Genomic DNA, 115343 nt, shown 5'->3' on the forward strand with positions numbered 1-115343 from the left:
TAGCGCCTTTACCGGCGGCCGCCCAGCGATGATCTCAGCGGCTACCGGGGCCATGGCACTGGTTATGGTCGATCTGGTCAAAGACCACGGGCTTGAGTATCTTTTGGCAGCCACCTTGCTCACTGGGGTGTTTCAAATTATTGCAGGTCTTCTCAAACTGGGCAGCCTGATGCGTTTTGTGTCACGTTCGGTGGTCACGGGCTTTGTTAACGCCTTGGCCATATTAATCTTTTTGGCCCAGTTACCGGAAATTACCGGAGGCAACTTCACTTTGCCTGTGTATCTGCTGCTCGCAGCTGGTTTAGGCATCATTTATCTGTTCCCTTACATTAGCAAGGCCATTCCCTCGCCGTTAATTTGCATTGTTAGCCTGACGTTCGTGACCGTGTACTTCGGCATCGACGTGCGCAAAGTGGGAGACATGGGCGCGTTGCCGGATAGCTTACCTGTATTTTTACTGCCGGAAGTACCCTTCAACCTGGAAACATTAAAAATCATCTTCCCGTTTTCCTTAACGCTGGCGGTGGTCGGCCTACTCGAATCGATGATGACAGCGACAATTGTCGACGACCTCACCGACACTGACAGTAACAAAAACCGCGAGTGTGTCAGTCAGGGGGTTTCTAATATCGGATCTGGCTTTCTCGGCGGCATGGCGGGTTGCGCTATGATTGGCCAGTCGGTAATCAATGTGAAATCCGGTGGTCGCACTAGACTGTCCACACTGGTTGCCGGTGTCTTTCTACTGATATTAGTGGTATTTCTTGGAGATTGGGTTGCCAGGATGCCGATGGCGTCCTTAGTGGCGGTGATGATCATGGTCTCCATTGGTACCTTTAGCTGGTCATCTCTAGCCGCTCTTAAAACCAACCCCAAAAGCTCGTCAATCGTGATGGTGGCGACCGTAGCCGTAGTAGTGGCGACTCACAATTTAGCCTTAGGTGTGCTCTTGGGCGTGCTTCTAAGTACTCTGTTTTTCGCCTACAAGGTAGGGCAAATCCTATACGTCGGTTCACAGTTTGACGCAGAGCGCAGCTGTCGAACCTACACCGTAGTGGGGCAGGTGTTTTTCTCATCCGCCGATCAGTTTATTGACGGATTCGACTTCAAAGAGGCGGTTGAACATGTCAATATTGACTTGTCGCGAGCGCACTTTTGGGACATTACGGCTATTAGTTCACTGGATAAGGTCGTACTGAAATTTCGTCGCGAAGGCACCGAAGTGAAGCTTATTGGCCTGAATGAAGCCAGTGCCACTTTAGTGGACCGTTTTGCTGTGCACGATAAACCTGAAGAAGTTGAAAAATTGATGGGTCATTAGAGCCAACAAACACAATTTTTTGTCGCTCTGGTACTGCTGGCCACTTAGCCAGCCCAGGCGATCAGCTGGACACTAAATTAGCGGGCGGTTGATACCTACACAACGGGTGTCGACAAGCTCTAAACCACCGATAATAAGGAAACCGCTATGGCCGCTAACGTTATTGCATGTATCGACGACTCTCAATACGCAGAGTCAGTATGTGACGGTGCGGCTTGGGCAGCGCAGCAGCTGGCCGCTCCCCTGCACCTATTGCATGTGCTGGACTATGTACACGGTACAGGTGAACGCAACCTCTCGGGCACATTGGGCTTCGGCGCCCAGGAAGCGCTGCTTGAAGAGCTCGCCTCACTCGACGAAAAGCGAGCCAAGGTTGCTATGGAGCAAGGCAAGCTATTGCTGGCAGCAGCCCAAGACCGAGTAGCGCCTGCGGGACTAGAGGATGTGCAAACGCGGCAACGCCATGGTGAATTTACCGATGCGCTAGTTGAGCTCGAAAACGAAACTCGCTTGCTGGTAGTTGGCAAGCGAGGCGCTGAAAGTGCCAGTGCCCATGGCCATATTGGCAGCCATATCGAGAAAATCATACGCGCTATCCACAAGCCTATCTTAATTGTTCAGCCGGAATTTACCTCCCCAAAAGCATTAATGATTGCTTATGATGGCAGTGCGACTATTCGTAAAGGTATTGAGATGATAGCCGCCAGCCCACTGCTGCAAGGCTGTCATTGCCATCTGGTTATGGTGGGTGCCGATCTGGAAGCCAACCGCGAGTCCATGCTGTGGGCTGAAAAACTACTGCAAGGCGCACAGCTATCGGTCGAATCACATATTATTTCTGGCGATCCGGAAAACGCTTTGGTTGAATATCAGAGTAAAAACAATATTGAACTGCTGGTGCTTGGGGCTTACGGTCATTCACGTATCAGGCATTTTATTGTCGGCAGCACCACTACCGCCATGATATGTCGCTGCAGAACCTCAATGCTGGTTCTGCGTTAGTCGAGCCTATGTGGACACTGTGTAAACAAGGCCAGTTCTGGGCATTGCTGGCCATTTATCTGCTGCTGGGCACGGCGCAACAACCTCAGCAGGTTGTTGGCGATTATAACGATTTGCTGATGCACTTTCTGGGTTATTTGGTCGCCGGAATATCCATTAGCATTGCCTATCCGAAACAATCCGTTTATGCGCGACTGATGTGGCTCTGGCTGTTCTCAACAGGCGTTGAAATAATTCAGTATTTTTTACCCTGGCGCAGCTTCGATCTATGGGACATGCTCGCCAATACGAGCGGCATTGTGCTAGGGCTTGTAATATTTAGCTGCGCCTGCCTGATTGTGCGCCGAAATAAATCGACGCATATCGTGTGATTGTCCTTCACGCTCAGGGCGTAATTATTTCATTACCCTGACACGAAATCGGCGACCTTTTAACTTGCCTGTTTCAATTTTTTTCAACGCGCGGCGGTAGACCTGTCGCTCAACCGCAACAAACGCACTAAAATCAAACACATTGATTTTGCCGATTTGCGCGTTATCTATTCCCCCCTCGCCGGTTAGACACCCGACAATATCGCCAGGGCGAACTTTTTGTTTTTTGCCGCCATCAATTTGCAAAGTAATCATACTTGGTTCGGGTAGTGAGCGCGTCGGGGCCTCGGGCACCTTTTCCGGAAAGAAGGATTCGCCCATTTCTTCTTCAATTCGGATTAACTTGCCAATTTCCCTGTCGCTGTAAATTGAACACGCCAATCCTTGTGCCCCGGCACGACCGGTGCGACCAATTCGGTGGACGTGCACCTCGGGGTCACGCGATAAATGATAATTAACAACCAGATCCAACGCGGAAATATCGAGACCGCGAGCGGCCACATCGGTTGCGACCAACACATTCGCGCTTTTGTTGGCAAAGCGAACCAACGTGTAGTCACGCTCTCTTTGCTCTAAGTCGCCGTGCAACGCTAAGGCGGCAAATCCCTGCGCAGACAAGGTATCGGCCACCTCCTGGGTCTCGCGTTTGGTGGTGCAGAACACAATCATTGATTCTGCGAAGTAGGCGCTTAAAATTTGCCGTAAAGCCTGACTCCGATCACTGTCTTCAATTTTAAAGAAGCGCTGCTCAATCGTAGAGTCCTGACGTTCGGCCTGTACTTTCACAAATACAGGCTCTGTCATGTAACCTTTTGCCATACGCTCAATCTGCTCGGGGAAGGTCGCGCTGAACAGCAGCGTCTGACGACGCCCCGGCAGTGCACTCACAATGGTCGTCAAGGTATCCTGAAATCCCATATCCAACATTCTGTCGGCCTCATCGAGCACCAACATCGACATGCTGCGTGTATTTAAGTGGCCCTTGCGCACATGCTCCTCAATTCGGCCCGGTGTACCCACGACAATATGAGCGCCATGCTTGAGCGAGGCGACTTGCGCCCCAAAAGGGCCACCACCGCATAAAGTGAGTATTTTAATATTGTGAATGGAGCGGGCCAGGCGTCGCAGCTCACCTGCCACTTGATCAGCCAATTCACGCGTTGGGCATAGCACCAACCCTTGCGGGGCAAATTTTTGCACATCGAGGGCGTGTAGCAAGCCCAGACCAAAGGCCACGGTCTTGCCTGATCCGGTGCTCGCCTGACCGATCACATCGCGACCCTCGAGCACTTGCGGCAAACTCGCCGCCTGGATCGGCGTCATTTTGTTAAAACCAAGCGAATCGAGGTTTTGCAGTAATGCCTGAGCCAGGGGTAGTGAGGAGAAAGACGAAGCAGAAGTTGTATCAGTCAATGCTGTGTACCTTTTAATCAGCGTTAGGCGTTAGCCGTTGACCCGGCACTCACTGCCAATGCATCAAATTACGACCTTGAAACGACCATTATACTGTTCAACGGCAAATCCTTCTGCTACATTTTGCCCGCCTATCGAAAACAAAGCGGAGATCCCATGAGTAGCCTGCAGGACCAACTTCTAAAAGCCGGACTGGTCGATACCAAAAAAGCCAAACAGACCAAAAAAGAGAAAGCCAAGCAGGCCAAGGTTCAGAAACGATCAAAACAGCCCAGCGTCGACGAAACCAAGCTAGCCGCGCAACAGGCTCGCCAGGAAAAGATCGAGCGCGACCGCAAGCTCAACGCCGAGCGCAATGCCGCAGCGCAGGAAAAAGCCATTCAGGCTCAGATTAAGCAACTGATCACCCTGAACAGACAAGCCAAACAGGGCGATACCGCGTACAATTTTACTGACGGCAGCACCGTAAAGTCGCTTTATGCCTCCGCCCAGCAGGTAGAGCAGCTAAGTCGGGGGCTCTTAGCGGTTGTCCGCCTAGATGAACAGTATGAATTGGTGCCGGCGATCATTGCCGAAAAAATAGCCGATCGCGATGCGACGGTAGTGGTGTCGCAGGCCAGCAAGTCGGCCGACACCCTAGACGAAGACGATCCCTATGCGGACTACGTCATTCCAGATGATTTGATGTGGTAACCCGCGAAAGGCGCCCATACAACCGATTGCAAAGCGCGACTAGATTGCCAAAGCCACAAAGTTACCCAATTTGGCAAGCCTGCCTGCGAGCCAGCGCTCTTTCCCAAGCGCCTGAGCAGCCCTCAGTGGCGCAATTGAATGTTGGGTTCAAGGTTGACTTGGCCATCGCTTTCTAGCACACCCACCTTGGTACCCTGATCGTCTACGACCACGGCAATCGGGTCTTGAAACAGTGGCCGGCGGATAAACATCAATTGCCAGCCAAAGCATTCCATATGACTAAGTGCCAACACCTGTAAATCATTCAAAAATACGGCCGCGTTGGCAGGGACGGCGGCCTGCCCACAGCGTTTATCCCGATCCATAACGTCACCTTCAATTATTCAATACCTAATAGAAGATTAGCAGCCTGAACCGAGGCGCGTAGATCATTGCGTTATTTGGAACCAGGCGCCATATGCCTTACCACTACATACCCCGGCATCATTGCTGTTGCTGTAGCATTTGGGCGATTCCGGTGCCGATACTCGCCGCCCCACCAAGACTCCAGCCACCGTCCACTGGCAGTACCGCACCGCTGATATAGCTAGCCAAACTTGAACTTAGAAACACGCTGGCATCGGCGATATCACGACTGCGCCCCAGCCGCCTCAACGGCACCGTGGTAGCGATTTTGCTGCGCATAGCCTCCCCCGGCGCCAGACGTTCCATACCCTCGGTCCCCTCAATGGGCCCCGGTATAATTGAATTAACCCGAATACCTTCCCCCCCCCACTCAATGCACAGGGTTCGGGTTATCATATCGACACCCGCCTTAGCGGCACACACGTGCACCTGACCGGCCATAGCCAATTGAGCTTGGGGCGCTGATATATTGATGACCGAAGCGCCGGGCTTGCGCAAATACGGGTATACCGCACTCATAACATGAAAGGTGCCCTTGAGGTCGATATCCACTACCGCGCCAAAACCATTGTCCGACAGGCCGCTGGCCAAGGCAGGGAAATTCCCGGCGGCTCCCGACACGACAATGTCCAGTGCGCCCCAGCGGGCGTGCAGCTGCCGTACGGACTCTCTAAGCATATCGCCCTCACGGACATCCACGCTGAAGCCACACGCATCCTGTGCCCCCAGATCCTCCAAGGCGGCAACGGTGCTATCGATCTTCTCTTGCGATCGCCCCATAACACATACACTGCAGCCAAGCCCCGCAAACCGCTCGGCAATACCGCGACATATACCGCTGGTACCGCCCACCACAAGCACCGTTTTACCGGCGAAGTCTCCGTTAAAATTCATGCTTTCCCCTCAGCGATGTTCTTAATAATTCCTTGCGCCTCTGCTCCGGCAAGGCAACGGGCAAATACCTCGAGCTCTCGTTCGATGACTTTATCCACCGGCCAGCCAACAACCTCGTCGATAAGAGCCTTACTTTGACGCAGTGCCGCCGGTGGTAATGCATTCAACCTCTTGCATACAACGCCGACCTCAGTGTCCAGCCGCTCGCGCGGAAATACACCGTTTAACAAGCCGTAATCCTGCGCCGCCGCTGCATCAAATCGCTCTCCGAGCAGAAGTAATTCGCGCGCTCTTGCCTCACCAACCCTTCGCACCAGCAAAGTGCTGGATGCAAACTCGGGGCACAGCCCCAACTGAATAAACGGCAGCTGAAAATAGGCATCATCGGCGGCGTAAACCATATCGCAGTGCAACAGAAGTGTGGTGCCAATACCAATCGCCAGACCATTAACCTCTGCTACGATAGGCTGAGGCAGGTGGCGCAGCGCCATCATAAACTGCACTACGGGCAACTCTTTGCTCAACCCTTGATCTGCATCCTCGGTCGAACGCAGGAAGTCGGCAAGATCGTTGCCTGCGCTAAAACTGTCACCACAACCGGTCAGCCGCACCACACGCACACACTCTTGTTGGGCGGCCCATTGCAGGGAATCCGCCAAAGACTGGTACATCGCCTGAGACAAGGCATTTTTTTGTGCGGGCCGATTTAACTGTAAAGACAAAATGCCATCAATCAGGTCTACTCTGACCTGAGCGCATGGCGTAAAAGGCAAGTTCATTCGTACTCTCCCTACATATTGGTTTCACTGCAAAACCCAAAATACTCAGTTTGTGGTGCACTACGCTTTTGAGTGTAGCTTAGGTCTTTTACACAACCATAACTCAAACCGGGTAAGCCTATAACTATTCAGCCCCATTCGCGGCATTGAGAAAAGCCGCAAGCGGCGCGGGCGTGATACAATCCACGGTTTTCCAATCTAACTGTTAGAGTCGTATGAACATCCGAGAATTACTGAGCGAAAAGGTCAAATCTGCCATGCTGGCCGCCGGCATCCCCGACGAGTGCCAGCCCATGGTCGCACCCTCCAAAAAAGCCGGCTTTGGTGATTATCAAGCCAATGGCGCCATGGGGGCAGCGAAAAAGATGGGCAGCAACCCACGAGAATTGGCTGCGAAAATTGTCGCTCAGCTGGCGCTCGATGGCATAGCGGAACAGGTTGAAATTGCCGGCCCCGGATTTATTAACATTCATCTCGATAGCCAGTGGCTCAGTACACAACTGGGCAACGCGGAGCGCGACGATGCACTGGCCATTAAGCCTGCGACCACACCGCAAACCATTGTAGTGGATTACTCATCGCCTAATCTTGCCAAAGAGATGCATGTAGGACATCTGCGCTCTAGTATTATTGGTGATGCGCTGGTGCGCATTCTCAGTCGTCTTGGCCACAATGTCATACGGCAAAATCACGTCGGCGACTGGGGCACACAATTCGGTATGCTAATTGCCGAGCTCGAAGAGCAGCTCAGCGAAAGCGACAGTGCCGGTATGGCATTGTCCGATCTGGAGGTATTCTATCAACAAGCCAAGGCGCATTTCGACCGCGACAGCGCGTTTGCTGATAAGGCGCGTAACTACGTGGTAAAACTGCAATCGGGCGATGCCAAAGTGCTGGCGCTGTGGCAGGAGTTCAAACGCGTATCTCTGGAGCACAGCTCAGAAATCTATCGCAAGCTAAACGTGACCTTAACCGATGATGACGTTTGCGGCGAAAGTTTTTATAACGACGACTTAGCGCCATTAGTCGGCGAGCTGCAGGCTCAGGGACTGTGTCAGGAAGATCAGGGCGCGCAGGTGGTCTTTTTGCCAGAGCTGGCCGACAAGGAAGGCAATCCGTCACCGGTGATTATACAAAAACAGGGGGGCGGGTTTCTTTACGCCACGACAGATCTTGCCGCCATCCGTTACCGCGCTAACAATTTAAAGGCCGAGCGTATATTATATTTTATTGATGCTCGGCAATCACTGCACATGCAGCAGGTATTCACTCTCGCCAGGAAAGCGGGCTTCGTTGCGGACTCGATCAGTCTAGAGCATCACGCCTTCGGCACCATGATGGGTTCTGACGGCAAACCCTTCAAAACCCGCTCCGGTGGCACGGTCAAACTTGCCGCCTTGCTGGATGAAGCGATTGAACGGGCCAATGCAGTGATCACGGCCAAGAACCCTGAACTCGCCGACACCACTGATATTGCACGCAAGGTAGGTATTGGGGCGGTCAAGTACGCCGACCTGTGTAAAACCCGTACCAACGATTACGTGTTTAACTGGGACACCATGCTGAGCTTTGAGGGTAACACTGCGCCTTACTTGCAATACGCTTATACCCGGGTACAGAGCATTTTCCGCAAGGCCGATATTGACCCGAACACACTCAGTGGGCCGGTTGAGATTGCCTCCGAGCAAGAAAAATCTCTTGCTATTAAGCTGCTGCAGTTTGGCGAAATTTTGGCGCAAGTTGCCGATGACGCAATGCCGCATATCTTGTGTACTTACCTGTATGACGTCGCGAGTTTGTATATGCGATTCTATGAAGCTTGCCCAATTCTTAAGTCGGACGTGGAGCCCGGCACCCGAGATAGCCGCCTGCGTATATGTCACGCCGTTGCACGTACGCTGGAAACGGGATTGGACATGCTGGGTATCGAAGTCTCCGAGCGAATGTAAGCTAAACTGGGTGGGCGCATGTGTGTTCGCCCGGCACTCTCAACTTGGTAAGCTGAACCAGTACCTTTAAACATCGAATCACTGGCTGGACGTTCATGCCCTACCGCCAACTGCCCCACTACTTTTTACTCTACCTCGGTGCCCTGGTGGCATTGGGGCCTGTGGCTATGGACGCCTATTTGCCGGCGCTACCGACGATGTCAGAAAAACTCGGGGTGTCTATTGCAACGCTGAGTACATCGGTCAGTACCTTTTTGGTCGGGTTTGCCCTGGGTCAGCTCTTGGGTGGTCCTATTTCTGATCAGGTAGGCCGCAAGCCAGTATGCCTATTCGGTACCGTTTTATTTATCGCCACCAGTGCGGCCATATCGGCTTCAGAATCGGCCTCCGCGATAAACTTGCTGCGCTTTACGCAAGCCTTTGGTGGAGGCTTCGCCTCAATAACCGCGATGGCGCAAGTGCGTGACGCCTACCCTGCCGAAGAGATTGGCAGCCGTTTCGCGACGGTTATGATGGTCATGATGATCGCTCCGGTCATTGCCCCGATCATAGGTACCGGTTTGCTCTACTTAGGCTGGCAAGCCATTTTTATTTTCCAAGTAGTTTACGCCGTTAGCTTGCTGGCCGTTATGCATCAGGCAATACCTGAAACATTACAGCATCAAAAAACGCCATTATCGCTGCCCAGAATTTTCTACCAATACACAGCTATTGTCATGCACCGCACCCACGGACATTACCTGGCTGCGCTGTTTGCGCTCAGCATGGGTAGCACCGCAGGTATTTTGCTGATTTTTGTCACCCATGCATCTTTTACCTACATGACGTACTTCGGGGTGGGTGAGGGTGTTTTCTCAATTTTATTTGGTTTAAATGCGATAGGTTTAATCATTGCCAACGGCTTGAGTTCACGCCTACTTAAGTTTTGTAACCCGCTGCGAGTATTTCAAAACGTGGTTATTCTTCAGACATTGGCGACTGTTTTAATGGCCGTATTGATTTACACAAATACACTGTCGCTCGCAATGGCTGTGCCACTAATTGTATTTATTGTCAGTTGCGTGGGCGTATCTAACCCCGCTGGCGCCGCTCGTTTTATGGCCATGTTTGCACCTCAGCAAGGCGGTAGCGCTGCCGCAATACAACTTGTGGCCATGTTCGTTTTGGGTTCTGTGATGGGCGCTTTGGCCAGCGTATGGCACGATGGCAGCCTCAAGCCCATGGTTAACACCATGCTCATTTGCGCTTTCATCAGTACTGCGCTGTTATTGCCGCTGCGTAAACTGCGCGACACCTATAGTGGCAACTCATAAAAATAGTAGCAACGCATAAAAAAGGCCGCGACAAATGCGGCCTTATACTTGCGCAGCGAAGTTCTGTTTAATTTCGCGTTTTATCTAAACCCTTACGTAAAGCTTTAGTCCAACTTCTGATAAAGCGTTTAGCATCCGCCATATTGCTGGCGCGATTGGTCCACTCCAGATACATGTCATCGCGATCTTCCTTGTGGTCGACAACGCGGGCAATGATTTCTCCACTGGCTGCATCGTAAGCTTCCAGGAATAATGTCATTTCACCCGAGCTTGTGGTGTAGGTTCGCACCATACCGGTCTCGTTTAAATCCGGTGCCGTTATATCAAGGTCAATGATTGACGGACGCAGTTCCAACACCGGAGCATCGCCTTGTGCCCCATCTACAAGCGTATAGGGTGGCTCTTCCAGCAGGGACTGCTGGAAATACTCATCGCAAACTGCAGCGAGACGGTCTTGCAACATTTGCATGTCTTCCTCTGTTACACGCGAACGTCCAAAGTCACGCCCCGTGTTCTGGTCGCGCATCCAATTCGCCCGAAAGGCCACACTGCACGGCTGCAAAGCAAAAACTTGGTAATCGGATATATTCACGCCGGGCTTAACGTAAACCTGATCCAAATCCCGGTCTTCCACCAGCTGTAAGCCATCATGAGACACCGGTGGTGGTGGCGTTGCACAGCCGGCAATACAAAGCGAAAGTGTTATAGCGGTAGTAATCGAAAGCAATTTCATAGCTAGCTCCTAGCAGCTGAAGATATCCCCCGACAACATTAGTGCGAACTGGACAAAAGCTCAACCCGCAAAGTGTAAATTACCGTGACAGAAGTTGATCCATGCGCCGCAATTGCATAATCAATGAGTCCGCCGGGATACTCAGAGCACGAAAATACTCTTCCGCCATGGGGGCAATGGCGCTATTTACAGGTAAATTGTCACCCTGCCCGAGCAACTGATGCAATTTAGGTATAAATATAAATTGCAACCACTGGGTAAAGGTCAGTGTATCTATAGCGAAGGGTTGTACACTGGCCAAAGCCCTCGCCGGAGGTGGCTGACTTTGCCAAAGCTGTAAGTCCCTCATGCTCGCTTCTATATCCATTAAAACTTCAGCGACCGCGATATGTGTGTCGGAACTATTCATTTTACCCTAAGTTGCAATGGTTCTTTTAAACGGTGGCAGTGAGTCCAATATGGCTTTGCCATAACGCTTGGTCACGACCCGCCGATCCAGCAAGGTAATACGTCCGGTATCTCCCTCGGTACGCAGCAAACGTCCGCATGCCTGAATGAGCTTTAGGGACGCATCGGGTATGGTAATTTGCATAAATGCGTTGCCACCGCGCGATTCAATCCACTCAGATACCGCCGCCTCAATAGGATCGTCTGGTACGGCGAAAGGTAACTTCGCTATGACAACGTGGGCGCAGTAATCACCGGGCAGGTCTACACCTTCGGCGAAGCTGGCCAACCCAAACAATACACTGCCCTCGCCGCGATCTATGCGCTTTTTGTGCTCGACCAACATCTCCTGCTTCGACGCCTCTCCCTGCACTTGTATTTTGTGGCGCCAAGGCTCAGGCATTTCATCAAATACATCGAGCATCTGTCGACGCGAAGAGAACAGGACAAGAGAGCCTTCTTCCGCCTGTAATATTTGAGGTAACTGGTCAATCACCGCCGCGGTGTGGGCCTTGCTGTCGCCAGCATCTACCGCAGCGGCAGGCACTATCAGCTCCCCCTGAGCAAAGTCAAAAGGACTTGGCACCACAGCATAGCGGCTATTATCCGGCGTCCCGGCGCGCATTTTAAAGCGCTCAAAATTACCCAGGGCGGTTAAGGTTGCGGAGGTCACTACGGCGCCGTAAGCCTGATTCCACAAGCTAAACTCGAGCGTGCGCGCCGCCAAAATTGGACTGGAACACACCTCAATATCGTAATTCCCGCTAAAGTCGACAAGCGTTAACCAGCGCGCGCGCGGCACGCTGCTCTCGGCATCGGTGCGCGAGTAACTGAGCCACAGCTCGGCACTGGCCTCCGCCCGCGACTGCCATGCTCCGACCACGGGGTAATTATTCTCAAGGTCCACTTTGGGTACAGGGCAATGGGCGTCCTCCATGGCCTCGTTAATTTCACTGGTAATTTTACTCAGCAAATCGCTCAACCGATCGAAGCTGGCGTGCAGTTGTTCAGCCTGCGCGCGTATACCATCGGGAACTTTGCCGTTCTCAAAACGATAGTGGCTAGAGCGACGCTCGCGGCTGTCATCGGTCACGCTCTGAATCAGCTCATCGAGAGCCGGATATAGCATGTCGAGCTCGCGTTTGCACTCGATAAACTGACCGGGCAATTGCTCGCCAAAATGGTCCACACGGCCGGCACCGCCGATCTGTCCAAGCACGGTGGATAAACTCTTGTTGCACTGCTCTAACCAGCGGCTGGTGGACAACATGCGCGCATGGTGCGCAAAGTGATTCAAGGCTTTATCGGGTAGGTGATGGCCCTCATCAAACACATAAATTGTGTCTTCGGGGTCCGGTAGGATAGCACCGCCGCCGAGAGCTAAGTCTGCCAGCACCAAATCGTGATTGGTAACGATGCAGTCGGCGGTATGCAGCGCATCCCGCGCCTTGAAAAAGCTGCAGGCTGACACATTAGAGCAACGCCTGCCAGTACATTGGCGATGATCGGTTGTCACGCGTTGCCAGTCGGCGCTGTCCAGTGAACCGGGCCAGGTGTCGCGTTCACCGTCCCATTTATTGGCCGCCAGAGCGTCCATCATGGATTCATACAAACGAATACCTTGCTCATCAACACTGGGCAATTCATCTTCATACAGTGCTCGCGTAGGATCGGCGGTGCTGGCAAATTCGCTCATCAAATTGTCGAGCTTGGACAAACACAAATAGCGCCCGCGCCCTTTCGCCAACGCGAAACTGAAAGACAAATCCGAATGATTGCGTAGTTCGGGTAGGTCCTTGTGAACGATCTGTTCCTGAAGTGCGACCGTAGCGGTCGACACCACCAGCTTTTTCCCTAAAGCCTTAGCAATAATAATACTCGGCAATAGGTAGGCGATTGTTTTACCTGTTCCCGTACCGGCTTCAACCACACATATATGGCCGTCGCCATTGCGTATACCTTCGGCATCTGAACTAATAGCGCCGAGTGTCCGCGCTATTTCCGCTATCATTAGTTTTTGCCCATGGCGAGGCCCCAGCTCACGGGAAGCTAAAAACGCCGAATAGCTTTGCTGAATATCGCGCTTGATATCATCGGTTAGCATTGATTAAGGCCGAGCCTTGAGTTTGTTGCGCACCGGATTTGCATACATTTCCAGCACAATATCCCGGTACTCAGAAGGCACGGAACCCACGCGCAAATCAAACGCTGCGCGCTCTTCACGCACATTGCCAGGCTCAAAAGGTACATTTTTGTCGGAATACGGCAGCGAGCGCGCCTCCTCACCTTCTGCATCGAAGGCAAAACAGTTGCTTGCGTGCAATACATATTGAGCCCATATTTGACGATCTATTTCCGCAGCCACGGCATCGGTATCCGCATATTCACCGCTAAGCGCAGAGCCGAACGCTACGTGAACATGGCCCTTTTGCCCGGCAATTCCTTTGGCAATGCTTTGCACATCTTCCTGATCCCCTTTTTCGTAGCGGCCGGTGGTGCGCTGCGCAAACAATTCATGTGCCTTAGCCGCGTCGCAGGGATCTTGCTCATAGGATATGGATACCGGAACGATTTTTAAGGAGCGCACATACTCGGAGAAATCTTGAGCCTTGGGACGATTTAACATCAACATACCAATCACCGCTGTATTGGTCAGGTCATTGCCATCTTTAGCACGCCCCTCGCGTTGCGCAATCCATATATTGGCTTTGTCCTCGGTCAGAGAATGGTGGATATAAGCCGATAATTTTTTCGCTGCTTTGAGCTTTTCTCGGGGCGCTTTGGCAGAGCGGTTAACGATAAAACTTTTATTGAGTCGCATCAGGTCAGAGACATAAGGCTTGGTCAGCAAATTGTCGCCAATGGCAATTCTCAACGTCTGAAAGCCCGCATGATAAATGCTCCAGTTTACAAAAGCCGGGTCCATCGCAATATCGCGGTGGTTGCTGATAAACAGGTAGCCCCCGTTGGGGTCGAGCTGATCGAGACCGGAGCTGGTAAGTCGAGTGGTCGTGGTTTCGATCATGTGGCGCATGTATTTCTCAACAACCTGCTGAAACTTATCTACACTGTCTACCGCAGCCAACTGCCTTTTCATGACATTTTTCACGATAGGCCGCAAAATGAACCCTAAAGGTCCAGCCAAATGTGGAAATTTTAATTTGGCCACCGCATCGGCAAGCTCCGGGTCATTAAGAATACGGTCCAGGGCGGGACGAACTTCGTCGTCGTGGTAAGGTCGAATATCGTCAAAATCAGTCATGAGTAGGTTCACAGAATCAAATGCATGGACGTCGCAGCGCCGGTCCATGTCAGTATTCAGGACATGCTTGAGCCAGTATGGCTGTCAGCGTAAACAGGCGCACAACATACCCAAAAGAGGTGGAAAATGCCACTCGCAGCCCCCAATTACTGTCCATGCGGTTCAACGGTAGCAGCCTCTCAATGCTGTTCCCGCTTTATTTACCAAGGTCAGGCCGCCTCTACCGCACTCGAGCTTATGCGATCGCGCTACAGTGGCCACGTCTGTGGAGCCATAGAATACCTGTGGGAAACGTGGAGCGAGTCCACGCGCCATCGCACATCAATCGCCGCTATTCGCGAATGGGCCACCAGTTGTGAATGGCTGGGGCTGGAAATTTTAGATTGGCAGGGTGGCGGGCATAGTGACAGTCAGGGCACAGTAACCTTTAGCGCTACCTACCGTATCGGCCAGCAAACCCACCGCCACCTGGAAAAGTCAGCGTTCTGCCGCGAAAACGGTTTTTGGCGTTATTTCGATCATTGCGCTTAAAACATCTCCATTGTGTGAAGCATATGATGTTTTTCACGCCAAATAGCAGTACACTTTAACCTGCTACCGTGGGACTCAAGCTCAAGTATGAAAATTCTGCTAGTTGAAGACAGCGCGACTTTGCGCCATGCCATGAGCCAGTATATTGTCGATGCTGGTCATACCCCGCTGGTCGCAGAAAGTGGCGAGCAGGCGCTGCAGTTACTTGAAGATAATCCCGTGGACATGATTATCATGGATGTGGAGATGCCCGGACTCAACGGCTTTGAAACAACCGCACTCATTCGCGAGTGGCTGGGCGACCACTGGATTCCCATTGTCTTTGTCACGGGCATGAGCGAGGACGAAGACTACCGTCAGGGCATTGAGGCCGGCGGTGACGATTATCTTATCAAGCCAGTCAGTAAAATGATCATCACGGCTAAAATTCGCGCCATGGAGCGGATTGCCGATATGCGCGATCAGCTCAACCGGCTCAATAGCGAGCTAGAAGCCATCAGCCAGCTCGACAGTCTCACGCAAATTTACAACCGCCGCACATTCAATGAGCAAGCCCTTAAGCAGTGGTTGCTGGCGAGTCGTCAGAATACCTGTATTAGCGCACTCATGATCGATGTAGATCATTTCAAACTCTACAATGACCATTACGGTCATCCGGCTGGTGACGCGTGCCTGAAAGAGGTTACCGCCGCCATTGAACAGTGCCTAAATCGACCCTACGACCTACTTGGACGGTATGGCGGTGAAGAATTTGTTGTACTCTTGCCGGAAACCAACAAAGAGGGAATCGCCAACATTAGTCAACGTATTCGTCGCTCTCTGGCCGATCGCCAGGTAGCCCACGATGTCTCCCCCACCTCCGACACGGTGACGGTTTCCATTGGCGGAGCCTGTTGCCTGCAGACGACCGGGCACACCCTGGAGGGGCTAATCAAAGCGGCCGATCGTGCTCTTTACCGCGCCAAACATTCAGGCCGCGATCAATTCAGTATTGACGAAATGGCTTCACACCGCACGGTGGTGGTGGCCCATTCAGATTTGAAAATTCAGCAACAGGCTTGCACTCAACTGCAACAACACTACAACCTGATAACAGCGGACTCCGCCGATGAGGCATTGGAACTGTCACTGACAATAAGGCCCGACTTAATAGTGTTAGGGCCTGAGCTGGCCGACCACCAGGGACGCTATCTAAGCGATCGACTCGCCACGGCCAAGCGCACCCGTTCAACACCGCAACTATTTTTGGGACAACCGCAGGGCGAAGGGCTCGACGCCAAACCCTGCGTCGCACTGCCGCTACAACAGGATGACCTGATAAAAGTCGCGGGGCAGCTTCTCAGCGCCTAAGCCGGTGGTTGAACCCACCCACCCACCCTGATTCAGCTTAAAGTGTGCGCAACGAGTTGTACCAATTGACATCGCGCGCGTATTTATCCACCTGATCCACCACATCCAGCACCAGTGCAAACAGTGCCATACGCACCAATACACCGTTATCGGCCTGACGAAAAATCGCTAAATTCGGATTGTGATTGAGGTCGTTATCTAACTCGTTGGCCTCTGCCCTCGAGTCCCTGGGCAGGGGGTGCATGATGACTGTATTGGGCTCGCAATACTGAGTGTAAATTGATTGGTTCAAGCGAAACCGTCCGCGGTACACATCCGCCTCTGCTTTGGAGGCAAATCGCTCCTCCTGAATGCGGGTTGAGTAGGCAATATCGACGTTCGTGATACTCTGAGTCAGATCTTCGGTGACCACCACAGTGTGCCCTGCGGTACGCATCTCTTCAACGATATGCTCTGGCATTGCCAGCTCTGTCGGTGATACCAAAGTGATGTGAACATCACTGAACAGTCGCAGCAACTTGCATAGCGAGTGCACCGTTCGGCCAAATTTCAGATCCCCAATCAGAGCGATACGCAAACCGTCAATGCCACGGTTTTTCGATCCAAGCTCCTTGCGAATGGTGTAAAGATCCAACAGAGCCTGACTGGGATGCTCATTGGCACCATCACCGCCGTTCAGTACCGGTACGCGGCTGGCCTCGGCAAACTCAGCTACTGAACCCTCCGCCGGGTGGCGCATGCAGATAACATCCGAGAAACCCGATAACACACGAGCGGTGTCGTAAAGGGACTCACCCTTGGCGATGGCAGAGCTTTCAAAGCCGGTCGTCTCGCGCACCTCACCGCCAAGTAGATTAAACGCACAGCCAAAACTGATCCGTGTGCGGGTACTCGGCTCAAAAAACATATTGCCCAGAATTGCCCCCTCTAAAACCCGGGTGACTTTGCGACGCAACGCATAGGGAGCCATGGCGTCGGCCACTTGAAAAATACGTTCAATATCGGCGCGCTCGAACTGTTCGACGGAGAGAATATGTGAACCTGTCAATATCACGATAATTCCTTGCTGTCTGCGGTGGGGAAAGTGGCGCTATTTTAGGCTCTGAAGCGCTATTTGAATAGATGTGACAATCCCGATTTACCCTCAAATCAGGTAATCTTTCCAGTCACAACACGATCGATTAGATTGCGGGCCGGCCTGGGCTTTGGCGCAAAAAAAGTCATAGGATTGTTGCATCTGGACGCCAGACCCGCTATTAGTACTTATAAAGGAGAGAGGTTCAGGGTGTAAGTCAACTTGCCGAATCGAAAAAAAAGCTATATAAACCCGAACCTTAGCCGATAACACTGAGGCGTTACCGTCACTCAAGGAAAACCAGTGCCCGATCATCCAGACACATTGGCCAAATTTGCCGAGGCTGACACGGCCTTTAAAATTCTCGAAAGTCAGTGCTTGCGCTGGAGCGCGCCGGTGCTGTTCAGTGACCCGTTCGAGCTCAACCACCGCACGGCTCTCGCCTTTGACCCACAGACGCTCCTACAGAGCGTCATCCGTGCCGCCTGTGGCATGATATTCGCGCGCGAGGAACCTCGCGGTGCATCACCCCTTGCCACCGTTATTAGGCGCTGGCGCGATGAAGAGCGTTTTGGCTCGCCGGAAGAAGCCGAGGAAGTGTTAAGCGAGTTAATGGCGCGGATGGTTGATCAGCGCCAGGATGAAATCGATGAGCTGATGGGTGATTGGCGCCTCTATACCCGCAGCTTACGGATATGCAGTTTCAGCGCCAAGGTGGACAATCTCACAGCCTGGCAATATTTTGCCAATGAGCACCGAGGCGCCGCATTTAAATTTCAGTGCGGCGACGACACACCGCTGCGTCACCCTCAGGCTGTGCGTTACAATCTGGCGCGGCCAGAGATAACCTCTCTGAAAGAGCAGCTTAATGTCGTTCTGTACAATGAAAAGCTGCGCTCGCAGGAGTTTTTCGAAGATAAATTTTTAGTCAAGCAGCCCAGCGCCAAAAATGAATCCGAATGGCGTTGCCTTATGAATGTGAACGCTGAGGAGTCGGCTAAAAGTACCGATGAATCACTCTGGTACTCAGACGTAAAATTTGCGCCCGAGCACTTGCGCTCTGTTTATCTGGGAGCGTTTATGCCGGTGGCAACAAAGAAAAAGCTGGTCGAGTTGGTTACAGAAAAATACCCAGAAACCAAAATCTTTCAGGCCGAAGCAACCCCCGGCAAGTATGAGATTGGCTTTTCTAGGGTGACGTTAAAAAATTAACCTCGCTCAGTAATGAAACCGACGCCGCGCCGCCAACAACCCCAACAATAGACCTAAGCTTAGCGCTATCACCGGCCAGCTTCCCCAACGCATAAAAGGTGTCGCGCCGTACGCTGGATATACCGTGCCCGTCAAGGTAGTTTGGACAAACTGCTCACTTCGCTCTATCACAACGCCTTTTTCATCTACCACAGCGCTAACACCATTATTGGTGCTACGCAGTAAGTAACGGCCCGTTTCTAACGCGCGCATCTGCGCCATTTGGAGGTGCTGCAAAGGACCGATGGAATCGGCAAACCAAGCATCATTACTTACTGTCAGTAGTACGTTGCGGTGTCTGGCGCCGTCGGCAACCAGCGATGGGTAAACGACTTCGTAACAAATGCTCGGGGCAATGCTGACCTCCCCCACCTGCAAGCCACTTTGCATATCGGTGCCGCGATGAATATAGGACGTAGGCAAATCAAAAAATTGTATCGCGCCCCGCAACCACTCGGCTAAGGGCACATATTCCCCAAAAGGCACGAGACGACGCTTGTGATAAATCCCCAGCGCGTTGCCCAACCCAACCAAGGAGTTGTAATAACGTCGCTCCCGGCGTTCATCAAAGATAATGCCAGTAATAACGCCCGTGTCGGTTGCAACGGCTTGGCGGGTTACCTCGTTGAGAAAATCCAGAGCCGTATGATAGGTGAGAGGTACGGCGGCTTCTGGCCATATCAACCAGTCACTGTCCCAGTGGGGCTCACTCATATTCATGAGTAAATCCAAGGTGGGCTGAGCTTGGGCCGGCTGCCACTTCACCTCCTGCGCGATATTCGGTTGCACCATGGCAACTTTTACAGGCTGGTCATTATTGACCTTGGTCCAGGCGACAGGCTGTAAAAACCAGCCGGCGCCCCATAAGGCAAGGGCCAGGGCCGTTGCCATCCACAGATTAGCGGAAGGGCGCATAAAAAATGCCCAGCTCGCCAGGCAGGCGGCACTAAAAGAGGTAATCAGCCCCACCCCCAACACACCCAAAACAGGTGCCCATCCGGCCAGAGGCGTAGACAGGTGTCCATAGCCTATATACAGCCAGGGGAACCCTGTCAGTAACCAGGAGCGCAGCCATTCACCCAGTAAGTAGCAGGCGGGAAACCCCAATAGAATACCCAACCGACCGTGGCCAATCAGGCGAATACACAACACGAAAGGAGCGGCAAAAATTAACGCCAGAAACAGCACAAACAAGGCCGTGAGCACTGCCGCCAGATACCAGGAGGCATTGCCAAACTGATTGATCGCTACAAACACCCACGACACACCAATACCGTAAAGGCCTACGCCGAACGCCGTAGCTAAAGCCCATGCTCGCTTCGGTCTGGCCTTGAACAACAACAGAGCAAATCCAGCCAGCCCGACAATGGCCAAAGGCCAAAGATTAAAAGGTGCCAGCGCAAGCGGTTGCACGCCGCCACAACACAAGGCTAACGCAATCGCGGCGAGCCAGTGCAGTCTACCCAGGCCAGACTTCACCTGACCGGTAATAATGGTTTCAGTCGTTATCAAGCGTCAGCCGCACCAAATGAATTTGTCGATTGTCGGCGTAGAGCACCCGGAACTTGAAACCGTCGATTTCGGCCGTTTCATTGCGCTTGGGCAAATGCCCGAACGCCTGCATCAGAATGCCTCCGATTGTGTCGAAGTCATCATCGGATAATCCAGCCTCGAAATAATCGTTGAAGTCTTCAATCGGCGTCAGTGCTTTAATCACATAATCGGTATCGCTGACGCGCTTTATATGCTCGTCACTCACCTCTTCGTCGGTTTCGTCTTCAATATTGCCGACAATCTCTTCGAGGATATCCTCAATGGTAATCAGCCCGGATATACCGCCATATTCATCAATAACCAACGCCATGTGATAACGCTGCTCGCGGAATTCGCGCAGCAATACGTTGACCCGCTTGCTTTCCGGTACAATGTTGGCGGTGCGCAATATTTCTTCCAGACTAAAGTCGGTAGTGCCTTCAAGCATCATCCGCAGTAGATCTTTGGCCAGCAATATCCCCTTAACATCATCGATCGAGTCGCCAATAACCGGGAACCGGGAGTGACCAGACTCAATAATTTTGGGTAAAAAATCTTGCGGCTTGTCATCAATTTTTACGGCTACAATTTGCGTGCGGGGTATCATGATCTCACGCGCTTGCAGGCTGGAAACGTCCAGCGCCCCTTCAATGATGTTTAACGCTTCTTGATCGAGAAGCTTGTTCTCTGCGGCATCCTTGATGATGTCCATCAAGTCGTCGCGGGATTTAGGTTCCGCGGAGAATGCGTGCAACAGCTTGTCGAGCCAGGATTTCTCTTGGTTCCTTGGTAAGCTGCTACTCGAGGGGTCGTCCGTCATGGCGTTGATCATTCCTGGTTGGGTGGTAACTCGGCCGAGACGGCGTCATTAGCCACCTCGTCGTAGGGGGGCGCAAAGCCTAACCCAGTGATTATTTTTGTCTCCAGCGCTTCCATATGCTCGGCCTCATCGTCATCGATGTGGTCGTAACCTAGCAAATGCAAAGTGCCATGCACAAGCATGTGCGCCCAATGCGCGCTGCTGGGTTTGCCCTGTTCCAGCGCCTCGCGCTCGACCACATGGGCACAGATGACCAGGTCGCCAAGCAGTGGTAAGCCCAGTTCTGCGGGTAAATCGGCAGGGAAAGACAATACATTGGTAGGGTAATCACGACCGCGATACTGGCCGTTGAGGCGCTGGCTGGTTGCGGCGTCGACAATACTAACACTGACCTCGCTTTGCTCAAGCGAATCGGGAATTGCCGCCGCCACCCATCGGTGTACTTCGTCGTCGCTGGGCAGTGCCTCATCCGGCACCTGAACGTCGATATCTACCTGACAGGTCATGTCCTAACGCTCGTTGGAGGGCTGTTGAGCTTCGAACGCGTCGTAGGCTTCAACAATCCGTTGCACCAATGGGTGGCGCACCACATCTTTTGAGCCAAAATGCGTGAAACTAATACCCTCGACCCCGTCAAGCACTTCAATGACGTGTTTAAGGCCAGACTTCTGACCACGCGGTAAATCAATTTGCGATGGGTCGCCTGTGATAACCGCCGTAGAGCCGAAGCCGATTCGGGTCAAAAACATCTTCATCTGTTCGCAGGTCGTATTTTGGCTCTCGTCCAGAATAACAAATGAATTGTTCAGGGTTCGACCACGCATGTAAGCCAGCGGCGCGACTTCGATCACTGTACGCTCTAGAAGCTTGCCCACGGTTTCAAAACCTAGCATTTCAAATAAGGCGTCGTACAACGGCCGCAAATAGGGGTCGACCTTCTGCGCCAAGTCGCCGGGCAGGAAGCCCAGTTTCTCACCTGCTTCAACGGCGGGGCGAACCAACAATATGCGCTCTACATCATCGCGCAGCAAGGCCTCGACGGCACAGGCGACAGCCAGATAGGTTTTCCCTGTACCGGCCGGACCCACACCGAAATTAATGTCGTGAGTTTGCACTGCGCGCACATAGCGCTGCTGATTCAAACCGCGCGGTTTAATCGTGCACTTTTTGGTTCGAATGAGAACTGTGCCCGCAGGTACAGGGGCATCGTCCGGTGTCTGCACTGACTCTTGTTGCTGCTGCATAAGTTGTTCAACCCCCGCACTTTGCAAGGCCAGGTGAATTTCATCGGGGGTCAACTCAATGTGCTGAGTTTCGCGATAGAGTTCCCGCAGAATTTGGGCCACGGCATCAACCACGGAGGATTTACCAATCAGTGAGAACTGATTGCCCCGGTTGCGAATTTCAATGTTAAGGCGCTCTTCAATCTGGCGCAGGTGCTGGTCGAATTGACCGCAAAGGCTGGCGAGACGGCGGTTATCACTGGGCTCCAAAACCACCTCACAGGTGTTCTCAGACAGATCGGGCACGACGTGTTTATTCAAGGACGATTCGGTACTCTTTGTTGCGTTCACTGATTTAAGACTAAACCATTCAAACGGGCGTGAAAAGGGGCTTTACCGGCCAATTCATTATTAGCAAGGCGCCCCATTTAACCTCTGGTTATAGGCTGCGATTATTACAACTCATCTATTTCAGAGCTGATCAAAGTCCCCAGCAGGGAATTAGGCAATGCCTGATCAATACGAACGTCAGCAAACTTACCAATTAACGCCGGCTCATCGGCGCGAAAATTCACCACACGGTTATTTTCGGTACGGCCAGACAACTGGCCCGGGTCTTTTTTACTGTAACCACTTACCAGTACGCGCTCGACATTACCTACCATTTGGCGACTGATTTGCTGAGCCTGCTGGGTAATACGGTCCTGCAGGATCTTCAGACGCTGTTTTTTAACTTCCATCGGCGTGTCATCTGGCAAATCTGAAGCCGGAGTGCCTGGACGCGGACTGTATATAAAGCTAAACGACACGTCAAAACCAATGTCACTGATCAAATCCATGGTTTTTTCAAAGTCAGCTTCGGTTTCACCGGGAAAACCGACGATAAAATCAGATGAAAAACTGATATTCGGGCGCAACTTGCGAATTCGGCGCATTTTGGACTTGTATTCTAGCGCCGTGTGACCACGTTTCATTGCCATCAGGATTCGGTCCGAGCCACTTTGTACAGGCAAATGCAAATGGCTTACCAGCTCTGGTACTTCAGCGTACACATCAATCAACGAATCAGAGAATTCAACCGGGTGTGACGTGGTAAACCGAATTCTATCAATTCCGTCTACCGCAGCGACTAAAGTAATTAACTCCGCTAAGTCGACAATGCCGTTCGCCGACTCGCCCCGATAAGCGTTAACGTTCTGGCCCAGTAGATTAATCTCACGCACATCCTGCGCCGCCAGGTGCACCACTTCGGCAAGCACGTCCTCCAGAGGTCGACTTACCTCTTCTCCTCGGGTGTACGGCACCACGCAGAACGTGCAGTATTTAGAACAACCCTCCATAATGGAGACAAAGGCACTGACACCGTCGGCATCAGGCTGCGGCAAATTGTCGAACTTTTCTATCTCCGGAAAGCTGATGTCAACCACTACCGCACCATTGTCGCGAGGTTGCTCGATCATCTCGGGTAAGCGATGTAAGGTTTGCGGGCCGAAAATCAAATCGACATAGGGCGCGCGCTCCGCTATCGCCGCGCCCTCCTGGCTGGCAACACAGCCACCAACGCCGATAATCATATCGGGGTTCTTTTCTTTCAACTGCTTCCATCGACCCAGCTGATGAAACAGCTTATCTTGTGCCTTTTCGCGAATTGAACAGGTGTTAATCAGCACCACGTCGGCGTCTTCGGGGTTTTCGGTCGCCACCATTTGGTGGGAGTCACCCAAGAGATCACGCATGCGAGAGGAATCATATTCATTCATCTGACAACCGTGGGTCTTGATGTAGAGCTTTTTCACCGGTGTTTCAGTCGCTGACATAGAGATTTAGCCTGCTGTGGTACTTATTTACGGGCGCGCATTATAGCGGTCTCACCGGTCAAATCCCATAGCCACAACCATCATTTTGACTAATTTTTATCCAAAAGCGCTTTCTTCAGAACGCGAATATGCTATTCTTCGCGCCCTTTTTCAACAACCGAACACTTGCCCAATCACTAAAGGCCACAAAACGGAACGCTATGAGTCTCAAACCCACGTACAAAGTTATTTTTCTTAATCAAGGTCAGGTCTTTGAGGTATTTGCCCGGGCAATTTACCAAAGCGAAATGTACGGTTTTATTGAGGTTGAAGAGTTTGTATTTGGCGAACGTAGTCAGGTTTTGGTCGATCCGGGGGAAGAAAAGCTCAAAAACGAATTCGCCGGCGTTAAACGCTCCTACATTCCGATACACTCCATTGTCCGTATTGACGAAGTGGAGAAGGAAGGGGCAGCCCGGGTGTTAGAGGCCAAGGGCAACAATAGTACCGTTACACCATTCCCTTACGGCGGCATGGGACCTGGCGACGACAGCTAACCTTCCCTAATTGATGGGCCCCATAAATCTAACGGCGGCTATCGTGCACGTCTGCTCAGCCCCTCCAAAATAAGCAATTCAGTTCTGTTGCTGTGTAGGCGCATAAAGTGGCGCATTCACGCAGCACAAGCGATACCATATACCAACGTCGATCTATCGGCAGGTTTCAGCGTCTACACTTGACACATGTTATTGCTACCACATAACGCGCAGCCGTCTTGGCTTGCCAGCAGATTAAGGAGCACCCCGTGAGCTACGATCTAGCCATCATCGGCGCGGGCATCACCGGCGCAGGCGTAGCCCAAGCGGCCGCAGCCGCCGGCTACAAGGTAGTCTTGCTGGAGTCCTCGAGCGTTGGTGGGGCAACGTCCAGCGCATCCAGCAAGCTTATTCACGGCGGCCTTCGCTACCTTGAATCGGGCCAATTGGGGCTGGTTCGCGAGTCGCTGCTTGAGCGCGAGCTTTTGCTAAAGCTCGCGCCTGACCTGGTCACATTAGCCCCCTTGCACATACCGGTTTACCGCAACAGTTCGCGCTCCCCTATTACCATAAGGGCCGGATTATCACTCTACCACCTGCTGTCGGGTTTTAGCGAACACACTCGCTTTAGCAGTCTGGCCAGACACCAATGGTCAGAGCTGGATGGAATTACCACGCAGGGGCTAAGGTCTGTATTCCGCTATTTTGAAGCGCAGACAAATGACCAGGCGCTGACTCACGCTGTGGTGCAATCGGCGCAAAAATTGGGGGCGGAGCTGCTACTGCCTGCGACCTTTCAAGACGCGGAGATTCATAAAAACGGCTGTGAAATACGCTATACCGACAACAACGATCAACATACCTTGCAGGCCCGCGTACTGGTTAATTGTGCCGGCCCCTGGGCCTGGAAGCTTAACCAGCGCATATCGCCTATCCCTAAGCTCCCCAACGTCGATTTGATTGGCGGTAGCCACCTACTGCTGCCACCACTGTTAGAGCGGCATTATTATCTGGAATCACCGACCGACGGCCGCGCCATATTCGCTTTGCCGTGGCAAGGAAAATTACTTGTAGGCACCACCGAAATAGAACACCAGGGTTCGCCGGAAACTGTACAATGCCACCCCCATGAGATGCACTATTTACTGAATGTGCTCAAACACTATTTCCCGCATCTACATCCACTGCCATCGAGTGCCGACAGCTTTGCTGGGCTGCGTGTGCTGCCGCGCAGCACCTCAGGAGCCTTTGGCTGCAGCCGCGAGGTTATGATGGTTGCGGACAATCCCGGCAAACCCAAAACATTGACGTTAATGGGCGGAAAACTGACCACTTACCGTGCAACCGCTGAACAGGCTTTAAAGCGCTTATACCCCAGCCTGCCCGCGGCACGGCCTATTGCGAACACCCGCTCCTTGCACCTAACACCGGCTGAATAGTGCCTCCACATTGATTGCTGCAGCGCAAAGGAATCTCTTATGGTTGTTAGAAAATACCTGACTGCTGTTTGTATGTTGACACTCGTTGCCTGCCAATCCAGTGATGATCACCTTAATAACCCGAGCAGTGAAACGACCGTAAATGGCAACGACAGAGATTATATTCAAACACTCTTTTATGCCGAGCAAAACTGGAGTGAAGCCGATCGATTGTGGTTTTACAATACCTCTCAAGGGTCTAATTTAATCCCCCTAGAGTTTTTTCTGCATTTGGAAACTGCACACAACACTGAGCTGTTTCGCGCCGCCCGAAACATGGGACGCTACCGCTACCTGCCGCAGAATGTCAGCCAGCAAAACCCCTATGGTTTACCGCTGGGATGGGTTGCCAACACCCATGAGGGGGAAACGTATGTAGGCCTGACTTGTGCCGCGTGCCACACCGCTCAAGTTAATTGGCAAGGGCGCTCCATCAGAATTGACGGCGGCCCCGCAATGGCTGACATGGATAAAATGCTTGGTGAGTTAGAGCAAGCCATTGCAGCTACTCTAACTCAAACCGATAAATGGCAGCGATTCAGTACGGCCCTAGCTGCCATACCGCAAGCAAAATTGCGTGCACAGGTCGAGTTGGTTTATCGAGAACTCGCGGCCTACAACGCACGTAACCGTTCGATAAACAAGGGAACGGAGGTCGCGTACGGTTATGCCAGGCTCGATGCGTTCGGACGCATTTATAACCGTATACTTTCTCACCTAACGCCCAACGCGAATAACGCTAACTCGCCCAACGCCCCCGTTAGCTACCCTTTTTTATGGGATACCCCACAGCATGATTTTGTCCAGTGGAATGGCGTGGGGGATAATTCTGGCCATGGAGCCCTTGGCCGCAATACGGGTGAAGTTCTTGGTGTGTTCGCCAGCTTCAACCTGCGAACACACAACCAGGCAGCGGGCTACCCCTCCTCAATCGACGTAGCAAATCTAATAGCACTTGAAAAACACCTGGAGAAGCTGTGGTCTCCCAGCTGGGAATCTCTGGCTCAACGCGAATTGTTACCGCCTATTAATAGGGAACTGGCCGCAGCGGGACAGACGCTATTTCACCAGTATCAGTGCCACACGTGCCATCAGCCGATTCAACGGCAGAATCCGCAGCGGCGTATCCTGGCGCAAATGAGCTCAATGCAACGTATTGGGACAGACCCGCAAATGGCAGAAAATGCTTTTAACTATTCGGGGTTAAGTGGCTATTTTGAAGGTCAGTACATTGATGACGCCGCGCCAGAAAATGGGCAATTTAAAGCAGTAGCGCAAGGTCTGCTAGCATTACGTAAAGCCAGCTCAGGAGCCATTCGCTATGCTCTGGCCGGACAAAGCTCACGCGAAAACAGTGCGGCCGACGCAGGCAAAGTACAAAACAGCACTAAGTATTTAGACCTGACGACCACCAACAAAGCCTCACCCAGAGCGCTTTTAGCCTATAAAGCACGCCCTTTGAACGGTATATGGGCAACAGCCCCCTATCTACACAATGGCTCTGTACCAACGCTTTACGACTTGTTGCTGCCGGCCTGCGATAGACCATCCCCGCACCTGCAGTGCCGCCCCAACCGCTTTTCAGTTGGATCTTTCGAGCTCGACACAACGTTAGTGGGCTTCATTAAACATGAAGCCACAACCAGTCAGGAACTTTTTATATTTAATACCCAACTACCCGGCAACAGCAACCGCGGCCACGAATATGCCGCCGGGGTTACTCCAGTGATAGTGACGACTAACAGTGGCGAAATCAAATATACTGACGAAGGAGAAATGTTAACCAGAACGCTACCCGCACTCGATCATGAACAACGTCTGGCGCTGGTAGAGTATTTAAAAACCCTGTAATTTACACAGTGCCTGTATTATTTTACGCAAACACTCAAGCGATCATTAACAAAACCAATCAAATTATGCCTGAAATACTAATAAGACATTTGCACAAGATATATATTGGCGTATTGCTCTTGTGCTCGCTCAGCGTTTACACCATTGGAATCGGCCATCCCAATGCGCTTTTTTGGGATGAAAACTACCATATAGCATCGGCGCAAAAGTATATTGACGGCGTGATGTATATGGAACCCCACCCACCTTTGGGAAAACTCTTGATAGCCGGCAGCGAAGCAGCGCTGAAGCTAAATAGCGACAAAGATAAATCTCAATTTAACCGAACCGATTACATCACCGATACACATATGCCCGAGGGCGGCATTCAATACACAGGTTTTCGGCTTCCCTCCGCTTTGTTGATGGGGCTTTCTGTATTATTTTTTTACGGCACCGTAAGGCGCATTACGGCTAACAAGCATTTAGCTTTTGCGTTTAGCTTTTTCCTAATATTTGACAATGCATTGGTTATTCATGCGCGCGCGGCCATGCTTGAAGGCATTCAGCTGTTTTTTGTATTGGCTGCCATCTATCAAATGACAAGGGCGATTACCGACAAGTATCAATATCAAGCCGAAATTCGTTTAAAACACTACGTCTATTTAGGCCTCTGGATAGGCTTAGCCGTGTCTGTCAAAATTAATGGTGCCGTGCTGCTGCTTCTGTTTGTTATGTTGTATGGCGCTGACCAGTGGGAAAGCTTACGAAACAGGCAGTGGTGGCCACTGCTTCGTCGCCTGACCACCTCCGCACCATGCGGCGTTATGCCATTGGTAGCAATAGTGTTATCGATTTTTTACTTACACGTTGGGCTCGGCGGCGAAATTGCCGCTCATAAGACCTATAAAGCTGGCTCTCAATACCAACAGTCGCTAGCAGAGAATGGCAGCTGGAGTCTTTCTACGTTTCTCGCTGCCATGCCCGATAACGGACGCTATATGTCTGAATACGCCGATGGCGTTCCGCGACTTGATATATGTAAAGAGGGGGAAAATGGCAGTTATGCGCTAGGCTGGCCTCTGGGGACTAAAACCATTAACTATCGTTGGTCTAAACAAACCACCGACGGCACAACTTATGTACGCTACCACAACATCTTAGCCAACCCTGTCATTTGGTTTTCTGTCGTCGCCGGATTAATTCTTTCAGCGGGCTTGATCATTAGCCGCTATATCTACCAGAATCCGGTCAAAGATACCGCTTTATTTTACTGGATCGTCGCTTTCAATACGCTTTACTTGGGCTACATGGTCGCAATTTTACAGATCGACAGGGTAATGTATCTGTATCACTATCTAGTGCCACTCACCTTTGGCATTATTAATTTGGCGCTTGTATTCCAGTATGTATTTCTCGAGCAGCTGGCCCGAGGCAGTCGTCATACTTACACTAATTTAGCCTGTTATGTTCTCTTGGCTTTCGGGGTGTTTGCTCTCTTCTCCCCCTTTACGTATAGCTGGGAGCTCACTGAAACACAGTTTGCTGCTCGCAACTGGTTTGGTTTTTGGAAGCTGGAGTTGGTGCGCTAATGAATTGCAATACCTTATTTTCCGTTCTTCTGGTCGGCGTAGTTGCACTGATAGGGTATCGCCTGATGCCGCCTATGGTTGAGGCCAATTTTACCCTCACCCTCAGTAAAAGCCGTGGCAACATAGAAAAAATCAATCAACCCAGAGAGATCTCAGCGACAGAAACGGTTGCCATCGACCGCGTGAAATTGAATGAGAAAAGTCGTTTTCAACATAAAAAATTAGGGCCTTTGGGATGGAGTGAGCACTTCTTTGCCGATATCGTGTCACGCTTTGTAGTGGAAGAAGAGGGGCGCTATCGGTTTCTCGTCGGCAGCGATGACGGTTTTCGGTTGGCCATTGATGGTCGCGTACTTTGTCAATACGCCACCGACCGCCCTTTTCGCAAACAATCATGCTATCAAAGCCTTGGGGCTGGCGAGCACACTCTCGAACTTAACTACTTTCAGGGCTATGGCAACGCTGGTTTGACGCTAGAAGCAGCCAAAGATGGAGAACAAGCGCCTGCGTACTGGGGCGACGATATTGCGGGGATTCAGTATATAACCCCTTAAAACACTCAGATTAATAGGTTTTTCAATTCAAACATTTTTCAGGTAAATATTTTTAACAATTTACCGCGTTCACTGTCGGGCCAAGTCTGTTAGATTTTAAACCTAAGATATTTCTAAAGCGGAGCAGATCTAATGGCCACTCATACAAAATTCAGCGTAGCGATCAAAAGTTGGGCATTCGCTTGCTCAGCGGCCGTAGTCTTAACGGCTTGTGGCGGCAGCAGTGGCGACTCATCAGGTGACGAAGCTACCCCGGCGCAACCTCCCGAGGCTGTCTCCCCGAGCGCGGCCGTTTCCCCTCAATCTATGGATATTTCCTGGAACAGCGTCAGCGATGCGACCTCTTATCAAGTATCTCAAGATTTGGATGGCAGCTCTGGCTTCACTATCATCGCGGAGAACCTGACCGACACGTCTATACAGGTTCCATTGCCCACGCATCTTACTGACTGGGAAAACGCCCGTTATATGGTCGAAGCTTGCAATAGCGCCGGGTGTACACCCAGTACGGATTTGTACATTGCAGGCCAAACGCTCGACGCAATCGGGTATTTGAAGCCGGACGTGATTCGTGAGGAGTCGCGCTTCGGCTTTAGCATGGCCATAACTCCAGACGGTCAAACCCTTGCCGTTGGCGCGCCACAGTATGATCTGATTACCTCTGAACGCAATGAAAAACACTCGGGTGCAGTATTTATTTATAGCAATACAGCAACGGGTTGGAATCTTGTGCAGAAAATCGAAAACCCGGTTCAGCAAGACACTGATTGGGACTTTTTTGGCTACTCACTGGCCATCTCAGACGATGGATCTTCACTGCTTATTGGCGCGCCCTCCGAAGACGGCGGCGGCAACGCCGTTAATGCCGACATGAATCAGCAAAGCGGCTTTAACTCTGGCGCTGGATTTTTATACCAGCGAAGCGGCGAACAGTGGCAATTGTCCGCCTACCTTAAAGCCGCTAACGCCGATCGCGATGATTACTTCGGATTGCGCGTTGCGATGTCAGGTGACGGATCAACTCTCGCCGTTAGCGCCCCCTACGAAGCCAGTGATGCTGCGGGGGTAAATCCTGACGACAGCGACAACAGTATTGAGCTTGCCGGAGCCGTTTACACTTTCGAGCAAGTCGAAGGGCAATGGCAACAAACCAATTACATAAAACCTTCGACGGGATCATACTTTGAAAACTTTTGCTTCGATCCTCGCCCGCCAAACAGCCCAACATGTTACGCCAAATCACCCTCTAAGTTTGGCTACGGATTAGCACTTTCAGATGCAGGTGATGTATTAGTCGTTGGTGCACCCGGTGACAGCTCGGCATCTGCCGGTATCAATGGGGCGGAAAATGATTACCGAGCCAAAAGCTCCGGAGCCGTGCATGTGTTACGTAAAGGCGATACTGGTTGGACGCACACCGACTATATCAAATCGATTAACCCTGACATCGATGATGAGTTCGGCCTCAACCTTGCGCTGTCCGGCGATGGCAACACACTGGCCATTGCCGCACCTTACGAGGACAGCTACTACTCTGGTATCACCCACTCTGACTCGTTAGCATTCGAATCTGCTGATGAAACAGAACAAGATTCAGGTGCCATCTACATTGTGAGTTACAGCGCCGATGAATGGGCGCATAGAGCCTTTATCAAAGCGCCCCGCCCCGATGAAAATGATTTGTTTGGCTGGGGCTTGGGACTAAGCGAAAATGGTGACCTATTAGCCGTAGGTGCACCTCGCGACGACTCCGAAGCTACCGGCATCAACGGTAATTGGGACAACAGCAGCGCACCTGCAGCCGGTGCCGTTAGTGTGTACGGAGCAGACGACAGCGACACTTGGTCAATGATTAATTACGTCAAAGCAAGTAATACCGACGCCAATGATACATTTGGCCGTACTCTCGCGCTCTCCGCTGACGGGCAGGTTCTGGCTGTGGCGGCCACAGGAGAAGATAGTCAGGCCACTGAAAATCAAGGTGATCAAAGCGATGACACGGGTAATAATTCCGGCGCCATCTACATTTACTGATGCTCGTATTCCCCCGCAGAGCTAATCTGCGGGGGAATTCTCCCCCCTTCTCGCTGTCTTAGCCGAGGTTCGGCGTTGACACACAGGTCCAACGCAGACAGAATCCCCCGCTTAACCACAAAATCAGGATAACGCTGCATGAGAGACGAGTTTTTCACCCCGAGGAAGCATCTGAGAGCTGTTGCAGGCGCTTTACTATGCCTGACGCTTACCGCTTGTGGTAGTGATAGTGATTCGGACTCATCAGACAGCTCCAGCAGCGCAACCAGCTCCAGCAGCTCCTCATCCTCAGAGTCTTCCAGTGCTTCTAGCGTTGCAGGAAGCTGGCCAGATATAAATATCGAAGCGGCTGCAGCGAAAAGCTTGCGTATCTACTGGGACGCGGTGGATGGCGCGACATTCTATCGTGTATATAAAGACCCAGACGGCAACAGTGGCTTTAGCCAAATTGGCGGCGATGTTACCGCACCAGAGATTTATGACACTGTCAGTGTCCACCTGAAAAACTGGGCCGAAGCTCGGTATATGGTGGAAGCCTGTGTCAGTGATAATGATTGCGAAAACTCTGAACAAGCCATTGCCATCCACGCTATGGCCGACAGTATTGGCTACGCCAAAGCCTCTAATACTGATGCGGAAGACTGGTTTGGGTGGGATATTGCTCTTTCTGGCGATGGTAAAACACTCGCCGTTGGCGCAATACAAGAAGACTCTACCTCTCGCGGTATCGATGGCGACCAGGACAACAATGACAATCTGTCCACCGGTGCAGTGTACGTTTTTAGTCTGAGCAGCACGGGCTGGTCTCAACAAGCCTACATCAAAGCATCCAACACTGAACAGCTGCGCAGTATCGAAGACAGCGAAGGTAATGAGCTTGAGTTTTACATATCCCAAGACCGGTTTGGCTATTCAGTCGATCTCTCCGATGATGGCAGTACGTTGGCGGTTGGCGCTATCCGTGAGGACAGTAACGCGCGGGGTATTAATGGAGACGAAGATAACAATCAGGCCTCAGAAGCGGGCGCCGTTTACATGTTCGAACGCAATGCAGGAACTTGGGCACAGACGGCCTACGTGAAGGCTTCCAATACGCCGGAAGAAGAAAGCAGTTCTTCGTCCAGTGATAGCTCTTCAAGCTCCTCGACCTCAAGTGATAGCAGCTCCAGTGACAGTAGCAGTAGCAGTGAAGAAAGTGACACCACGGGTGATCGATTTGGCCACTCAGTAGCTCTATCCGGAGATGGCACAACGCTCGCCGTTGGCGCGATATACGAAGCCAGCGCCGACGGTGGAATTAATGGTGATGAAAGCGACAATACCGCCCCCAACGCCGGAGCGGTATACATCTTCACCCAAATTGATTCAGGCTGGACCCAACAAGCCTACCTCAAAACAGCCGCTCCTCGGGGCGGTGACCGCTTTGGCTCTAGTTTGGCTCTTTCTCATAATGGGGATGTTTTAGCTGTCGGTGCCATAGGCGAGGACGGCGCGGGTACCGGTGTCAACGAAGACATTCCTGATGACTCACTTGTTACCTCATCAGGCGCGGCCTATATATTCCGCCGTAGCGATGCCGCCTGGGAGCAGGAGGCCTATTTAAAAACAACCTTCACCTTCCTGGATCAAAGACTTGGTACGGCTATTGCCCTGTCCGCCGACGGTCATACACTGGCCGTATCTGCGACAGGCGAAGGCAGTCGAGCTACCGGCATTAACGGAGACCCGGAAGATTACGCTGAGTTGCTTGAATTGGCCGATGGTGAAGACAGGCCCGAAACCGCTTACAAATCTGGCGCCGTGTACATCTATCAATATGATGAGAATACCTGGTCAATGACCACTTATATCAAGGCAAGCAATGCCGACGCCTACGATGAGTTTGGACGCGACTTAGCTATCTCAGCTGACGGTAATTATCTCGCCGTAGGCGCTTTTCTAGAAGACAGCCAAGCGAGCGCTATTGACGGTGATCAGGAAGATAATAGCCTCGAAGATTCCGGCGCCGTATATTTATTCGAACGCACAGGAACAAACTGGCACCAGCTGCGCTATATCAAGGCCAAACGGACCGAAGCCAATGATCGCTTAGGCAATGCCGTTGCTCTCGACGGGACCTCCGCCACATTGGCAATTGCGAGCTACCACGAAGACAGTACAGCGAAGGGACTTTCGGCGGATGATAGCGACAACAGCGCGAATAATTCAGGCGCGGTGTTGCTTTACTAAACCTGAACACAGCAGACGGCAGCGCTGGTTTTTCGGCCCTGCCTGTCTGCCCTAGACAGCCAGATTTACCTGTTGCACAACCCCTGAGGTACCGTCTTCACGCAAATAGATACTCGTGCTGGCGATCTCACCCAGTGTTTCATTGTCAGCGTTTTTTAAACTAAACGGCGAGGTTACATGCCCCAAGTAAATGGCACCAACGCCTGCCTCACCTAAAGCCATTAACTGTTGACTACCATCCGCGAATCGCCGCCAGATACGCAATTTATCGTAAACCGCGTCTGCCTCATCTATAAAACCGTTACCATCGCTATCGAACTCAGCCAGCTCTGCAAAGCCACGCCCAGTACTAGGACCAAATAACTCCCGCCCATTGTTAACAATACCGTCGCCATTGCGATCCAAAGCCAAATACCCACTACCCGCTGCCAAGCTTGCCAGATGATCAACTGTGCCATCGCTGTCGAGGTCAAACTCAAATTCTCGATCGCTTAGGCGTGCCCCAAAGCCGTCAAAATTAATCACAAGTGGATCGATCAAAGCGGCATCGCCGATCCGTACCGATAGCGTTTCACGTCGCTCAAAATCACGGCTCATATTTAACGCCGTACGAATATCGAACACCTGTCCATCACCGGTGGTGACCTGACCGGCAGCGCGAACTTGTAAGCGTGCAGACTCGCGGTGGATTTGGGTTCTTTCGTAGATCATTCCTACACCCGATGCAATATCACCCGCTGACGTACTACTGCTGCCAAAGATCGGAATATCGAGTGTAAAGGCCACCCCTGGCTCAGTAAAACGCGGGGCTCCAATCTGCATGCGCCGGCCGGTGATTTGACGATAAAGCTCTTGGATAATACTGATCTGGAGGCGATCATTAGCGCTCAGTGGCTGCGCATCAAACGACACGGTCTGTCGCTCCAAGCGCAGTAACGAGCCGGCCTGAGACAAGTCTGGCCGGCCCTGCCGCTCCGGCATTGGTGCAAGCGAGCGTCGCTCGGGTATTGCACCGGGAGTGCTAAAGCGCAAATCAAAGCGCTCATGAGTCTCTATGCTCGTGCGAGCACTGTAACTCGCCTCCAGGTGCAAGCTTGCAGCGTGTATATACATAGTAGGCCTCTGATACGAGTGATTCCTCAGGTACTCGACCAAAGTCACTGATATATTAAGACCAATATCTTCTAAGAAATGGAGGGATCAATGTCGCCTAAACACACATCAGCTTTCCAGCCAGACATCGCGTACCCAGTGCCAAACACTTTGCCATCGCTCATCACTTAAATCACCGTCACGCCAAAACACCACTTCGCCGTCCGGTTCTACACAATAGTAGTGGCCATGAGACTCGCACAGGGGAACAAGGTGCCGGGGTACGCCGCGGGCCCACGCACTCGCAGCCACTTCTGGCAAATAGGTATGAGAGTAGGGGTCTGCCGCGGTCACAGGCTCCAAAGCGCCATAGATTACATCACTCGCGGTTAGTAAATACTCTCGCATATCACGTGGAATGGGGAGCAGTATCTCCTCCTCAACCAGCACTAATGTATCGTCATCCGGCAGCTCCAAGGGCACAGGCACAGACTCGGCGCTGCTTTTTAGATCATCAATGACGTCTTCCATCGGGCACACTTCTCAAAAAATTAGGGGCGACTAGACTAACCCCGTGGCAAGGAGGTGACAAGACCCGAAAGTTACTTATAGCTAAGAGTAATTAAGCGCCAAACCTTCCAATAACTCAGCGCACAACTCACAATATCGGCACATTTTCCGCTTCAGTTTTACAGGGCTTCCATCTAGGCCTTAAGTATTAAAAGCGTGAGAAAGCAACCAGGAAAGCCTTAGTGGTGATGAGCATATTGCCACTTGCCGCCTGCGGAGGAGGCTCCCGCGGAGAAGATTCAGGCAACACACAACCCCTTCCCACTTCGACTGGATCCTCCAGCAGCACCGAGACATCGAGTCAAAGCTCCTCGCCAAGTAGCGAAACATCTTCTTGCTCGAGCGAGCCCCCCCCTCGAACTCAAGCAGCTCGTCTTCAGTCATAATCCGCAGCTCATCAAGCAGTTAAGCGTCCGTAAGCTCTGACAGCTCGAGCAGTGCAAACACCAGTTCGAGCGAGTCGTCCACCTCCAGCGAACCAGTTTCAAGTGGCAGTGATTCATCTAGCTCGAGCAGTTCATCCAGTAGCAGCGAATCGTCCTCTAGCTCTAGTAGCTCGGCAGTAAACCTTGCGATTGTGCAGGGGCTAGCAACGGATGCCAATTCTGGCTCGATCACCGTTGCCTGGGACTCGGTATCAGATGCAACGGGGTACAACGTCTATTGGGCTCGCGAACCATACATCAGCAGTGCCAATATTGGCTCCCACACTGGAGGAGATTGGAACGAAGGGGTCACCTCACCGCACACGATCTCAGGTTAGCGCGTTGGTACATTTTATTTTTCAAGCTATGATTGCTGGTTCTTATCATCAATGGTGACACAGAAGTTTGCGCGTTCGGGCAGCAACTATTTTGTGACTGGGGTTATCTATAATGACAGCAACGGCAATAATTTCTATGACGTCGGCGAGGGATTAAATGGCGTGACCGTAGACGTAGACGGCACCAATACCAGCACCCTCAACACCGGCGCCTACAGCATCGCCAGGGGCAACGGTACCTATACGGTTACCGTCAGCGGTGCCAGCATCCCCGGCGGTAGCGTCTCGGATACGGTCACCATCAATAGCGCCAACCGAAAATTTGATGTCATTGTTAATGGTGCTGCAGCGACTGTTAACACGTGGTGACACCTAACACAGACACACTTTAGCCAAACAGCGACATCTGCTGATCGGTAATGGCGCTCATTGAATCGTCGAAGAAATAAAGTATGGCATCCGCAACGGGTGCCAGTTGACGCTCCCGGTAATGATCGTAGTCGATAGGGCTTCGCCGGGCTTTAACAGGCTCAGCGCCCTGCGTGGTAATCACATAGTGAATCCAATCCCCACGCCTAATGGTTTCCCCGGTCCAGTCCCTCAGTTTACGTGCGGCCTGTACGTGGGGTGGAACATTTTTTTCATAATCATCGAGTCTACGGCGCAAACGCTTGCGATAGGTCAACAGCTTATCTACCTCACCGGTCATCAGCTTTTGGCACGTAGTCAGCACAAGCTCTCTATAAGGCCGATTAAGAAAAACATTTTCATACAGTTGAGTTTGAAACTCACGCGCCAGTGCCGTCCAGTCGCTGCGTACTGACTCCAGGCCTTTAAAGACTATTGTATTACCAGATGGCTGAGAGATCATTCCGGCGTAACGTTTTTTGCTTCCCTCATCCGATCCCCGAATAGTCGGCATAAGAAACTTTCGGTAGTGAGTTTCAAATTCAATTTCCAGTGCACTATCGAGATTTAATTCCCTTTGCAGAGTTTCTTGCCACCACTGGTTTAGGCCAGCAGCCAATGTCTGACCGATCGCTTTGGCCTGTTTGTCCGTTAACGGAACGTCATCAACGGCCAGCCAGACAAACACTGAGTCGGTATCACCATATATGACTTTATAATTCTGAGCTTCGATCCACTGTTTACTGCGCTGGATAATCTCGTGCCCACGCAACGTGATCGAACTGGCGACACGGGGATCGAAAAAGCGACAGCCGTTCGAGCCCAGAACACCGTAGAACGAGTTCATAATAATTTTTATCGCGTAAGATAACGGCTGGTCATCCTCTTGCTTTGCCTTATCACGCGCCTGCCACAAGGTTTCGATCATACCTGGCAATATGGCGCGATTGCGATCGAACTCGGCACCGTTAAAACCGGGCACCGAAGCTTTGCGTTTGAACTCTTTGTGCTGAGTACTCCAGTATGCGCAAGGGTCAATAAAAAAAGTGCGGATAATACTGGGATACAGACTTTTAAAATCGAGAACTAAAACATGGTCATAAAGGCCGGGAGCCGAGTCCATTACATAGCCACCAGGGCTAATCACATCCGTACGCAACTCTCCTAGATTGGGCGCGACATAACCTTCTCTGTGTAGCCTTGGCAGATAGCTGTACTCAAACGCGGCCACCGACCCACCAACGCGATCGAGAAGCAAGCCTGTCAACTGGCTGCGCGCAATTGCAAACGCCAACAAATCTTTCTGCTTAAATATATCCCAAACCAATTCACAGTCTTTAATGTTGTATCGCGCGAGCTCGAGCTTATCTTGCTGAAATAAGCGGGTAATATCCTCACCGCGCCCGGCCCCATGCAGCAACTTACCCTCACCTAGCAGCTGCCCGGCAACAAAGTCCAAGCCAAAGGTCTCGAACTGATAATTTGCCGCCTTTAGCAAATCAATACCATCGAGCATTACCCGTCCCGGCACCGAAACAAACTTGCGTCCGCCCTCCCCCTTTTCCTCGCGCCAATGCATGCGTGCAGAGCCTCGAGCCAAATTTAAATTAAAGTTAAGGCGTTGAGCTATAGTGTGCAGCACCCACAAATCAAATTGAATGAGATTCCAACCTATTAAGCCGTCTGGATCTTCAGCTTGTAGCCAGCCAAGAAAAGCCCGAAGGCATTCTGTCTCACTGGCACAGAGAATAACTCGAACACCAGCTCGCAAAACATGTTCCGTATTGTAAGACGCCACAATAAATACACATTGGGTGTGCTCGGACCAGACGCCGATCGAGTACAGTTGCGCTGCGTCCATTGAGGTTTCAATATCAACCGAAGCCAAGCGCAGTGAGGGGCGGTATTGTGCAGGGGCCAACGGCGGGTTGATCAATACCGACGCATGTGGCGTATCGGTATAAACCTGGGCTGCGGCGGTAATGAAGCGCTCCATTAAAAACCGCTCGGGGGGGCGTATATCGGCTTCCCAACAGGGGATCGCATGGGATGTCAGGCGTTTCTCAGCCTCTCGGGCCAGCGCCATTTTACGAAAATATAACGCAACGACCTTTTTACATTCGCGGGTTTGCAAGGCCACTGTATTGAGCCGCCAGCCGTTTATACCGGCTAAATGCTGGCGCGCTTGGGCTGCCCTACTCTCAGGTATAAAAAAAACGGCCTCTTGCGCGGTATGGCGTGTTTGCAGCGGGCCATGATCTGTGGACCACCACAGCTCCAACTCCAAACCCTGGTGCGTATCTCGCCAACCGCGAGTCAACAAAAACGCGTTACGCACTCATACCTCAAACTAGCCCTGCGCGAGCAATTCGCGCAAATCAATAATGGCCGCGTTGGCACGCGAGATATAAGAAGCCATAACCAGCGAATGATTTGCCAACACTCCAAAACCACTGCCATTTAAAATCATTGGGCTATAAATCCGATGCTGAGTAGCTTCCAGTTCACGAATAATTTGGCGCAAGCTAATCAGGGCATTTTTCTTTTGCAACACATCAGCAAAATCATGCTCAACCGCCCGCAAAAAGTGAATCAATGCCCAGGCCGAGCCTCTGGCCTCAAAGTATATATCGTCTATTTCCAGCCATGGAGTTTTTACAAACCCTTCTCCGGGGGTTGGCGTCGCTTGGCTGGCACCGGCCTCTCCGGCTAAATCCGTATTGATGCGTTGTTGGCCAACACTGGCACTCAAACGCTGGGATAAATTACCCAGACGCGTTTCTACGGTCGCCAACCAGTAGCGCAAATTATCCGCTCGGGCGTAGAATTGCGCGTCTTTTTCGGCGGGGTCTGCCAACCGTTGCAAGTAGTTATTGAGGTGTTTTACGCCTTCACTGTACTGGCGCTCGGTGGGGGGGAATAACCAGCTGTCATTATTAAAATTAAAGCGCGACTCGGCCGTAGCTAAGTCTTTATCTTCCAGCGACTGCGATTGCGATCGACTAAACGCTTCACGCATAGCCTTGCTCATATCCCGGACTTGAATAATCACTCCATATTCCCAGTTGGGCATATTATCCAGCCACAAACTCGGCGGCGTAACATCATTACTTAAATAGCCACCGGGTTTTTGCAACAGGGTATCGGCAACGGTTATCAGGCTAACGGTGGTCGCAGCACCGACCACCGTTGTGCGATCCTGGCTCGCCAGTATCGCCTCTGTGCGCGCTGCAACATTAAACAAAGATGGCGTAAAGCTCCAGTAACAGCCAAGAACAATCAACAACACGAGCAGCAGTACAATCGGCAATGGCAACCAGCGCCAGAGCGACGCCTCACCGCTCGCTTCGCCCGACTCAGCGGCCGACTTACGAACAGTGAGTTTCTGCCATTGCCGCCTAATACTTTCCATCGCCATAAGACCCCCTTAGGTCTGTAAACTCTGATTAATGATGATGCTGATGATCGTCACCATCAAAAATACTTTGCACTGGTAGTTTAATGATTTGCACAGAGTCATCACTGTAGGTAAGTTGCAACTCGACGTGCTGGCCGCTGCGCACGGCCGGATTAAGATCAAACAGCATCATATGCCACCCCCCTGGCGCCAACGTCACCGTCTGTCGGCTCGGCAAGGGTAATGCATCTTCACGACGCATTTTCATCACCCCATCACTATGGGTGTGCGAATGAATCTCTACTTTAGACGCGCAGGAGCACGATACCGATGCAAGTGTCAGCGACTCCCCTTCATTCTGCAGTACCATAAAGGCCGCAGCCCTAGTTTGCCCCGGCACCGGTAATTGCACGTATCCGTCGCTCACGGAAACCGATTCGCTCCCAACTGCCGTCATCGACCAGCAGCAAACCACCCATAAAAGTAAACGAACATATTTCAAAAAGTACTCTCCTTCGGCAATCACAACGGCGGCAACAGCTCAATTCGGGCAGGTGAGCCCACTTGTATGTCCCCACGCAATAAATAACCCGGTACCGCCTTGCGCATAGTTTGGTACAGCCAGCGCCCTTGTGCATCCGTAGCAGCTACAATCAAAACCATATGATTGTTCGCGCGCGCAGACTGCGCTAACTCTGCGAGCTGCTGTTTCACCTCATCACTGCGGCTGTTGAGCAATGCCCGATCTAATATATATGCATTCTCCGCCTCCGGGCGAGGCTCAGGTTTCGCCAGTGACTCTCTTTGCTGCGCCACCAATGTCTGTACTGCAGTGTCATCGGGCATAATTTGCGACGCTCGATTGAGGTACATTTGAGCGTCATCAAAGTAGCTGCGTTGAGCGGCGTTTCGCGCCATGTCCAAATATCGCAACACGATTGCCTGAAGCCCCAAAACCGCCTCGGCGTTGTCAGGGTCCATTATAAGAACCGACGCATAACGATCATAGGCATTGTCATAACCGGGTTTTAATAACCTATCCCGAGCAAGCGCACGCTCTGCGGCGAACAGCAATTGTTGAATATGTCGGTTGCGTTTTTCCTGTGCGCTTAGTTCGGGCTCGACCACAACCGCTTCGGCCGTGGTCGGTTTGGGCTCTGTCGTTGTGCACCCAACCAAACACCCAGCCAACAACACCCCAAGAAGCCAGTACTTACTCACCACAATGTCCCACCACCTATAATCAAAATCAACGACAAGTTTATCGTGTTCGCGAAAGCTAGGGCAATCGAACCCACAGCGGGAACCATAGTACCGTTAATAGTGTCCCAACGGTGGCTAAAGCATTTGTAAAGCCAGGCATATGCCGCCAAAATACGTTATCCACTCATCAATGTTGAAACCCCATGCGCAAAATACCCGGCCTTGGCCTGATACTGCTACTTGCCCTCTGCTTTCAGCCGTTATCAGCTGCGGCCACTGAAACACTCCTTATGGCGCCGAGTAGCAACGGTGAATCATCTCCTGCACTGGGTGTAGGGCTCGACAAGACAGATGAGAATGAAGAGTTTTTACCTGTCGCCGAAGCGTACCTGTTATCTGCTTGGGTCAGAGACAATGAGCTTGTCATTCACTGGGACATCGAGCCTGGCTATTACCTATACCAGGAGCAATTTAAACTATCTCTGGGCGATGGCAGCGCACTGGAGCCAACCTTCTCCAGCAGTGTCGATAAATTCGATGAATATTTCGAAAAAAATATGGCGGTCCACTACACCACTGCCACCCTAACTCTGCCGCTGAAAGCAACAGCGCAACCGTTCGCACTGAAGGTGCGGTCACAGGGGTGCGCCGAAGCAGGTCTTTGCTATCCGCCACACGACGAGTACTTGGCAATCAACCCCGCCCAGGGTGTGGCCGAGATAATAGAAAAGCAAGACTTTACATCGGCATCATTGTCCACAACGGCAAACGCAGATGAGCGTTTGTTCGTTACCGTCTTGTTGTTCGCCTTGCTGGGCGGTGCGATATTGAACCTAATGCCCTGTGTGTTTCCAGTTCTATCGATAAAGGTGCTGAGCTTAGCCGGTGCCGACCGCTCTCGCCTGGCGTTGCACGGCTGGGCTTATACGCTTGGCATCGTGTTAAGCTTCACCGGTTTTGCGGTAGCCTTGTTAGCGGCTAAAGCGGGCGGAGAAGCCATTGGCTGGGGCTTTCAATTGCAGTCACCCCTGCTGGTAGCCAGCCTGGCATACCTCTTTCTAGTTATGGGACTGCTGTTGTCGGGCGTACTCAATATTGGCGGCAACTGGATGGGTCTCGGGCAACGCTTTACTGAATCGGGAGGGCTGACCAGTTCATTTTTCACGGGAGTACTGGCCGCCGTTGTTGCCAGCCCCTGCACCGCTCCTTTTATGGGTGTGGCCCTGGGGTATGCGCTGACTCAGCCAGCCGCCGTGGCGTTAACTGTGTTTGTGGCTCTGGGGTTTGGCATGGCATTGCCGCTGTTACTGCTGTGTTATTTCCCCTACCTGATTCGCCATCTACCCCGCCCAGGGCATTGGATGGACGTACTAAAGCAAGCTCTCGCATTCCCACTATACCTCACTGCGATTTGGCTGGTATGGGTACTGGGCCGCCAGCTAGGCAGCGACGCGGTCGCCATATTGTTACTGGGTCTAATCTCTTTTGCATTCGGCCTGTGGTTGCGCCAGCACCGCCCCGCCCACAGAGTCGCACGCGGCGCCCTGCAATTATCGTCTCTCGCAGCGCTAATTGCGGCAATAGCTATTCCGTTTGTAGGCCTGACAAGCTCCTCAGAGCCTTCGCGCTGGCAACCCTACAGCGATGAACTGCTGCAACAATTGCGCGACGACAACCAGCCCGTGTTTGTCAATTTTACCGCCGACTGGTGTATAACCTGCCTTGCCAACGAGCGCGTCACCCTTAGCACCCGAGAAGTAGAAGAGGCATTTGACCGACTCGACATTGCCACGCTAAAGGGCGACTGGACCAACCGTGATTCGAAAATCACCCAAGTACTCGAATCCTATGGCCGCAGCGGTGTTCCATTATACTTGTGGTTTGCACCGAACCAATCTGGCCCGGGCAAAATTCTTCCGCAAATACTGCGCAAGGAGCATCTAAAAGAAATATTCTCTCAACTTGAAGACAATTAGTCACACTTTCTTCGAATTTATCACCTTAATTAACCAATTTCTCCAACTTTGATACTAAGATGTAGAGAATAAGACGGATTCTGGCTCGAACGTGCAGGAATGAAGCGCCTCAAATCTCAATCTTGCGGCACACTTAAGACAAAAAGTATTCAAACGGTCGCTAACGTGTTGACATTGTCGGCGAATTAGAGAAAAAGGCCGCTTTTGCATGGACAGAGCCTTTATTTTACGGCACACTCGCGGCCTGAGCCTCAAATAAAGTGGGCGGCGAGCCTCCAAAGGCATCAAATTCACTCGGTGAACACTCAAGGGAGTCAAGCATGGCGAGCATTCTGGTGCTGCACGGCCCAAACCTAAACTTGCTGGGTACCCGTGAACCCGGCCATTATGGTGCCAATACTCTTGAAGATATAAATGCCACCCTGACCGAGCAATGTCACCGCTTTGGGCACCACTGTATGAGCCTGCAAAGCAACGCAGAGTACGAGCTTATAGAGCGTATTCACGAAGCTCGCTCCGAAGGCGTTGACTTTATAATTTTCAATCCCGCAGCTTTCACCCACACCAGTGTCGCGCTGCGCGATGCACTGCTAGCCGTTGCCATACCGTTTATTGAGGTGCATCTATCCAATGTCTATAAACGCGAAGCGTTTCGGCATACGTCTTACTTTTCTGATATTGCCGAGGGCGTCATTTGCGGCCTCGGCGCTGAGGGCTATCAACTGGCATTAACCGCTGCCATGTCGCGCCTAGAAAACTAAACCAACTACATTAAAGTGACACCCGAAAAAAGAGAGGGTCCAATGGACATTCGTAAAATTAAAAAACTGATCGAACTTCTTGAAGAATCCGATATCGGCGAACTGGAAATTAAAGAAGGCGAAGAGAGTGTGCGCATCAGTCGCAACTCTGGCAACGTCGCAATAAGCGCGCCGCCTGTCTACGCACCAGCTCCGGCTCCCGCACCAGCTCCGGCTCCTGCTGCCGAGCCTGCCGCCGAGCCCAGCAGCGAAGCCGCCGCACCGTCGGGCCACTTGGTGAAATCACCCATGGTCGGCACCTTTTACCGCTCACCAAGCCCGGGCTCACCAACCTTTGTTGAAGTTGGCAAGCACGTCAAAGCGGGTGATGTTATCTGCATCGTTGAAGCCATGAAAATGATGAACCAAATCGAGGCGGACAAATCCGGCGTTATCGAAGCCATTTTGGTAGAAGACGGCGAGCCTGTGGAATTCGACCAACCTCTGGTAACCATCGTCTAAGCACTTAACCGCTCCTAACAACTATATAAGTGCCGAGAGATTTCGAGGAATTGGTTTATGTTTGAAAAAATTCTGATCGCAAACCGGGGCGAAATAGCGCTTCGTATTTTGCGCGCCTGTAAAGAGATGGGCATCAAAACAGTGGCGGTGCACTCTCAGGTCGACCGCGACCTGAAACACGTGCGTCTGGCAGACGAATCTGTGTGCATAGGGCCAAACCCTTCACCGCAGAGCTACCTTAACATCCCCGCCATTATCAGCGCGATGGAAGTAACCGACTCGGTTGCCGTCCACCCAGGTTACGGCTTCTTAGCCGAAAATGCCGACTTTGCCGAGCAAGTGCAAAAAAGTGGATTTGTTTTTATCGGCCCAGACCCACACGTAATTCGCACCATGGGCGACAAGGTCGCCGCGATTGCCGCTATGAAACTAGCTGGCGTGCCTACGGTACCGGGCTCGGACGGGCCGCTGCCTACCGACGACCGCGAAAAATGTCAGGACATTGCGCGGCGCGTCGGATACCCGATTATTATTAAAGCGGCCGCCGGCGGTGGTGGTCGGGGTATGCGAGTTGTCCACACCGAAGCGTCACTCATGAGCTCAATCCATATCACGCAAAGCGAAGCCAAGGGCGCGTTCGGTGACGATACAGTGTACATGGAGAAATTCCTGCAAAATCCACGTCACGTGGAAATTCAGGTACTGTCCGACGGTCAGGGCAACGCCATCCATTTAGGTGACCGAGACTGCTCATTGCAGCGTCGCCACCAAAAAGTTTTGGAAGAGGCTCCGGCGCCGGGCATTCCCGAAGATGTACGCCAATCTACAGCACAGGCCTGCGTACAGGCTTGCATTGATATCGGCTATAAAGGGGCGGGCACATTTGAATTTTTGTACGAAAACGGCGGCTTTTACTTTATTGAGATGAACACCCGGGTTCAGGTTGAGCATCCGGTTTCCGAAATGGTGACTGGCGTTGATATCATTAAAGAGCAAATTCGCGTTTGCGCCGGCGAGAAACTGTCTCTCACCCAAGACGACATTGTGATTCGCGGCCACTCTTTTGAGTGTCGTATCAACGCTGAAGACCCAAAGACGTTTATGCCCTGCCCTGGCACCATCAAAAACTTCCACCCTCCCGGCGGGTTCGGTGTTCGCGTCGACTCACACCTGTACAGCGGCTACACCGTACCGCCAAACTATGATTCTATGATCGCCAAGATCATCACCCATGGTGAAGACAGGGAAATTGCCTTAAACCGAATGCGTAACGCCCTGGATGAAACCATCATCGACGGCATTCGTACCAATATACCTTTACAGCAGCGGCTGGTCCGAGACACCGCCTTCCGTGAAGGTGGTGTAAACATTCACTACCTTGAAAAGAAGCTGGAAAGCTAACCCTGAGCCCGGCTTATCGCCGGGCTATCAGTAAGCAATATTCTATGCCTTGGCTGCAACTTAAATTAACAGCGAACCGCAGTGGCACCGCCTCCATCGAATACGCTTTGATGAAAATCGGTGCCGTTTCGGTGACACTCGAAGACAATGCCGATCAGCCCATTTTAGAGCCCGCGCTGGGGGAGACCCCCCTGTGGGATCAAGTCAAAATAACGGGGCTTTTCGACGCTAATATAGACACGGCAGCTATCGCCACGTCTCTACAGCAACGCCTAAGCCAGCCACTTACGCACCTGCAGTGGGAACAATTAGAGGATAAGGACTGGGAGCGGGAGTGGATGAGCAACTTCCACCCCATCTGTTGCGGCGAAAGGTTGTGGATTTGCCCGAGCTGGTGTGCACCGCCACAACCCACCAAAGTCAATATTTTGCTGGACCCCGGTCTCGCCTTTGGCACCGGCACTCACCCAACAACATTCCTATGTATGCAATGGCTAGACAAGCAGCTTCTAGATGATCTGGAATTGATTGACTACGGTTGTGGCTCAGGCATATTAGGGATAGCGGCACTTAAGCTTGGGGCACGCCGCGTCATAGGTGTCGATATCGACCCACAAGCACTGATCGCCACCGCCGATAACGCCCAGCGCAACCAGCTTGCCGATAATGCCATGCCTGTTTTCTTACCGGACAATGCACCGGAAGCTAGTGCCGATATTGTGCTAGCAAATATTTTGGCCGGACCACTGGCCGAATTGGCACCCATCCTGACCAATCTAACGCGGCCCGGTGGCAAGCTGTGCCTTTCCGGTATACTGGACGTCCAAGCACAAGCTGTTATGGACGCCTATGCCAAGGACTTTGATTTTGAACCTATTGCACAAAAGGAAGAATGGGTTCGCTTGGTTGGCCGTAAAATTCGCTAGTATAACGACATTGACGACCTTTTAAGGTCCCACTTCGACTCAAACAAGGACAGAACCAGCCCCATGGCCGAGATGGTGACCCGCTGCCCCGAGTGCAGCACATCTTTTCGCATCACCCATGCGCAGATTCAAAAAGCGCGTGGAGCGGTTCGCTGCGGCTCTTGCCTGCACATATTCAACGCTCAAAAACACCTAATCGAAGGCAAACCCGTCACCAAAAAAGCGCGCGCGCCTCAAGCCGCAGCGGCTCAATCTAAAACGGCAACGAGCGCTCCTCAACAAGAGAATCTGGATATCGGCTCTCCTACACCCAGCGAGCATCAAACAGCAAAGCTGGACACGCAAACTTCCGATCAGGCCAGCCCGGGCGGCGGACTTAAGTTCGATCAAAGCCAAATTGATCGCGAAAGTGAAATATCTGACGATCAACTGATCAGCGACAATATGCACAAAGGCGCTGAAGAAGACAGTGAACTATTTTTTATCGAAGAGCAGCGTGCCGGCCACTCCCTGTTCGAGCGCAAGCTTGACAAACACAACGAAGAATTTATCGATGAAACCGATGAATCCTGGGCGGAGAATCTGCTGGATGATGACCCACAAGCCGATGCCAGCCCGAATGATGAGCCGCTAAAATCAACCTTTGAAAACCCCTTAAGCATCGTCGGCAATGACGAAATAGACGCACCTACTAATGAAGAACACAACTCGCCTTATTCCCAAGAAGTAATAACGACGCCCGTCAAACATGAACAGAGAAAGCATAGCCTAAAGCGGAAATCAGCAGCTGCAGATTCAAATGATGCTGACACAGATTACGCCACGAAGCGTTCAGCACCGGCAAACTCCGAGCAACCTCAGGCAACGCGCGCCGCAAAGAATCCGCCACAGCCAAAATTTCACCTCACCAATGAAGATGAAAACGAAGAATACAGCGAAAAGCTGACCGCATTTGACCCAAATCGCAGTGCCATGCTGTTTAATATCGACCCCGAACCTGTCGAGATGGCTGGCGTAAGCACCCGACAATGGAAAAAGCGTCTCGCTTGGGGAGGAGCGAGTGTTTTGGCGGTGCTTGTACTAATAATCCAGATAGCCTGGCTGCAGTTTGACCGGTTTAGTCGAGCTGAACCATACCGTCAATATTACAGCCAGGCTTGCAACCTACTGGGCTGCACAGTGCCAGCACTGAGCGATAATAAACGCATTCGCACATTCAACCTGGTGGTTCGCAACCACCCGGAACAGGCCGAGGCTTTAGCCGTGGACGCCATTGTGCTTAACGGAGCCCCTTTTGAGCAAACCTACCCCGATTTAGAGCTCACTTTTACCGACATCAACAACAAGCCCGTGGCGTCAAGAGTCTTCACGCCGCAAGAATATTTGAAGGGTGAGCTCGCAGGCAGCAAGATTATGCCCACGAACCAGCCTATACACCTGTCGCTGGAGCTGGCCGACCCAGGCGAAAGCGCCGTGAATTACCGGCTAGACATACGTTAGTCTGCTCATAAGTCAAGGGTTATTTCGGCTAAAAAAAAGCCAATCTGTGCGATTTCTGCGTTCCCAACCGGGTTACAAAAAGGTATCATAGCTCCCCCTTTTTGACCGGCCATGCCGGAATTAAAACCACCAAACCAGAGTTAAACCCAAGCGGTCGGCAAGGTAATTGACAGTGTTTCATATTGGCCCTTATCAATTCGACTCTAAGGTGATTCTGGCGCCAATGGCCGGAGTTACCGATCGACCGTTTCGTCAGCTTTGCCGTCGTATGGGAGCAGGTTTAGTGGTATCGGAAATGGTCACCTCAGACACCACTTTATGGCACAGCCGTAAAAGTAAAATGAGGCTCGACCACCGGGGGGAAGCTGGTCCAATCTGTGTGCAGATAGCCGGAGGTGACCCGCAAATGATGGCTGAGGCTGCTCGCTTGAACGTCCTTAATGGCGCGCAGATAATCGACATCAACATGGGCTGCCCGGCTAAGAAAGTCTGTAAAAAAGCTGCGGGCTCAGCACTATTGAAAGACGAAAAGTTAGTGGCGGATATTCTCGACGCTGTGGTTAGTGCGGTAGAGGTGCCCGTTACGCTAAAAATACGCACAGGATGGAGCCCTGAGCAACGCAACGCTTTACGCATTGCCCAAATTGCTCAGGATGCGGGCATTGCCGCTCTTGCTGTTCACGGTCGTACCCGCGCTTGCCGCTTCGAAGGCAACGCCGAGTACGACACTATAGCCGAGGTCGTTGCTCACAGTACCATTCCCGTGTTTTGCAATGGCGATATCGACAATGTCGATAAAGCAGCGCAGGTATTGCGCCTTACCGGTGCCCACGCGGTCATGATAGGACGTGCGGCTCAGGGTCGACCATGGATTTTTCGGCAAATAGACCATTACCTGCGTACTGGTGAACGTTTGCCGGCCCCCGCCCTGCTGGAAGTCAGGGATATTTTATTAAGCCATCTCACCGAGCTGGCAGAGTTTTATGGCCCTGTTATGGGGCCAAGAATCGCACGTAAGCACCTGGGCTGGTACCTCAAAACACTGCCGGATACAGGTGATTTTCGCGCCAGATTTAATCGATTGGCAACGACACTAGATCAACATGCCAGCGTTCGTAGTTTTTTCGAACCGCTGATAGAACGAGAGGAAAAAGCGGCATGAATTCAGCTGAAACTTTTATTACAGATGCACCTATCACCCCCCAGGAGCAAGTGGCACAACCTGCACAGGGTCAGTCCCTTCGAGGTAGCGTTGAGCAGGCCATGGAAAATTATTTCCAGCACCTGGACGGTCAATCGGTTAGCAATGTCTATGACATGGTGCTGGCCGAAGTTGAAGCGCCGCTTTTAGAAGTTGTACTCAAATACACTCGCCACAATCAAACTCGCGCAGCACAAGTGCTGGGACTGAACCGTGGCACATTGCGTAAGAAACTCAAACAGTACGGCTTGCTGTAAGCTACTGCCTGCCGAGTATGGGAATGGGGTGGTCTTGACCACCCTTTTTATTTTAACCGGACTGATTACACAGCGTTGACCGGACACTCAGCTCGCTCAAGTACAACAGAGCAACCTACCTTTGTGGCCCCGGCCAGTGATACGTAAGCAGACCACAGTAACGGGAATGCGTACCCCCATGACCAACCCTACCGACCTCGCGCCGGTTAAGCGCGCGCTTATCAGCGTTTCAGACAAAACCGGAATTGTTGATTTTGCCACAGCCTTGCATCAGCAAGGTGTCGAAATTCTATCCACAGGCGGCACCTTTCGCCTACTCAAAGACAGTGGTATTCCTGCCGTGGAAGTTTCCGACTACACCGGTTTCCCGGAAATGATGGACGGTCGTGTTAAGACCTTACACCCCAAAGTTCACGGCGGCATTTTAGCGCGCCGCGGCCAGGATGATGCGGTAATGCAAGAGCACGGTATCGGCGGTATCGATATGGTTGTGGTTAACCTATACCCGTTTGAAAATACCGTTGCCAATCCCGAATGCTCGCTGACCGACGCCATTGAAAACATCGATATTGGCGGCCCGACTATGGTTCGTGCCGCAGCGAAAAATCATGCGTTTGTGAACATTGTTGTCAATGCCTCTGACTACGCAACCATTCTTGCGGAGCTGGCAACCAATAACGGCTCAACAACTTATAAAACTCGTTTTGATTTGGCCATTAAAGCTTACGAACATACTGCAGCTTACGACGGCGCTATTGCCAACTACTTTGGCCGAATGGTTGAAGGTGGTAACGAAGATTTTCCTCGTACTTTCAACAGCCAATTCCAACAGGTACAAACGTTGCGCTATGGTGAGAATTCTCATCAGAAAAGTGCGTTCTATATCGAAAAGAGTCCGGCCGCAGGTACTATCGCCACCTCAAGACAACTACAGGGCAAGGAGCTATCGTACAACAATATTGCCGATACCGATGCCGCACTCGAAACCGTAAAGCTGTTTGACACGCCGGCCTGCGTTATTGTTAAACACGCAAACCCCTGCGGTGTCGCAACTGCGGATAACTTACTGACCGCTTACCAGCGAGCTTTTGCGACCGATCCAGAGTCCGCCTTTGGTGGCATCATCGCGTTTAATCGACCATTAGACGCCGCTACTGCAAAGGCTATTGTCGATCAGCAGTTTGTCGAGGTTATCATCGCACCAAGCATTGCAGCTGATGCGGTGGGGGTAGTTAGCGCCAAGAAAAATGTGCGACTGCTCGAATGTGGTGAATGGGGCACTGCACTCAGTGACTTTGACTACAAACGCGTTGCCGGTGGCCTCTTGGTGCAGGATCGCGACAATGGCACCGTTACCGAGTCGGACCTGAAAGTGGTAACCAAACAAGTACCGAGTGAAGCGCAAATGCGCGACCTACTGTTTACCTGGAAGGTCGCCAAAATGGTGAAATCCAACGCTATTGTGTACGGCAAAGATGGCGCGACCATTGGCGTAGGAGCCGGCCAAATGAGCCGGGTAAACTCCGCGCGAATTGCCGGCATTAAAGCCGAACACGCAGGCCTCGAAGTGCCGGGGTCGGTAATGGCATCCGACGCTTTCTTTCCGTTTCGCGACGGAATTGATAATGCCGCGGCCGCAGGCATAGCCGCGGTTATACAGCCGGGCGGCTCGATGCGTGACGACGAGGTAATCGCCGCCGCGGATGAGCACGGCATCGCCATGGTCTTTACCGGCATGCGTCATTTCCGACACTAGAACGGGTAACGGGCGACGGTACACGCGCAACGCAATCGTCCCCGATTAACGTAAACCAAAATTCTGGAGGATCGGCAGAACGCCGGAACGCACCCCGTTCCCCGTTCCCCGTGTACCAAAAAATGAATATTCTGATTATTGGCGGCGGTGGCCGCGAACATGCATTGGCCTGGAAAGCGGCGCAAAGTAAGCAAGTGGATACTGTCTATTTAGCGCCCGGCAATGCTGGCACGGCCTTAGACGACAAGTTAAAAAATGTCGAAATTAACGTCGGTGAATTTGAAAAACTCGCTGCGTTTGCTAAAGCTGAACAGTGTGAGCTGACCATTGTTGGCCCAGAGGTGCCTCTGGTTGACGGTATCGTCGACTATTTCGCGGAGCAAGGGTTATCTTGCTTTGGGCCCAGTAAAGGTGCAGCGCAACTAGAAGGCTCTAAGGCATTCACCAAAGATTTCTTGGATCGTCAAAAAATCCCCACTGCGGATTACGAAAAATTCACCGAAGTGGAGCCCGCTCTCGCCTACCTACGAGAAAAAGGTGCGCCAATTGTGGTTAAAGCCGATGGTCTTGCTGCGGGTAAAGGCGTTATTGTGGCCGAAACGCTGCAGCAAGCAGAAGACGCGGTCCGTGATATGCTTTCAGGCAACGCCTTTGGCGACGCTGGCTGCCGGGTTGTCATAGAGGAGTTCCTCACCGGGGAAGAAGCCAGTTTTATCGTGATGGTCGACGGTACCAACATTCTGCCGATGGCCACCAGTCAAGACCACAAACGCGCGGGCGAAGGCGACACTGGCCCCAACACCGGAGGTATGGGTGCATACTCCCCGGCACCGGTTGTTACCGAAACCGTCAACCAGCGTATTATGGACGAAGTGATTCGCCCAACCGTTGAAGGTATGGCCGCCGAAGGCAACCGTTACACGGGTTTTCTCTACGCGGGCTTGATGATTTCAGAGGACGGTGCGCCGAAAGTTATCGAGTACAACTGTCGCTTTGGTGACCCCGAAACTCAGCCCATCATGCTGCGGCTTAAATCCGACTTGGTCGAGCTTTGTCTGGCCGCGACGCGCGGGGAACTGGACAAGGTAACCGCTGAGTGGGATGAGCGAGCCAGTGTTGGTGTAGTTCTTGCCGCTGGCGGCTATCCCGGCGCCTACAACAAGGGCGATGAAATCAGTGGGTTGCCCGAGCTGGAAATTGATGGGGAGAAGGTATTCCACGCTGGTACTGCCGACCAAGACGGCAAAGTCGTCACCAATGGAGGCCGAGTACTTTGTGCTACCGCGCTGGGCAACAGTGTAAGCGAGGCGCAGGCACGCGCTTACCAATTAGCTGATAAAATTCAGTGGCGAGATGTTTATCTGCGTCGCGATATAGCCTACCGTGCTATTGCTCGCGAACAGGCTCAATAAGTTCTTGTCTTAAACTTGCAGCTACGCTAGTGGCTGCAGGTTGGACTTGTTTGGGTCACCCGTGCAAGGGGAAAAATCCCCCTTCAAGCTTACTTAGCTTCAGGCATAAACCACTGTACCAATTCAGCACCTGCGTTCTCTATTGCTTCCAATAACTGCAAATTAATTTTCTCGGACAACTGTAAAAACTCTGCAAAATCTGCTGTGTCAAAATATGCGTTTACCTGCACCTCAAAGCCGCGCTGGGAAATCTCCTCGAAGTGTACTCTGCGTGACAGCTCTAGAATATTTTCATTGGCTTGTAAAATTTCGCGAAAGCTCTCCAACAAACCATTAACCGTTTGCGTACTCGTCGTGTGACTTAAACAGAATCGTTGACGATATAGCCGTTTATCTATTTCAGATAAATTTTCCAATTCTTTGGAAGAAAAAACCGAGTTAGGTACATTAACAACGGCGCGATTGAGTTGGCGCAATCGGGTTGAACGCAAACCGATCTCCTCTACCACTCCCACGACGTCACCAAACCGACAAAAATCACCGGGCTTAATGGGGCGGGCAATGTAAAGCGTAAATGCGCCAAAGACATTCTCCAGCGTTTTTTGCGCAGCTAATGCTACCGCCAACGAGCCAATTCCCAAGCCAGTTAGTACGGTCGCCATATTGTAGCCAGCGTTATCAAGCCAAAAGAGAACGGCCAGTATAACAATGAATATTTTGACTACACTGACCATAGGACGCAGAAAGCCCGGTGTGTATTGACTATCGCGAGACAGGGAACGAGATATGTACCAAGCAGCGGCAAACTCTACGATCCCGAGGATCAAAAACATTCCTGCCAAATAAAGAAAAATGCCGGTGTCAAAAAAAACTCTGACACGCAATGGCAAACCTAACTGATAGACACCCCAGTGCATTGCACTGAACATTAAAAACAGTCGTAGTGGCCTGCGAATAAGTCGCTGCATGGTATCGCGGTATATATCCGTGAAACTAATCAACCACAATAGGATTTTTTTAACAATACCACTTACTAACCAAGCCAGTACAAATACCAAAATCAGCAGTAAAAACTGCCAATTTTGCATATGATAGAACTGGAACTTAGGCAGCCACTGGCCAAGGCGCTCTAACCTAGGGTCATAACCAAAGATTTGCCACATTTGTGGTATCTGAGCGATAGTAGCATTGGATATCTTCCAGATTTGACCACCATTCCCATCTGGTACTCTTTGCAGATAAACAACAAACTGCTCATTGCCATAGGTTAAACTGCCTAATGCTTCACGGTATTCGGGTAAGCCGTCATCGAGTCTACCTGCGGGGTCATCACTCACGCTGGTTAGGTCGATGATCTGATGCTGCTCCCACATTAAAGCGAGCTTGCGTATGAGCTCAGGCTTACCCTGCTCTAAGACGTTATCCGATAAAAAGCGAAAATCTGCATACTTTGCGGCCAATTCCCAGTCTCGGCGTTCACCTGCAGCTCGCAAAGCCATAGCAGTCGCCAGGGGCGAGGCAACTTGCTTGCGTTGCGCTTTTGCAACCGCCTGACCATCCACCTGAACCACATCCTTAAAAGTGACCTCTTCGGCCGATGCAACAGATGTAAACGCCAAGGCCAGAGCAATTAAACTGATACCGAATAATCGATCAATCTCCGAGATCCATCGAATCAGTCTTTCCATTTAATATTACACCCCAAACTCGGCTTTTGGTTACTGCTCACCATCTCACCTGCGGCTAGAGCTCTGGCCGCCGTTAACAAGTCCCGACCATTGACCGGAGCATCAGCACCGGGGCGGGCATCGTCCATCTGGCCTCGATACGCCAATTCCAGGCCGTTATCAAATAAATAGAAATCTGGCGTGCAGGCCGCATCAAACGCCTTAGCCACTTGCTGTGACTCATCGTAAAGATAGGGAAAATTGAAGTTGTGGTGGGCAGCAAATGCCACCATTTTGTTGGGAGCATCGTCCGGGTAATGCACGGCGTCATTGGAACTAATAGCCACCGTTCCTATACCCAATCCAGATAATTCCCGTGCCAGAGGGCCTAAAAAATCGGCAATATGCAGCACAAACGGGCAGTGATTGCAGATAAACATGACCAACAGGCCATTACTTTTGACGCTATCGTGAATATTGTACAGATCACCTGCCCCATCTGGCAGGCTTACCTCCGGCAGCACTGTCCCCAGCGGTAGCATGTTTGACGGTGTACGAGCCATATTCCCTCCATCGGTTACTGTTCAAGGTTCATTTAACCGTGTAGGCGGCACAATGTAAATGCGCAAGGCTTCGCAGGTGGTTGTAAAACCCCTTGCAAGCTCAGCGTGGCCTGAGGCGTGCATATACTGGGCTTTGTTTCGACGCACAGGGTGCGTTCCCTTTGCCAGAGACAGGGCGCGGCAGATGTGCGCTTCAGGCTACGCCCGTCGGGGCTTCCAGACTCGCCCCTACTCGTCGTTGCCGCTTTTCGATGGGGCACACACCTGCAAAATGGCGCCTAGCAGGCTGAAAGCCTGAATACGTAAGGGATTTTTCAACAACCGGCTAGATACAAAAAAGGCCAGCTAAGCTGGCCAAAGTAAAAGTTCAAGATATCGTGAGGGATAACACTAGGCAGAACTTAGTCTTTGTCAGTTTCCTGATGCACTTGCTCTTCGATCTCTTCGTAGCTACCGTGACGAACGTCTTCGCCCATCACCAAATAGACCACATATTGCGCGATATTGCGCGCATGATCGCCGATACGCTCAAGTGAACGCAATGACCACATAATATTGAGAACACGGGTGATACTGCGCGGATCTTCAATCATATAGGTGATCATCTCACGCATCGCGGTACTGTACTCAAGGTCAACCGTCTTGTCCGTTTGCACCACTTTGAGTGCCACCTCAAGGTCCAACCTGGCAAAGGCGTCGAGTGAGTCGTGCAACATGCGCGAAACATGTTGACCAATATGGCGCATTTCTACGTATCCGCGTGGCGCGGCGCCATCGCGTCCCAGCGCCATAGCTTGCCGGGCAATTTTAGCGGCCTCATCACCAATTCTCTCTAAATCTGTAATGGCTTTGGTTACCGCTATCACTAAGCGCAAATCACCGGCAGCAGGCTGACGCTTGGCAAGTATGCGCACACATTCCTCGTCAATAGAGACCTCCATGGCATTAACTTTATTGTCGCCACGCACAACCTGTTGAGCCTTGTCCATATCCACTTCCATCATGGCGGCAATGGCATCGTTGACCTGACGCTCGGCCATGCCGCCCATCTCAGACAAGTGGGTTTTTATATCGTCCAATTCAATATTGTATTGCTGGGAGATATGATGCGTGTGACTGGTAATATCCATAGCGACCTTCGCTCTTTACGTGTAACTGTGCATGCACAGTCAATTAATTTGCCGACTCATATGGGAGCAAAGATAGCAGCTGCTTTTGCCCCTTCGATCATTAACCGTAACGACCGGTAATGTAGTCTTCAGTTTTCTTTTTCGCCGGGTTGGTGAACAGAGTATCGGTATCACCAAATTCGATTAAATCACCCATATACATAAACGCTGTGTAATCGGACACCCGCGCCGCTTGCTGCATATTGTGCGTCACAATCACAATGGTGTACTTATCCTTGAGTTCGTAAATCAACTCTTCAATTTTCAATGTTGAAATAGGATCCAGGGCCGATGCAGGCTCATCCAACAGTATAACCTCTGGCTCGATAGCGATGGCACGGGCAATAACCAAACGTTGCTGCTGGCCACCTGAGAGTCCGAACGCATTGTCGTGTAGGCGATCTTTGACTTCATCCCACAGCGCCGCGCCGCGCAGTGAATTCTCAACTACCGTGTCCAATACTCGTTTAGATTTTACACCCTGCAAGCGCAAACCGTACGCCACGTTCTCGTAAATCGACTTAGGGAAAGGGTTGGGTTTTTGGAACACCATACCAACCTGTCGGCGCAGCTCGGCGGCATCAACACCTGGCGCATAAATATCGTCACCATCTAGCAAGATTTCACCGTCGATACGACAACTATCGACCAGGTCGTTCATTCGGTTAAAGCAACGTAACAACGTCGATTTACCACAGCCAGACGGCCCAATAAAAGCCGTTACTTTTTTCTCTGGAATCTGCAAACTGATATTTTTCAGTGCGCGATCCTGACCGTAGTACAAGTTGAGGTCTTTGACCTCCAGTTTTACTGTTTCATTTTCCATAGCTAAGGATTCTGAAGTATCAAATGGCTGCTGTTGATCTGGCTCATAACCGGCATGGGCCTGCTCAGGCGCTTGAACGGCATCGGTTTCAGTGTCGCGGTTTGCGACGGCGTCTGTCGTTTCTAACATGGTTTAGCCCCCGTTATCAATCAGATGCGCTGCGATACTTTTCACGCAAACTATTACGAATGCGAATCGCGGTTAGGTTTAACACAATAATCAACAGCACAAGTGTCAGTGCCGTGGCGTACACTAGCGGACGCGCCGCCTCGACATTCGGGCTCTGGAAGCCCACGTCGTAGATATGAAAGCCCAGATGCATAATCTTTTGGTCGAGGTGCAAATAGGGGTAGTTGCCATCAATCGGCAGTGAGGGCGCTAACTTAACGACACCCACTAACATAAGCGGGGCAACTTCGCCGGCGGCGCGGGCGATGGCGAGAATCAAGCCCGTCATCATGGCTGGGGTTGCCAATGGTACAACAACCTTCCACAGGGTTTCTGCTTTCGTTGCTCCCAACGCCAGAGAACCCTGGCGAATAGTAGTGGGAATACGCGATAAGCCTTCTTCTGTGGATACAATCACCACCGGTAAAGTGAGTAGTGCCAAGGTCAATGAGGCCCAAAACAAACCAGGCGTACCGAAGGTAGGTGCCGGCAGTGACTCGGGGTAAAACAGCTCATCAAGGCTGCCACCGAGGATGTAAACAAAAAATCCCAGGCCGAACACACCGTAAACAATGGAGGGTACACCTGCCAGGTTATACACAGAGATTCTAATCAGGCGAAGAACGGGCCCCTGCTTAGCGTATTCACGCAGGTAAATGGCGGCGAGAACGCCAAACGGCGTGACGATAATTGACATGACCAACACCATTGTCACCGTACCGAAAATTGCCGGGAATATCCCCCCTTCGGTATTGGCTTCACGCGGCTCATCGCTCAAAAACTCCCAAAAGCGTTCTACATATTGTCCCATTTTGCCAAATACGCCCATGGCATTGGGGCGTGTAACGCGCACTATATTCTGCAAAGGAATTTTAACTTCGCGGCCGCTGGCGACGGTTGCAATTAACGTATCGCGTTCCAGCAATTTGTACAGCGCATCACGCTCAGCTTTGACCTCAACGTACTGCGCATCTAACTCTGCTCGGCGCGCGGCAAATTCGGCCTCGGCTGCAGCCATAGTGGCGGCATCAGCTCCTTGTAGCTCAAGACGGCGCTTATCCAACCGAATACGCTCCAGCTTGTGATTGATGCGGCCAATTGCGCCTTTTTCGATGTGACTAATGTCCGAGTGTATATCTAAACTGCGCTCTACCCGCTCAGAGAGTTCTTGCCAGAACGTTTCTTCACCCAGTGAGGCGATAACGGCGCCATTTTCCAACAGCTGTTGTGGAAACCCGTAGAAATTCCCCCACTCACGTCGCTCAATCGACACTGCGTTTTCCGGGTATTCCCATTCCCCCATACCAATACCCAGGTACCAGTTAAAATCACGAGCACTGACATCGCGATTACCCTCTTTAACCAGGTAGCGGGTCACCAGCTCGACATCATCACCAATTTCGTAGCCGCCGTCGCGCGCGACTGCTGCCGGAATGGTTTCTGATCGCACCTTTTCACCCAGTATGGCTTTTCCCACCCCGGCCTTATCAACAATGGTGGTTTGCATAATGTCGGCCGGCCAGAAGTGGCCAAACCCACGAATAGCAATGAGCCCCAGAAGGCCGACTACCATCACAATACACAGAGCCACGGCACCGCCATTTAACCAAATCCAGGGGGCGCCACTTTTAAACCAATTTTTCATCGTTTGATCGCCTCTATTTACAGGTTGCTGTAGCGCTTACGCAAACGCTGGCGAATAATTTCAGCGCAAGTGTTGACGATAAACGTCAGCGCTAGCAGGACCAGAGAGGCCAGGAACAGGACTCTAAAGTGAGTGCTGTCAACGGCAGTTTCTGGTAGTTCTACCGCCACATTGGCCGATAGTGTGCGCATCCCTTCGAAAATATTAAAATTCACTACTGGGCTGTTACCAGTCGCCATCAAGACAATCATGGTTTCCCCTACGGCTCGACCGAAGCCCATCATCACTGCCGAAAAAATGCCCGGGCTAGCTGTGGGGAGAACGACTCCAATCACGGTTTGCCAGCGAGTAGCCCCCAATGCCAGCGAGCCCTGTGTTAAATGGCGCGGCACATTAAACACGGCGTCTTCAGCGATAGAGAAAATGGTTGGAATCACAGCGAAGCCCATGGCAATGCCCACGACCAACGCGTTGCGCTGATCGTAGTTAATACCATTGTTGGTGAACCATTGACGCATGCTGCCATCGAAAAACCAGATTTCCAGATGCGGGGACACAGCCACACACAGCCACCCCGTAAGCAGCACGGGGATGATAAGAATTGCGGCTTCCCAACCATCGGAAACACGATGGCGAATGGCACCCGGTAGGTGCGACCATCCAAAGCCCACCAAAACCATCATCACTGGCATCAACAGCAAAATACTGAATATTGCAGGTAAGTGATTTTCTAAAAAAGGTGCTAACCACAGGCCTGCCAAAAAGCCAAGAATTACGGTTGGCAGGGCTTCCATAATTTCAATCGTAGGTTTAACCAGACCGCGCATTTTTGGGGTCATGAAGTAGGCGGTATACACCGCGCCCATAATGCCCAGTGGAATGGCGAACAACATGGCAAAAAATGCCGCCTTGAGGGTTCCCAGAGACAAGGGCACCAAACTCATTTTCGATTCAGACTCATCGCCACCGGATGACGCTTGCCAGACGTACTCGGGTTCAGAGCGCCCTTCGTACCAAACTTTTTGCCAGAGCGAACTAAAGGAAATCTCCGGGTGCTCGTTCCAAACTTCCGTGACCTGCACGGTGCCGGCTTGATCGAGAATCAACAACTTACCGTTGATGGGTGAAATTGCCAATTGTGCAATACCGGCCTCGGCCACTTGCTCTACCAGCAAAGTGCGCGCAGCGGTGCCGTGATAAATACCCAGATACCCTTCGCTGTCCCCCACCAAAAATCCCCGGCGGGTATATTCAGGCGAAACTGTGGTAATGGCATTCGGTAAACCTTCAAAATCTCGTACCGGTTTAACATGGTAGACATTCTTGGGGTCACGTACCAAGAGCCATTGGCTCACGCTACCGCTGTCGGTACCGATCACCAAAGAACCGGTGCCGACTAAAAATTCCATAGCCGTTACCTGGCCGCGCCCGGTAGGAACCGATTCGGTTAAACTGGCATTGGAGGGCGTATCTACTGCAAAGGTGTGTAGTTGCGCCTGATCATCGGCGACAACCAAGTGGCGTGCGGTTTGATCGACTTGAACAAATTGCGCCTTGGCGTCGCCAGGCAGGCCAGGCATGGTAAAGACTCGACCATTTGAGGTGATCTTACCCGTTATCATATTCTTTCTACTGGTATAGACCCCCAACTGAATACGATTGTCTTCAGTAATAGCGGCCAGAACATGGCCACGGCCCGTTGCCTGAACAGCCACGGCACGCAGAGCCTTGCCTTCCGGGTCCATAACTATCGGGGTTTCGCCTAATGGATAATCGAGCTCTGGCGTAATTTTACGCTTATCATCAGGATAGGTAAGACCATAGCTAATTTGGGAAAGCAGTAATTCTCCGTTGCTAAGACCCAGCGCTATTAGCCCGTTATTTGGTGTACTTTTGCCCAGTGCCGTCATTTCCACACCGGCAGGCAAGTCGACCGCATAGTTAACGAGAGGCTTTCCGTAGTCGGCCTCAAAAAATTCAACCGTTCCCGCACTGGTTAGCGACGCACCAATCTGCTCGTAGCGCTCGAGCAACATATACTGGTTTTCCGCGCTGCTCACTTGAGCGACCGGGTATGAATCAACTACTTCGACCTCAGCATCTTTGAGCAGTGGAAATACTTCAGAAAATAGGTAGAAAAAGATAAGCCCCAGCGCAGCAACAACCGCTAATCCAGCTGTGGTAATACCCCATTTGGAAATACTGTCCTTGAGGCGCCTTGTATTGCGCAGCTTGGCCCTTTCTTGGGCGCTAGGCATCAGACTCTTTGTCCCGGAAGCGGCGGGAGATGTCTCACTCATGGTCTGGTTCCTGAATTATTGGCCGGATTTGGATGCAAAAGCTCCCGCCCAGTGCCGGGAGATTCAATGGCGGCGATGCTAACAATGATTTATGACATTTTTGTTACAAAAAGGCTCAGGCGCCGACACAGCACCTGAGCCTATAATCTGGCCTTAACTTATAAGCCCAATTCTTTGTGAACACGCTCGGCAACACTTGCCGGCAAAGGAATATAACCATCGCGCACCACAACTTCCTGACCCTGCTTAGAAGTCACCATTTTCAGGAACTCGGCCTGCATTGGGTCAAGATCACGGTTTGGATGCTTGTTAATGTAAACGTATAAGAAGCGCGCCATCGGGTAGCTGCCATCGGCGGCATGTTCCGCGTCGGCCGGAGCATAAGGCATGCCCTGTTCAGCAGCCAACGGCAGAGCTCTCACGCTGGAAGTCACATAACCGATACCTGAGTAACCGATCCCATTGATAGACTCACTAACACCCTGTACCACGGAAGCTGAACCTGGTTGCTCATTGATACTGGCTTTATAATCACCGCCACACAAGGCAACATCCTTAAAGAATCCGTAGGTACCGGATACCGCGTTGCGGCTGTAAATGGTGAAATCACGGTTATCCCAATTGCCTTGCAAACCTACTTGCCCCCAGCGGGTGATATCTTCTCCATAGCCACAGCGGCGAGTTGCCGAAAAAATGGCGTCGACTTGCGCCATGGTCAAGCCTTCAATTGGGTTATCTTTGTTTACATATACGGCTACAACATCAATGGCTACAGGCACAGCGGTGGGCTTGTACCCGAAATGAGCCTCAAACGACTGAATTTCCGAGCCTTTCATTTCGCGGCTCATAGGACCAAAGTTGGCGGTGCCCTCAGTCAATGCCGGTGGCGCGGTAGATGAGCCAGCGCCCTGAATCTGGATGTTTACGTTGGGGTAGTACTTGGCAAACTCTTCAGCCCAAAGCGTCATCAAGTTGTTTAAGGTATCGGAGCCAATACTGTTAATGTTGCCCGAAACACCGGAAGTGGTTTCATAGTCCGCCAGTTTGGGATCTACGTCAGCAAAGGCTGGCGCACACAAAATTGAAGCCGCGACGGCCAGGCTCTTTACAAGTTTCTTTGCGTTCATGGATGATTCCTCGGTTGAGTCCACATATGGTCACTGGGCGCACTCTATCGAGGGTTTATGACAGTTATGTGACAAGCCGTAAGGAAACTGTCATATTACTTTTTGGTATACCGCATCAAAATTGAAGTGAATGCCATAACGACAAAAAGCGGCCATCGGCCGCTTTTCGAATATCACTCATGTATTGTGTTGTAGCGCTATCTAACTCACATAAACCGGGCCCATTCCCGAGCTCCACACAATAACCGTGGCTACCATGACAACCACAGCCAATACGAGCCCTACCGTAATCACTGAACTGGCATAAATAAAGCCACGCTCTTTGGGGATATTCATCAAAATGGGAATACCCTCATAGATTAAATAGGTTGAGTAGCATGCAGCGGCAATAAATACGCCAGCTACCAGCCAAAGTTCTGGCCACAGCAGAACCACGCCCGCCAACATCATCGGTGCGGCGGAATAAACGGCAAGCGCGGTGCCTTCGTAGTGACGCTTACTGGCATCGTCAGCCACTCCAAAGCTCTGGCTCATCCAGTTAATGTATTCACCCAAAATATAGACGGCCGCCAATTGGGCCACGTAGGCAAAAGCACAAAGCACCAATGCACTTTCCGCCGTTAATTTGACCACGCCACCACTGCCGATGCTCCAGCCCTGCTGGGTAACACCGAAGTAGGCACAAATCACCGGAATAAGTGCAAGCAGAGGCACATGCGTCCAATAGACACGGAAAAAGCTTTGGTCCTCACTGCGAATTCGCTGCCACTCGCGGTCGGGATTGGTAAAAATACCTAGGGTATGCTGGAACATTGCCATTGTTACTACTCCTACTTCTTTCGTTCTTATTATTCGATAAACTGATCGTAGGTTTAAGATAACAAGCGCTGGGCAAGTGCAACAAATAAGAAATCGCTATACTTGGCGGATTTTTAAATAGAGATGAGTATATGGAAGCAATAAAAAAGGCGCCTAAGCGCCTTTTGTTACTTCACTACCCGCAAACTGGGTCGTTTCGCATCACTGCCACCATCTGGCGCGGGTGGCTCTGGCGGAGTTGGCGGTTCCGGTTCAGCATCAAATACCATACCCTGACCATTTTCACGTGCATAGATACCGAGCACTGCGTAAACGGGAATAAACAAATCGCGCGAAACGCCACCAAAGCGCGCGGAAAAAGACACACTTTCTTGCCCCAGCTCTAATCCGACCACAGACGTGGGCGAAACATTCAGGACAATTTGCCCCTCCTTGTTGACATGCTCTTGTGGCACTTCGACACCCGTCGCTTTGGCGTTAACCAGAATATAGGGGGTGCAACTGTTATCCACGATCCACTCGTAAAGTGCACGAAGCATATACGAACGGCTGGAACTCATGGACATGATATAACCTCTAAGCATTCGGGCAGGCATAGCCTGCCAATAAATTAAGCGCCGCGACGCATCTCTCGCTCGGACTCAGTCAAACTTTGCTGAAACGAATCCCGCTCAAACAACCGCTCCATGTACTGCTGCAGTGGCTGGCTCTGGCGAGTATTCGGTATATCAATACCCAGCAGCTCAAGGCGCCATAAAATTGGGCCTAAACAGCAATCGACAATGGTAAACTCTTCACTCATAAAGAATGGCATTTCCGTGAAGATCGGCGCGATACTGAGCAAGCTATCGAGCAATTCTTTGCGAGCCTTATCAGCTTCCGGGCCGTTAGGATCCAATAAAACTGTATCGACCATAGGCGCCCAATCACGCTCTAATCGGTACATCCAAAGACGGCTTTGCGCGCGCGCAACCGGATAAACCGGCAGCAGTGGCGGGTGCGGGAAACGCTCGTCTAAGTACTCCATGATGACTTTCGACTCATACAGCGACAGATCACGATCAACCAGCGTCGGTACAGAGTTGTAGGGGTTCAGGTCCGCCAATTCACGTGGCTTACTGTCCGCTTCAACGTCTACTGTGTCTACTGAAACACCTTTTTCAGCTAATACAATCCGTACACGATGGCTATAGTGGTCACTCGGGCCAGAAAATAAAATCATGGATGAGCGCTTAGTGACAACACCCATTAGTTCACCTCAACTATTTATGTAAATCGGAGGGCGAGCTTGCGCTCGCCCATGCAATCAGTGAATACCTTTCCAGTACTCACGATTCAACAGGTAGGTAAAGACAAACAGTACACAGATAAACAGCAGTACGAAAACGCCAATGCGCTTACGATCCAACTGAGAAGGTTCTGCTACATATTCGAGGAAATTCACCAGGTCGAAAATAGCGCGGTCAAACTCTTCGGTAGTCATGGTGCCTTTAATATCACCCTCTACCAAAGCGCCGCAGTGTTCATCCATTACAGGATTACCCAAATCATCACGTACCGCGTGACCGTGTGAATCGATTTTAGGGCCAGCACCACACTCGTGTAAGCCTTGCAACTCAAGCATTACGTGGGGCATGCCCACGTTGGCAAAGACGCGGTTATTAACCCCCAACGGGCGCGATTCATCCTTATAAAAATTTCGTAGGTAAGTGTACAGCCACTGTGGGTTACGTGCACGCGCTACCAGCGTAAGATCGGGCGGCGCAGCACCAAACCACTGCTTCCCCAAATCTTTGCTCATGGAAATTTCCATCAGATCACCGATGCGCTTTTCATCGGTGCCAAAAACCATGTTCTCCATCATCAGGTCATGGGGAATGCCCAAGTCATCGGCAACGCGCTCGTAGCGCGAAAACTTTGCCGAGTGGCACCCCATGCAATAGTTGACGAAATACTTGGCGCCGCGCTGCAGCGAGGCCTTATTTTCCAGATCCGGCTCCATGGCGTCGCAGGGAATGGCGCCACAGTCGAACGCTCCTTCGGCGCCCACTGCTTTAATCGGCACAACCACCAGCACAGCGAAGAGTGCAAAGCCACCCAATACCAATGGCAGCGGCAAGCCCTTCATGCGCACACGATCGGGTTCTGGCTGGGTCTTTTCACGCTTGGTCCAAAATGGCATGCCGATAAAATACGCAAAGTACAAAATGGTACATATCTGGGCCAGAATCGTGCGGCCAGGCGTTGGTGACTTAACCCCCAAATAGCCCAAAATCACAAACGCCGCGGCAAATACAATCAATGCCACGCGACTGAAAGTACCTTTGTACCGCATTGACTTAACCGGGCTCTTATCCAACCAAGGCAGCACAAACAAGATTGCGATAGCGGCACCCATTGCGACCAGGCCAAGGAACTTCGCATCCAAGGGGCCAATCGGGAAGTTTATCGCTCGCAAAATGGCGTAAAAAGGCGTGAAGTACCAGACCGGAGCAATATGCGCTGGCGTCTTCAGATTGTTTGCTTCTTCGAAGTTGGCGTACTCAAGGAAGAAACCACCCATTTCCGGCATAAAAAACAGAACGAAACAAAACACGAACAGGAACACCGACACACCCACTAGATCGTGGACAGTGTAGAACGGGTGGAAAGCCACACCGTCTTTAGGAATGCCGTTTTCGTCTTTGTTTTTCTTAATTTCGATACCGTCGGGGTTGTTAGAACCCACCTCGTGCAGCGCCAGCAAATGCAGCACTACCAGACCAAGCAAAACAATTGGCAGGGCCACCACGTGCAGGGCAAAGAAACGGTTCAGGGTAATTCCAGAAATCAGGAAGTCACCACGAATCCACTCAACCAGTGAATCGCCAACAACCGGAATGGCGCCGACCAGAGACACGATTACCTGCGCACCCCAATAGGACATTTGTCCCCAGGGCAGCACATAACCCATAAAGGCTTCGGCCATCAGCACCAGGTAGATGGTCATACCGAAGATCCAGACCAGTTCGCGAGGCGCCTTGTATGAGCCATACATCAAACCGCGGAACATATGCAGGTAGACCACGACAAAAAACGCCGAAGCGCCAGTGGAGTGCATGTAGCGCAGAATCCAACCGTAATCGACATCACGCATGATGTACTCAACAGAGGCAAACGCCTCTTCGGCACTCGGGGTGTAATTCATGGTCAACCAAATACCGGTCAATAGCTGATTGACCAGCACCAGAATCGACAAGACCCCAAAAAAGTACCAAAAGTTAAAGTTTTTAGGCGCGTAGTACTTACCCATATGGGTATCCCAAGCGCGCTGTACAGGCAGACGAGCGTCAACCCAACTCCACAATCCTTTCATCCAATTCATGTTTAGGCCTCCTGATCCACGCCAATCGTTACCCAATCATCACCATCGTAGGCGTGGGGGGGAACTTCCAAGTTAATGGGAGCAGGTACACCCTTGTACACACGGCCCGCCAAATCGAACTTAGAGCCGTGACAGGGGCAAAAGAATCCGCCTTGCCAGCTATCGCCACCCAAATCCTGTGCACCCACATCCGGGCGGAACATAGGTGCGCACCCCAAGTGCGTACACAAACCCAGCAAGATCGAAACTTCGGGTTTGATCGAGCGAGTCTCATTCTGAGCGTAAACAGGCTGTTGCGGCTCTTCAGAGTTGGGGTCACTAACCAGCTCTGTGGTTTTCTGTAAACCGGCCAAAGCTTCTTCGGTGCGGCGCAAAATGTAAACGGGCTTGCCGCGCCACTCAACGGTGATCATTGCACCGGGCTCAATTTTACTGATGTTTACTTTGACCGGTGCACCGGCCGCTTTGGCTTTTGCACTCGGGTTCCAGGACCCGACAAAAGGAACCGCGGCACCTACCGCACCAATGGCACCCACAACAGTGGTGGCCCCGGTGAGTACGCGACGACGGGTCTTGTTGACAACGTCATTGCTCATGACGACTTCTCCCCTAACAGCATCGACGGCTAAAAATCACGAATTTTCAAAGATTTAGACTAATTTTATTGTCTTTAAAAATCCGCCAATATTAATGAAATTAGTCAACTGTTACAAGGACAAGCCAACAAGACCGCGCCAGATAAGGGCTGCGGGGCATTGGCACGCGTGTCGATCTCGCTTTATTTAGCGTAAACGGTGAGCCCCAGGCCATCCGCAACACCAAACCCAAAACAAAAAAACGCCCAGGGTTGCCCCTGAGCGTTTTTCGATCGAACACGCTGTAACAGCTGTCGTAAAGCCAAATTAACGCTTGGAAAATTGTGGCTTTTTACGAGCTTTACGCAGACCGACTTTCTTACGTTCAACTTCACGAGAATCGCGAGTCACGTAACCGGCACCACGCAGCGATGGACGCAAAGTCTCATCGTACTCCATCAGCGCGCGTGTCAGGCCGTGGCGAATTGCACCCGCCTGACCAAAGCTACCGCCGCCTGCGACAGTGGCTTTAACGTCGAACTTTTCTGCCAGATCGGTGGTCTGCAGCGGCTGACGCACAACCATCTGCGCTACTTCGCGACCGAAATACTGATCCAGCGGACGACCATTAACTGTAATTGTACCTGTGCCGGGTGTAATAAACACTCGAGCGGTCGAGGTCTTACGACGGCCGGTACCGTAATATTGAGTAACTGCCATAATCAGCTTTCCGTTTAGAGGTTAAGTTCTTGCGGCTGCTGAGCAGTGTGCGGATGCTCACTACCTGCGTACACTTTCAACTTGTTGAACATAGCTCGACCGAGCGGACCACGCGGCAGCATGCCTTTTACAGCACTCTGGATAACGCGCTCTGGGGCCTTTTCGATCAGCTTCTCAAAGCTCATTGACTTGATGCCACCGATGTAGCCGGTGTGACGATAGTACATCTTGTCAGTTGCTTTTTTCCCGGTCACAGCAACTTTCTCTGCGTTAATAACTACAATGTAGTCACCGGTGTCAACATGCGGGGTGTACTCAGGTTTGTGCTTTCCGCGCAGACGAGTAGCGATCTCCGTAGCCATACGGCCCAGAGTCTTACCTTCTGCATCAATCACGAACCAATCGCGAACGACCGATTCTGCTTTAGCACTATATGTCTTCATGTTATACCTGCCTACTAGGTGGTGCTTCCCACAAAAGAGCGCGAATACTACATAAGGGCGAACTGCATTTCAAGCACTTTTTGCGGCTTTTTTAAGCATTTCATACAACGCAATACGCCAGACCAAACTATGGCGGCGGACCCGGCACCCACACGTACCTACGGGCGGTGCGGCCGCGCGAGATATTCGTGGCTGCGCATCTCCAATAAGCGACTCTGGGTGCGCTCGATTTCAAAGCTGAGCCTACCGCCTGCGTACAAATTGGACAATTCCACTTCGGCGGAGACTACCAGCTTAACGTTGCGGTCGTAAAATTCGTCCACCAAATTGATGAATCTGCGCGTCTGATCATCGCGATCTCGGCCCAACTGCGGCACGCCCGACACGATGACCGCATGAAACTCCCGCGCCAACTCTATATAGTCGTTTTGCGAGCGCGGCCCGTCACACAACTGGGCAAAGCTAAACCAGGCGACATCGTCTGCCAGCCGCAGAGCCATCAGATAGCGCCCCTCCACCTCGAGGCGCTGCTCATGCCTGACCTCGGCACCGGGCGGACACAAGCGTTTAAATGCCTGCTCCAGCCCATCCTGCGCTTCCGCCCCCAAAGGAGAGTAGTACAGCTCAGCCTGCTCCAGTGCACGCAACCGGTAGTCGACACCGCCATCGACATTGACTATCTGCGTATGCTTTTCGAGTAAGGCGATGGCGGGTAAGAATCGCGCTCGCTGTAAACCATCTTTATATAAGCCCGCAGGTTCAATATTCGAAGTAGTGACCAAAGTCACCCCGCGGCGAAATAACCCATCAAGTAACCCCGCTAAAATCATGGCATCGGTAATATCACTGACGAAGAACTCGTCAAAACAAATAACCCTCGCCTCGGCCGCAATGTTTTCCGCCACCTGCTCAAGTGGGTTTTTTTGCCCAGCCAGCTGCCTTAATTCACCGTGAACCCGGCGCATAAAACGATGGAAGTGAACCCGCATTTTGCGCTCAAACGGCAGGCTTTCGTAGAAATTGTCCATTAGGTAGGTTTTACCGCGACCTACACCGCCCCAAAAATACAGGCCGCGAACCGGCTCCAGCCAGCGCTCTCCTGTCAATCTGGCCCACCAACCTGGCCTAACCACAGGCTGTTTTAGCCGTTCGTAAAGGCCCTGCAATTCGCCAACTGCCTGTTCCTGCGCCGGATCATGCTGAAACCCATCCGTCTGCAGGTCGCGCTGGTAGCGCTCTATAGGCGAAAGAAGCCCACTTGTCATTGTAATAGCTCCTCTGGGGGCAACTGATCAATAAGCGCTTTAGCGATCACCTGCTTCAGTTCCGTTAATCTACCGTGAAAAAAATGGCCGGCTCCCACAAAACAGTGATATTGCACGTCGCCTGACAACTCGCCCGCCCAACTGCGCACCGCGGGCTCTTCCACTCGCTCGTCGTCATCGCCTTGCACAATGCAAACAGGGGCTAAAAATTTCCCCGCGCGCTCGAACACATACCGAGGCACCGGGGGTGCAATTAGACTCAGGTGAAGACACGGCAGTCGGTAGCTCGCTTGTGCCGCTATTGACGAGCCAAAAGAGAAGCCGGCCAACAATAGGGGGGTATTGGGATTCTCAGTGAGCAGGGCAGAGGCTACAGCGACAAGATCCTCCACCTCGCCGATGGCATTGTCATGCTTGCCCTCACTGTGGCCGACACCGCGAAAATTGAACCGCAGCGCGCCAATACCCAAATCGCGATAGGCCCGGGCCAGTGTTGTCACAACTTTGTTGTTCATCGTGCCCCCGTGCAACGGGTGCGGGTGACAGACAATGGCCGCTGCACCCGTATCACTGTAGGGCGCGCCGGGGCTTGCAGGCGTACCGGCAACCTCAATGACACCCATCGGGCCCGAGATCAAAGCCGATGGCTGTGTAAGTAAATTAGACATGGTCTACCATTTTAATAAGGCCGTGCGGCAAAAAGAATTGACCAAGCTGCGACTCTGGCCTCTCTTTACAGCACAAAACGCCGTATAATACAGTTTCAGCAGGATGTTTTACATGTGTGGAATACAAGGCTGTGTTCACCAATACTTAAGTACTGAGCCAGGAGAGTTTTTGTGTACTCATTGACCACCATCATTGTTACCGCTTTGGTTGCCGCCTTTATTGGCTGTGTCACCGGTTATGTGCTCTCTCGCAAGAGTAGCAACGGCAATCGCCCCAATGATTTGCAAAAGCGTCTGCAAGAAGCTGAAGAAGCTCTCGATCATTACCAGCACGACGTCACAGAACATTTCGCCCGCACCACTGAACTGGTCAACAGCCTGAATGAAAGCTATCGCGATATGCACGAGCACTTAGCTTCCAGCGCTCTTAAGCTCAGCACTCCCGAAATTAGCCGTCAATTATTGGAAGAAGCACAACACCATTTGCCTGGCAACAAAGGGCACAACTTAGAGCATACGCACGTCGAAGCACCTCGTGATTGGGCCCCCAAACGCGCCGGCAGCAAAGGCACCCTGAGTGAAGAGTACGGCCTGGATGAAGCTGAAAAACTGGCCAGGGCGGCGGCGGAAGACGCTGCAGTCGACGATTCTAAGTAGCGCGACACACTCTTATGCCTGTTCGCGCCCTGCAATTTATACTCTGGCCCGCATTGGCGGGCCTTTTTATCGCACTGACTATTTTTATCGCCTTTCCGCGTCTAATGCCCTGGCAATTACCGGTCGCAGCGAATAAGCACGCCAATCCATCTCAGGTTACCTCTTACGCCGACGCCGTTGATCAAGCTGCCAACTCAGTCGTCAATATTTACTCACGCAAAATTATTGGCACAAAGCAACATCCACTGGCAGAGCATCCTTTATTCGAACACCTGTATCGCAATCCAGAACAACAAAAGCGTGTGCAATCGGCTCTTGGCTCCGGTGTCATAGTGAGCGAGGAGGGTTACCTACTCACCAACAATCATGTCATTGACGGTGCGGATGAAATTCTGGTTTTGCTCCACGACGGGCGCCGCGCCGGTGCCACGTTTATCGGTAACGACCCAGAGAGTGACCTCGCCGTACTCAAAATTGAGCTGGATAATCTCACCCCCATTCAAATCGGTAACCCAGCCCAGACCCGGGTCGGCGATGTCGTGCTGGCTATCGGCAATCCATTTGGTGTTGGTCAAACTGTCACTCAGGGAATCGTCAGTGCTTTGCGCCGCTACGGCCTGGGTATCAGTACTTACGAAAACTACATACAAACCGATGCCGCCATTAATCCCGGCAACTCCGGCGGCGCACTGATTGATACGCAGGGAAATTTGCTGGGCATCAACGCCGCAATCATTTTCGATACCGTTGGCATTGGCTTTGCCGTGCCCGCGGATGACGCTATTGACTCACTCAGCGACATTGTTAAATATGGTCGCGTCGTTAGGGGATGGCTTGGCTTGACCGTAGAGCGACTCACCCCCGCGATGGTGCTCGAGCTGAACTTAGGCAGTGTTGCCGGTGTATTGGTCACCGATACTCCGGTCAATGATCCCGCCTACGATGCCGGCATTCGCCCAGGCGATGTACTCACCCATATTGATGGGCAACCCATAGGGACTGAGCGACAAGGCCTAAACGAAGTCGCCGGGCTGGACCCCGGCACCAAAGTAACCGTTCAGGTTTTGCGCCCTCGCCCGGACCGAACTCCCGAAAAGCTGGTGTTTGAGGTTACCGTTGAAGAACGTCGATTAACCAGCGAAGTAAGAACTTAGCAATCCCAGTGCTAAGCGCGCCGGCGGCGTCAACTCTCGCGCACTGAATAATGGCGCACCACATCGCGAGCAATCAGCCCCCACGCCGACTGTTTAACACGCGCTTGGTGCTGCTCAAATGCAGGGCGGTCGGCAAACTTTTCAAACACGTTAAATCTGTATGGAACGTATTCGTCTGCGGTAACACTGAAATCTATACAACCGGGCTCGGCATGCGTATTCGCCACATGCTCTGGCAGCGCAGCCACTACCGCCTCGAAGTCGGCCTCGGGAACAATAATGTACCCCGATAAAACAATAGCCATATGCCTCAACCTCAACCGTTACCCATAAAACTTACTGACTTAGGACGGGCTTTGCAGACACAACCGATAACAAGTCTCAACGATATTACCGTGTTCCGGATGCTGCTTTTCTTGTCCAGAAACGGTAAATCCCTGCGTCTCGTAAAACCGTCTCGCCCCTATGTTATCGCGCGCCACCCATAGGTATAGCGACGAGTAGGCGGTTTTGAGCTCTGCGATAATCCGAACCAGTAGTTCTCGTCCCAGCCCCTGCCGCCAGAACTCGGGCAAAACGTTAAGCGCAACCAACTCTGCGCCTTCAAACCCATGGTCTCGTGCCGGGCCATAAGTGGCAAAAGCCACTATCTGCCCGTCACATACGGCCACTTTGTAGCAGCCCCGCCCCGGCTTGGCGAGGGCAGCTCGCCAACGATTGGCACAATCATCAACGCTCATGACTTCGAGAACTTGAGAGGGCATTATCCCGGCGTAGCCGGCGCGCCAGGCATCACATTGCACGCTGGCTATCGCGACCGCATCACCCACACCAGCAGCTCGAAGCTGTACTCGAGGTGCCTGCATCAACTCCCCCCAATTTTTTATGCCTATCGAATCTGCACTCTAGTGCCAACCCACATTCTTATATTTTGGTATTGGTGCCAGCATAAGCAAAGAGCCCCCCCCCTTTCAAACTGAAATACATTAAAAGACCCCTCTAAAAAAGCGCCGTAGGCATCGGCAAACTCATTCCGCAAGAGCAACGCTGAGCGACATTTGGACTGGCAACAAAAAAGCCACTCGCCTTAGACGAGTGGCTTTTTCAAATAGCAATCAGAGTTATTTGCCCGCCGGTGTTACCGCCAACCTCTGAACATCCGAAACCGGTTTATCTCCGGCAAAAAACGGCGACGGTTTATTTTTTCCGCCTATTTTTCCTTTGAACATAAACCAGAGTATTTTAGGCAAGAACGATGGGGGAAATCGCGGATGAGCATCTTTGGGCATTTCGTCCACTGCATACTTACCAAAAGCTTTTAACGTCACAGGGCCCAGCGCACTCAGCTTTTCTTGCTCATTGGCAAAACACATAAACTTTACCGATACCCCCACAAACGGCACCGACGCCTTACCCAACGTATTGGCAACTGGTGTGTTACAACAGGAGGCGTACCAGCGATAGATACCTTTAGGGGCAAGCTGAACACCGGCAATGTGCTCAGCACCGGCAGTAATTTTCATTAACGAGGGATAAGTTTGAAACAACTCCGAGCCGCCATGCTCATCCAAAATACGCTCTTGGTTCTTTAGAAATCGAGCGTAACTTTGGCAGTCGCAGCACAAACAGTGGACGTGGAAACTGGCACTAGGAACAATTTCAAGCGAGCCCGATACCTGACCGCAAAAGCATTTCAAATCAACTGAGTTGGACATAGTCACTCCATGAACCTGCACCCGCCATTATTTTTACACTCGCTACACCCTGACAATCAACAGTATGTAGCTTCAGACCTCCGGCGTCAGACAGCTGACGTCAACCGTCAACCGTCAACCGTCAACCGTCAACCGTCAACCGTCAACCGTCAACCGTCAACCAAAAGCCTACAACTTACGATAATCCGCCGACAGCGCATGAGCTTCTAAATCTTCGCTGCGCGCCAAGGTTGCGGCCGTTTTCGCCAGTGTCGACGCGCCTTCAGGTGAGGCGAAAATAATCGAACTGCGTTTTTGAAAGTCGTAAACCCCCAAAGGTGAAGAAAAACGCGCAGTACCAGATGTTGGCAACACGTGGTTGGGACCGGCGCAGTAATCACCCAAGGCTTCTGGAGTGTGACGCCCCATAAAGATAGCACCTGCGTGGCGAATACTGGGCAGCAAAGCCTCAGGATCGGCAACAGACACTTCCAAATGCTCGGGAGCGATGTGATTGGACAGTGCCACTGCCTCGTCCATATTGTTCACTTTAATCAGTGCACCACGCCCTAACAGGGACTCGGCGATAATGTCTTTGCGTGACATGGTTGGCAACAGGCGTGCCATTGAAGCTTCTACTTCATCGAGGAAGTTGGCGTCAGGACTGACCAAAATAGATTGAGCCTGTTCGTCATGCTCAGCCTGACTAAACAGATCCATTGCAATCCAATCCGGGTCGGTATCACCATCGCACAGCACTAAAATTTCAGATGGCCCCGCGATCATATCAATGGCCACCTGACCGAATACGGCGCGCTTGGCGGTCGCCACAAAAATATTACCCGGACCGACAATTTTATCGACCTTGGTCATTGTTTCGGTACCGTACGCGAGCGCCGCCACAGCTTGCGCACCACCGATGGTGATAACGCGGTCGACACCGGCAATTTTAGCCGCGGCCAACACCATATTATTGAGCACGCCGTCCGGGGCTGGCACCACCATAGTCAGTTCGTCGACGCCAGCCACTTTGGCTGGAATCGCGTTCATCAGTACGGATGACGGATACGATGCCTTACCGCCAGGTACATAGAGCCCCACTCGCTCCATGGGGGTAATTTTTTGGCCCAAAACAGTACCGTCTGCTTCCGTGTATTGCCACGAGTCTTGACGTTGATGCTCGTGGTAGGCGCGCACGCGACGTGCCGCCTCTTGTAACGCCTCGCGCTGCGCAGGCTCAATGGCATCGAGTGCCGCCGCTAACGTATCGGCGCCCACCACAAATTCGGCCATTGATTCCGCGCTGCGACGGTCAAAGCGATTGGTGTATTCCACCACGGCGGCATCGCCGCGCGCCTTCACCTCGTTAATAATTTCATCAACAATTTGGGCCACTTTATGATCAGACACCGAATCCCAGGCCAGCAAGGCATCCAGCTTGGCGCTGAAGTCGGGGGTATTGGAGTCGAGTCGGGTAATCATAAGTCTGTACTCAGCAAATTGAATCTTTGATAAAAGTGAAGTCAGTCGCGGTTTACCGCCGCCGCGATACCGTCGATAATGGTCTGAATACCCACATGCTTCATTTTCATCGACGCTTTGTTCACGATTAAACGCGAACTGATATCCGCGATAAATTCGCGTGGCTCAAGACCATTAGCTTTGAGTGTATTGCCGGTATCCACAATGTCGACAATCTCATCAGCCAAGTTCATGATCGGCGCCAGCTCCATACCACCATAAAGCTTAATGATATCGCTCTGGCGTCCTTGTGCTGCGTAGTATTGCTTGGCGATGTTGACATACTTAGTTGCCACGCGGATGCGCCCGCTTTTGATCGGCACTCCCTTGATAGCGGCAGTCATTAGTTGGCACTTGGCGATATTTAAATCGAGCGGCTCATACAGACCGTCGGCGCCATTTTCCATCAAGGTATCTTTGCCCGATATCCCCATATCAGCGGCACCAAACTGTACGTAGGTCGGCACATCAGCACCGCGCAACACCAACAGCTGAACATCGTCGCGGTTGGTGGGAAACACCAGCTTGCGGCTTTTGTCGATATCCTCTTGCGGGGTTATGCCCGCCGACTCTAATAGCGGCAATGTCTCTTCTAAAATACGTCCCTTAGTGAGGGCTATGGTAATCATTTGGCTCATGTCAGGCTCGGTCATTGACTGTCGCGAAATCAGTTAGGCACGCGGCGGATATTCGCCCCGAGCATTTGCAGTTTTTCTTCAATGCATTCGTAACCACGGTCGATATGATAAATGCGATCGACTAGGGTCGTCCCGTCGGCGACAAGCCCCGCAATCACTAAACTGGCAGAGGCGCGCAAATCGGTCGCCATTACCGGCGCTCCCTTGAGCGATTCTACGCCCTCGATCATGGCGGTATTGCCCTGTAGATTGATTTTGGCCCCCATTCGATTCAGTTCATGCACCTGAATCAAACGGTTTTCAAAGATCGTCTCGGTGACAGTACTGGAACCTTCGGCCACAGCATTCATGGCCGTAAACTGCGCCTGCATGTCCGTTGGGAAAGCAGGGTACGGTGCAGTTTTAAGGTTCACCGCCCGGGGGCGATTGCCTTTCATATCAAGGCTAATCCAGTCAATACCCGTATCAATGTGTGCGCCGGCCTCCTCTAGCTTGAGCAATACACCTTCGAGTATGTCCTCGCGGGTGTCCTTCAAACGGATGGTTCCACGCGTCGCCGCAGCGGCCACAAGGTAGGTTCCCGTCTCAATACGATCGGGCATGATTTTGTAGTGGCAGCCCTTGAGCGATTCCGCACCATCAATAATCATGGTCTGACTACCAATGCCTTCGATGTTGGCACCCATGGCCACCAGACAGTTGGCCAAGTCGACCACTTCGGGCTCGCGGGCGGCGTTTTCCAGCACGGTTCGACCATCCGCCAGCACCGCTGCCATAAGCAAATTCTCGGTACCGCCGACGGTGACGGTATCCATCAGAATATGCGCACCTTTCAAGCGACCATCACTGCGGGCGCGAATATAACCCTCATCTACATCAATGCTGGCGCCCATGGCCTCCAGGCCTCGCAAGTGGATATCCACCGGGCGAGACCCGATCGCACAACCACCCGGGAACGACACATTGGCAACACCATGGCGGGCCAACATCGGACCCAGCACCAAAATGGATGCGCGCATGGTTTTCACAAGCTCGTATGGAGCGGTGAAATCATTGATAAGGTTGGCATCAATCTCTACAGCCATACGCTCATCAACGGTGACACCCACCCCCATACAACGCAACAGCGCCAGCATGGTCGTAATATCGTTCAGGTGCGGGAGATTAGAAATGTTTATTGGGCTATCCGCCAACAAGGTGGCCGCCAAAATCGGCAGCGCCGAGTTTTTTGAGCCAGAAATACGAATCTCCCCGCTGAGAGGACCTGCGCGGTTAATTAACAGTTTATCCATGAATCAATCCGCTATCAGGCCTGTTCAGGCGTCAGTGTTTGCATATGCACGGCATGAATTTCACCACTGGCGATCATATCGTTCAATACGGCGTAAACCATTTGTTGTTTTTTAACCGGACTCTGACCGGCAAACGCTGGGCTAACCACGCGCAGATGGACGTGATTACCTTCAATTTGGACTTGTGCCTGGCTGTCAGGCACGGCGCTTTCGATCATCGCCTGGATTTGCTCAGCTTGCATAGGGTCCCCACAGGACGAGGCCAACACCACTCGGGCGCTGGCGGGTTTACTTAGGGCGGGAATATTACCGGATTAGGCCGCCAGAATCACGCTTGACGGCCCGATTTGAGCGGTTATACGTCACTGGCGTCCCAGTTGGCGATCACTTTGGCTACATCACCACCGTACTTTTGCGCCAGCTGTTCAAACTGACTGACAAACGAGGTGCCTAAATTCGCGCCATTGAGGACGACATTGATCAACTTCCATTCACCCTGCTTATTCTTCCCCATTGTGTAAGACAGCTTATGCACAGAGCCTTGATGCTTCACCTCTTGATCGACCGTGATACGGCGTTTGTCGCCTACAGGCTCACCGGTAAGCACCTGAATATCACTGTCAGCATAATTAGCAATCCCCTTGGCATATGAGGCCACTAATCCAGCTTTGAATTTTTCGGCAAACTCGACCTGCTGCTCCGCGCTGGCGGCGTCGTAATAGTCGCCCATCACCACGCGAGCGATATAATCAAAGGCCACCACCGGTTCAAGTGCCTTGAGCACCTTGGCATCATAGTCTGCCTTGTTACCACCTGTATTCTGCGCCTGCGCAGCGCTCACCAACTCGCCTGTTACTTTTTCGACAATCGCATACGGATCCGACGCCTGCGCATTCACCGCTACGGTGAACAGTGCCGCCGAAAACCACATACCCAATCGACCTATAAATGACTTCAAGCCATCTCTGCTCATTATAATCTTCCTTTTACTGTTAAATATTCAATAGATTTTGCCGCCGGAGGAGGGCGCAACATTGCCGCGCGAGGCGTAACACTATAACATCTTACCCCACTGCTATGGTGCCGTGGGTTACTCGCTTAGGTTTTTCGGCGAGTGCTCAGCGTATACAAAGCACCCGCAACATTCCGAGTTCCAACACACACCCTGAGAGACCCCTATGATCGACCTTTGGCTGCCCGCACTGTTAGTTCTGGTAGGCTTTGCCGGCCTGATTTGGAGCGCCGACAAATTTGTCGGCGGCAGCGCCGCCCTGGCCCGAAGCTACGGTGTATCCAAGCTAATCATCGGCCTGACCATTGTTGCCCTGGGCACGTCCGCTCCAGAAGTACTGGTATCGATAAGCGCCTCCCTTCAGGGCAAGGGCGATCTTGCCATTGGTAACGCGCTGGGCTCCAACCTGGCCAATATTGGCTTGGTTTTGGGGGTTACAGCACTCATCGCCTCACTGCCCGTACAAAACCACTTGCTGAAAACCGAAATGCCGGTACTGCTATTGATCACCGCCTTAGCTGGTTGGTTCCTTTACGATGCACAATTATCGCAAGCCGAAGGTTTAACTTTGTTGCTCGCCTTGCCCTGTGCAATGGCGATCATTATTTGGAGCAAGCGCCATCACCCAGAAGAAGTTGACGACGAAATCCCAGATATGACACGGGGACGGGCCCTGTTCTGGTTTGCTTTTGGCTTGCTGGCGCTGATCATAAGCTCCGACCTTTTGGTGCGCGGGGCCAGTGAATTAGCGTTGGCATTTGGGGTCAGCCCGCTGATCATAGGGCTGACCGTTGTCGCCGTGGGCACCAGCCTGCCTGAGCTCGCCGCATCAGTCGCCAGTGCACTCAAGGGGCACCACGATATAGCCATTGGTAACGTGATTGGCTCCAACCTATTCAATCTGCTGGCGGTTATGTCGCTGCCCGGCATCATTGCCCCCATCACCATGGAAGCCGAGGTGTTTAGCCGCGACTTTGTAGCCATGGCCGGCATAACCGCTTTGCTTGCTCTTGCCCTGTTTGCCAGCGGTATTATCCACCGGAACAATGGCGGCGCAAGATTAGGCAAAACTATGGGCATCGTATTTCTACTCGTGTACGCCGGCTACTACTTTGTTTTGCTCGGCTGATAGAATATATGACCCAACGACCCACGGAGCAGCCAGAAGCTACCATGAGCAATTTTGACTTTGGCGCATCAGCCCTGCGTACTATCGAACAGGAAGCCTACTCGGTTGCCACTTTAGCAAACCGCATCAACGGCGATTTCACGCGCGCCTGTCAGCTGATACTCGACTGCAAAGGTCGCGTCATAGTCTCGGGGATGGGCAAATCGGGACACATGGGCAAAAAAATTGCGGCCACTCTTGCCAGTACCGGCACCCCTGCGTTTTTTATGCACCCGGGAGAAGCAAGCCATGGCGATTTAGGCATGCTGACGCGAAATGACATATTAATGCCGATTTCTTATTCGGGTAACTCCACTGAGCTCATTACTTTGCTGCCACTGATTAAACGTCTCGGCGTCCCCATTATTGCAATGACCGCCGACGCAACGTCCACCCTGGGTAAAGCGAGCGATATCCACTTATCCATTGAAGTTGAGCGCGAAGCCTGCCCACTAGCATTGGCACCAACCTCAAGCGCCACTGTCACAACAGTATTAGGCGATGCGTTAGCCATCGCACTGCTTGAGGCGCGTGGCTTCACCGCCGAAGATTTTGCTTTTTCTCACCCGGGCGGTACCTTGGGCCGAAAACTGTTGTTACGAGTGGAAGACCTAATGCACACGGGAGACCAATTGCCGACCGTAGCCCCCTCAGATCATTTATCGCAAGCGCTGATTGAAATGAGCTCGAAAGGTTTTGGCATGACCACTGTACTGGACAGCCAGCAGCTGATTGGCATATTCACCGATGGGGATTTGCGTCGCCAGATTGATAGGGGCATTGATATTCACACAGCCACTATGCGCGACATTATGACGGTCAACCCCACTACTATTGGCATGGAAACACTAGCGGCCGAAGCATTAAAAATTATGGAAGAAAAGAAAATTACAGCGCTGGTTGTTACCGGCACCGATAAACAGGCCACCGGCATTGTGCATATGCATGACCTTTTGCGTGCCGGCGTGGTCTAACGGATACCCAACACCTCATGTCTGAACAAACACTAGCACTGGCAAAGCGCATTAAACTATTAATTCTCGATGTCGACGGAATACTGTCCGACGGCAAGCTGTACTACGATAACCACGGCAACGAGATGAAAAGCTTTTGCACCCAAGACGGGCAAGGCATTAAGACCTTACAAAAGCACAGTGATGTCCGGGTTGCCATTATCACCGGGCGCAAGAGCGAGATTGTCGCCCGGCGCGCTAAAGAACTGGGGATAGAACTGGTGATTCAAGGCCGCGAGGACAAATGGCAAGCGCTGCAAGAAGTGTTTGACCAACTCCATTTAAAACCCGAAGAAATTGCCCATATGGGTGATGACTGGCCCGACTTATCCATCATGACTCGTGTAGGCCTGGCCCTAACCGTTCCTAACGCGCACGCCTCCGTAGCTGAATACGCCCACTGGATTAGCCATCGCAGCGGCGGAGATGGAGCGGTGCGCGAAGCTTGCGACCTAATTTTACAAGCCCAGGGGCACTACACAAACGCCATGGCGCAGCACCTCCCGCAAGGCTCACTCTGATGCGAGCCGGTCAACCACGTTCATGGCTTGTCACTATGGTGCTGGTCAGCGCCCTGCTCTATGGCGCACTGCAGTTCTCGCCTCAAGATATAGTGAATAGGCCCAAAGAGGGGCAGCGAGTAGCCTTTCCGGACGCCTACATGGTTCACATGCAAGATCGCACTTTTAACAGGGAAGGACGACTCGCCCACACCTTGCAGGCCAGCGACGTGACTTACTTTAGGTCGGGCGACACCATGCAAGGCTACATTGAACAACCCAAGCTCGCTTTTTTTGGAGAAAATGACTCACCGCCTTGGCATTTGGTTGCCACTCAGGGTACGGCAAGTTCCGACCAGCAATCGTTGCTACTCACGGGAAATGTGAACGCTTTTCATGAGCACCAGCGCTACGGGCGAATAGACGTCACTACCGATAACTTATACATCAACACTGAAACGCAAATTGCCACAACCGATAAACCTGTTACTATGCAAAGCGCTCGCGGCACCACCAGTGCTATTGGCCTTGCCGCCGACTTAGAGTCCGGCCGGGTAGAATTGCTGTCTGAGGTAAAAGGTACCTATGACCCCAATTAATTTTCTGCGAAGCGTCAGTTTCGCGCTGCTAATGATCGTTTGTACTGAAGTATTAGCTCTGCCTGATGACCGGAAACAAGACTTTCAGCTGCAGGCCAACCAGCAAACATTCGATCAAAAGAATGGGCGTGTAACCTACACCGGCGAGGCCCGTCTCCAACAGGGCTCCTTAATCATCCGCGCCGACACCATAGTGGTCCAGTTTAACCAAGACAATAGCGTTGAGAAAATCACCGCGAGCGGTCAACCCGCGCACTTTGAACAGCAGCCCAGTGTCGAGCGTGGCATTGTCAGCGCCAAAGCAGGCATCATTGTCTATGACAGCACCGTCAATACAGTCTCGCTCAGCCAAAACGCACGGTTGGAACAAGACGGTGCCATTATGCAAGGCCACGAAATTCGCTACGACATCAACCGCGAACTGGTCAGTGCTAAGGGCGACCAGCAACGCGACCAACCCATTCAAATGACTATTCCACCGGCAGTAATTGAGCAGTAATATGGCCACTCTTCGAGCAAATAATCTCGCCAAAAGCTATAAAAGCCGTCAGGTTGTGGTCGATGTTTCTTTGAGCGTCTCCAGCGGCGAAATTGTCGGCTTGTTGGGCCCGAATGGCGCGGGAAAAACCACCTGTTTCTATATGATTGCCGGCCTGGTGCGCGCGGATAAAGGCCGGGTAAGCCTTGATGAGCAAGAACTCACCCGCATGCCAATACACGGCCGCGCTCAAGCTGGCATCGGCTACCTACCTCAGGAAGCCTCCGTGTTTCGCAAGCTCTCGGTCGCGGACAACATATTGGCCATATTGCAAACCCGCAAAGAGCTCTCCAAAGCCGAGCGCGAGCAGCAACTGGAGTCACTTCTGCAAGAGTTTCATATCACACACATTCGCGACAGCTTAGGCATGGCGCTCTCGGGCGGCGAACGGCGCCGCGTCGAAATCGCGCGAGCCCTGGCAACAGACCCCAAGTTCATCCTGCTTGATGAGCCCTTCGCTGGTGTCGACCCAATATCGGTCAGCGATATTCAGCAAATTGTTCGGCACCTGAAGGACCGCAACATTGGTATCTTAATTACCGATCACAACGTCAGAGAAACGCTAGGCATCTGCGAAAAAGCGTATATCGTGAGCGAGGGGCATATAATTGCCGAAGGCAGCTCCGAAGAAGTCCTTAACAACGCGAAGGTGCGTAAAGTCTATCTGGGCGAGCATTTCATGCTTTAATGCGCCACTCATCGCTTAATCTACTTGACATTCAGGTATTTCCCTTCGTCAGGCACAAAGATTGCTTAGAACTATTGCTTGGCAACGACTTGCTGACTAAACTCAGCACATAGTCTGCAAGATCGTAAAACTACAACGCCATGAAACAATCGTTACAACTAAAGCTGGGTCAACAGCTAACAATGACACCGCAACTGCAACAGGCCATACGCTTGCTGCAGCTGTCGACCTTGGATCTCCAGCAGGAGATTCAAGAAGCGCTTGACTCCAACCCCATGCTGGAAACGGAAGAGGTCGGTGAAAGCGCCGGCGACACCGAAAAAACCAGCGAGCAAGAGGCCAGCAGCAGAGAGGAAAATGCCCAGGCGCAAGAATCGGCCAAGGCCACCGAATCCGAGTCTGAAAGTACTGCAGAGGGGGACTGGAATGATGAAATCCCTCAGGATCTACCCGTCGATACCAGCTGGGACGATGTTTACGAAAGCTCTGGCCCGACCCTTCCCGCCAGTAATTACGAGGGCGACGACAGCGACTTCGAAAGTCGCCGGGGCAGCACTGAGACGCTCTATGACCATCTGATGTGGCAGCTGAATTTAACCCCAATGTCAGAGCGCGACGAAATTATCGCCATGGCCGTTCTCGATGCGGTAGAGCCAAGCGGCCTACTGAGCACCACGATCGAAGAAATTTTTGAAGGCTTAGCCCCGAATTTGGAAGAGCTAGAGCTCGACGAAGTTGAGGCAGTACAACACCGCCTTCAGCAGTTTGACCCTTGCGGAGTCTGCAGCGAGAATCTGGAGCAATGTTTAGTTGTGCAACTCGCGCAGTTTGATAAAGACACGCCCTTTATCGATGCGGCGCGCCAAATTATCCAGCAGTACCTACCGCTACTTGGCAGTCGCGATTACCGACAGTTAATGCGCAAAACTCGCCTGAAGGAGCCCGAACTAGCCCAAGCTATTGCGCTCATCAAAACGCTAAACCCCCACCCGGGCGACGTTATCGACACACAAGAAACCGAGTATGTTGTTCCCGATGTTTTTGTGGAAAAACGCGAAGGGCGATGGACCGTCGAGCTCAACCCAGACATTGCCCCCCGACTTCGAATTAATTCAGACTATGCTTCTCTGGTGAAGCGAGCCGACTCCAGCAGCGAAAATACATATCTGAAAAACAACTTGCAGGAAGCTCGCTGGTTTTTGAAAAGCCTGCAAAGTCGCAATGAAACATTGCTGAAAGTGGCAACTTGTATCGTTGAAAAGCAGCGCGGCTTTCTCGACTACGGCGCTGAGGCGATGAAGCCCCTGGTACTGCACGATATTGCCGAGCTGGTGGAAATGCACGAGTCGACTATCTCGCGGGTTACAACACAGAAGTATATGCACACTCCCCAGGGCATTTTTGAGTTAAAGTATTTCTTTTCCTCGCACGTCAGCACCGATTCTGGCGGTGAGTGTTCCTCTACGGCTATCCGCGCTATTATTAAGAAGCTGGTAGCGGCTGAGAACCCGAAAAAGCCACTTAGTGACAGCAAGATAACAGAGATGTTGGCCGAGCAAGGCATTCGTGTGGCAAGAAGAACCATTGCTAAATACCGAGAGTCATTGCATATACCACCATCAAATGAACGTAAAAGTATCGTCTGAACCAACCGGTTTATGCTCCGGTGACGAATTCTCGCCACCGGAGTGGTGGGACATAGCCACCAGAATCAGGAGGATAGTTGCATGCAAGTGAACATCAGCGGTCACCACATTGACGTCACAGAAGCCATTGACGGCTATGTAAAAAGCAAATTTGAAAAATTAACTCACCACAACGACTTAATCACCAGTATTAACGTATTTTTGACCGTTGAGAAGCTGGTGCAAAAAGCCGAAGCCAGCATACACGTAAGCGGTAAGGATATTTTTGCTGACGCTCAATCCGAAGACCTCTACACTGCAATTGACGCGCTGACCGATAAACTTGACCGGCAGCTAATCAAACACAAAGAAAAGCTGAAAAGCCACAGATAACTCCCATGGAAATCGCTCAAATTTTGTCTCCCGAACGCACCTTGTGTCACATCGAAGGGGTAAGCAAAAAACGCGCCCTTGAAATTCTTGCCAACACTATCGCGGAAAGTGAGCCTATGCTGGATGCCGACGACGTGTTTCGACGACTTATTGCGCGCGAGAAACTGGGCTCAACGGGTATTGGTCATGGCATTGCCATTCCACACTCCCGCATACCCGGCTGCGACTGTACGCTTGGTGCGTTAATTACTCTCAAAGATCCAATCGACTTCGACGCGATGGATGGAGAGCCGGTTGATGTACTTTTTGCTATGCTCGTCCCAGAGGAATCCAATGACGAGCATCTGCAAACACTGGCAGCGTTAGCGGGTGCCTTAAACAACGACACTTATCGTCAGACGCTACGCGCGGCGCGCAGCCCGCTCGAGCTGTTTGACGCAGCTACACAACCGCCGGCAGGCTGACCTCATGCATTTGGTTATTGTCAGTGGCTTATCCGGCTCGGGTAAAAGTACCGCATTGAACGCGCTTGAAGATGCGGGCTACAACTGTATCGATAACTTGCCGGTTAGCCTACTGCCTGCACTGATCGCGCAAATTCAGCTTCATAAAGACGCCGAAAATCAAAATTTTGCGATTGGCATCGATATTCGGGATGCCTGGCAAGACCTTGATATTTTCCCCGGCATGATTAGCACGCTCAGGGATGCTCACCTGCCCTTCTCTGTGATATTTCTTGACGCAGACACTAAGAAGATTGTGCAGCGCTTCAGCGAAACGCGCCGAAAGCACCCACTTAGCGGCAAACACTGTCACTTGGCTGAAGCCATTGAAACGGAGCACCAGCTGCTTGAACCGATGCGAGATACAGCTGATCTGGTTATCAACACAACCGATCTAAACCTTCATCAATTGCGCGAACTGATTAAGTCTCGTATCGCTGAACCTCACTCCAGCGGGATGGCAGTGTTGTTTGAATCGTTCGGCTTTAAACACGGCCCTCCGAGCAACGCCGACATTGTTTTTGATGCGCGCTGTCTGCCCAATCCACACTGGGAGCAAGGCTTACGTAACAAAACTGGGCGGGACATCGAGGTTATAGAATTTCTTGATGGAGAAACCTTAGTGCAAGACATGCTTGGCGACATTGAGAGCTTTCTCGGTCGCTGGTGGCAGCACTATCAGGCCAATAATCGCAGCTACATTACCATTTCCATTGGCTGCACTGGCGGACAACATCGCTCAGTATATTTGTGTGAAAAATTACAACAACACTTTTCCGACCAACTGGATAATGTACAGGTGCGTCACAGAGAGTTAGACAAAAAATAGCAGAGCCTAATCCATGCCTAGCCGAGACGTAACAATTGTAAACCGCAAAGGCTTGCACGCTCGATCAGCTGCAAAATTGGCTGCCGTGGCGAAAAACTACACATGTAAAATTGAGCTGAACCACAATGCAAAGAAAGCTGACTGCAGCAGCGTAATGGCTTTAATGATGCTAGCAGCTGGCATAGGTACTGAGCTAAAGGTTTGCGCTGAAGGCAAAGATGCCAATATGGCTCTGGAAGCAGTGTGCAAACTCATTGAAGCAGGCTTTGAAGAACTGGACGAAGACACCCCATGAACACTTACGATGAAGACTTTGACATTGAAAACGAACCGCCCAGCAAAAGCCAACTCAAACGTGAAATGCACGCACTACAGGAACTTGGCAAACAACTCACAGAACTGAGCGAAGGACACCTCCTGAGTTTAGATTTACCGGAAGAAGTGCTGAGCGCAGTTCAAGAAATGCACAGAATCCGCCAGCGCGAGGCAAAGCGTCGCCACTTGCAGTTCATCGGTAAGGTAATGCGCAAGGTAGACAGTGAACATATTGCCCAACAGCTAGAATCGCTCAACGCCAGGCACTCGCTTAATATTCACCTACAGCACCAAGTGGAAAGCTGGCGAGATCAATTGATGGCAGGCGATCAAAATGCTCTGCAGCAGTTTATCGATAAATATCCAAGTGTCGATATTCAACATTTACGTCAACTAATGAGAGTGGCGCAGAAGGAAAAGAATATAGATAAAGCGCCCACCCACGCCCGGAAACTATTCCGATACTTGCGTGATGTAGTCCTGGCCAGCCAATAAACTCGCGGCACCCACTATCAGGCTACGCTGAGCATGCATGGGAGTTTTCAACAGCCTGCTAGACGTTATTCGTCATCCGCCACACCTATGAATTCGGTTACGGGGTCATCCCAGTCACCGGTTATGGCGTAACGCACGCTGGTCATTTTATTCATCTGCTCTTCAAAAAGCTTACTAATTACAAACACACCCGCTGCGGCCGGCAACCCAGCGGCCAATGCTGCGATCACCGTGAGGTTTCCCGTCATCGGCAGGGTGGCCACTAGCCGCGTATCCAGCGTTTGGGCCTTTAGGTTGAGTGTACCCGTTAACTCCATTCGACTGGACGGACTCTGCAGCCGCATGGCATCAGCGATAGTAAGCTTTCCCTCAGCAAATTCCACGGCTCCGGAAATACTGTCGAAGGCTAAACCACTCTTATACAAGTCAGAGAAATCGAGCCGGGCGCGGCGAGCCAAAGAGTCAAAGTTAAACAAGCCTAAAAATTTAAGTAAACCATCACTGGCACCGGTATTGGAGCGAAAATATCGCCCCTGACCGAACTCAATCTGCAATCGTCCGTTCAATTTTTCCAAACTGACATCAGCAGGGCTACCGATCCAACTTAAGTTCATCAGATAGCGAGAATTTTCACTCTCCAGGCTTGGAGGTGCCCCCCAAGACTCCAGAGTATGCGCCATACTGGGCACACGCAGCTGCGCAGCGAACTCTGTGATTGGTTGATTGCTCAGGCTCCAAATCAGACTAGCACCTGATTCGCCAATACCTTCAACGTCAATACCGCGAACATTACCCAAAATATTCTCAAAATTAAGCGCCTGCGCATCCGGCCTAAAATTGAAAGACCATTGACCATAATCGCTACCCCCAAAGCGCAACGAGTCAATGCTTACCTGAGCCTTTGGCCAAAGCTCGGTGCCTGTTAATGTCCATGATTTACCCTCTTCGCCGCCACTGATCAACTGCGCAGGGATATCGAGCTGTTCGATGGCCACCTGCAGCGCCGCCGCAGGATTGTCCGGCCAAAACAGCTCTCCGGTAATTGCTTTGTTATTCACTAAAAAATCCCAGCCGTCTTCCATTTGCCGCGCTCTAACACGCACATCGGTCAACGCCACCGGGCCCAAAGGCTGATGTTGTATCAGTAAATCGGTTGAAATGGGGATGGTAAGAGATCTCGCTCTTACCTCGGCACCAGTGTCAGTATCACCAGCCCGCATACCCGCTACAAACTCTTGATAGTGTCTAAGTGCTTGCCGCCACGCAGCCACATCCAAGGTTTCCAGTTCGCCGCTAAAATGAAGGCCTGGATGAACCGGAAGCTGGGGCTCTGAATTAAGGCTTGCGGCTCCACTAATGAGCTGATGATTTCGCTCATTTAAGTGCAGCATGGCGCGGGCTCGATTCAGGTAGTGAACATCAGCAAACGACGTATCGCTGCCTAAAATGTAATTTACAATGATCGCCCCTTGTGCATTTTTGGCTTTCCCCAAAGGCGCAGGCAGATTAATTACCGAGCGACTTAAATCTGCCTCCACAGAAATCGCTGCCAGCCGCTCATCTTGAGTAGCCGCAGCAGAGGACTGGTGGTTCAGCTCCACAGTCAATTGAAATGGAATTTCACCTTCAGCGAACAACAACGCCGGCTGCTCTGCCCAGTGCGCGATCTGCTCAGCCGTTGCCTCACCTTTCGCCTCGACAATGGTCAATGCACTGGGATCTGTACTGTCACTGCGTATGCTAAGCGCTAGCGGGCGGTTAAACAAAGCGCCCCGCAACTCGCTGGTCCGAATGCCATTTTTATCGTCGTAGCTGATCCTGCCGGAAAAATCGTCCAGCTCCAGAGCAAGATTGTCTAAATCAAAGCTTGATGCATTTACATCCAGAACAACACTGTGACGGCTCCCTTCTGCCCCCTCCACAAGCGGCACAGCAATATCAATGGCCGCTTGTAAATCCCCATGCAAAAACCAGGTGTCCATTTGCTCGCCCACAAACTTTCGCAATACACTTTGGCGCAGTACTCGCAAGCCGTCGCTGGCAATGCCATCCACCAGCCCCGAAACCTCCAGTATCGCACCTCGGTCATCGGGGTTTCCGGTCAGGGTAACTCTGGCATCGGCAACTTCACTATTGTATATACGAGCGGTCTCTATACGGGCGTGAACATCATTATTATCGACAACCAGTCTCCCAGTAACGTCATGCACCTGCGGCCAGTTTTCATGATAGTCGAACGACGCAGCGCTAACGTCCAAATCGAGTGCCACGTTATGCGCCGCGCTACCACGCTCATTTAGAATGCCGCGATAAACAAACTGTGCAGATTTAGCAATACCCGCATTATCATTACCTATGCCCTGATCCAAATACTCATGCAGGGACTCTGGCACAACCTGGGGTAGATACTTTCGATATTGCATCGCGGCTAAATTTTGTGCAGTTGCCGATATAGTGAGATGAATCGGACCCGTATTGCGCTGATAAGGCAAACTGAGATGGAACTGCCCCTGCAACTTCTCGCGGCCGTCCACAGCGTCGATCCGCCCCGAATAGACATCTACTTTATTGTGGTCAGGACGCAATAACCAACTAACCTGTCCCTTGGCTCTATCAAAGTACATGGGGTGATCATAGACCCCATCAAAATCCAGCGAGAAATCGTCATAAGCATCAAGCTGAACCACTCCTTGGCGAGCGTTGGCCGTCACGAAGCCCGAAACTCCTGATGCTCCGGGGGCGCCATTCCAGGGACCAACATTCACTTGATCAATATAAGTAGATAGCTGCCAAAGATCAGGCTGTTTCGTTGGCAGAACCAACGCTAAGTCGCGCAATTCTCCGCGAGCATCTAAAGATTCAAATAAATATTCCAGCTGCCCGTCGGGGTGTAAAAAACCTCCATCAAGCAACATGCTATTGAGCCACTCAAGGTTAACTGCGCCCATCTGCAGCAACAGCGGGTTTTCAGCTCCAGCTTGTGACAGGCTCATTGTCATATTATCTTCTGAGTGCTGCAATGCGGAGACTGATACGGATGAGGCCCCTAACTGCCAATACCCCCCACTCCCAAACTGCCCTGAAACGTCAGCACTCACCGATTCCAAGGTCAGGTCTACAAGACCCATTGGCAACCCTGCATCGGACAAGGCAAGGTCACCTACCAACTCAAAAACACCTTTACGTTGTTCACGTGTCAACCAGACGCTTGCGTCTAACCGCCCACTGAGTTCGCCTTTAGCCAACAGATCGCTAACAATATGTGCGCTCAAAACATCCGCCGGCGCGCTTAACGGAAAGTCTCGCAACTGTAAATAAGCTGAAACCTCAGAATCAATATCACGTGGATCGCCAATTGACTCCAGCAAAAAGAACAAAGCATTTTGATTTTCTTCCACATCTACATTCACGAGGAGGCGATGAAACTCTTTGCGATTTTCAATTAACACATTTGGCGAAAGCAGAGTAATGCTATCGCCACTGCGAAATGCAAAGTTCAGCTGGGTGTTATCGAAACTGATTCTTCTGGCGGCCAACAGAATATTAAGCAGTTTGTTTTCATCTCCTTGCGCCAGTCCACTGGCAGTGTTTTTGGGCACCCCTTGCAAATGCCACCCGCCATCCTCCGTTTGATTTATCGTAATAGTACCGCCACTGAATACAACATTGCTCCACACTGGCTGAAAATTGAGAACCGTCGCTAGCAAATCTAAACGCAACTCGACTCGCTGGAGATTGGCAAGCACTACGCCCGGACGCCCCTCAACACTTACCCCCGTCGCAATAAGAGTCGGCTGCAGTCCATCCCAATGCGCAGAAATATGATCCAGGCTAACTAGAGTGTTGGTTTGCTCGGAGAGCAAGCTGGCGATGTCTTGCTGATAGTCCGACACCAAATAGGAGAAATTGCGGCCAAGCTGAACAACAACCGCCAGTACGATTACTACGATCGCCAGCAGAAAGTAAAATTTACGCAGAACAAACCTCAGTGTGCGAAGCATACCCAGACCTCGACCACCGCTAAAGCTGCACTATCAACATCGTTAAACCAAGACAATGTCATACTGTTCCTGATTGAACAGAGGCTCTACCTGAAACTCAATGGTTCTATCGATAAATGCCTCTAGATCTGCCACATACGCAGCATCTTCATCAAGTAACCGATCGACCACATTAGAGGCAGCCATCACCAAAAACTTGTCATTTTCGTACGCCCTGGCTTCGCGCAATATTTCACGAAAAATTTCATAACAAATCGTTTCTGCCGATTTCAGCTCACCGCGCCCCTTACACACAGGACAAGTTTCACAAAGCATTTGCCCCAAAGATTCGCGTGTTCGTTTGCGTGTCATTTCAACCAAGCCAAGCTCTGAAACACCCGTTATTTTGGTTTTCGCATGGTCTTTTTCCAGCACTTTCTCAAGCGCCCGTATTACCTGACGCTGATGCTCAGAGTCTTGCATATCGATAAAATCGAGGACAATTATACCGCCAATATTTCTAACACGAAGTTGACGGGCAATGGCGCCGGCCGCCTCCATATTCGTCTTGAAAATTGTCTCTTCCAGGTTGCGACGCCCGACAAATGCGCCAGTATTGACATCAATTGTGGTCATCGCCTCAGTCTGCTCGACAATTAAATAACCACTGGATTTTAAGGGAACGTGAGTATTCAGCGCCCGGCTAATCTCATCCTCGATACCGTACAAATCCATTAGCGGTCTTTCGCCTTGGTAACACTCAATGCTAGCAATCAATTGAGGGCAGTACTCATTGGCGAATTCACGCATTTGCGACCATGTTTGGCGGGAATCTACTCGGATTTTTTCAATAGGTCGGCGCGCAAGGTCTCGCATCGTACGCATTGCCAAAGGCATATCCTCGTGCACTACAGAGGGAACACCCAACGACTTTGCTTTAGATTCCAGTCCCTGCCAATGCTTTTGCAAAAAGGGTATATCTGCGGCAACCGTGTCAGAGTCGACGCCTTCCGCAACCGTGCGAACAATAAAACCACCTTCGCCGGCCCCTTTTTTGACTGCCACCTCTACTGCGCGCCTCAAGCGCTCTCGCTCCGCCTCGTCATCTATGCGCACTGACACGCCTATGTGCCTGCTGTTGGGCATGTAAACTAAATAGCGTGAGGAAAGCGTTATATGAGTGGTTAAACGAGCACCTTTAGTACCAATTGGATCTTTGCTGACTTGCACCAGTATTGACTGCCCCTCGCGCACCAAAGTACGGACATCGGGCAGGGTACCGCGCCTTTCACCGTCATCAGACTCGGGCATCAACTCCTGGGCATGGATAAAGCCTGTTCGCTCCAGGCCAATATCTACGAATGCGGCTTGCATCCCCGGCAGTACTCGCACCACTTTACCTTTGTAAATATTCCCGACAAAGCCTTTATTGTGGATACGTTCTACGTGTAACTCTTGCAGAACACCATTTTCCACCAAGGCCACCCGGGTTTCTACAGGCGATACGTTTATCAGTATTTCTTCGCTCACGACTCACCCCTGTTACGATCAAGTACAGCACTAGCCCACACAGGAATATTGTATGCTGCCAATAAACGCTGAGTAGCCTCTAAAGGCAACCCGACCACCGCAGAGTAGCTGCCCGCGATTGACTCGACAAATACTGCACCCAGCCCTTGAATAGCATAACCACCGGCCTTGTCCTTAGGTTCCCCCGTTTGCCAGTAGCGCGCTATCTCAGTATCGCTGATAGACCTAAACTTCACGTAAGTTTGCACTAACTCCAGCCGTTCTCGATACCCGTCTACCACCGCAACCGCACTGAGGACGGTATGCTCTGTTCCCGACATCGCCGCCAACATTTGCGCGGCATGAGCCTGATTCTGCGGCTTTTCCAGCACATCACCAGCGAGCACACCAAGAGTATCGGCCCCTAAGACAACAGCCCGCTTACCGCGCAAAAGCGCCATACCCGCTCGCGCTTTGTCCAAGGCCAGGCGCTGTACATATTCTTCTGGTGCTTCATTGGGCTGGCGAACTTCAGCCACATCAATATCGAGAGGGGAAAACTCGACGCCGATTTGGGTCAATAGCGCCCGACGTCTGGGCGAGCCCGAGGCCAGGTACAAATGCGGTAGAGAATCGGCAGTGGACATAATTGGCCCTATATTTGTCTGGCTATGCGATAGCCGCGTCGCACTAAATCAAGAGTCAGCGACAGCAGCGGCCAGACGCTGGCGCTGGCAATTGCCGGAAATAAAAATTGCGCCCCGGACATTTCGCGCCCAGCCAATGATTGCACCCAGAAAGAAATCGCTTGACCAACCGCCACTAAGCACAGCACCCATAGAGCCTCCTGCCATCGCGCAAAATGACGCACCCGTCGGCAGGACCTCAAGCACAGATAAGACACCACAATGAGTACAAGAGCATGCTGGCCGAGTGCTGCCCCAACAACAACGTCCTGTAACACCCCTAATCCAAACAGCAGAGTAATTGACGTACTTTGAGGAAGTACGAACACCCAGTAGATGGCAACCAGCAAAACAAATTGCGGGCGCAGCAGACGATGCTCAAACGCCAACGGATATATATCCAACAAAAAAGCGATCAATACAGACAGAGCGATTAACGCATACGTTGGCAGCCTATCGCGCACCATCATTGCTAGCGCTCCGTCTGAGCGGAATCAAACACCAACAACACATTGCGAGCTCGATCCATCTGTGCCATCGGCTTGGCATAAATATCGGCAAAGGGTTGCCCCGGGTCGCGATTCACACGATTGACAATCGCTACTGGATAACCGGCTGGAAACCGCTGGCCCAGACCAGAACTCACGAGCAAATCACCTTCCTGAATATCGGTAGTATTGGATACGTGCCGCAACCTCAACACTCCCAAGTCGCCAGTTCCCTCTGCGATGGAGCGAACACCATTGCGATTGACTTGCACCGGCAGTGCGTGCGATGGATCGGTTAACAACAGAACTCGCGCACTGTTGGGACTTGCCTCAGTCACCTGCCCCAACAACCCTTTCGCATCTAATACCGGCTGACCGGTGAAGACCCCGTCATGTGCCCCTCTATTTAAGATAAGCGTATGACTCAGTGGATTGGGGGATACCCCAATCAGTTCTGCCACCAGAACGTCATCCTCAAGCAGCTCGGTAGCGTTGAGTAACTGGCGCAAGCGGACATTTTCCGCCGAAAGGGAGGCGAGCTGTTGCAGCTTGCGCTGATGGATTAACAACTCGGTTTGCAAACGTTGATTTTCTTGCAGGAGATCGCCGTGAGAAACAAAAGTCTGCTGGCGCCACTCATTGATTCTGCGAGGCCAGTCAGCCACCTGATACAAAGGCTTAGCAAAATCGGCCAACTGGCTTCTGGGCTTGTCTAACACATCGGTAAATAAGCTCAGTAACACGAGTACGACCGCCGTCAGCCCCAATAGAATGAATCGCAAACTGACAGCCGGGCCTTTGGTAAACAGCGTTTTAATGGCTATTACTCCATCGTAGCAGGCCTATACCACCGCAGCGGCAAGTACACTTACGAATTAAGAGGACAGTAGATCGATATTGCGCTTGTCGTTTAATTCCATCGCTAAACCACCACCGCGTGCCACACAGGTTAATGGGTCTTCGGCCACGACAAAAGGCAGCCCCGTTTCATTGGCCAGCAGGCGATCGATATCACGCAACAACGCACCGCCGCCGGTTAACACGACACCACTTTCGGCAATATCTGAGGCCAATTCTGGCGGGGATTGCTCCAACGCACTTTTCACCGCCTGTACAATACCTGCTAGTGGTTCCTGCAGTGCCTCCAATACTTCATCACTGTTTAATGTGAAGCTGCGCGGAACACCTTCGGCCAAGTTGCGCCCGCGAACGTCAATTTCACGCACCTCGGAACTGGCGTAAGCACACCCCACCTCTTGTTTAATGCGCTCAGCGGTAGCGTCCCCGATTATACTGCCATAGTGGCGTCGTACGTAATTGACAATAGCCTCATCAAATCGATCCCCGCCAATGCGCACAGAATCGGAATACACCACACCATTAAGACTGATTACCGCAATTTCTGTGGTACCACCACCGATATCCACCACCATCGAGCCACTGGCTTCCGCCACTTTAAGACCGGCGCCTATAGCGGCAGCCATAGGCTCTTCGATCAGACGCACCTCTAAGGCTCCAGCGCCCAGCGCCGACTCGCGAATTGCGCGTTTTTCGACTTCCGTAGAAAGACAAGGTACGCTGATTAAAACCCGGGGGCTCGGCGCAAACCAACTATTTTCGTGGACTTTACGAATAAAATGCTGCAGCATTTTTTCGGTAACCTGGAAGTCGGCTATAACGCCATCCTTGAGTGGACGAATCGCGGTGATATTACCCGGCGTTCGACCCAGCATACGCTTTGCTTCAGTACCGACTGCTTCGACTATTTTTTGACCATTATGATGACGAATGGCGACCACGGAAGGCTCGTCAAGTACGATCCCTCTGCCCCTGACATATATAAGTGTGTTGGCAGTACCTAGGTCGATGGATAAGTCATTGGAAAAAGCGCCGCGAAGATATTTAAACATGAGTGTTGCTGACCTTGGATACTAAGCGAGCCCGAGACCTAAAACAGCCCCGAGCTCACAATTATGTGTCTGTACGATTGACCCAATCGGGCCCCATTTTACAAGTTTGACGAATTATCTGTGATTAATAGCCACTACTTTATTAAGAGATACTAACCACAGAGAGCTCGCTAATGCTGGCACTCTATCAACGGCGGGGATTTAGAGCAAGGCGCAAATGTGATAACTTTACCGCCTTTTTGGGGTTTATCGACATTTTCGCCGATTTTAACCTCGGCAGACGGCAGATTCGGCCGTAAAATGACCAATTTATAGGCAAGGGTAACGACTTTGCCTCAATTCAGCATTTTGGAGCAGACACCCATGGCTGTAGATCAGTCCGATATTGAAAAGCTGGCCGAGCTCGCCCGCCTACAAATTTCCCACGAGGCCGCGGCAGAAACCGCACAGAGCATCTCGCAGGTTTTGGAGCTAGTAGATCAACTGCAGGCCGCCGATACCCGTAACGTGAGCCCTATGGCCCACCCTTTGGATGCCTTGCAGCGCCTGCGCCCCGACACAGTGACCGAGACGGACCAACGCGAGTCGCTGCAGGCGATGGCGCCGGCAACGGAAGATGGTCTCTACCTTGTCCCGAGGGTCATCGAGTAGGGCGAGTCATCGAGATCTAAAGGCGCCTAACGAGTAAAACGAGAATATTTTACAGCCCTTAAACCAAGGACACTGTTCATGCACACCAAAACCATTGCCGAGCTGATTTCCGGCCTGCGCAACAAAGACTTTTCCAGTTCAGAGCTAACGCAACACTTTCTTGACCGAATTGCAGCGAAAGACGAGCGCTACAACAGCTACATTTCCGTGACCCGCGATATTGCTCTGGCACAAGCGCAAGCCGCCGACGAGCGTTTGGCTACAGGCGATGCCCCGCCTCTGTGCGGGGTTCCCATTGCCCATAAAGACATCTTCTGCACCCAGGGCGTACGCACCAGTTGCGGGTCGAAGATGCTGGATAACTTTATTGCGCCTTACGACGCCACCATCGTCGATAATTATCAGCGCGCCGGCGCTGTGATGCTCGGCAAAACCAATATGGACGAGTTCGCCATGGGCTCCTCGAACGAGACTAGCTATTACGGGCCCGTGAAGAACCCCTGGAACATCAACTGTGTACCCGGAGGCTCCTCAGGGGGCTCTGCAGCGGCGGTAGCAGCGTTGTTAGCACCCGGTGCCACGGCCAGCGACACGGGCGGCTCCATTCGCCAGCCAGCGGCCCTGTGTGGCCTGACAGGCATAAAGCCCACCTATGGTCGCGTATCGCGTTACGGTATGATTGCCTTTGCTTCAAGCCTCGATCAGGCAGGGGTACTCACACGCAGTGCTGAGGACGCCGCCATCATGCTAAATGTCATGGCAAGCTTTGACGACAAGGACTCCACCTGTGTCGATCAGCCACTGGAAGACTATACCGCAGGTCTGACCGATGACCTCACAGGTCTTACGGTTGGCGTACCTGATGAATATTTTGGCGAAGGGCTAAACCCTAAAACCGCCGAAGTGGTGCAGGCGGCCATCAAAACATACGAGTCCCTTGGCGCAACCATAAAGCCCATTAGCCTGCCCCATACTCATCTGGCGGTGCCCGCTTACTACGTGATTGCCCCCGCCGAGTGTTCGGCCAACCTGTCACGTTTTGACGGCGTGCGCTACGGCCATCGCTGTGAAGACCCGAAAGATTTGGCGGACATGTACAAACGCTCGCGCGGTGAAGGTTTTGGCGATGAGGTAAAACGCCGGATTTTGGTGGGCACTTACGCCCTCTCCGCGGGTTACTACGACGCCTACTACAACAAGGCGCAACAAGTGCGCCGCTTGATCAAGCAAGACTTCGTCGACGCATTTGCCGATGTCGACGTTATTCTTGGCCCAACCTCACCCAATCCCACGTTTGAGTTTGGCTCTAAAGGCGATGACCCAGTGGCCATGTACCTTGAAGATATCTACACAATTGCAACCAACTTGGCCGGTTTACCCGGGCTGTCAATCCCCTGCGGTTTAGTCGACGGTAAACCCGTAGGCCTTCAACTGATTGGCAATTATTTCGCCGAGGGCAAGTTGCTTAATGTCGCCCATCAATTCCAGCAGGCCACTGATTTTCATCAGCAGTTGCCCCCCGAAACAGCGTAAGAGGTAGAACATCATGGAATGGGAAACAGTTATCGGGCTGGAAATTCATGTGCAGCTTTCCACCCAATCAAAAATATTCTCAGGTGCCAGCACCGCTTTTGGCGCCGCCCCCAACACACAGGCCTGCGCGGTTGACTTGGCTATGCCGGGCACTCTACCCGTCGCCAACGAAGAAGCCTTTCGGTTTGCAGTCATGTTTGGCTTAGCCATGAACGCGGAAATTGGCAAGCGGTCGGTCTTTGAGCGAAAAAACTATTTCTACCCTGATTTGCCCAAGGGTTATCAAACCACACAGCTGCAAGAGCCCATTGTCGGCCCCGGCGTCATTGAGGTTGAGCTGGCCGGCGGCCAAACAAAATCTGTTCGGCTACACCATGCGCACCTTGAAGAGGATGCTGGCAAGTCGCTGCACGAAGACTACCAGGGCATGAGTGGCATCGATCTAAACCGCGCGGGCACTCCGCTCATTGAAATCGTATCTGAGCCGGATATGCGCTCGGCCGAAGAAGCTGTCGCCTATCTGAAAAAAATTCACTCAATCATCACTTATCTCGGCATCTCCGACGGGGAAATGTCACAGGGCTCAATGCGCTGCGATGCCAATGTTTCCGTGCGACTGAAAGGCGATGAAAAACTCGGTACACGCTGCGAAATTAAAAACATCAATTCCTTCAAGTTTGTCGAGAAAGCCATCAATATTGAAGCGGAGCGCCAAATTGACTTGATAGAGGACGGAGGAAAAGTCACTCAGGAAACCCGCCTGTTTGATGCCGAGAAAAGTGAAACCCGCCCCATGCGCAGTAAGGAAGTGGCTAACGACTATCGCTATTTTCCCTGTCCTGATTTACTTCCTGTCGTTCTCGATGACGAATATATTGAAGCAATACGGGGCACGCTGCCAGAGTTGCCGGACGCAAAGCGAGACCGCTTTGTCAATGAATACGGTCTATCCAAGTATGACGCTGCCGTTCTGACCAGCGAGCGCATTACCGCCGATTACTTTGAAAGCGTCGCCAAAGCGTCAGGTGAAGCCAAACTTGCCGCCAACTGGGTGATGGTGGATTTAGCCGCATTCCTGAACAAATCGGAAACGTCTATGACGGATTGCCCAGTGGCTGCCGAGCAGCTCGCAGGGCTCATCAAGCGCATTAAAGACGGTACAATTTCCGGCAAAATTGCCAAGCAAGTATTCGAGGCTATGACCCGTGGCGACGGCGATGCCGATACTATTATCGAGAAGCAAGGCCTGAAGCAAGTGTCTGACACCGGCGCCATTGAAAAAATGGTGGACGATGTCCTTGCCAACAATCAGGCTCAAGTCGACAATTACAAAAATGCCGATGAGAACAAGCGCCCGAAAATGCTAGGTTTTTTTGTCGGTCAAATTATGAAGACCAGTAAAGGCCAGGCGAACCCCCAAGCGGTTAACGAAATCCTATTGAAGAAGTTGAGCGAACAATGACACTGAAAAAAGACAAGCAAAAAGTACTGGGCGAAGTTTTTGATGATGAACGAATCAAGAGCTTTTTAGAGTACCCTGCGCCCGAGGGGGTAAGTCCCGACTATCATTTGCTGGAAAAAGCTTATCGCGGTATGAAAGCCGAAAACTTCGCGACATTTGTTGAGTTTTTCCTTAGTGCTGGGTACGGCCTTAATACCAGCGGGCCTGCGGGGAAAACTTTTTTGCAAACCATTGAGAATCACCGACTCAGCGAAGACTATGTCGCGACATTGAAAAAGGCGGGCGCAGAGTAAGTGAAAGGCGACCCCTCTCTTGCGCTGAACTACTTAAGCCGCGGTGCAGCGCTGATATTTGCGCCCGGCTTAAAACGATTTATTATCGTACCTCTACTGGCGAACATCTTGGTATTTGTTGGCACGACACTAGCGCTCATATCCGTTTTCAGCGACTTCCTGTCACTGTTAATGGGATGGCTTCCGGGTTGGCTTGAGTTTCTCGCCTGGGCACTATGGGCCATATTCGCCGTAGCGGTGCTTTTCGTGTATGGCTACAGCTTCAATATTATTACTAACTTAATTGCGGCACCTTTTTACGGCATCCTGGCAGAAAAAATAGAAGAACGCCTGACAGGGGAAACCCCTCCAACCGAATCGTGGGCGTCACTTATTCCGCGCACACTTGGTCGTGAACTGGTCAAGCTGTGGTATTACTTCACCCGCGGCCTGCTCATCCTTATTTTGGTACTGTTTAGCTGGTTTATTCCCGGCTTGAACTTAATTGTGCTCGCCATTTCCGCGCTATGGGCTGCCTGGTGCATGGCGGTGCAATACGTGGACTACCCCGCAGACAATCACCAGACAACCTTTCCCGAATTGCGGCGCAGACTGCGAACTCCAACCCTAACCAGCTATTCCTTTGGCGGGCTGGTAATGCTGGCCAGTATTATTCCACTGGTCAATATATTTGCCATGCCCATTGCGGTAGCAGGGGCAACCGTGTTTTGGGTGGAAAATTTGCGCCACCATAGCAGCGGCGCAAAAACGTAACACTAGCAGGCTGTTGAAAAAGCCTGAGTACGCTTGGGGTTTTTCAACAGCTTGCTAGTCGCGAAAATTATTGTACTGGAGGGGCTGCTCAATATCGGAGCTGCGCAAAAATGCGATGACCGATTGCAGGTCATCACGCTTTTTGGCGGTCACACGAAGCTGATCTCCCTGAATCTGCGCCTGCACTTTATGTTTTTGGTCTTTAATCATTTTAACAATTTTTTTTGCTAAATCGGACTCAATGCCAGTTTTAACCAGCACCTCCTGAATGGCCAGCTTGCCACTAGGGCGTGCCGGCTTACTCTCCAAACAAGCAATATCAATGCTGTTTTTCATCATAGCGCTTTGCAATATATCCAGCATTTGCTTGAGCTGGAAATCACCTTCAGCGGTCATGGTGACGGTGTATTCTTTTAAGTCGAATTTGGCCTCAACGCCTTTAAAGTCATACCGACCGGTCACAACCCTACAGGCCTGATCTACCGCGTTGGTTAAGTTGTGCTTGTCGACTTCAGAGACTACATCGAAAGATGGCATACATTCCCCTCTATAATAATCGCCCCACCGGGCAACAGCTAAATTAATACGCTCACAATGGCCACCACGACCACCCAAAACAACAGTGCCCGTGAAAACATACCCTCTAAGTTTTTCACCAAGCTCAACGAATAGGCCGGCTCAATGCGCGTAGCAGCTGTGGTGGTTGACATGTTGCCATCACAGCTTTGATCATCACCCAGCGCACCGCGCACAATACCAGACAAGAATGTTTGCGCAGACACCAACTTTAGGCAGCTTTGCCGCCATGGCTTCATACAAACCTCAAAGTTACCCACCAATGCCCATGCAACACCCATTAGCCGAGCAGCTGGCCACTCAACCCAAACCAAAACCCGTTCCAGACAAGCCGCCCGAGAGTCATTCACCTCCAGCCAGCGACTCCAGGCCAAAATAAGCAGGCGGTATGCCAGTGCGCCGGCCACACCTAAAATCATAAACCAAAATATCACCGCAAACATGCGCTCAAAACCACGGTACCCGAACACTCGCAAAGCCTCCGCATGCAGCTCCATCCAGCTGTCGCCGACACGCTCCTTACGCAACTGCGGGTCGAGATTATATTCATCCAGCACCTGCGCTGCTCGCACAGAGTTGTCAGATTTGGCCGCCTCCAAGTAATGATGAAGAAAACCACTAAAGTCCCCTCTTCCCAAGCTAAACAGCAGCACCACCACGTTAATGGGCAGTAGCCAAATCCACAAACCGTTGTACTGTAGCCAAACCTGTAACAAGAACACAAAGCCTATGGGCAGCAACAGCGCTCCAAGCAAAGGGGTTATGTGCCCGAACGGCAGCTTTTCTTGCTGGGCGTCAATACGCGCCCACAGACTGAAAAACCAACCGTCCTGTTGCAGCGGCTTGCCCGAGCCCCACCACTGCACCAGCAGCAGTACGATAATTAAACTGAGAAAAGCCATAATCTCTCCTTTGGCACGGATGTTAGCTCAGCGTCAATCCGGCTCGAAAACGTGACCAATCAAAAAACGGGCCCGGGTCTGTTTTACGCCCAGGCGCTATATCACTGTGGCCAACAATGCGATCTAGACCAATAGCCGGATAGCTAACCATTATAGCTCGGCTCACAGCTGTCAGCGTCAGATACTGAGCGTCGGTATAGGGCACATCATCGGTGCCTTCGAGCTCTATACCGATACTAAAATCATTACACTCGGTACGCCCATTAAACGCGGAACGGCCTGCATGCCAAGCACGCTGCTCCAAATTGACAAACTGTTTGAGCTCTCCACCGCGCTCTATCAGTAAGTGTGATGACACCTGCATTGAGCAAATGTCCTCAAAATAGGGATGCTGGTGGGGGTCGAGCGTATTGGCGAAAAATCGATCAATCCAGCCGCCGCCAAACTGCCCAGGTGGCAAACTGATACTATGGATAACCAGCAGGCTGATATCTGCTTGCGCCGGACGTGCACCAAAATTAGTGCAAGGACACTGAATGGCGGGCTTAACCTGACCTGCCGCAATGGAATACTCTGCCATAAACCTGTTTATCCAATAAATGACAACAGAGTATACCAAAGCATTGCCGATATGCCCGTGTGAGAGCTACGGGAAATGGAGAATGATTGAGTAGAACCCCTCTGGCGTCATATTTACTTTGAGACCAGAAGGGCTAGGTGTACTGCTACCGCTACTTCTGTGGCTGAACGGGCTTACGCAAAGTGCCAATAACGGACTCAAGTGCCCGATCAAATAACATACCATCGTCAAGCAAACGGATCTTACCATCGCGCAAAGCCAAAGCCAGTTGCTCCTTGGATTCTTCGGCGACCTTCATACCCGCCCTGTTAACAAAAATGTATTTACCCGTCGGTTTAATGATAGCGGCCAAACGGCAACGGTAATGCTCTCCGGTGTCGGCGGCCATTTCAAACCAAGCACCCTGCGACAGATTGGAAACCAAGGCTAATGTTTGGCTATCAATTGTCTGCGAAGCTCGCCCGGCACCATCGCCAGAGACTGACTCTGCGCCTAAGCTGGCCAAAGATTCACCGCCCTTCACCGCTGCATCTTGATGCGCTTTTTCCGCCAAAGACAGTGGCGCGGGCGCTTTGATCGAACCCCGTTGTTCATTCTGCGGTTCTTTTTGCGAGTCATCGCCCGGGGCTGACGTCACTTGCTTAGTCGTTTCGCCAGAAGAAACCGTCTGCGGCGTCGGCTCCGCTTGACCGCGCAGTATCCTTAGATGTAGCTGCTCCAAGGACTGGAACAACTGCCCCATCTGATACGGGTTGAATGCAATGTCCTCCAACCCCTTGCGAAGCTCTCCTAACAGCTGCGGCACTAACTTCAATAACTTCTGCCGATTCTCTGCCGTCATAGGTGTCGTAACGCTCCAGATCAACCGCTTAGCGGTCGCAATTTGCCTGGCAAACAGCTCGCTATCGGCACCGTCTTTCAAGCACGTCACAAAGAGTACATTAGCCCATGCTGAACTCAACAATTGCGCTGCTGCCGGCGGCACCGCAAAGCCCGCAGAAACCTCGTCCAATGCAGCATCTACTTCCGCACGCGCTTTTTGTGATTTAGCTTTGCCGTCTTCGGCATCAATGGTGCGTTGCTCGAGTATTTTAGAGCGGCGCTTCTCCCGCTCCAGAAAAGATTTGAAATCTACCAATAGCTCATCGAACACATCGATATTCGTTTCATAGCTCTGTAAAACACCATCTACAGTGCTTAAGACCTTGCCATACAATGCATCTTTTTCTCGCTTGTCCTCGGCCAATTCTTGCCAGCCCAGTGCCGCTCTTGCCATTTCATTCAGAAGACGTCGAGCCGGGTGTCCCCCTTTGCCGAAAAATGTCTTGTCCGTTATGGCGACCTTAATCAGAGGAATCTGTAACCTACCCAGCAGCACCTTCATACTCGGGGCTAAATTGCGATCATCAAGAATAAACTCAAACATCATACTTACAAGGTTGATGACATCAGAGTCGACTTTATTTAGCTGGCTCTCCGACTTCCCGCTTTTATCCAGTAAATCGGCGATTTGCGAGGATATTTGAGCAGACGTAAGTTCAGCCCGATCCGAGCCTGACGAAGCACGTCTTTGCGCCAATGTTAATAATCCCAGCAGGTCTTCCGAGCTCACTACATGCCCACCACCCGCTTCGGGGGTTGTTGCTTGGGAGGCATTGCCAGTGCGCGCGGAGCGCATCAACTCTCGCAAGTCATTGAGCAGCACCTCAGAACCCGTGTCGGCCTCGTCGGCGACCTGCGCCGATGATGGTTTAGCGCCAGTGCCGGTAACTTGTGCTCCGCGGGTTTTCTGCACAGGCTTGCGTGCAGCCGCTGAAGACAGCGACGGTAAAATATTGGCCTCGACAAAATGCTGGTTTAACTGGTCGTAGAGTTCGCCCAGTGACTGCATCACATTTCGGTCAAATAATTTGTAGAGCACCAAGCGCGCCTTAACTTCCAGTTCAAACTGCGACGCCGTATTGAAAAAGGCACTGCAAATGACCGCAGGCCCTACAGGGTTGTTTTCGGTATAGACTTTAACAGGTACCAACTGATCAATTCTTAGGCTTAAATGCTGAACTTTTTCGGCAAACTGATCGTTCGCCCAACGAACCATGGCCTCTTCTGCCACCATGTCTTCCAGCTCATCTTTACCGACCAGCGACAAAGAGTCTTCGCTGTGCTCTTGGGGCAACTCATCCCTAACAATTGACGCATCGAGAATCACCGATAGAGACTGGTCTAGCGAGCGAAGGAAAGCCTCCTCGCTGCTTTTGCGGCGCAGCCTAAGCTCACGCATTGAGTCAAAATAGGCGTTTTGCTCATGATTATTGGTTGCCTGATCCGCCAACTTAAACAGCGCGTCATCGGCCTGCTCATAAAAACGCCCTAACATAGACATTAAACGGCTTCGGGCCTTTTCTCGCATCTGATGCATCGAGGCCGGCATGCGGGCTAATGCGCCTGCTGCAGACTTGGAGCCGGGGCTCCTCATTCTGACAACTTTGTCGTTGCCTGTCGGGACTTTATTCATGGCCTTCTCAGCTTAGAGAATTGGTGTTAACCACTAGTATAGGTATCTGCTATCGCATGCCCAGCGCTGAGTTCGCACAATGCGCCCTCTATCACAATTAATTCGAACAAAGAAGCGTCCTAATAACCATAGGCTATCAATCTCCTTTTTTTATAACTAAGAGGCGCCATCCTTGACACTCAAAATAACAAACAAAGCTTACGCGCCACTCACGCTTTTGAATCTTCCTGTAAAATAGCGCCATCCGTCACCAGCCGAGTTCCTTTGTATGCAGAATAAACATGCCCAAAACCTTCCCCACCTAGAGCGCGAAATTATACGCAGTGTCGCCGCGGCGTTAGAGGAAGACATAGGCACAGGGGATATCACGGCCCAGCTCGTGCCAGCTGATGAACTAGCAACGGCCGAGGTCATTACCCGTGAAAACTGCACTTTTTGCGGCAAAGTATGGGTGGAGGAGACCTTCCGACAACTCGACAGCCGTGTTGAGATCCTTTGGAACATTGAGGACGGCGAAAAGGCACAGGCCAATCAAGTACTTTTCACCCTAAAGGGGAATGCCAGGGCACTGCTGAGCGGCGAACGCACTGCGCTAAACTTTGTACAGCTGTTGTCCGGCACCGCCACGACGGCAGCCAAATATGCCGAGTTAGTCAAGGGCACTAAGATAAAAATACTCGACACCCGCAAGACCATACCAGGGCTGCGCAACGCGCAAAAATATGCCGTCGCCTGCGGCGGTTGCCACAACCACCGGGTCGGGCTTTATGACGCTTTTTTAATCAAAGAGAATCATATTATGGCGGCGGGCAGTATCGCCCAAGCCGTGGCCAAGGCGCGCGAAATTGCACCCGGTAAGCCGATAGAGGTAGAGGTCGAAACACTCAGTGAGCTCAATCAGGCTCTCGCGTGTGATGTTGATATTGTGATGTTGGATGAAATGGACCTGACGGAGGTTAATCAGCACCTTGCAGACAAGCCTCTGCACGCCGAACTGGAGCTCTCTGGCGGCGTAGACGTAACGCAAATTAACACCCAGCAACCTCTATTTAACATTATTAGTCGTATATCGGTAGGCGCGCTGACGAAACACTGCAGCTCAGTGGACTTATCAATGAGAGTTATTTGAGTAAACAACCGCTTGGTTTAGGCCTGAGTGAGAACACAATAGTAAGCTGGTTACTATTGCTTCAATTCGCCCGTTAATTTGCCAAGCGAGCGGAGCTCACTCTTGGCCTAAGCCACGCCCGTATTAATATCGAACAATCCAACTCAAAAATCATTTGCCAAACACCGCTCAAGCTGCACACCACCATTTACTTAACCTCACCGCAGATGGGCCTAACAGCCACTGCACCATTCACTCAATCGAATACCACCAAGCTTTGCCAGAAGCATACCTCTAATGAGACTCATGAAGGCCCAGCTGTTATCTTCGCCGGGCACGAATTCGGCTAGAAAGCACTGCCATGTACCGCTAAATCAGCCCCGGCAAGACACCGGGGCATTGATTGACGCTTCATGCTTTGAAATTACGGCGGTGCAGACTTCCTGCGCTTACGGAGCCTGACAGCTACTAGGCATCTGCGACGGTTCAGTCAAGCCAGCACACGTCCAGCTTGCTACCTGGGTCAATGCTGCGTTTGCAGTAGGGGTCAAGGTCATTGTTTGGCCACTTAATGCGCCATCGTCAAAGGTAACCGAAATAACACCACTACCGGTATTTACAGAAACACCACCTGCTGCGAAAAATTTACCTTCGAGCTCCTGGGCCGCAGCCGCGTCGGCGGCAGTGGCCCCCAAGGTGCCACTCTCTGCCAAGAATACGCCAACGTCGCTCTGAACGCCGGTGGTGGCTTTAAGCGCTTCCGAACCCTGAGCGCGAGCGGTGTAATCTTGATAGGCGGGCAGAGCAATCGCCGACAAGATACCGATAATCGCAATCACAATCATCAATTCAATTAGAGTAAAACCAGCTTGTTTTTTCATTGGGTATTCTCCAAAAAATAACGGTTAACTTCGGGTTACATTATTATCCTGACCGGCATCCGCTAACATACTAGGCCGCTGCTGCGTGCTTTAAGGTACTGCTAATAATTGGACATGCAGGTTGCGCGCCAGATCATACATTGCCATCCACTGCCTTTTTGTCAGCGCTAATTTCGCCCCCTCAAACCACAGATGTGGGTGATGCAAGGTTAGAAGAGCGGCATTAAACACGGGGAAGTAATGTGGACCTTTTGATGCAGACGGAAATGACAATCACCGGGGCTGGCCAATAGACAGCGGCATCCCTTCTAGACCAATTAAAGTTTTCGGGGGACGTTGACGGGATGTAAATCGGCACCTAAAAATTTTGCTTATAGGCACAAGCCGTCTCGCAGCTTTCAGACTGACCAATGACTGCTGCTTAAGGAGCAATTGAGAGGGGCCTGACTATTAATCGCAACGTGTGGAGGTGGCTATCTTAGAAAATGACTAATCAAACTATGCAAAGCGAACTCTACGCCTCCTTGATGAAACCAGTTCGGCGTCATCCATCACTGAAAATCATCTGAACGCCGTCAGGCTCTGCCGTATGCCTCCTCAGTAGCCCCCCAATGGAAGGTTTAGCCTGCACAAGATAAAGTTTGGCCAAGATTATAGAAAGGCTTTGGAGCACCACTAAAAAAGCCCCGGCAATGACGCCGGGGCTTTAACATATACGCTATGCCTGATTGCTTTAGGCATAATCCTATGTTTATGGAGCCTGACAGCTGCTAGGCATATGCGACGTATCAGTCAAGCCAGCGCACGTCCAGCTAGCTACCTGAGTCAGAGCAGCGTTTGCCGTAGGAGTCAGGGTCATGGTTTGTCCGGCCAGAGCGCCGTCGTCAAAGGTAACGGAAATTACACCGCTACCGGTGTTAACAGAAGCGCCGCCAGCAGCAAAATACTTACCTTCCAACTCGCCGGCCGCGGCAGCATCCGCGGCAGAGGCACCCAAGGAGCCGTTTTCTGCCAAGAATACACCTACGTCGGTTTGAATGCCGGAAGTTGCCTTCAGCGCCTCAGAACCTTGAGCACGTGCGGTGTAATCTTGATACGCAGGCAGAGCAATTGCCGACAAAATACCGATAATCGCAATAACAATCATCAATTCAATCAGGGTAAAACCAGCTTGTTTTTTCATGAGACGTTCTCCAAAAATAACGTTTGACTTCGGTTTACATTAATATCTTGGCCAACATACAGCCATCGACCGAGCAGTTCTTGTGTACATTAGAACGCTGCTGTTATTTACAATAGCAGGTAACGTGCCAGATTACATCTTGCTCGTCTCGCGGTCCGCAGCCTGTTTTTAGCACTTACCGAAGCCCTCCTGTGTCGCCACCCGTCAATCAGTGACAATTTGCGTCACCTGTTGCTAACGTAATCTCAAGTATGGTCATTTCTGTTGCGTAATTGTTGTTACGTGAAAGTAAGGCTGCACAGTGAACACCAAGCGAGCGCTCGCCACCTGCAAGAGCAAAATATCACTCATCCAAGCCCCAGAAAACTCAATTCACGTATCTTTATATAGATTTATTGCCAAAAGTTAATGTAAAACGTAAAGTAGTTGAATAAATCTTCTAGAATTGAAGCTCTAACACAATCGTTCAGGGGGCGGCTAACGCCAAGCATGGGATATGAGTACACTCAGCGGACTGGCACGTAGGCTTGTTAACGATAATTTGCTGGATGAGGAGCTTGCACGTGACTCTTTGACACAAGCTGCCAAGCAAAAAGTACCTTTTGTACTCTACCTGACCCAAAATAGCGTACTCGATGCCAAAACTCTGGCCTCCGTTGCCGCCGATGAATTTGGCACCCCCCTATTTGACTTACGCGCCATCAACCCTGAGTCTATCCCTAAAAAACTGGTTGACCCCAAGCTCATACAAAAGCATCACGCGCTGCCGCTGATTAAGCGTGGTAACCGCTTGTTTGTGGCCGTACTAGACCCAACCAACCTGCATGCTCTAGACGAGATCAAGTTCAATACTGGGATCAACACAGAGCCCGTATTGGCAGAAGCCGACCTGCTGTCCACAGCGATCGAAGCTTACATCAATGCCAACGAAGAGAGCTTGAGCGATGCTCTGGGCGGGCTTGATGATGACGAACTTACCAATCTGGATACCGAGCCCGGCGGTGATGAAAGCAATGACGATGAAGGAGCCGAGGCCGACGAAGCACCTATTGTACGCTTTATTAACAAGATCTTACTCGATGCCATTAAGACCGGAGCGTCTGATATTCATTTTGAGCCCTACGAAAAGACCTACCGCGTCAGATTTCGTACCGACGGCATTTTGCAAGAGGTGGCAAAGCCCCCCGTTAACTTAGCCACCAGGCTATCAGCGCGCTTAAAGGTAATGTCTCAAATGGACATTTCCGAACGCCGCGTCCCGCAAGATGGTCGCATTAAGATGAAAATCACCAAAACACGGGCAATCGACTTTAGGGTAAACACCCTGCCCACGCTTTTTGGTGAAAAGGTTGTTTTGCGTATTCTCGATTCCAGCTCGGCAAAATTGGGAATTGACATTCTGGGTTACGAAGATGACCAGAAAAAGATGTTTATGGATACCCTCGCGCAACCGCAGGGTATGATTTTGGTTACCGGCCCTACCGGTAGCGGTAAAACAGTTTCTCTCTACACCGGCCTTAACATTCTCAATACCGAAGAACGCAACATTTCTACGGCCGAGGACCCTGTCGAAATTAACCTCGAAGGTATCAATCAGGTCCAGATGAACAACAAAGTTGGGCTAACCTTCGCTGAAGCCTTGCGCTCGTTTCTGCGTCAAGACCCCGATATTGTCATGGTCGGCGAGATTCGCGATCTGGAAACGGCAGAGATTGCCATTAAAGCCGCCCAAACGGGTCACTTGGTGCTATCAACCCTGCATACCAACAGCGCCCCAGAAACACTGACGCGCCTTTTGAATATGGGAGTCCCGGCATTTAACGTGGCCACCAGTGTCAGCCTTATCATTGCTCAGCGTCTGGCACGGCGCTTATGTCCTAAATGCAAAACACCTGCGAATGATATTCCCGATGAAATTCTTTCTGAAGAGGGCTTTGATGATATAGGGATTCCACGCGATGAACTGGAGCTCTATCACCCCGTCGGCTGCGATAGCTGCCTCAAGGGTTATAAGGGCCGTGTCGGCGTCTATGAAGTGGTTCGCATCACTCCGGCAATTGCTAGCCTTATAATGGAGGGCGGTAACTCTCTTGTAATTGCCAAAGAAGCCCATCGTGCCGGGTTTAATAATTTACGTATATCCGCTCTGCGCAAAGCGGCTCAAGGCCTAACCAGCCTTGAAGAGGCCAACCGCGTTACAAAGGATTAAGACATGGCGACAACAACGGCAACCAAACAAAAAGCAAAAGCGAAAACTAAGGTCAGCGTTTCAGAGACTTTTTTGTACAAAGTTAAAGATAGAAAAGGCAATATTTCCAAAGGCGAAGCCTCAGGAAGCAGTGCAGCCATTGTCAGAGCTCAGCTCCAAAAGCAAGGCTACTTCGTACAAAACGTCCGCAAGAAACCTAAACCTTTATTTGGGTCTGGCAACAAAAAAGTCGCGCCGAGTGACATTGCCGTCTTTGCGCGGCAAATGGCCACTATGATGAAAGCAGGTGTTCCACTTGTGCAGTCTTTCGATATTGTTGCCGGCGGCGCTGACCATAAAGGGTTGGAGGAGCTAATCATTAAAATTCGCGACGACGTAGCATCGGGCACAGGTTTTGCCCCTGCACTGCGCAATCACCCACGACATTTTGATGACCTATTCTGCAACCTAGTCGAGGCAGGCGAACAATCAGGTGCGCTTGAAACCATGCTGGCGCGTATTGCCACCTACAAAGAAAAAACCGAAGCGCTTAAATCTAAAATTAAAAAAGCTCTCACCTATCCTATCGCCGTAGTGATTGTAGCTTTAGTGGTGACAGCCATCTTGCTTATCAAGGTTGTTCCTCAATTTGCCGAAACATTCTCCAGCTTTGGAGCGGACCTTCCTGCTTTTACTTTGTTCGTATTAGGTCTGTCGGAGCTTGCACAAACCTACTGGCTTTATGGCCTCGCAGGCGCTATTGGTTTATTTTTTGCATTTAAAGAACTCAAACTAAGAAGTCCGAAGTTTGCCTACGCCGTCGACAGGTACATGCTTAAGATGCCCATCGTTGGTGACATACTCTATCAATCTATTATGGCGCGCTTCGCCCGCACACTGTCAACCACTTTCGCAGCCGGTGTGCCACTGATCGACGCCTTGACCTCAGTGGCAGGTGCCGCAGGGAACTTGCTCTATAGAGATGCCATTTTAAGGGTCCGCGAAGAGGTTTCGACGGGTGTGCAACTCAACATGTCAATTCGTAACCAAAATATGTTCCCATCACTTTTGATACAAATGGCATCAATCGGTGAAGAGTCGGGTGCTCTGGATGACATGCTTGACAAAGCGGCGAGTTATTACGAAGAAGAAGTAGACAACAAAGTCGATTCATTGTCTTCACTCCTCGAACCTATGATTATGTCTGTACTTGGGGTACTCGTTGGCGGTTTGATGATCGCCATGTATCTACCTATTTTCCAAATTGGTCAGGTTATTTAAAGAGCATGCAAAGCGAAAACCTATTGATGTCTGGCGAGCTCGTGTGGTTCGCCTACGCTATTGTTATTGTGTTCTCTTTAGTTCTGGGAAGCTTCTTTAACGTTGTTATTCTACGCCTTCCGAAACAGCTACAGCAGCAGTGGACTCAAGACTGCTGCGAATTGCTGGAACAACCAGCGCCAACACAAGAGCCGTTCGGCCTGGCCTTTCCCAATTCACACTGCCCCAAGTGCGAAGCTCCTATTAAACCGTGGCACAACATTCCTGTTGTTAGCTATTTAATGCTCAAAGGAAAATGTGCCAGCTGCAAAGCTTCCATATCGCTGCGCTATCCGGTTATTGAAATTGCCACGGCGCTCTTGTCGGTCGTAGTGGTGAATCAACTGGGCTTTAACTGGCTGAGCGCAGCCGTTCTTGTGTTCACCTGGGCACTGATTAATCTAACCGTGATCGACTTTGACACGCAACTTTTACCCGACAGTATTACCTTGCCTTTGCTATGGCTCGGGCTGATCGTTAACTATTACGGTCTTATCACCGACTTGCCCAGCGCTTTTTGGGGTGCGATTTTTGGTTATCTTTCACTGTGGTCGGTGTTCTGGCTGTTTAAGTTGCTGACAGGCAAAGAGGGTATGGGTTACGGTGATTTTAAGCTACTCGCGGCTTTAGGTGCCTGGATGGGCTGGCAAATGTTGCCGCTTGTCATCATCCTGTCCTCCCTTGTGGGGGCAGCGATCGGCATTACCCTGATTGTCACTAAAGGGCGAGATAAAAACATCCCTATTCCGTTTGGCCCTTATCTCGCGATAGCGGGCTGGATAGCAATGCTATGGGGAAGCATTATTACCGAATCTTATCTACAGCTCGCCTACGTTGGCTAACAAAAGCGATCAGCAGCAATGGCACAGCGCCCCTTGATAGCCGGCCTCACCGGCGGCATTGGCAGCGGTAAAAGTGCTGCGGCCAGTTGCTTTGAGGCCCTGGGAATTTCTGTCGTTGATGCCGATATTATTGCCAGGGACGTGGTAATGCCGCACACCCCATGCCTTGAGGCCATTCACAAGCATTTCGGTTCCGGCATATTAAATGACGATAAATCGCTTAACCGACATAAATTGCGCAATATTATTTTTGCGAACAGCAATGAAAAGCGGTGGCTGGAAGAGCTACTGCACCCCGCCATTCGAGCTCTTATCATCGATCAATTGAAGCAGTCGCAAAGCGCATATAGCGTATTGGTTTCTCCGTTACTGCTTGAAACCAACCAGCATGAATTGGTAAACAGAATTATTGTCGTTGATTGCCCGGAGACCATTCAGATATCCAGAGCAAGTAAACGAGACAAGGTCACCGACGAAAATATTAAGGCCATTATGGCCACACAACTCGCCCGGCAAGCTCGACTGGCAAAGGCTGATGATGTTCTGCATAATGACGGCGACCTGAACGAACTGCACCGTCAGGTTGAAACGTTACACAACAGGTATATGGCCAATTTAATATGAACGAGACCCCTCCCATCGAACTCTCATGCCCAACGTGCCAGACGAAAATTATCTGGGACGAGCGCTACCCTTTTCGACCTTTCTGTTCGGAGCGTTGTAAGTTGATTGATCTTGGCGAGTGGGCAAACGAAAACCACCGTATTGCCGGCGAAGATACGCACGCTAAAAATGACGAGTTATAAGATCAGGTCAGATACCAACAACCACCGGTAGCGCAACAAATTTACCACCAGGCGCGAATGGCTGCGATGCCCTGCCCGCCATGCTCTATGGCTTGTGCTACGTCACAATCTGCAAGGCCACCTAACGCATAAACGGGAACTTGGGCGCGGCGCGCCAGCTCGGCAAATTTTACCCACCCCATAGGTGGCTTACCCGGATGCGACGCCGTTGCTTTTACGGGCGACAAAAACACGTAGCTTGCTCGTATAAGCTCTGCCTGTCGAAGCTCTGCGGGCGAATGGCAGGAGGCACCGATCATCCAATCATCCGGTATGTTTGTTTTGACATCAGCCCCTAACGACATTAATTGAGACGAACTCAGGTGCACACCATCGGCATTTACCTCGCGCACCACGTCTAAAATATGCGGGTGCGCCAGCAATAGTTTGACTCCCTTAGCCTTAGTGTGTTGTATGGCCTCCTGTGCCAAGCATACATACTCACCTACCGACACGTCGTGTGCCCGAAGTAGTACCATACGCAGTCCAGTACTCAACGCTGCCCTCAGGCGCCGGGTCAAATCGGCAGGCGTCGCAAACTCACCTGTAATAAGGCACCGTTCGGGGAGCTGTAAGGCGTTCAAAATAGGGTAATTTGCCGCTGGGAAGGGGTATTGGTCTAATTCGTGAGGCTCTACCCAACGGGTAGGCTGCCCTTCTTTACCAACCGGCATACCGTGCCAGGACACTACGCGGCAAACGGCCAAGTGGACTTGTTTATCTGGGTAGTCGTGAATAATATCAATAAGAGGCAAGGCCCCATCGACTCGTATATCCAGCTCCTCAAACAGCTCGCGATCAAGCGCTTGTATTAGCGTTTCACCTTGTTCGACTTTACCGCCGGGAAACTCCCATAGGCCGCCTTGATGAACATGATCAGGACGCTTCGCGATCAGTATCCGTCCCTGGTTATCCATAACCACACCCACGGCCACATGCACACGCTTAGCCATTGCCTTAGGTGCGATAGTCCGCATTGATTCGCACATATTCATAAGATAGATCAGTGGTCCACAAAAGTTCGCTGCAGTTACCCCGGCCAAGGTCTATATGAACAGAAATACGTTCACCACTCATGACTTTTTGACCTTGCTCTTCGGTGTAACTATCGGCCCGGCAACCGTTTTCGACAATAACCACATCATTAAGCCGTACCCGAACCTTGCTAGCGTCCAAGCCTTCCACGCCAGCATAGCCAATCGCGGCAACAATACGTCCCCAGTTGGGGTCTGAGGCAAACAGAGCGGTCTTTATCAGAGGGGAATGGGCCACAGCGTAGGCCACTTTCAAGCACTCTTCGTGATTGGCGCCGCCTTGCACGTCTATGGCAACAAATTTTGTCGCGCCTTCTCCATCAGCAACAATCATTTGCGCAAGCTGCATACAAACATCAGCGACAGCGCTTTTTAGCTTCTGATAATCGACACTTGCAGTGCTCACAACAGGCTCGTTCCCAGCCTTACCAGAGGCAATTAGCATGCAGGCATCATTGGTGGAGGTATCGCCGTCAATGGTGATGCGATTGAAAGACAAACCCGCCACTTCCCGGACTAATGTCTGCAATACACTCTGATCGATTGCAGCGTCCGTCGCCACAAACCCCAACATGGTCGCCATGTTGGGGTTGATCATACCTGCGCCTTTCGA

The 115343-nt window shown here is 51.5% G+C and carries 111 protein-coding genes (2 of these 111 cut by a window edge); 52 read left to right on the top strand and 59 right to left on the bottom strand.

Translation table 11 applies throughout. From position 1 onward, the window contains the following. The 3 genes from QWI17_RS20680 to QWI17_RS20690 all read left to right on the top strand — a co-directional run. A protein-coding gene (locus QWI17_RS20680; RefSeq protein ID WP_302724423.1) for a SulP family inorganic anion transporter crosses the window boundary here: on the top strand, positions 1 to 1321 show its 3' portion. It extends 164 nt beyond the left edge of the window; the window shows 1321 of its 1485 coding nt (coding positions 165-1485); its start codon lies beyond the left edge, outside the window; its stop codon occupies positions 1319 to 1321. Positions 1322 to 1468: 147 nt separating this feature from the next. Beyond that, entirely contained in the window at positions 1469 to 2323 is an 855-nt protein-coding gene (locus tag QWI17_RS20685) for a universal stress protein (protein ID WP_302724424.1), read from the top strand. Next, positions 2287 to 2694, top strand: coding sequence for a VanZ family protein (locus tag QWI17_RS20690; RefSeq protein ID WP_302724425.1), 408 nt, complete (start codon positions 2287 to 2289; stop codon positions 2692 to 2694). Before QWI17_RS20685 ends, QWI17_RS20690 begins: the two co-directional genes overlap by 37 nt. A 24-nt stretch (positions 2695 to 2718) precedes the next feature. Here the strand turns inward: QWI17_RS20690 and dbpA are convergent, their stop codons facing one another. After that, positions 2719 to 4107, bottom strand: a complete 1389-nt coding sequence (gene dbpA, locus QWI17_RS20695) for an ATP-dependent RNA helicase DbpA (protein ID WP_302724426.1) — start codon at positions 4105 to 4107, stop codon at positions 2719 to 2721. A 156-nt stretch (positions 4108 to 4263) separates the two neighbouring features. Between dbpA and QWI17_RS20700 the strand changes: the two genes are divergently transcribed. After that, entirely contained in the window at positions 4264 to 4800 is a 537-nt protein-coding gene (locus QWI17_RS20700; protein ID WP_302724427.1) for a DUF2058 domain-containing protein, read from the top strand. A gap of 122 nt (positions 4801 to 4922) precedes the next feature. Here the strand turns inward: QWI17_RS20700 and QWI17_RS20705 are convergent, their stop codons facing one another. From QWI17_RS20705 to QWI17_RS20715, 3 genes are all read right to left on the bottom strand, one after another. Beyond that, entirely contained in the window at positions 4923 to 5165 is a 243-nt protein-coding gene (locus tag QWI17_RS20705; protein ID WP_302724428.1) for a hypothetical protein, read from the bottom strand. Positions 5166 to 5283: 118 nt separating this feature from the next. Next, positions 5284 to 6099, bottom strand: coding sequence for an SDR family oxidoreductase (locus tag QWI17_RS20710; protein ID WP_302724429.1), 816 nt, complete (start codon positions 6097 to 6099; stop codon positions 5284 to 5286). Then, positions 6096 to 6878 (bottom strand): enoyl-CoA hydratase, encoded by a 783-nt coding sequence (locus QWI17_RS20715; RefSeq protein ID WP_302724430.1) that lies wholly within the window; start codon positions 6876 to 6878, stop codon positions 6096 to 6098. Before QWI17_RS20715 ends, QWI17_RS20710 begins: the two co-directional genes overlap by 4 nt. Before the next feature lie 215 nt (positions 6879 to 7093). On the opposite strand from QWI17_RS20715, the gene argS reads away from it, so the two are divergent. Together argS and QWI17_RS20725 are read left to right on the top strand one after the other, a co-directional pair. Next, the gene (gene argS / locus QWI17_RS20720; RefSeq protein ID WP_302724431.1) at positions 7094 to 8827 is read left to right on the top strand and encodes an arginine--tRNA ligase; all 1734 of its coding nucleotides are present in this window, start codon (positions 7094 to 7096) and stop codon (positions 8825 to 8827) included. Between the two features lie 95 nt (positions 8828 to 8922). Further along, positions 8923 to 10140, top strand: a complete 1218-nt coding sequence (locus tag QWI17_RS20725) for a multidrug effflux MFS transporter (protein ID WP_302724432.1) — start codon at positions 8923 to 8925, stop codon at positions 10138 to 10140. A gap of 67 nt (positions 10141 to 10207) precedes the next feature. Here QWI17_RS20725 and QWI17_RS20730 read toward each other — a convergent pair whose 3' ends face one another. The 4 genes from QWI17_RS20730 to QWI17_RS20745 all read right to left on the bottom strand — a co-directional run bounded on the left by QWI17_RS20730 (position 10208) and on the right by QWI17_RS20745 (position 14582). Then, positions 10208 to 10873 carry a DUF3313 family protein gene (locus QWI17_RS20730; RefSeq protein WP_302724433.1) on the bottom strand — a complete coding sequence of 222 codons (666 nt, stop codon included), beginning with the start codon at positions 10871 to 10873 and terminating at the stop codon, positions 10208 to 10210. Between the two features lie 79 nt (positions 10874 to 10952). Then, positions 10953 to 11282 carry a YqcC family protein gene (locus QWI17_RS20735; RefSeq protein ID WP_302724434.1) on the bottom strand — a complete coding sequence of 110 codons (330 nt, stop codon included), beginning with the start codon at positions 11280 to 11282 and terminating at the stop codon, positions 10953 to 10955. 6 nt (positions 11283 to 11288) lie between these two features. Then, positions 11289 to 13424 (bottom strand): ATP-dependent DNA helicase DinG, encoded by a 2136-nt coding sequence (dinG, locus tag QWI17_RS20740; protein WP_302724435.1) that lies wholly within the window; start codon positions 13422 to 13424, stop codon positions 11289 to 11291. A 3-nt stretch (positions 13425 to 13427) separates the two neighbouring features. Beyond that, on the bottom strand, positions 13428 to 14582 hold the full coding sequence (locus QWI17_RS20745) for a 1-acyl-sn-glycerol-3-phosphate acyltransferase (protein ID WP_302724436.1): 1155 nt from the start codon (positions 14580 to 14582) through the stop codon (positions 13428 to 13430). A gap of 126 nt (positions 14583 to 14708) precedes the next feature. On the opposite strand from QWI17_RS20745, the gene QWI17_RS20750 reads away from it, so the two are divergent. Together QWI17_RS20750 and QWI17_RS20755 are read left to right on the top strand one after the other, a co-directional pair. Then, positions 14709 to 15113: a YchJ family protein gene (locus QWI17_RS20750; protein WP_302724437.1), complete on the top strand. Its 405-nt coding sequence runs from the start codon at positions 14709 to 14711 to the stop codon at positions 15111 to 15113. Positions 15114 to 15200: 87 nt separating this feature from the next. Beyond that, complete coding sequence (locus tag QWI17_RS20755; protein WP_302724438.1) at positions 15201 to 16463, top strand: diguanylate cyclase domain-containing protein; 1263 nt, start codon at positions 15201 to 15203, stop codon at positions 16461 to 16463. A gap of 37 nt (positions 16464 to 16500) precedes the next feature. Here the strand turns inward: QWI17_RS20755 and QWI17_RS20760 are convergent, their stop codons facing one another. After that, entirely contained in the window at positions 16501 to 17517 is a 1017-nt protein-coding gene (locus tag QWI17_RS20760) for an aspartate carbamoyltransferase (protein WP_302724439.1), read from the bottom strand. Between the two features lie 324 nt (positions 17518 to 17841). On the opposite strand from QWI17_RS20760, the gene QWI17_RS20765 reads away from it, so the two are divergent. Next, positions 17842 to 18750: a DUF2971 domain-containing protein gene (locus tag QWI17_RS20765; RefSeq protein WP_302724440.1), complete on the top strand. Its 909-nt coding sequence runs from the start codon at positions 17842 to 17844 to the stop codon at positions 18748 to 18750. Positions 18751 to 18756: 6 nt separating this feature from the next. Here the strand turns inward: QWI17_RS20765 and lnt are convergent, their stop codons facing one another. The 5 genes from lnt to miaB form a co-directional block, all read right to left on the bottom strand. Next, on the bottom strand, positions 18757 to 20301 hold the full coding sequence (lnt, locus tag QWI17_RS20770; protein ID WP_302724441.1) for an apolipoprotein N-acyltransferase: 1545 nt from the start codon (positions 20299 to 20301) through the stop codon (positions 18757 to 18759). Further along, positions 20288 to 21142, bottom strand: a complete 855-nt coding sequence (locus QWI17_RS20775) for a CorC family transporter (protein ID WP_302724442.1) — start codon at positions 21140 to 21142, stop codon at positions 20288 to 20290. Before QWI17_RS20775 ends, lnt begins: the two co-directional genes overlap by 14 nt. Positions 21143 to 21150: 8 nt before the next feature. Then, entirely contained in the window at positions 21151 to 21648 is a 498-nt protein-coding gene (gene ybeY / locus QWI17_RS20780; protein ID WP_302724443.1) for an rRNA maturation RNase YbeY, read from the bottom strand. 3 nt (positions 21649 to 21651) lie between these two features. Then, positions 21652 to 22671 carry a PhoH family protein gene (locus QWI17_RS20785; protein ID WP_302724592.1) on the bottom strand — a complete coding sequence of 340 codons (1020 nt, stop codon included), beginning with the start codon at positions 22669 to 22671 and terminating at the stop codon, positions 21652 to 21654. Positions 22672 to 22820: 149 nt separating this feature from the next. Then, positions 22821 to 24182 (bottom strand): tRNA (N6-isopentenyl adenosine(37)-C2)-methylthiotransferase MiaB, encoded by a 1362-nt coding sequence (gene miaB / locus QWI17_RS20790; protein WP_302724444.1) that lies wholly within the window; start codon positions 24180 to 24182, stop codon positions 22821 to 22823. Between the two features lie 200 nt (positions 24183 to 24382). Between miaB and QWI17_RS20795 the strand changes: the two genes are divergently transcribed. From QWI17_RS20795 to QWI17_RS20825, 7 genes are all read left to right on the top strand, one after another. Beyond that, positions 24383 to 24718: a DUF1820 family protein gene (locus QWI17_RS20795; protein ID WP_302724445.1), complete on the top strand. Its 336-nt coding sequence runs from the start codon at positions 24383 to 24385 to the stop codon at positions 24716 to 24718. 248 nt (positions 24719 to 24966) lie between these two features. Further along, a complete protein-coding gene (locus QWI17_RS20800; protein WP_302724446.1) occupies positions 24967 to 26136 on the top strand; it encodes an FAD-dependent oxidoreductase in 1170 nt (389 codons plus the stop codon). 39 nt (positions 26137 to 26175) lie between these two features. Beyond that, a complete protein-coding gene (locus QWI17_RS20805; protein ID WP_302724447.1) occupies positions 26176 to 28026 on the top strand; it encodes a di-heme-cytochrome C peroxidase in 1851 nt (616 codons plus the stop codon). A gap of 65 nt (positions 28027 to 28091) precedes the next feature. Continuing rightward, positions 28092 to 29597: a phospholipid carrier-dependent glycosyltransferase gene (locus QWI17_RS20810; protein ID WP_302724448.1), complete on the top strand. Its 1506-nt coding sequence runs from the start codon at positions 28092 to 28094 to the stop codon at positions 29595 to 29597. Beyond that, complete coding sequence (locus QWI17_RS20815; protein ID WP_302724449.1) at positions 29597 to 30151, top strand: PA14 domain-containing protein; 555 nt, start codon at positions 29597 to 29599, stop codon at positions 30149 to 30151. Before QWI17_RS20810 ends, QWI17_RS20815 begins: the two co-directional genes overlap by 1 nt. Before the next feature lie 132 nt (positions 30152 to 30283). Beyond that, positions 30284 to 32185, top strand: a complete 1902-nt coding sequence (locus tag QWI17_RS20820; RefSeq protein ID WP_302724450.1) for a hypothetical protein — start codon at positions 30284 to 30286, stop codon at positions 32183 to 32185. A gap of 138 nt (positions 32186 to 32323) precedes the next feature. Beyond that, entirely contained in the window at positions 32324 to 34414 is a 2091-nt protein-coding gene (locus tag QWI17_RS20825; RefSeq protein ID WP_302724451.1) for a hypothetical protein, read from the top strand. A gap of 51 nt (positions 34415 to 34465) precedes the next feature. Here the strand turns inward: QWI17_RS20825 and QWI17_RS20830 are convergent, their stop codons facing one another. The 3 genes from QWI17_RS20830 to QWI17_RS20840 form a co-directional block, all read right to left on the bottom strand. Next, the gene (locus QWI17_RS20830; RefSeq protein WP_302724452.1) at positions 34466 to 35527 is read right to left on the bottom strand and encodes an SPM autocatalytic domain-containing protein; all 1062 of its coding nucleotides are present in this window, start codon (positions 35525 to 35527) and stop codon (positions 34466 to 34468) included. A gap of 108 nt (positions 35528 to 35635) precedes the next feature. Beyond that, entirely contained in the window at positions 35636 to 36037 is a 402-nt protein-coding gene (locus QWI17_RS20835) for an SMI1/KNR4 family protein (RefSeq protein WP_302724453.1), read from the bottom strand. Between the two features lie 444 nt (positions 36038 to 36481). Further along, positions 36482 to 36733, bottom strand: coding sequence for a hypothetical protein (locus QWI17_RS20840; protein ID WP_302724454.1), 252 nt, complete (start codon positions 36731 to 36733; stop codon positions 36482 to 36484). Positions 36734 to 36890: 157 nt separating this feature from the next. Between QWI17_RS20840 and QWI17_RS20845 the strand changes: the two genes are divergently transcribed. Beyond that, positions 36891 to 37208 (top strand): hypothetical protein, encoded by a 318-nt coding sequence (locus QWI17_RS20845; RefSeq protein ID WP_302724455.1) that lies wholly within the window; start codon positions 36891 to 36893, stop codon positions 37206 to 37208. Between the two features lie 19 nt (positions 37209 to 37227). Here the strand turns inward: QWI17_RS20845 and QWI17_RS20850 are convergent, their stop codons facing one another. Genes QWI17_RS20850 through QWI17_RS20865 form a run of 4 tightly spaced genes read right to left on the bottom strand, consistent with a single transcriptional unit; the run spans position 37228 to position 41865 of the window. Continuing rightward, positions 37228 to 39585, bottom strand: a complete 2358-nt coding sequence (locus QWI17_RS20850; RefSeq protein WP_302724456.1) for a DNA polymerase II — start codon at positions 39583 to 39585, stop codon at positions 37228 to 37230. A 12-nt stretch (positions 39586 to 39597) separates the two neighbouring features. After that, positions 39598 to 40659 (bottom strand): DUF2333 family protein, encoded by a 1062-nt coding sequence (locus QWI17_RS20855; protein WP_302724593.1) that lies wholly within the window; start codon positions 40657 to 40659, stop codon positions 39598 to 39600. Between the two features lie 34 nt (positions 40660 to 40693). After that, a complete protein-coding gene (locus tag QWI17_RS20860; protein ID WP_302724457.1) occupies positions 40694 to 41146 on the bottom strand; it encodes a copper chaperone PCu(A)C in 453 nt (150 codons plus the stop codon). Between the two features lie 20 nt (positions 41147 to 41166). Beyond that, positions 41167 to 41865 carry a hypothetical protein gene (locus tag QWI17_RS20865; RefSeq protein ID WP_302724458.1) on the bottom strand — a complete coding sequence of 233 codons (699 nt, stop codon included), beginning with the start codon at positions 41863 to 41865 and terminating at the stop codon, positions 41167 to 41169. Between the two features lie 185 nt (positions 41866 to 42050). Here QWI17_RS20865 and QWI17_RS20870 point away from each other — a divergent pair, with 185 nt between their 5' ends. From QWI17_RS20870 to purD, 10 genes are all read left to right on the top strand, one after another. Next, positions 42051 to 43823 carry a protein-disulfide reductase DsbD family protein gene (locus tag QWI17_RS20870; RefSeq protein WP_302724459.1) on the top strand — a complete coding sequence of 591 codons (1773 nt, stop codon included), beginning with the start codon at positions 42051 to 42053 and terminating at the stop codon, positions 43821 to 43823. 320 nt (positions 43824 to 44143) lie between these two features. After that, on the top strand, positions 44144 to 44584 hold the full coding sequence (aroQ, locus tag QWI17_RS20875; protein WP_302724460.1) for a type II 3-dehydroquinate dehydratase: 441 nt from the start codon (positions 44144 to 44146) through the stop codon (positions 44582 to 44584). A gap of 42 nt (positions 44585 to 44626) precedes the next feature. After that, the gene (gene accB / locus QWI17_RS20880) at positions 44627 to 45085 is read left to right on the top strand and encodes an acetyl-CoA carboxylase biotin carboxyl carrier protein (RefSeq protein WP_302724461.1); all 459 of its coding nucleotides are present in this window, start codon (positions 44627 to 44629) and stop codon (positions 45083 to 45085) included. Between the two features lie 57 nt (positions 45086 to 45142). Then, positions 45143 to 46486: an acetyl-CoA carboxylase biotin carboxylase subunit gene (accC, locus tag QWI17_RS20885; RefSeq protein WP_302724462.1), complete on the top strand. Its 1344-nt coding sequence runs from the start codon at positions 45143 to 45145 to the stop codon at positions 46484 to 46486. A 44-nt stretch (positions 46487 to 46530) separates the two neighbouring features. Further along, positions 46531 to 47412: a 50S ribosomal protein L11 methyltransferase gene (prmA, locus tag QWI17_RS20890; protein WP_302724463.1), complete on the top strand. Its 882-nt coding sequence runs from the start codon at positions 46531 to 46533 to the stop codon at positions 47410 to 47412. Between the two features lie 63 nt (positions 47413 to 47475). Continuing rightward, on the top strand, positions 47476 to 48912 hold the full coding sequence (locus QWI17_RS20895; RefSeq protein ID WP_302724464.1) for a DUF3426 domain-containing protein: 1437 nt from the start codon (positions 47476 to 47478) through the stop codon (positions 48910 to 48912). Positions 48913 to 49084: 172 nt separating this feature from the next. Beyond that, on the top strand, positions 49085 to 50074 hold the full coding sequence (gene dusB, locus QWI17_RS20900) for a tRNA dihydrouridine synthase DusB (protein ID WP_441294600.1): 990 nt from the start codon (positions 49085 to 49087) through the stop codon (positions 50072 to 50074). Then, positions 50071 to 50370, top strand: a complete 300-nt coding sequence (gene fis, locus QWI17_RS20905; RefSeq protein WP_302724466.1) for a DNA-binding transcriptional regulator Fis — start codon at positions 50071 to 50073, stop codon at positions 50368 to 50370. The genes dusB and fis overlap by 4 nt, the downstream gene beginning before the upstream one ends. A gap of 178 nt (positions 50371 to 50548) precedes the next feature. Beyond that, entirely contained in the window at positions 50549 to 52126 is a 1578-nt protein-coding gene (purH, locus tag QWI17_RS20910) for a bifunctional phosphoribosylaminoimidazolecarboxamide formyltransferase/IMP cyclohydrolase (protein WP_302724594.1), read from the top strand. Positions 52127 to 52248: 122 nt separating this feature from the next. Next, a complete protein-coding gene (purD, locus tag QWI17_RS20915) occupies positions 52249 to 53538 on the top strand; it encodes a phosphoribosylamine--glycine ligase (protein WP_302724467.1) in 1290 nt (429 codons plus the stop codon). An 89-nt stretch (positions 53539 to 53627) separates the two neighbouring features. On the opposite strand, the gene QWI17_RS20920 is transcribed toward purD, so the two are convergent. The 16 genes from QWI17_RS20920 to QWI17_RS20995 form a co-directional block, all read right to left on the bottom strand. Next, entirely contained in the window at positions 53628 to 55226 is a 1599-nt protein-coding gene (locus QWI17_RS20920) for a mechanosensitive ion channel family protein (RefSeq protein ID WP_302724468.1), read from the bottom strand. Next, positions 55214 to 55768: a thioredoxin family protein gene (locus QWI17_RS20925; RefSeq protein WP_302724469.1), complete on the bottom strand. Its 555-nt coding sequence runs from the start codon at positions 55766 to 55768 to the stop codon at positions 55214 to 55216. Before QWI17_RS20925 ends, QWI17_RS20920 begins: the two co-directional genes overlap by 13 nt. Before the next feature lie 401 nt (positions 55769 to 56169). After that, a complete protein-coding gene (phoU, locus tag QWI17_RS20930) occupies positions 56170 to 56898 on the bottom strand; it encodes a phosphate signaling complex protein PhoU (RefSeq protein WP_302724470.1) in 729 nt (242 codons plus the stop codon). Positions 56899 to 56998: 100 nt separating this feature from the next. Continuing rightward, positions 56999 to 57763, bottom strand: coding sequence for a phosphate ABC transporter ATP-binding protein PstB (gene pstB, locus QWI17_RS20935; protein WP_302724595.1), 765 nt, complete (start codon positions 57761 to 57763; stop codon positions 56999 to 57001). 145 nt (positions 57764 to 57908) lie between these two features. Beyond that, positions 57909 to 59576: a phosphate ABC transporter permease PstA gene (pstA, locus tag QWI17_RS20940; RefSeq protein ID WP_302724471.1), complete on the bottom strand. Its 1668-nt coding sequence runs from the start codon at positions 59574 to 59576 to the stop codon at positions 57909 to 57911. 17 nt (positions 59577 to 59593) lie between these two features. Further along, on the bottom strand, positions 59594 to 61876 hold the full coding sequence (locus QWI17_RS20945; protein ID WP_302724472.1) for an ABC transporter permease subunit: 2283 nt from the start codon (positions 61874 to 61876) through the stop codon (positions 59594 to 59596). Between the two features lie 158 nt (positions 61877 to 62034). Then, positions 62035 to 63003 (bottom strand): PstS family phosphate ABC transporter substrate-binding protein, encoded by a 969-nt coding sequence (locus tag QWI17_RS20950; RefSeq protein WP_302724473.1) that lies wholly within the window; start codon positions 63001 to 63003, stop codon positions 62035 to 62037. Positions 63004 to 63204: 201 nt separating this feature from the next. Next, positions 63205 to 63822, bottom strand: a complete 618-nt coding sequence (locus QWI17_RS20955; RefSeq protein WP_302724474.1) for a Yip1 family protein — start codon at positions 63820 to 63822, stop codon at positions 63205 to 63207. Positions 63823 to 63989: 167 nt separating this feature from the next. Further along, the gene (locus tag QWI17_RS20960) at positions 63990 to 64388 is read right to left on the bottom strand and encodes a ClpXP protease specificity-enhancing factor (RefSeq protein WP_302724475.1); all 399 of its coding nucleotides are present in this window, start codon (positions 64386 to 64388) and stop codon (positions 63990 to 63992) included. 44 nt (positions 64389 to 64432) lie between these two features. Then, the gene (locus tag QWI17_RS20965) at positions 64433 to 65071 is read right to left on the bottom strand and encodes a glutathione S-transferase N-terminal domain-containing protein (protein ID WP_302724476.1); all 639 of its coding nucleotides are present in this window, start codon (positions 65069 to 65071) and stop codon (positions 64433 to 64435) included. Positions 65072 to 65128: 57 nt separating this feature from the next. Further along, positions 65129 to 67186 (bottom strand): ubiquinol-cytochrome c reductase, encoded by a 2058-nt coding sequence (locus tag QWI17_RS20970; RefSeq protein ID WP_302724477.1) that lies wholly within the window; start codon positions 67184 to 67186, stop codon positions 65129 to 65131. A gap of 2 nt (positions 67187 to 67188) precedes the next feature. Then, positions 67189 to 67782, bottom strand: a complete 594-nt coding sequence (petA, locus tag QWI17_RS20975; RefSeq protein WP_302724478.1) for a ubiquinol-cytochrome c reductase iron-sulfur subunit — start codon at positions 67780 to 67782, stop codon at positions 67189 to 67191. A 306-nt stretch (positions 67783 to 68088) separates the two neighbouring features. Beyond that, a complete protein-coding gene (rpsI, locus tag QWI17_RS20980; protein WP_302724479.1) occupies positions 68089 to 68481 on the bottom strand; it encodes a 30S ribosomal protein S9 in 393 nt (130 codons plus the stop codon). A 14-nt stretch (positions 68482 to 68495) separates the two neighbouring features. Beyond that, positions 68496 to 68924 carry a 50S ribosomal protein L13 gene (rplM, locus tag QWI17_RS20985; protein WP_302724480.1) on the bottom strand — a complete coding sequence of 143 codons (429 nt, stop codon included), beginning with the start codon at positions 68922 to 68924 and terminating at the stop codon, positions 68496 to 68498. Positions 68925 to 69082: 158 nt separating this feature from the next. Next, positions 69083 to 70189 (bottom strand): cell division protein ZapE, encoded by a 1107-nt coding sequence (zapE, locus tag QWI17_RS20990; RefSeq protein WP_302724481.1) that lies wholly within the window; start codon positions 70187 to 70189, stop codon positions 69083 to 69085. After that, positions 70186 to 70857, bottom strand: coding sequence for an alpha/beta hydrolase (locus tag QWI17_RS20995; protein ID WP_302724482.1), 672 nt, complete (start codon positions 70855 to 70857; stop codon positions 70186 to 70188). The genes zapE and QWI17_RS20995 overlap by 4 nt, the downstream gene beginning before the upstream one ends. Before the next feature lie 171 nt (positions 70858 to 71028). Here QWI17_RS20995 and QWI17_RS21000 point away from each other — a divergent pair, with 171 nt between their 5' ends. Continuing rightward, positions 71029 to 71514, top strand: a complete 486-nt coding sequence (locus tag QWI17_RS21000; RefSeq protein ID WP_302724483.1) for a Z-ring associated ZapG family protein — start codon at positions 71029 to 71031, stop codon at positions 71512 to 71514. 14 nt (positions 71515 to 71528) lie between these two features. Further along, on the top strand, positions 71529 to 72668 hold the full coding sequence (locus QWI17_RS21005) for a trypsin-like peptidase domain-containing protein (protein WP_302724484.1): 1140 nt from the start codon (positions 71529 to 71531) through the stop codon (positions 72666 to 72668). 29 nt (positions 72669 to 72697) lie between these two features. Here the strand turns inward: QWI17_RS21005 and QWI17_RS21010 are convergent, their stop codons facing one another. The 8 genes from QWI17_RS21010 to QWI17_RS21045 form a co-directional block, all read right to left on the bottom strand. After that, positions 72698 to 72973 carry a putative quinol monooxygenase gene (locus tag QWI17_RS21010; RefSeq protein WP_302724485.1) on the bottom strand — a complete coding sequence of 92 codons (276 nt, stop codon included), beginning with the start codon at positions 72971 to 72973 and terminating at the stop codon, positions 72698 to 72700. Between the two features lie 39 nt (positions 72974 to 73012). Beyond that, a complete protein-coding gene (locus QWI17_RS21015; RefSeq protein ID WP_302724486.1) occupies positions 73013 to 73534 on the bottom strand; it encodes a GNAT family N-acetyltransferase in 522 nt (173 codons plus the stop codon). Positions 73535 to 73789: 255 nt separating this feature from the next. Next, complete coding sequence (locus QWI17_RS21020) at positions 73790 to 74383, bottom strand: DUF6151 family protein (protein WP_302724487.1); 594 nt, start codon at positions 74381 to 74383, stop codon at positions 73790 to 73792. Between the two features lie 168 nt (positions 74384 to 74551). After that, positions 74552 to 75844: a histidinol dehydrogenase gene (gene hisD / locus QWI17_RS21025; protein ID WP_302724488.1), complete on the bottom strand. Its 1293-nt coding sequence runs from the start codon at positions 75842 to 75844 to the stop codon at positions 74552 to 74554. A gap of 41 nt (positions 75845 to 75885) precedes the next feature. After that, positions 75886 to 76521, bottom strand: coding sequence for an ATP phosphoribosyltransferase (gene hisG, locus QWI17_RS21030; RefSeq protein WP_441294601.1), 636 nt, complete (start codon positions 76519 to 76521; stop codon positions 75886 to 75888). A gap of 29 nt (positions 76522 to 76550) precedes the next feature. Next, a complete protein-coding gene (gene murA / locus QWI17_RS21035; protein ID WP_302724489.1) occupies positions 76551 to 77813 on the bottom strand; it encodes a UDP-N-acetylglucosamine 1-carboxyvinyltransferase in 1263 nt (420 codons plus the stop codon). Between the two features lie 14 nt (positions 77814 to 77827). Next, the gene (locus tag QWI17_RS21040) at positions 77828 to 78055 is read right to left on the bottom strand and encodes a BolA family protein (protein WP_302724490.1); all 228 of its coding nucleotides are present in this window, start codon (positions 78053 to 78055) and stop codon (positions 77828 to 77830) included. Positions 78056 to 78168: 113 nt separating this feature from the next. Further along, the gene (locus QWI17_RS21045) at positions 78169 to 78786 is read right to left on the bottom strand and encodes an MlaC/ttg2D family ABC transporter substrate-binding protein (protein ID WP_302724491.1); all 618 of its coding nucleotides are present in this window, start codon (positions 78784 to 78786) and stop codon (positions 78169 to 78171) included. 205 nt (positions 78787 to 78991) lie between these two features. On the opposite strand from QWI17_RS21045, the gene QWI17_RS21050 reads away from it, so the two are divergent. The 12 genes from QWI17_RS21050 (at position 78992) to yjgA (ending at position 87491) form a co-directional block, all read left to right on the top strand. Continuing rightward, positions 78992 to 79954 (top strand): calcium/sodium antiporter, encoded by a 963-nt coding sequence (locus QWI17_RS21050; protein ID WP_302724492.1) that lies wholly within the window; start codon positions 78992 to 78994, stop codon positions 79952 to 79954. Positions 79955 to 79998: 44 nt separating this feature from the next. After that, positions 79999 to 80967, top strand: a complete 969-nt coding sequence (locus QWI17_RS21055) for a KpsF/GutQ family sugar-phosphate isomerase (protein ID WP_302724493.1) — start codon at positions 79999 to 80001, stop codon at positions 80965 to 80967. A gap of 17 nt (positions 80968 to 80984) precedes the next feature. Beyond that, the gene (locus QWI17_RS21060) at positions 80985 to 81527 is read left to right on the top strand and encodes a KdsC family phosphatase (RefSeq protein WP_302724494.1); all 543 of its coding nucleotides are present in this window, start codon (positions 80985 to 80987) and stop codon (positions 81525 to 81527) included. A 35-nt stretch (positions 81528 to 81562) separates the two neighbouring features. Then, entirely contained in the window at positions 81563 to 82105 is a 543-nt protein-coding gene (lptC, locus tag QWI17_RS21065; protein WP_302724495.1) for an LPS export ABC transporter periplasmic protein LptC, read from the top strand. Next, on the top strand, positions 82092 to 82604 hold the full coding sequence (lptA, locus tag QWI17_RS21070) for a lipopolysaccharide transport periplasmic protein LptA (protein WP_302724496.1): 513 nt from the start codon (positions 82092 to 82094) through the stop codon (positions 82602 to 82604). Before lptC ends, lptA begins: the two co-directional genes overlap by 14 nt. Before the next feature lies 1 nt (position 82605). After that, positions 82606 to 83331, top strand: a complete 726-nt coding sequence (gene lptB, locus QWI17_RS21075; protein WP_302724497.1) for an LPS export ABC transporter ATP-binding protein — start codon at positions 82606 to 82608, stop codon at positions 83329 to 83331. Between the two features lie 140 nt (positions 83332 to 83471). Next, a complete protein-coding gene (locus QWI17_RS21080) occupies positions 83472 to 84977 on the top strand; it encodes an RNA polymerase factor sigma-54 (RefSeq protein ID WP_302724498.1) in 1506 nt (501 codons plus the stop codon). An 81-nt stretch (positions 84978 to 85058) separates the two neighbouring features. Next, a complete protein-coding gene (hpf, locus tag QWI17_RS21085) occupies positions 85059 to 85349 on the top strand; it encodes a ribosome hibernation-promoting factor, HPF/YfiA family (protein WP_302724499.1) in 291 nt (96 codons plus the stop codon). 5 nt (positions 85350 to 85354) lie between these two features. Continuing rightward, the gene (locus QWI17_RS21090; RefSeq protein WP_302724500.1) at positions 85355 to 85813 is read left to right on the top strand and encodes a PTS sugar transporter subunit IIA; all 459 of its coding nucleotides are present in this window, start codon (positions 85355 to 85357) and stop codon (positions 85811 to 85813) included. Between the two features lie 4 nt (positions 85814 to 85817). Beyond that, positions 85818 to 86681, top strand: a complete 864-nt coding sequence (rapZ, locus tag QWI17_RS21095) for an RNase adapter RapZ (protein WP_302724501.1) — start codon at positions 85818 to 85820, stop codon at positions 86679 to 86681. A gap of 13 nt (positions 86682 to 86694) precedes the next feature. Next, on the top strand, positions 86695 to 86976 hold the full coding sequence (locus tag QWI17_RS21100) for an HPr family phosphocarrier protein (RefSeq protein WP_302724502.1): 282 nt from the start codon (positions 86695 to 86697) through the stop codon (positions 86974 to 86976). Beyond that, positions 86973 to 87491 carry a ribosome biogenesis factor YjgA gene (gene yjgA / locus QWI17_RS21105; protein WP_302724503.1) on the top strand — a complete coding sequence of 173 codons (519 nt, stop codon included), beginning with the start codon at positions 86973 to 86975 and terminating at the stop codon, positions 87489 to 87491. The genes QWI17_RS21100 and yjgA overlap by 4 nt, the downstream gene beginning before the upstream one ends. Before the next feature lie 65 nt (positions 87492 to 87556). On the opposite strand, the gene QWI17_RS21110 is transcribed toward yjgA, so the two are convergent. From QWI17_RS21110 to QWI17_RS21135, 6 genes are read right to left on the bottom strand one after another with little or no spacing between them, the layout of a single operon-like run. Then, entirely contained in the window at positions 87557 to 91492 is a 3936-nt protein-coding gene (locus QWI17_RS21110; RefSeq protein ID WP_302724504.1) for a YhdP family phospholipid transporter, read from the bottom strand. A 42-nt stretch (positions 91493 to 91534) separates the two neighbouring features. Continuing rightward, on the bottom strand, positions 91535 to 93001 hold the full coding sequence (rng, locus tag QWI17_RS21115) for a ribonuclease G (protein WP_302724505.1): 1467 nt from the start codon (positions 92999 to 93001) through the stop codon (positions 91535 to 91537). Beyond that, a complete protein-coding gene (locus tag QWI17_RS21120; RefSeq protein ID WP_302724506.1) occupies positions 92998 to 93627 on the bottom strand; it encodes a Maf family protein in 630 nt (209 codons plus the stop codon). The genes rng and QWI17_RS21120 overlap by 4 nt, the downstream gene beginning before the upstream one ends. An 8-nt stretch (positions 93628 to 93635) precedes the next feature. After that, entirely contained in the window at positions 93636 to 94136 is a 501-nt protein-coding gene (mreD, locus tag QWI17_RS21125; RefSeq protein ID WP_302724507.1) for a rod shape-determining protein MreD, read from the bottom strand. A gap of 2 nt (positions 94137 to 94138) precedes the next feature. Then, positions 94139 to 94978, bottom strand: coding sequence for a rod shape-determining protein MreC (mreC, locus tag QWI17_RS21130; protein WP_370659576.1), 840 nt, complete (start codon positions 94976 to 94978; stop codon positions 94139 to 94141). 51 nt (positions 94979 to 95029) lie between these two features. Continuing rightward, on the bottom strand, positions 95030 to 96064 hold the full coding sequence (locus QWI17_RS21135; RefSeq protein WP_302724508.1) for a rod shape-determining protein: 1035 nt from the start codon (positions 96062 to 96064) through the stop codon (positions 95030 to 95032). 363 nt (positions 96065 to 96427) lie between these two features. Between QWI17_RS21135 and gatC the strand changes: the two genes are divergently transcribed. The 5 genes from gatC to cysZ all read left to right on the top strand — a co-directional run bounded on the left by gatC (position 96428) and on the right by cysZ (position 100756). Continuing rightward, positions 96428 to 96715 (top strand): Asp-tRNA(Asn)/Glu-tRNA(Gln) amidotransferase subunit GatC, encoded by a 288-nt coding sequence (gene gatC / locus QWI17_RS21140; RefSeq protein ID WP_302724509.1) that lies wholly within the window; start codon positions 96428 to 96430, stop codon positions 96713 to 96715. Between the two features lie 78 nt (positions 96716 to 96793). Then, the gene (gatA, locus tag QWI17_RS21145) at positions 96794 to 98248 is read left to right on the top strand and encodes an Asp-tRNA(Asn)/Glu-tRNA(Gln) amidotransferase subunit GatA (protein ID WP_302724510.1); all 1455 of its coding nucleotides are present in this window, start codon (positions 96794 to 96796) and stop codon (positions 98246 to 98248) included. 13 nt (positions 98249 to 98261) lie between these two features. Then, positions 98262 to 99710, top strand: coding sequence for an Asp-tRNA(Asn)/Glu-tRNA(Gln) amidotransferase subunit GatB (gene gatB, locus QWI17_RS21150; RefSeq protein ID WP_302724511.1), 1449 nt, complete (start codon positions 98262 to 98264; stop codon positions 99708 to 99710). Further along, positions 99707 to 100003 (top strand): PA4642 family protein, encoded by a 297-nt coding sequence (locus QWI17_RS21155; protein ID WP_302724512.1) that lies wholly within the window; start codon positions 99707 to 99709, stop codon positions 100001 to 100003. The genes gatB and QWI17_RS21155 overlap by 4 nt, the downstream gene beginning before the upstream one ends. Next, entirely contained in the window at positions 100004 to 100756 is a 753-nt protein-coding gene (cysZ, locus tag QWI17_RS21160; RefSeq protein ID WP_302724513.1) for a sulfate transporter CysZ, read from the top strand. 54 nt (positions 100757 to 100810) lie between these two features. Here cysZ and QWI17_RS21165 read toward each other — a convergent pair whose 3' ends face one another. From QWI17_RS21165 to QWI17_RS21180, 4 genes are all read right to left on the bottom strand, one after another. Then, positions 100811 to 101293 carry a YajQ family cyclic di-GMP-binding protein gene (locus QWI17_RS21165; protein WP_302724514.1) on the bottom strand — a complete coding sequence of 161 codons (483 nt, stop codon included), beginning with the start codon at positions 101291 to 101293 and terminating at the stop codon, positions 100811 to 100813. Positions 101294 to 101331: 38 nt separating this feature from the next. Continuing rightward, entirely contained in the window at positions 101332 to 102234 is a 903-nt protein-coding gene (gene ampE / locus QWI17_RS21170; protein WP_302724515.1) for a regulatory signaling modulator protein AmpE, read from the bottom strand. Positions 102235 to 102256: 22 nt separating this feature from the next. Next, entirely contained in the window at positions 102257 to 102814 is a 558-nt protein-coding gene (gene ampD / locus QWI17_RS21175; RefSeq protein WP_302724516.1) for a 1,6-anhydro-N-acetylmuramyl-L-alanine amidase AmpD, read from the bottom strand. Between the two features lie 151 nt (positions 102815 to 102965). Then, positions 102966 to 105329, bottom strand: coding sequence for a DUF1631 domain-containing protein (locus QWI17_RS21180; protein WP_302724517.1), 2364 nt, complete (start codon positions 105327 to 105329; stop codon positions 102966 to 102968). Positions 105330 to 105597: 268 nt separating this feature from the next. On the opposite strand from QWI17_RS21180, the gene nadC reads away from it, so the two are divergent. Beyond that, entirely contained in the window at positions 105598 to 106458 is an 861-nt protein-coding gene (gene nadC / locus QWI17_RS21185) for a carboxylating nicotinate-nucleotide diphosphorylase (RefSeq protein ID WP_302724518.1), read from the top strand. Positions 106459 to 106886: 428 nt separating this feature from the next. Here nadC and QWI17_RS21190 read toward each other — a convergent pair whose 3' ends face one another. Together QWI17_RS21190 and QWI17_RS21195 are read right to left on the bottom strand one after the other, a co-directional pair. Further along, positions 106887 to 107318, bottom strand: a complete 432-nt coding sequence (locus tag QWI17_RS21190) for a pilin (RefSeq protein WP_302724519.1) — start codon at positions 107316 to 107318, stop codon at positions 106887 to 106889. 751 nt (positions 107319 to 108069) lie between these two features. After that, on the bottom strand, positions 108070 to 108501 hold the full coding sequence (locus tag QWI17_RS21195; RefSeq protein ID WP_302724520.1) for a pilin: 432 nt from the start codon (positions 108499 to 108501) through the stop codon (positions 108070 to 108072). Between the two features lie 496 nt (positions 108502 to 108997). Here QWI17_RS21195 and pilB point away from each other — a divergent pair, with 496 nt between their 5' ends. The 5 genes from pilB to yacG are packed head-to-tail and all read left to right on the top strand — an operon-like array spanning position 108998 to position 113657. Next, on the top strand, positions 108998 to 110710 hold the full coding sequence (gene pilB / locus QWI17_RS21200; RefSeq protein ID WP_302724521.1) for a type IV-A pilus assembly ATPase PilB: 1713 nt from the start codon (positions 108998 to 109000) through the stop codon (positions 110708 to 110710). A gap of 3 nt (positions 110711 to 110713) precedes the next feature. After that, on the top strand, positions 110714 to 111970 hold the full coding sequence (locus QWI17_RS21205; protein WP_302724522.1) for a type II secretion system F family protein: 1257 nt from the start codon (positions 110714 to 110716) through the stop codon (positions 111968 to 111970). Between the two features lie 5 nt (positions 111971 to 111975). After that, complete coding sequence (locus QWI17_RS21210; protein WP_302724523.1) at positions 111976 to 112851, top strand: prepilin peptidase; 876 nt, start codon at positions 111976 to 111978, stop codon at positions 112849 to 112851. An 18-nt stretch (positions 112852 to 112869) separates the two neighbouring features. Then, complete coding sequence (gene coaE / locus QWI17_RS21215) at positions 112870 to 113475, top strand: dephospho-CoA kinase (protein WP_302724524.1); 606 nt, start codon at positions 112870 to 112872, stop codon at positions 113473 to 113475. Continuing rightward, complete coding sequence (gene yacG / locus QWI17_RS21220; RefSeq protein WP_302724525.1) at positions 113472 to 113657, top strand: DNA gyrase inhibitor YacG; 186 nt, start codon at positions 113472 to 113474, stop codon at positions 113655 to 113657. The genes coaE and yacG overlap by 4 nt, the downstream gene beginning before the upstream one ends. Before the next feature lie 41 nt (positions 113658 to 113698). Here the strand turns inward: yacG and QWI17_RS21225 are convergent, their stop codons facing one another. Beyond that, on the bottom strand, positions 113699 to 114673 hold the full coding sequence (locus QWI17_RS21225) for a Nudix family hydrolase (protein WP_319835046.1): 975 nt from the start codon (positions 114671 to 114673) through the stop codon (positions 113699 to 113701). Then, a protein-coding gene (gene argJ / locus QWI17_RS21230; RefSeq protein ID WP_302724526.1) for a bifunctional glutamate N-acetyltransferase/amino-acid acetyltransferase ArgJ crosses the window boundary here: on the bottom strand, positions 114654 to 115343 show its 3' portion. Its footprint extends 531 nt past the window's final position; only the last 690 of its 1221 coding nucleotides appear in the window; its start codon lies beyond the right edge, outside the window; its stop codon occupies positions 114654 to 114656. The genes QWI17_RS21225 and argJ overlap by 20 nt, the downstream gene beginning before the upstream one ends.

Source organism: Gilvimarinus gilvus, assembly GCF_030518155.1.
Lineage (GTDB): Bacteria > Pseudomonadota > Gammaproteobacteria > Pseudomonadales > Cellvibrionaceae > Gilvimarinus > Gilvimarinus gilvus.

Bases quoted from the DNA above. Each gene is read 5' to 3' on its own strand.
- QWI17_RS20685 (WP_302724424.1), top strand. From the start codon at position 1,469: ATGGCCGCTAACGTTATTGCATGTATCGACGACTCTCAATACGCAGAG.
- QWI17_RS20690 (WP_302724425.1), top strand. From the start codon at position 2,287: ATGTCGCTGCAGAACCTCAATGCTGGTTCTGCGTTAGTCGAGCCTATG.
- QWI17_RS20700 (WP_302724427.1), top strand. From the start codon at position 4,264: ATGAGTAGCCTGCAGGACCAACTTCTAAAAGCCGGACTGGTCGATACC.
- QWI17_RS20705 (WP_302724428.1), bottom strand. From the start codon at position 5,165: ATGGATCGGGATAAACGCTGTGGGCAGGCCGCCGTCCCTGCCAACGCG.
- QWI17_RS20710 (WP_302724429.1), bottom strand. From the start codon at position 6,099: ATGAATTTTAACGGAGACTTCGCCGGTAAAACGGTGCTTGTGGTGGGC.
- QWI17_RS20715 (WP_302724430.1), bottom strand. From the start codon at position 6,878: ATGAACTTGCCTTTTACGCCATGCGCTCAGGTCAGAGTAGACCTGATT.
- argS (WP_302724431.1), top strand. From the start codon at position 7,094: ATGAACATCCGAGAATTACTGAGCGAAAAGGTCAAATCTGCCATGCTG.
- QWI17_RS20725 (WP_302724432.1), top strand. From the start codon at position 8,923: ATGCCCTACCGCCAACTGCCCCACTACTTTTTACTCTACCTCGGTGCC.
- QWI17_RS20730 (WP_302724433.1), bottom strand. From the start codon at position 10,873: ATGAAATTGCTTTCGATTACTACCGCTATAACACTTTCGCTTTGTATT.
- QWI17_RS20735 (WP_302724434.1), bottom strand. From the start codon at position 11,282: ATGAATAGTTCCGACACACATATCGCGGTCGCTGAAGTTTTAATGGAT.
- dinG (WP_302724435.1), bottom strand. From the start codon at position 13,424: ATGCTAACCGATGATATCAAGCGCGATATTCAGCAAAGCTATTCGGCG.
- QWI17_RS20745 (WP_302724436.1), bottom strand. From the start codon at position 14,582: ATGACTGATTTTGACGATATTCGACCTTACCACGACGACGAAGTTCGT.
- QWI17_RS20750 (WP_302724437.1), top strand. From the start codon at position 14,709: ATGCCACTCGCAGCCCCCAATTACTGTCCATGCGGTTCAACGGTAGCA.
- QWI17_RS20755 (WP_302724438.1), top strand. From the start codon at position 15,201: ATGAAAATTCTGCTAGTTGAAGACAGCGCGACTTTGCGCCATGCCATG.
- QWI17_RS20775 (WP_302724442.1), bottom strand. From the start codon at position 21,142: ATGACGGACGACCCCTCGAGTAGCAGCTTACCAAGGAACCAAGAGAAA.
- ybeY (WP_302724443.1), bottom strand. From the start codon at position 21,648: ATGACCTGTCAGGTAGATATCGACGTTCAGGTGCCGGATGAGGCACTG.
- miaB (WP_302724444.1), bottom strand. From the start codon at position 24,182: ATGTCAGCGACTGAAACACCGGTGAAAAAGCTCTACATCAAGACCCAC.
- QWI17_RS20795 (WP_302724445.1), top strand. From the start codon at position 24,383: ATGAGTCTCAAACCCACGTACAAAGTTATTTTTCTTAATCAAGGTCAG.
- QWI17_RS20805 (WP_302724447.1), top strand. From the start codon at position 26,176: ATGGTTGTTAGAAAATACCTGACTGCTGTTTGTATGTTGACACTCGTT.
- QWI17_RS20810 (WP_302724448.1), top strand. From the start codon at position 28,092: ATGCCTGAAATACTAATAAGACATTTGCACAAGATATATATTGGCGTA.
- QWI17_RS20815 (WP_302724449.1), top strand. From the start codon at position 29,597: ATGAATTGCAATACCTTATTTTCCGTTCTTCTGGTCGGCGTAGTTGCA.
- QWI17_RS20820 (WP_302724450.1), top strand. From the start codon at position 30,284: ATGGCCACTCATACAAAATTCAGCGTAGCGATCAAAAGTTGGGCATTC.
- QWI17_RS20825 (WP_302724451.1), top strand. From the start codon at position 32,324: ATGAGAGACGAGTTTTTCACCCCGAGGAAGCATCTGAGAGCTGTTGCA.
- QWI17_RS20830 (WP_302724452.1), bottom strand. From the start codon at position 35,527: ATGTATATACACGCTGCAAGCTTGCACCTGGAGGCGAGTTACAGTGCT.
- QWI17_RS20835 (WP_302724453.1), bottom strand. From the start codon at position 36,037: ATGGAAGACGTCATTGATGATCTAAAAAGCAGCGCCGAGTCTGTGCCT.
- QWI17_RS20845 (WP_302724455.1), top strand. From the start codon at position 36,891: ATGGTGACACAGAAGTTTGCGCGTTCGGGCAGCAACTATTTTGTGACT.
- QWI17_RS20855 (WP_302724593.1), bottom strand. From the start codon at position 40,659: ATGGAAAGTATTAGGCGGCAATGGCAGAAACTCACTGTTCGTAAGTCG.
- QWI17_RS20870 (WP_302724459.1), top strand. From the start codon at position 42,051: ATGCGCAAAATACCCGGCCTTGGCCTGATACTGCTACTTGCCCTCTGC.
- aroQ (WP_302724460.1), top strand. From the start codon at position 44,144: ATGGCGAGCATTCTGGTGCTGCACGGCCCAAACCTAAACTTGCTGGGT.
- accB (WP_302724461.1), top strand. From the start codon at position 44,627: ATGGACATTCGTAAAATTAAAAAACTGATCGAACTTCTTGAAGAATCC.
- accC (WP_302724462.1), top strand. From the start codon at position 45,143: ATGTTTGAAAAAATTCTGATCGCAAACCGGGGCGAAATAGCGCTTCGT.
- prmA (WP_302724463.1), top strand. From the start codon at position 46,531: ATGCCTTGGCTGCAACTTAAATTAACAGCGAACCGCAGTGGCACCGCC.
- QWI17_RS20895 (WP_302724464.1), top strand. From the start codon at position 47,476: ATGGCCGAGATGGTGACCCGCTGCCCCGAGTGCAGCACATCTTTTCGC.
- fis (WP_302724466.1), top strand. From the start codon at position 50,071: ATGAATTCAGCTGAAACTTTTATTACAGATGCACCTATCACCCCCCAG.
- purH (WP_302724594.1), top strand. From the start codon at position 50,549: ATGACCAACCCTACCGACCTCGCGCCGGTTAAGCGCGCGCTTATCAGC.
- purD (WP_302724467.1), top strand. From the start codon at position 52,249: ATGAATATTCTGATTATTGGCGGCGGTGGCCGCGAACATGCATTGGCC.
- QWI17_RS20920 (WP_302724468.1), bottom strand. From the start codon at position 55,226: ATGGAAAGACTGATTCGATGGATCTCGGAGATTGATCGATTATTCGGT.
- QWI17_RS20925 (WP_302724469.1), bottom strand. From the start codon at position 55,768: ATGGCTCGTACACCGTCAAACATGCTACCGCTGGGGACAGTGCTGCCG.
- phoU (WP_302724470.1), bottom strand. From the start codon at position 56,898: ATGGATATTACCAGTCACACGCATCATATCTCCCAGCAATACAATATT.
- pstB (WP_302724595.1), bottom strand. From the start codon at position 57,763: ATGGAAAATGAAACAGTAAAACTGGAGGTCAAAGACCTCAACTTGTAC.
- pstA (WP_302724471.1), bottom strand. From the start codon at position 59,576: ATGAAAAATTGGTTTAAAAGTGGCGCCCCCTGGATTTGGTTAAATGGC.
- QWI17_RS20945 (WP_302724472.1), bottom strand. From the start codon at position 61,876: ATGAGTGAGACATCTCCCGCCGCTTCCGGGACAAAGAGTCTGATGCCT.
- QWI17_RS20950 (WP_302724473.1), bottom strand. From the start codon at position 63,003: ATGAACGCAAAGAAACTTGTAAAGAGCCTGGCCGTCGCGGCTTCAATT.
- QWI17_RS20955 (WP_302724474.1), bottom strand. From the start codon at position 63,822: ATGGCAATGTTCCAGCATACCCTAGGTATTTTTACCAATCCCGACCGC.
- QWI17_RS20960 (WP_302724475.1), bottom strand. From the start codon at position 64,388: ATGTCCATGAGTTCCAGCCGTTCGTATATGCTTCGTGCACTTTACGAG.
- QWI17_RS20965 (WP_302724476.1), bottom strand. From the start codon at position 65,071: ATGGGTGTTGTCACTAAGCGCTCATCCATGATTTTATTTTCTGGCCCG.
- QWI17_RS20970 (WP_302724477.1), bottom strand. From the start codon at position 67,186: ATGAATTGGATGAAAGGATTGTGGAGTTGGGTTGACGCTCGTCTGCCT.
- petA (WP_302724478.1), bottom strand. From the start codon at position 67,782: ATGAGCAATGACGTTGTCAACAAGACCCGTCGTCGCGTACTCACCGGG.
- rpsI (WP_302724479.1), bottom strand. From the start codon at position 68,481: ATGGCAGTTACTCAATATTACGGTACCGGCCGTCGTAAGACCTCGACC.
- rplM (WP_302724480.1), bottom strand. From the start codon at position 68,924: ATGAAGACATATAGTGCTAAAGCAGAATCGGTCGTTCGCGATTGGTTC.
- zapE (WP_302724481.1), bottom strand. From the start codon at position 70,189: ATGACAAGTGGGCTTCTTTCGCCTATAGAGCGCTACCAGCGCGACCTG.
- QWI17_RS20995 (WP_302724482.1), bottom strand. From the start codon at position 70,857: ATGTCTAATTTACTTACACAGCCATCGGCTTTGATCTCGGGCCCGATG.
- QWI17_RS21005 (WP_302724484.1), top strand. From the start codon at position 71,529: ATGCCTGTTCGCGCCCTGCAATTTATACTCTGGCCCGCATTGGCGGGC.
- QWI17_RS21010 (WP_302724485.1), bottom strand. From the start codon at position 72,973: ATGGCTATTGTTTTATCGGGGTACATTATTGTTCCCGAGGCCGACTTC.
- QWI17_RS21015 (WP_302724486.1), bottom strand. From the start codon at position 73,534: ATGCAGGCACCTCGAGTACAGCTTCGAGCTGCTGGTGTGGGTGATGCG.
- QWI17_RS21020 (WP_302724487.1), bottom strand. From the start codon at position 74,383: ATGTCCAACTCAGTTGATTTGAAATGCTTTTGCGGTCAGGTATCGGGC.
- hisD (WP_302724488.1), bottom strand. From the start codon at position 75,844: ATGATTACCCGACTCGACTCCAATACCCCCGACTTCAGCGCCAAGCTG.
- hisG (WP_441294601.1), bottom strand. From the start codon at position 76,521: ATGAGCCAAATGATTACCATAGCCCTCACTAAGGGACGTATTTTAGAA.
- murA (WP_302724489.1), bottom strand. From the start codon at position 77,813: ATGGATAAACTGTTAATTAACCGCGCAGGTCCTCTCAGCGGGGAGATT.
- QWI17_RS21040 (WP_302724490.1), bottom strand. From the start codon at position 78,055: ATGCAAGCTGAGCAAATCCAGGCGATGATCGAAAGCGCCGTGCCTGAC.
- QWI17_RS21045 (WP_302724491.1), bottom strand. From the start codon at position 78,786: ATGAGCAGAGATGGCTTGAAGTCATTTATAGGTCGATTGGGTATGTGG.
- QWI17_RS21050 (WP_302724492.1), top strand. From the start codon at position 78,992: ATGATCGACCTTTGGCTGCCCGCACTGTTAGTTCTGGTAGGCTTTGCC.
- QWI17_RS21055 (WP_302724493.1), top strand. From the start codon at position 79,999: ATGAGCAATTTTGACTTTGGCGCATCAGCCCTGCGTACTATCGAACAG.
- QWI17_RS21060 (WP_302724494.1), top strand. From the start codon at position 80,985: ATGTCTGAACAAACACTAGCACTGGCAAAGCGCATTAAACTATTAATT.
- lptC (WP_302724495.1), top strand. From the start codon at position 81,563: ATGGTGCTGGTCAGCGCCCTGCTCTATGGCGCACTGCAGTTCTCGCCT.
- lptA (WP_302724496.1), top strand. From the start codon at position 82,092: ATGACCCCAATTAATTTTCTGCGAAGCGTCAGTTTCGCGCTGCTAATG.
- lptB (WP_302724497.1), top strand. From the start codon at position 82,606: ATGGCCACTCTTCGAGCAAATAATCTCGCCAAAAGCTATAAAAGCCGT.
- QWI17_RS21080 (WP_302724498.1), top strand. From the start codon at position 83,472: ATGAAACAATCGTTACAACTAAAGCTGGGTCAACAGCTAACAATGACA.
- hpf (WP_302724499.1), top strand. From the start codon at position 85,059: ATGCAAGTGAACATCAGCGGTCACCACATTGACGTCACAGAAGCCATT.
- QWI17_RS21090 (WP_302724500.1), top strand. From the start codon at position 85,355: ATGGAAATCGCTCAAATTTTGTCTCCCGAACGCACCTTGTGTCACATC.
- rapZ (WP_302724501.1), top strand. From the start codon at position 85,818: ATGCATTTGGTTATTGTCAGTGGCTTATCCGGCTCGGGTAAAAGTACC.
- QWI17_RS21100 (WP_302724502.1), top strand. From the start codon at position 86,695: ATGCCTAGCCGAGACGTAACAATTGTAAACCGCAAAGGCTTGCACGCT.
- yjgA (WP_302724503.1), top strand. From the start codon at position 86,973: ATGAACACTTACGATGAAGACTTTGACATTGAAAACGAACCGCCCAGC.
- QWI17_RS21110 (WP_302724504.1), bottom strand. From the start codon at position 91,492: ATGCTTCGCACACTGAGGTTTGTTCTGCGTAAATTTTACTTTCTGCTG.
- QWI17_RS21120 (WP_302724506.1), bottom strand. From the start codon at position 93,627: ATGTCCACTGCCGATTCTCTACCGCATTTGTACCTGGCCTCGGGCTCG.
- mreD (WP_302724507.1), bottom strand. From the start codon at position 94,136: ATGATGGTGCGCGATAGGCTGCCAACGTATGCGTTAATCGCTCTGTCT.
- QWI17_RS21135 (WP_302724508.1), bottom strand. From the start codon at position 96,064: ATGTTTAAATATCTTCGCGGCGCTTTTTCCAATGACTTATCCATCGAC.
- gatC (WP_302724509.1), top strand. From the start codon at position 96,428: ATGGCTGTAGATCAGTCCGATATTGAAAAGCTGGCCGAGCTCGCCCGC.
- gatA (WP_302724510.1), top strand. From the start codon at position 96,794: ATGCACACCAAAACCATTGCCGAGCTGATTTCCGGCCTGCGCAACAAA.
- gatB (WP_302724511.1), top strand. From the start codon at position 98,262: ATGGAATGGGAAACAGTTATCGGGCTGGAAATTCATGTGCAGCTTTCC.
- QWI17_RS21155 (WP_302724512.1), top strand. From the start codon at position 99,707: ATGACACTGAAAAAAGACAAGCAAAAAGTACTGGGCGAAGTTTTTGAT.
- QWI17_RS21165 (WP_302724514.1), bottom strand. From the start codon at position 101,293: ATGCCATCTTTCGATGTAGTCTCTGAAGTCGACAAGCACAACTTAACC.
- ampE (WP_302724515.1), bottom strand. From the start codon at position 102,234: ATGGCTTTTCTCAGTTTAATTATCGTACTGCTGCTGGTGCAGTGGTGG.
- ampD (WP_302724516.1), bottom strand. From the start codon at position 102,814: ATGGCAGAGTATTCCATTGCGGCAGGTCAGGTTAAGCCCGCCATTCAG.
- QWI17_RS21180 (WP_302724517.1), bottom strand. From the start codon at position 105,329: ATGAATAAAGTCCCGACAGGCAACGACAAAGTTGTCAGAATGAGGAGC.
- nadC (WP_302724518.1), top strand. From the start codon at position 105,598: ATGCAGAATAAACATGCCCAAAACCTTCCCCACCTAGAGCGCGAAATT.
- QWI17_RS21190 (WP_302724519.1), bottom strand. From the start codon at position 107,318: ATGAAAAAACAAGCTGGTTTTACTCTAATTGAATTGATGATTGTGATT.
- QWI17_RS21195 (WP_302724520.1), bottom strand. From the start codon at position 108,501: ATGAAAAAACAAGCTGGTTTTACCCTGATTGAATTGATGATTGTTATT.
- pilB (WP_302724521.1), top strand. From the start codon at position 108,998: ATGAGTACACTCAGCGGACTGGCACGTAGGCTTGTTAACGATAATTTG.
- QWI17_RS21205 (WP_302724522.1), top strand. From the start codon at position 110,714: ATGGCGACAACAACGGCAACCAAACAAAAAGCAAAAGCGAAAACTAAG.
- QWI17_RS21210 (WP_302724523.1), top strand. From the start codon at position 111,976: ATGCAAAGCGAAAACCTATTGATGTCTGGCGAGCTCGTGTGGTTCGCC.
- coaE (WP_302724524.1), top strand. From the start codon at position 112,870: ATGGCACAGCGCCCCTTGATAGCCGGCCTCACCGGCGGCATTGGCAGC.
- yacG (WP_302724525.1), top strand. From the start codon at position 113,472: ATGAACGAGACCCCTCCCATCGAACTCTCATGCCCAACGTGCCAGACG.
- QWI17_RS21225 (WP_319835046.1), bottom strand. From the start codon at position 114,673: ATGCGGACTATCGCACCTAAGGCAATGGCTAAGCGTGTGCATGTGGCC.